Annotated in this window: 92 protein-coding genes (1 of these 92 running past the window's edge); 50 read left to right on the forward strand and 42 right to left on the reverse strand. The window is 71.2% G+C overall.

Annotated features, from left to right (window positions below; genetic code table 11):
• Nucleotides 1-512 precede the first annotated feature (512 nt).
• The 9 genes from FOF48_RS24090 to FOF48_RS37580 all read left to right on the forward strand — a co-directional run bounded on the left by FOF48_RS24090 (nt 513) and on the right by FOF48_RS37580 (nt 14,263).
• The gene (locus FOF48_RS24090) at nt 513-2,936 is read left to right on the forward strand and encodes an ELWxxDGT repeat protein (protein ID WP_186002052.1); all 2,424 of its coding nucleotides are present in this window, start codon (nt 513-515) and stop codon (nt 2,934-2,936) included.
• 51 nt (nt 2,937-2,987) lie between these two features.
• Nucleotides 2,988-3,530, forward strand: coding sequence for a DUF350 domain-containing protein (locus tag FOF48_RS24095; protein WP_143905135.1), 543 nt, complete (start codon nt 2,988-2,990; stop codon nt 3,528-3,530).
• A gap of 8 nt (nt 3,531-3,538) precedes the next feature.
• The gene (locus FOF48_RS24100) at nt 3,539-4,405 is read left to right on the forward strand and encodes a hypothetical protein (protein WP_143905136.1); all 867 of its coding nucleotides are present in this window, start codon (nt 3,539-3,541) and stop codon (nt 4,403-4,405) included.
• Between the two features lie 166 nt (nt 4,406-4,571).
• Complete coding sequence (locus FOF48_RS24105; protein ID WP_143905137.1) at nt 4,572-5,894, forward strand: chitosanase; 1,323 nt, start codon at nt 4,572-4,574, stop codon at nt 5,892-5,894.
• Between the two features lie 62 nt (nt 5,895-5,956).
• Nucleotides 5,957-7,876, forward strand: coding sequence for an AAA domain-containing protein (locus tag FOF48_RS24110; protein ID WP_143905138.1), 1,920 nt, complete (start codon nt 5,957-5,959; stop codon nt 7,874-7,876).
• Nucleotides 7,877-8,076: 200 nt separating this feature from the next.
• Complete coding sequence (locus tag FOF48_RS24115; protein ID WP_143905139.1) at nt 8,077-8,265, forward strand: hypothetical protein; 189 nt, start codon at nt 8,077-8,079, stop codon at nt 8,263-8,265.
• A gap of 53 nt (nt 8,266-8,318) precedes the next feature.
• Nucleotides 8,319-9,194, forward strand: a complete 876-nt coding sequence (locus tag FOF48_RS24120) for an alpha/beta fold hydrolase (RefSeq protein ID WP_143905140.1) — start codon at nt 8,319-8,321, stop codon at nt 9,192-9,194.
• A 225-nt stretch (nt 9,195-9,419) separates the two neighbouring features.
• Nucleotides 9,420-12,419, forward strand: coding sequence for a choice-of-anchor D domain-containing protein (locus FOF48_RS24125; protein WP_143905141.1), 3,000 nt, complete (start codon nt 9,420-9,422; stop codon nt 12,417-12,419).
• 125 nt (nt 12,420-12,544) lie between these two features.
• Complete coding sequence (locus FOF48_RS37580; RefSeq protein ID WP_304503234.1) at nt 12,545-14,263, forward strand: serine/threonine protein kinase; 1,719 nt, start codon at nt 12,545-12,547, stop codon at nt 14,261-14,263.
• Nucleotides 14,264-14,497: 234 nt separating this feature from the next.
• Here FOF48_RS37580 and FOF48_RS24135 read toward each other — a convergent pair whose 3' ends face one another.
• Genes FOF48_RS24135 through ttcA form a run of 3 tightly spaced genes read right to left on the reverse strand, consistent with a single transcriptional unit; the run spans nt 14,498 to nt 16,999 of the window.
• Entirely contained in the window at nt 14,498-15,322 is an 825-nt protein-coding gene (locus tag FOF48_RS24135; protein ID WP_143905142.1) for a phosphate/phosphite/phosphonate ABC transporter substrate-binding protein, read from the reverse strand.
• A gap of 13 nt (nt 15,323-15,335) precedes the next feature.
• Nucleotides 15,336-16,160 (reverse strand): tellurite resistance TerB family protein, encoded by an 825-nt coding sequence (locus tag FOF48_RS24140; RefSeq protein WP_143905143.1) that lies wholly within the window; start codon nt 16,158-16,160, stop codon nt 15,336-15,338.
• Entirely contained in the window at nt 16,139-16,999 is an 861-nt protein-coding gene (gene ttcA, locus FOF48_RS24145; protein WP_143905144.1) for a tRNA 2-thiocytidine(32) synthetase TtcA, read from the reverse strand. The genes FOF48_RS24140 and ttcA overlap by 22 nt, the downstream gene beginning before the upstream one ends.
• Before the next feature lie 65 nt (nt 17,000-17,064).
• On the opposite strand from ttcA, the gene FOF48_RS24150 reads away from it, so the two are divergent.
• Together FOF48_RS24150 and FOF48_RS24155 are read left to right on the forward strand one after the other, a co-directional pair.
• Nucleotides 17,065-18,234 carry a ribonuclease D gene (locus tag FOF48_RS24150; RefSeq protein WP_143905145.1) on the forward strand — a complete coding sequence of 390 codons (1,170 nt, stop codon included), beginning with the start codon at nt 17,065-17,067 and terminating at the stop codon, nt 18,232-18,234.
• 193 nt (nt 18,235-18,427) lie between these two features.
• The gene (locus FOF48_RS24155) at nt 18,428-18,784 is read left to right on the forward strand and encodes a hypothetical protein (protein ID WP_143905146.1); all 357 of its coding nucleotides are present in this window, start codon (nt 18,428-18,430) and stop codon (nt 18,782-18,784) included.
• A gap of 1 nt (nt 18,785) precedes the next feature.
• On the opposite strand, the gene FOF48_RS24160 is transcribed toward FOF48_RS24155, so the two are convergent.
• Nucleotides 18,786-20,291: a carboxypeptidase M32 gene (locus FOF48_RS24160; protein ID WP_143905147.1), complete on the reverse strand. Its 1,506-nt coding sequence runs from the start codon at nt 20,289-20,291 to the stop codon at nt 18,786-18,788.
• A gap of 43 nt (nt 20,292-20,334) precedes the next feature.
• Between FOF48_RS24160 and FOF48_RS24165 the strand changes: the two genes are divergently transcribed.
• A complete protein-coding gene (locus FOF48_RS24165) occupies nt 20,335-20,877 on the forward strand; it encodes a hypothetical protein (protein ID WP_143905148.1) in 543 nt (180 codons plus the stop codon).
• Between the two features lie 3 nt (nt 20,878-20,880).
• Here FOF48_RS24165 and FOF48_RS24170 read toward each other — a convergent pair whose 3' ends face one another.
• The 3 genes from FOF48_RS24170 to FOF48_RS24180 all read right to left on the reverse strand — a co-directional run bounded on the left by FOF48_RS24170 (nt 20,881) and on the right by FOF48_RS24180 (nt 26,576).
• On the reverse strand, nt 20,881-22,842 hold the full coding sequence (locus FOF48_RS24170) for a hypothetical protein (RefSeq protein ID WP_143905149.1): 1,962 nt from the start codon (nt 22,840-22,842) through the stop codon (nt 20,881-20,883).
• 18 nt (nt 22,843-22,860) lie between these two features.
• The gene (locus FOF48_RS24175; protein ID WP_143905150.1) at nt 22,861-24,879 is read right to left on the reverse strand and encodes a hypothetical protein; all 2,019 of its coding nucleotides are present in this window, start codon (nt 24,877-24,879) and stop codon (nt 22,861-22,863) included.
• 68 nt (nt 24,880-24,947) lie between these two features.
• A complete protein-coding gene (locus tag FOF48_RS24180; RefSeq protein ID WP_143905151.1) occupies nt 24,948-26,576 on the reverse strand; it encodes a peptide chain release factor 3 in 1,629 nt (542 codons plus the stop codon).
• 118 nt (nt 26,577-26,694) lie between these two features.
• Here FOF48_RS24180 and FOF48_RS24185 point away from each other — a divergent pair, with 118 nt between their 5' ends.
• A complete protein-coding gene (locus tag FOF48_RS24185) occupies nt 26,695-27,093 on the forward strand; it encodes a RidA family protein (protein WP_143905152.1) in 399 nt (132 codons plus the stop codon).
• A 4-nt stretch (nt 27,094-27,097) separates the two neighbouring features.
• Here the strand turns inward: FOF48_RS24185 and FOF48_RS24190 are convergent, their stop codons facing one another.
• Nucleotides 27,098-28,213 (reverse strand): hypothetical protein, encoded by a 1,116-nt coding sequence (locus FOF48_RS24190; RefSeq protein ID WP_143905153.1) that lies wholly within the window; start codon nt 28,211-28,213, stop codon nt 27,098-27,100.
• Nucleotides 28,214-28,382: 169 nt separating this feature from the next.
• On the opposite strand from FOF48_RS24190, the gene FOF48_RS24195 reads away from it, so the two are divergent.
• Nucleotides 28,383-29,288 carry a helix-hairpin-helix domain-containing protein gene (locus FOF48_RS24195; RefSeq protein ID WP_143905154.1) on the forward strand — a complete coding sequence of 302 codons (906 nt, stop codon included), beginning with the start codon at nt 28,383-28,385 and terminating at the stop codon, nt 29,286-29,288.
• Between the two features lie 49 nt (nt 29,289-29,337).
• Here the strand turns inward: FOF48_RS24195 and FOF48_RS24200 are convergent, their stop codons facing one another.
• From FOF48_RS24200 to FOF48_RS24215, 4 genes are all read right to left on the reverse strand, one after another.
• Entirely contained in the window at nt 29,338-31,506 is a 2,169-nt protein-coding gene (locus FOF48_RS24200; RefSeq protein WP_235686133.1) for a kelch repeat-containing protein, read from the reverse strand.
• Nucleotides 31,507-31,635: 129 nt separating this feature from the next.
• Nucleotides 31,636-32,433 carry an ABC transporter permease gene (locus FOF48_RS24205; RefSeq protein ID WP_143905155.1) on the reverse strand — a complete coding sequence of 266 codons (798 nt, stop codon included), beginning with the start codon at nt 32,431-32,433 and terminating at the stop codon, nt 31,636-31,638.
• A gap of 1 nt (nt 32,434) precedes the next feature.
• Nucleotides 32,435-33,238 (reverse strand): ABC-2 family transporter protein, encoded by an 804-nt coding sequence (locus tag FOF48_RS24210; protein WP_143905156.1) that lies wholly within the window; start codon nt 33,236-33,238, stop codon nt 32,435-32,437.
• Entirely contained in the window at nt 33,235-34,245 is a 1,011-nt protein-coding gene (locus tag FOF48_RS24215) for an ATP-binding cassette domain-containing protein (RefSeq protein ID WP_143905157.1), read from the reverse strand. The genes FOF48_RS24210 and FOF48_RS24215 overlap by 4 nt, the downstream gene beginning before the upstream one ends.
• 58 nt (nt 34,246-34,303) lie before the next feature.
• Between FOF48_RS24215 and FOF48_RS24220 the strand changes: the two genes are divergently transcribed.
• Nucleotides 34,304-35,515 carry a small ribosomal subunit Rsm22 family protein gene (locus FOF48_RS24220; RefSeq protein WP_143905158.1) on the forward strand — a complete coding sequence of 404 codons (1,212 nt, stop codon included), beginning with the start codon at nt 34,304-34,306 and terminating at the stop codon, nt 35,513-35,515.
• A 114-nt stretch (nt 35,516-35,629) separates the two neighbouring features.
• Nucleotides 35,630-36,595 (forward strand): prolyl aminopeptidase, encoded by a 966-nt coding sequence (pip, locus tag FOF48_RS24225; protein WP_143905159.1) that lies wholly within the window; start codon nt 35,630-35,632, stop codon nt 36,593-36,595.
• A 27-nt stretch (nt 36,596-36,622) separates the two neighbouring features.
• Here pip and FOF48_RS24230 read toward each other — a convergent pair whose 3' ends face one another.
• On the reverse strand, nt 36,623-38,020 hold the full coding sequence (locus FOF48_RS24230) for a M20/M25/M40 family metallo-hydrolase (RefSeq protein ID WP_186002053.1): 1,398 nt from the start codon (nt 38,018-38,020) through the stop codon (nt 36,623-36,625).
• Between the two features lie 81 nt (nt 38,021-38,101).
• Between FOF48_RS24230 and FOF48_RS24235 the strand changes: the two genes are divergently transcribed.
• The 3 genes from FOF48_RS24235 to FOF48_RS24245 all read left to right on the forward strand — a co-directional run bounded on the left by FOF48_RS24235 (nt 38,102) and on the right by FOF48_RS24245 (nt 41,523).
• Nucleotides 38,102-38,476 carry a response regulator transcription factor gene (locus FOF48_RS24235; protein ID WP_143905161.1) on the forward strand — a complete coding sequence of 125 codons (375 nt, stop codon included), beginning with the start codon at nt 38,102-38,104 and terminating at the stop codon, nt 38,474-38,476.
• 13 nt (nt 38,477-38,489) lie between these two features.
• Nucleotides 38,490-39,629 carry a TIGR02266 family protein gene (locus FOF48_RS24240; protein WP_143905162.1) on the forward strand — a complete coding sequence of 380 codons (1,140 nt, stop codon included), beginning with the start codon at nt 38,490-38,492 and terminating at the stop codon, nt 39,627-39,629.
• A gap of 295 nt (nt 39,630-39,924) precedes the next feature.
• Complete coding sequence (locus tag FOF48_RS24245; protein WP_143905163.1) at nt 39,925-41,523, forward strand: ATP-binding protein; 1,599 nt, start codon at nt 39,925-39,927, stop codon at nt 41,521-41,523.
• 238 nt (nt 41,524-41,761) lie between these two features.
• On the opposite strand, the gene FOF48_RS24250 is transcribed toward FOF48_RS24245, so the two are convergent.
• Together FOF48_RS24250 and FOF48_RS24255 are read right to left on the reverse strand one after the other, a co-directional pair.
• Entirely contained in the window at nt 41,762-42,898 is a 1,137-nt protein-coding gene (locus FOF48_RS24250) for a class I SAM-dependent RNA methyltransferase (RefSeq protein ID WP_143905164.1), read from the reverse strand.
• On the reverse strand, nt 42,895-45,498 hold the full coding sequence (locus FOF48_RS24255) for a response regulator (protein ID WP_143905572.1): 2,604 nt from the start codon (nt 45,496-45,498) through the stop codon (nt 42,895-42,897). The genes FOF48_RS24250 and FOF48_RS24255 overlap by 4 nt, the downstream gene beginning before the upstream one ends.
• A 399-nt stretch (nt 45,499-45,897) precedes the next feature.
• On the opposite strand from FOF48_RS24255, the gene FOF48_RS24260 reads away from it, so the two are divergent.
• Nucleotides 45,898-46,905 (forward strand): fatty acid desaturase family protein, encoded by a 1,008-nt coding sequence (locus FOF48_RS24260; RefSeq protein WP_143905165.1) that lies wholly within the window; start codon nt 45,898-45,900, stop codon nt 46,903-46,905.
• A 98-nt stretch (nt 46,906-47,003) separates the two neighbouring features.
• On the opposite strand, the gene FOF48_RS24265 is transcribed toward FOF48_RS24260, so the two are convergent.
• Nucleotides 47,004-47,753: a 1-acyl-sn-glycerol-3-phosphate acyltransferase gene (locus FOF48_RS24265; protein WP_143905166.1), complete on the reverse strand. Its 750-nt coding sequence runs from the start codon at nt 47,751-47,753 to the stop codon at nt 47,004-47,006.
• Between the two features lie 245 nt (nt 47,754-47,998).
• Between FOF48_RS24265 and FOF48_RS24270 the strand changes: the two genes are divergently transcribed.
• Complete coding sequence (locus FOF48_RS24270; RefSeq protein WP_143905167.1) at nt 47,999-48,886, forward strand: oxidoreductase; 888 nt, start codon at nt 47,999-48,001, stop codon at nt 48,884-48,886.
• A gap of 20 nt (nt 48,887-48,906) precedes the next feature.
• On the opposite strand, the gene FOF48_RS24275 is transcribed toward FOF48_RS24270, so the two are convergent.
• From FOF48_RS24275 to FOF48_RS24285, 3 genes are all read right to left on the reverse strand, one after another.
• The gene (locus tag FOF48_RS24275; protein ID WP_255442601.1) at nt 48,907-49,767 is read right to left on the reverse strand and encodes an alpha/beta fold hydrolase; all 861 of its coding nucleotides are present in this window, start codon (nt 49,765-49,767) and stop codon (nt 48,907-48,909) included.
• A gap of 143 nt (nt 49,768-49,910) precedes the next feature.
• Complete coding sequence (locus FOF48_RS24280; protein WP_255442657.1) at nt 49,911-50,750, reverse strand: SAM-dependent methyltransferase; 840 nt, start codon at nt 50,748-50,750, stop codon at nt 49,911-49,913.
• A gap of 113 nt (nt 50,751-50,863) precedes the next feature.
• Nucleotides 50,864-51,424, reverse strand: coding sequence for a NifU family protein (locus FOF48_RS24285; protein ID WP_143905169.1), 561 nt, complete (start codon nt 51,422-51,424; stop codon nt 50,864-50,866).
• A 199-nt stretch (nt 51,425-51,623) separates the two neighbouring features.
• On the opposite strand from FOF48_RS24285, the gene FOF48_RS24290 reads away from it, so the two are divergent.
• The 4 genes from FOF48_RS24290 (at nt 51,624) to clpA (ending at nt 55,963) form a co-directional block, all read left to right on the forward strand.
• The gene (locus FOF48_RS24290; RefSeq protein ID WP_143905170.1) at nt 51,624-52,064 is read left to right on the forward strand and encodes a hypothetical protein; all 441 of its coding nucleotides are present in this window, start codon (nt 51,624-51,626) and stop codon (nt 52,062-52,064) included.
• Nucleotides 52,065-52,129: 65 nt separating this feature from the next.
• Nucleotides 52,130-53,290 (forward strand): GNAT family N-acetyltransferase, encoded by a 1,161-nt coding sequence (locus FOF48_RS24295; RefSeq protein WP_143905171.1) that lies wholly within the window; start codon nt 52,130-52,132, stop codon nt 53,288-53,290.
• Between the two features lie 60 nt (nt 53,291-53,350).
• Nucleotides 53,351-53,677, forward strand: a complete 327-nt coding sequence (locus FOF48_RS24300) for an ATP-dependent Clp protease adaptor ClpS (protein WP_014399347.1) — start codon at nt 53,351-53,353, stop codon at nt 53,675-53,677.
• A 3-nt stretch (nt 53,678-53,680) separates the two neighbouring features.
• Nucleotides 53,681-55,963, forward strand: a complete 2,283-nt coding sequence (gene clpA, locus FOF48_RS24305; protein ID WP_143905172.1) for an ATP-dependent Clp protease ATP-binding subunit ClpA — start codon at nt 53,681-53,683, stop codon at nt 55,961-55,963.
• A gap of 67 nt (nt 55,964-56,030) precedes the next feature.
• On the opposite strand, the gene FOF48_RS24310 is transcribed toward clpA, so the two are convergent.
• The 8 genes from FOF48_RS24310 to fabI form a co-directional block, all read right to left on the reverse strand.
• The gene (locus tag FOF48_RS24310; protein ID WP_143905173.1) at nt 56,031-57,647 is read right to left on the reverse strand and encodes a methyl-accepting chemotaxis protein; all 1,617 of its coding nucleotides are present in this window, start codon (nt 57,645-57,647) and stop codon (nt 56,031-56,033) included.
• Nucleotides 57,648-57,741: 94 nt separating this feature from the next.
• The gene (locus FOF48_RS24315) at nt 57,742-58,809 is read right to left on the reverse strand and encodes a chemotaxis protein CheB (RefSeq protein ID WP_143905174.1); all 1,068 of its coding nucleotides are present in this window, start codon (nt 58,807-58,809) and stop codon (nt 57,742-57,744) included.
• Nucleotides 58,806-60,947: a response regulator gene (locus tag FOF48_RS24320; protein WP_143905175.1), complete on the reverse strand. Its 2,142-nt coding sequence runs from the start codon at nt 60,945-60,947 to the stop codon at nt 58,806-58,808. The genes FOF48_RS24315 and FOF48_RS24320 overlap by 4 nt, the downstream gene beginning before the upstream one ends.
• The gene (locus tag FOF48_RS24325; protein WP_143905176.1) at nt 60,937-61,482 is read right to left on the reverse strand and encodes a chemotaxis protein CheW; all 546 of its coding nucleotides are present in this window, start codon (nt 61,480-61,482) and stop codon (nt 60,937-60,939) included. Before FOF48_RS24325 ends, FOF48_RS24320 begins: the two co-directional genes overlap by 11 nt.
• Nucleotides 61,479-62,705: a protein-glutamate O-methyltransferase CheR gene (locus FOF48_RS24330; protein ID WP_143905177.1), complete on the reverse strand. Its 1,227-nt coding sequence runs from the start codon at nt 62,703-62,705 to the stop codon at nt 61,479-61,481. The genes FOF48_RS24325 and FOF48_RS24330 overlap by 4 nt, the downstream gene beginning before the upstream one ends.
• Nucleotides 62,702-63,568, reverse strand: coding sequence for a response regulator (locus FOF48_RS24335; protein ID WP_143905178.1), 867 nt, complete (start codon nt 63,566-63,568; stop codon nt 62,702-62,704). Before FOF48_RS24335 ends, FOF48_RS24330 begins: the two co-directional genes overlap by 4 nt.
• A 4-nt stretch (nt 63,569-63,572) precedes the next feature.
• The gene (locus FOF48_RS24340) at nt 63,573-63,950 is read right to left on the reverse strand and encodes a response regulator (protein ID WP_143905179.1); all 378 of its coding nucleotides are present in this window, start codon (nt 63,948-63,950) and stop codon (nt 63,573-63,575) included.
• A 160-nt stretch (nt 63,951-64,110) separates the two neighbouring features.
• A complete protein-coding gene (gene fabI / locus FOF48_RS24345; protein ID WP_143905180.1) occupies nt 64,111-64,941 on the reverse strand; it encodes an enoyl-ACP reductase FabI in 831 nt (276 codons plus the stop codon).
• A 309-nt stretch (nt 64,942-65,250) separates the two neighbouring features.
• Here fabI and FOF48_RS24350 point away from each other — a divergent pair, with 309 nt between their 5' ends.
• The 3 genes from FOF48_RS24350 to FOF48_RS24360 all read left to right on the forward strand — a co-directional run bounded on the left by FOF48_RS24350 (nt 65,251) and on the right by FOF48_RS24360 (nt 69,730).
• Nucleotides 65,251-68,151 carry a 2-oxoglutarate dehydrogenase E1 component gene (locus FOF48_RS24350; protein ID WP_143905181.1) on the forward strand — a complete coding sequence of 967 codons (2,901 nt, stop codon included), beginning with the start codon at nt 65,251-65,253 and terminating at the stop codon, nt 68,149-68,151.
• The gene (gene odhB / locus FOF48_RS24355) at nt 68,141-69,361 is read left to right on the forward strand and encodes a 2-oxoglutarate dehydrogenase complex dihydrolipoyllysine-residue succinyltransferase (RefSeq protein WP_143905182.1); all 1,221 of its coding nucleotides are present in this window, start codon (nt 68,141-68,143) and stop codon (nt 69,359-69,361) included. Before FOF48_RS24350 ends, odhB begins: the two co-directional genes overlap by 11 nt.
• A 165-nt stretch (nt 69,362-69,526) precedes the next feature.
• Nucleotides 69,527-69,730: a cold-shock protein gene (locus tag FOF48_RS24360; protein ID WP_014397260.1), complete on the forward strand. Its 204-nt coding sequence runs from the start codon at nt 69,527-69,529 to the stop codon at nt 69,728-69,730.
• Nucleotides 69,731-69,834: 104 nt separating this feature from the next.
• On the opposite strand, the gene FOF48_RS24365 is transcribed toward FOF48_RS24360, so the two are convergent.
• Together FOF48_RS24365 and FOF48_RS24370 are read right to left on the reverse strand one after the other, a co-directional pair.
• Nucleotides 69,835-72,048 carry a S9 family peptidase gene (locus tag FOF48_RS24365; protein WP_143905183.1) on the reverse strand — a complete coding sequence of 738 codons (2,214 nt, stop codon included), beginning with the start codon at nt 72,046-72,048 and terminating at the stop codon, nt 69,835-69,837.
• A 279-nt stretch (nt 72,049-72,327) separates the two neighbouring features.
• Complete coding sequence (locus tag FOF48_RS24370; RefSeq protein ID WP_143905184.1) at nt 72,328-74,535, reverse strand: S9 family peptidase; 2,208 nt, start codon at nt 74,533-74,535, stop codon at nt 72,328-72,330.
• A gap of 90 nt (nt 74,536-74,625) precedes the next feature.
• Here FOF48_RS24370 and FOF48_RS24375 point away from each other — a divergent pair, with 90 nt between their 5' ends.
• The gene (locus tag FOF48_RS24375; RefSeq protein WP_143905185.1) at nt 74,626-75,405 is read left to right on the forward strand and encodes a UPF0489 family protein; all 780 of its coding nucleotides are present in this window, start codon (nt 74,626-74,628) and stop codon (nt 75,403-75,405) included.
• Between the two features lie 3 nt (nt 75,406-75,408).
• On the opposite strand, the gene FOF48_RS24380 is transcribed toward FOF48_RS24375, so the two are convergent.
• Nucleotides 75,409-77,358 carry a BamA/TamA family outer membrane protein gene (locus FOF48_RS24380; protein ID WP_255442603.1) on the reverse strand — a complete coding sequence of 650 codons (1,950 nt, stop codon included), beginning with the start codon at nt 77,356-77,358 and terminating at the stop codon, nt 75,409-75,411.
• A 42-nt stretch (nt 77,359-77,400) separates the two neighbouring features.
• Nucleotides 77,401-78,270, reverse strand: a complete 870-nt coding sequence (locus FOF48_RS24385; protein WP_143905186.1) for an ABC transporter substrate-binding protein — start codon at nt 78,268-78,270, stop codon at nt 77,401-77,403.
• Between the two features lie 287 nt (nt 78,271-78,557).
• Between FOF48_RS24385 and FOF48_RS24390 the strand changes: the two genes are divergently transcribed.
• The 4 genes from FOF48_RS24390 to FOF48_RS24405 all read left to right on the forward strand — a co-directional run bounded on the left by FOF48_RS24390 (nt 78,558) and on the right by FOF48_RS24405 (nt 84,489).
• A complete protein-coding gene (locus tag FOF48_RS24390) occupies nt 78,558-80,144 on the forward strand; it encodes a serine/threonine-protein kinase (RefSeq protein WP_143905187.1) in 1,587 nt (528 codons plus the stop codon).
• Nucleotides 80,141-82,693 carry a TonB-dependent siderophore receptor gene (locus FOF48_RS24395; protein ID WP_143905188.1) on the forward strand — a complete coding sequence of 851 codons (2,553 nt, stop codon included), beginning with the start codon at nt 80,141-80,143 and terminating at the stop codon, nt 82,691-82,693. Before FOF48_RS24390 ends, FOF48_RS24395 begins: the two co-directional genes overlap by 4 nt.
• Nucleotides 82,690-83,886, forward strand: coding sequence for a hypothetical protein (locus FOF48_RS24400; protein WP_143905189.1), 1,197 nt, complete (start codon nt 82,690-82,692; stop codon nt 83,884-83,886). Before FOF48_RS24395 ends, FOF48_RS24400 begins: the two co-directional genes overlap by 4 nt.
• 123 nt (nt 83,887-84,009) lie before the next feature.
• On the forward strand, nt 84,010-84,489 hold the full coding sequence (locus FOF48_RS24405) for a response regulator (protein WP_143905190.1): 480 nt from the start codon (nt 84,010-84,012) through the stop codon (nt 84,487-84,489).
• Nucleotides 84,490-84,492: 3 nt separating this feature from the next.
• Here FOF48_RS24405 and FOF48_RS24410 read toward each other — a convergent pair whose 3' ends face one another.
• The 4 genes from FOF48_RS24410 to FOF48_RS24425 form a co-directional block, all read right to left on the reverse strand.
• Nucleotides 84,493-85,113 (reverse strand): sulfite oxidase heme-binding subunit YedZ, encoded by a 621-nt coding sequence (locus tag FOF48_RS24410; protein ID WP_143905191.1) that lies wholly within the window; start codon nt 85,111-85,113, stop codon nt 84,493-84,495.
• A gap of 3 nt (nt 85,114-85,116) precedes the next feature.
• A complete protein-coding gene (msrP, locus tag FOF48_RS24415) occupies nt 85,117-86,106 on the reverse strand; it encodes a protein-methionine-sulfoxide reductase catalytic subunit MsrP (protein ID WP_143905192.1) in 990 nt (329 codons plus the stop codon).
• A 34-nt stretch (nt 86,107-86,140) separates the two neighbouring features.
• Complete coding sequence (locus tag FOF48_RS24420) at nt 86,141-86,866, reverse strand: fatty acid desaturase (protein WP_143905193.1); 726 nt, start codon at nt 86,864-86,866, stop codon at nt 86,141-86,143.
• Nucleotides 86,867-86,942: 76 nt separating this feature from the next.
• Nucleotides 86,943-88,655, reverse strand: a complete 1,713-nt coding sequence (locus FOF48_RS24425; RefSeq protein ID WP_143905194.1) for a hypothetical protein — start codon at nt 88,653-88,655, stop codon at nt 86,943-86,945.
• 132 nt (nt 88,656-88,787) lie between these two features.
• Between FOF48_RS24425 and htpG the strand changes: the two genes are divergently transcribed.
• Nucleotides 88,788-90,770, forward strand: a complete 1,983-nt coding sequence (gene htpG / locus FOF48_RS24430) for a molecular chaperone HtpG (RefSeq protein ID WP_143905195.1) — start codon at nt 88,788-88,790, stop codon at nt 90,768-90,770.
• Between the two features lie 96 nt (nt 90,771-90,866).
• On the opposite strand, the gene FOF48_RS24435 is transcribed toward htpG, so the two are convergent.
• The 4 genes from FOF48_RS24435 to FOF48_RS24450 form a co-directional block, all read right to left on the reverse strand.
• Nucleotides 90,867-91,898 carry a 2-dehydropantoate 2-reductase gene (locus tag FOF48_RS24435; RefSeq protein ID WP_143905196.1) on the reverse strand — a complete coding sequence of 344 codons (1,032 nt, stop codon included), beginning with the start codon at nt 91,896-91,898 and terminating at the stop codon, nt 90,867-90,869.
• Between the two features lie 24 nt (nt 91,899-91,922).
• Nucleotides 91,923-92,576 carry a CPBP family intramembrane glutamic endopeptidase gene (locus FOF48_RS24440; RefSeq protein ID WP_255442604.1) on the reverse strand — a complete coding sequence of 218 codons (654 nt, stop codon included), beginning with the start codon at nt 92,574-92,576 and terminating at the stop codon, nt 91,923-91,925.
• 80 nt (nt 92,577-92,656) lie between these two features.
• A complete protein-coding gene (locus FOF48_RS24445; protein WP_186002054.1) occupies nt 92,657-95,128 on the reverse strand; it encodes a S8 family serine peptidase in 2,472 nt (823 codons plus the stop codon).
• A gap of 213 nt (nt 95,129-95,341) precedes the next feature.
• On the reverse strand, nt 95,342-96,592 hold the full coding sequence (locus FOF48_RS24450) for an NAD(P)/FAD-dependent oxidoreductase (RefSeq protein ID WP_186002055.1): 1,251 nt from the start codon (nt 96,590-96,592) through the stop codon (nt 95,342-95,344).
• Between the two features lie 191 nt (nt 96,593-96,783).
• On the opposite strand from FOF48_RS24450, the gene aroF reads away from it, so the two are divergent.
• The 9 genes from aroF (at nt 96,784) to FOF48_RS24495 (ending at nt 104,430) form a co-directional block, all read left to right on the forward strand.
• Complete coding sequence (gene aroF, locus FOF48_RS24455) at nt 96,784-97,809, forward strand: 3-deoxy-7-phosphoheptulonate synthase (protein WP_143905199.1); 1,026 nt, start codon at nt 96,784-96,786, stop codon at nt 97,807-97,809.
• Between the two features lie 3 nt (nt 97,810-97,812).
• Entirely contained in the window at nt 97,813-98,829 is a 1,017-nt protein-coding gene (gene trpD, locus FOF48_RS24460) for an anthranilate phosphoribosyltransferase (protein ID WP_143905200.1), read from the forward strand.
• An 89-nt stretch (nt 98,830-98,918) separates the two neighbouring features.
• A complete protein-coding gene (locus FOF48_RS24465) occupies nt 98,919-99,785 on the forward strand; it encodes a hypothetical protein (protein ID WP_143905201.1) in 867 nt (288 codons plus the stop codon).
• On the forward strand, nt 99,782-100,597 hold the full coding sequence (locus FOF48_RS24470; RefSeq protein WP_143905202.1) for an indole-3-glycerol phosphate synthase TrpC: 816 nt from the start codon (nt 99,782-99,784) through the stop codon (nt 100,595-100,597). The genes FOF48_RS24465 and FOF48_RS24470 overlap by 4 nt, the downstream gene beginning before the upstream one ends.
• Nucleotides 100,594-101,232, forward strand: a complete 639-nt coding sequence (locus tag FOF48_RS24475; RefSeq protein ID WP_143905203.1) for a phosphoribosylanthranilate isomerase — start codon at nt 100,594-100,596, stop codon at nt 101,230-101,232. Before FOF48_RS24470 ends, FOF48_RS24475 begins: the two co-directional genes overlap by 4 nt.
• 4 nt (nt 101,233-101,236) lie before the next feature.
• Nucleotides 101,237-102,442 carry a tryptophan synthase subunit beta gene (gene trpB / locus FOF48_RS24480; protein WP_143905204.1) on the forward strand — a complete coding sequence of 402 codons (1,206 nt, stop codon included), beginning with the start codon at nt 101,237-101,239 and terminating at the stop codon, nt 102,440-102,442.
• Nucleotides 102,439-103,230 carry a tryptophan synthase subunit alpha gene (trpA, locus tag FOF48_RS24485; RefSeq protein WP_143905205.1) on the forward strand — a complete coding sequence of 264 codons (792 nt, stop codon included), beginning with the start codon at nt 102,439-102,441 and terminating at the stop codon, nt 103,228-103,230. Before trpB ends, trpA begins: the two co-directional genes overlap by 4 nt.
• A 10-nt stretch (nt 103,231-103,240) precedes the next feature.
• On the forward strand, nt 103,241-103,789 hold the full coding sequence (locus FOF48_RS24490) for a GNAT family N-acetyltransferase (RefSeq protein ID WP_143905206.1): 549 nt from the start codon (nt 103,241-103,243) through the stop codon (nt 103,787-103,789).
• A gap of 44 nt (nt 103,790-103,833) precedes the next feature.
• Nucleotides 103,834-104,430, forward strand: a complete 597-nt coding sequence (locus FOF48_RS24495) for a histidine phosphatase family protein (protein WP_143905207.1) — start codon at nt 103,834-103,836, stop codon at nt 104,428-104,430.
• A 3-nt stretch (nt 104,431-104,433) separates the two neighbouring features.
• Here FOF48_RS24495 and FOF48_RS24500 read toward each other — a convergent pair whose 3' ends face one another.
• The 3 genes from FOF48_RS24500 to FOF48_RS24510 all read right to left on the reverse strand — a co-directional run bounded on the left by FOF48_RS24500 (nt 104,434) and on the right by FOF48_RS24510 (nt 107,500).
• Entirely contained in the window at nt 104,434-104,997 is a 564-nt protein-coding gene (locus tag FOF48_RS24500) for an aminodeoxychorismate/anthranilate synthase component II (protein ID WP_143905208.1), read from the reverse strand.
• A complete protein-coding gene (locus tag FOF48_RS24505) occupies nt 104,994-106,490 on the reverse strand; it encodes an anthranilate synthase component I family protein (RefSeq protein ID WP_143905209.1) in 1,497 nt (498 codons plus the stop codon). Before FOF48_RS24505 ends, FOF48_RS24500 begins: the two co-directional genes overlap by 4 nt.
• A gap of 71 nt (nt 106,491-106,561) precedes the next feature.
• Nucleotides 106,562-107,500, reverse strand: a complete 939-nt coding sequence (locus tag FOF48_RS24510) for an SH3 domain-containing protein (RefSeq protein ID WP_143905210.1) — start codon at nt 107,498-107,500, stop codon at nt 106,562-106,564.
• A 100-nt stretch (nt 107,501-107,600) separates the two neighbouring features.
• On the opposite strand from FOF48_RS24510, the gene FOF48_RS24515 reads away from it, so the two are divergent.
• The 7 genes from FOF48_RS24515 to FOF48_RS24545 all read left to right on the forward strand — a co-directional run.
• Entirely contained in the window at nt 107,601-107,876 is a 276-nt protein-coding gene (locus FOF48_RS24515) for a hypothetical protein (protein WP_143905211.1), read from the forward strand.
• Between the two features lie 553 nt (nt 107,877-108,429).
• Nucleotides 108,430-108,786, forward strand: a complete 357-nt coding sequence (locus FOF48_RS24520) for an HNH endonuclease (RefSeq protein WP_143905212.1) — start codon at nt 108,430-108,432, stop codon at nt 108,784-108,786.
• 447 nt (nt 108,787-109,233) lie between these two features.
• Complete coding sequence (locus FOF48_RS24525; protein WP_143905213.1) at nt 109,234-109,896, forward strand: cytochrome c3 family protein; 663 nt, start codon at nt 109,234-109,236, stop codon at nt 109,894-109,896.
• Nucleotides 109,893-113,111 carry a TAT-variant-translocated molybdopterin oxidoreductase gene (locus tag FOF48_RS24530; protein WP_143905580.1) on the forward strand — a complete coding sequence of 1,073 codons (3,219 nt, stop codon included), beginning with the start codon at nt 109,893-109,895 and terminating at the stop codon, nt 113,109-113,111. The genes FOF48_RS24525 and FOF48_RS24530 overlap by 4 nt, the downstream gene beginning before the upstream one ends.
• Before the next feature lie 5 nt (nt 113,112-113,116).
• Complete coding sequence (nrfD, locus tag FOF48_RS24535; RefSeq protein WP_143905214.1) at nt 113,117-114,556, forward strand: NrfD/PsrC family molybdoenzyme membrane anchor subunit; 1,440 nt, start codon at nt 113,117-113,119, stop codon at nt 114,554-114,556.
• 4 nt (nt 114,557-114,560) lie between these two features.
• Complete coding sequence (locus tag FOF48_RS24540; RefSeq protein WP_143905215.1) at nt 114,561-115,106, forward strand: DUF3341 domain-containing protein; 546 nt, start codon at nt 114,561-114,563, stop codon at nt 115,104-115,106.
• Nucleotides 115,103-115,343 carry the beginning of a cytochrome c gene (locus FOF48_RS24545; RefSeq protein ID WP_143905216.1) on the forward strand. It continues 320 nt past the right edge of the window, so the window shows 241 of its 561 coding nt (coding positions 1-241); its start codon is at nt 115,103-115,105; its stop codon lies off the right edge, out of view. Before FOF48_RS24540 ends, FOF48_RS24545 begins: the two co-directional genes overlap by 4 nt.

Raw genomic sequence — 115,343 nt, forward strand, 5'->3', positions numbered from 1 at the left:
TCGCGCCAAGGTAGCCAGCGCGGCTTGCTCACATCTTCACGGAGTCATCATGGCGCGGGCATGAATGGCTCATCCCCGTCCCTTCCCGCCACGGGGCGCCCCGTGAAAGGGGGCGGCGCGCGAACAGCGCCTGACGAAAAGGAGCGACTCATTTGCTACCGCTGGGTCGTGGAACGAACCCAGGCCTGGAAGAGCCAGCTCCGCCGACTTCGACATTTGTTAGAGGCCGTGAGGCCGGCCGTTAGGGGCTCGCGGGTGCCGCGGCCGGTGGTGAACACATGAAACAGGTGTGACCGCGACACGGACGCTGGCTGGCGAACAGTCGGGCGGGACCCGGGTTGTAGCTCCGGGGATCCGTGATGACGGTGCCCCCGGTCCAGGTGTCAGGCAGGACGGGCGAGGGAGGGGCGAGCATGGGGACGGTCGGCGTTCATGCGTGGCTTTCGGCGTTGGCACTGGTGACAGGCGGCACCCAGGCGTTCGCTCAGGGCGATCCTCGACAGGCGGATCCGGTGAGCGTGCGCCTCCTCACGGACCTGACCCAAGAAACGGTCCAGCCGGGCGGCCCGGGTTCGCACTTCGACAGCGGGCCCACCGCCACGCTGAACGGGCGGCTGTTCTTCTTCACGGGTCCTCGCGCCGAGGCCCCGGCTCGCTCGGCCCCAGAGCTATGGGTCACGGATGGCACCCGGGCGGGAACCCGCTCCGCGCAGGACCTGCTGCCCGCGAACCTGGTCATCGACGAGTCCTCGCTGCGCGCCACGTCCCACCGCCTGTTCTTCACCGCGACGGACGCGAGCACCGGACGCGAGCTGTGGACGAGCGACGGCACGCCCGCGGGCACGCACCTCGTTCGTGAACTCCAGCCGGGACCGGACAGCGCCTTCGATTCGCCGGGAGCGCTCTTCGTGTCCGGCGACGCCGTGCTGTTCACCGCGTCGGATGGCGTGAGCGGCTTCGAGCTCTGGAAATCGGACGGCACGGAGGCGGGCACGGTGCGCGTCAAGGACGTGCTCCCAGGGACGGGCAGCTCCCGCCCCGGCGAGCTGACGCGAGCGGGCGACACCGTCTACTTCAGCGCCACGGGCCCCGAGGGCCGCGAGCTGTGGCGCACCGACGGCACCGAGGCGGGCACGCGGCGGGTGCGCGACCTCCGCGAAGGCACCGGCGACGCGTCACCGCGTGCGTTCACCGCGGTGGGCTCCACGCTCTTCTTCGTCGCGGATGACGGCCTGCGCGGCCCCGCGCTCTGGAAGTCAGACGGCACCCAAGCGGGCACCGCGTTCGTGACCGACCTGGGACCGAGCGCCGCCAGCCCGTCCCGGCTGCGCCTCGCCGCCCTGGGCGACACGCTCCTCTTCCTCGTGGAGGGCCCGGATGGCGTGGCGCTGTGGCGCACCAACGGCACCGAGGCCGGGAGCCTGCCGGTGAAGGCCCTCCCGGGTGCGATGACTCTCGACTCCAGCCGGGGGCTGGTCGCCGTGGGCGGGCGAGCCTACTTCTCGGCGCGCGGCGCGAACTTCAACGACGCGCTGTGGGTGACGGATGGCACGACGGAGGGCACCCGGACGCTGCCCCTGGACTTCCCGCAGGGGCGCGTCTCGCTGGACGCCCTCACGGAATGGGACGGGGCGCTCGCGTTCACCGTGGCGGTGGACAACGGGGTGCGCGAGCTGTGGCGCACCGACGGCACCGGAGCGGGCACGTCCCGCCTGACGCGACTGCCCTCCGGCGACCCGGGGTTCGCTCCGAAGCGGCTTTCACATTTCCAGGGGTCGCTCGTGGTGGCCTCCGCGGACGCATGGACGCGCCTGGGCCTGTGGCGGCTGGACCGGGATGACGCGCCGCCGACCTTCGTGTGCCCGGCCTCCGAGGACGTTCCCTCCAACAGCCCCCAGGGCACGCTCGCGCGCGACCTGAGGCCACCCCTGGTGGGCGGGCAGCCCCCGTTCACGGTGCGCTCCACCCACCCGGACGGCACCCTGCTGCCGCTCTACCAGCCCATCCCCATCCACTATCAGGCCGAGGACGCGGAGGGCCGCGTCGCCTCCTGCGCCATCACCACGACGTCCCGCGACGTGTCGGGCCCCACCTTCCAGGGCTGCCCGACGGAGCTGACGCTCGACACCTGGTCGGCCCGGGGCCTCACCTTCCACTATCCGAGCGTGGCCGTGACGGATGAGACGAGCCCCCAGCCGCTGATCAGCTACAGCCCGGAGAACGGCAGCGTCCTGCCCTTGGGCGACACCGTGGTGACAATGACGGCGAAGGACAGCGCCGGCAACGCGAGCACCTGCACGTTCACCGTCACCGTGCGCGACGCCCTGGCGCCCTCCTCCGCGTGCAAGGTGAGCGAGGTGCGCGTGGAGGCCGAAGGCCCCGAGGGAGCCCATGCCTTCTGGCCGGAGGACACGTCCACCGACGGCACGTCCTCCCAAGTCACCGTCACCCGCACGCACGCGTCGGGGGACCTGTTCCCGCTGGGCCTCACCCGCGTCCAGGTCACGCGCACCGACGCGGCGGGCACCCGCAGCACCTGCGAAATCCAGGTCAAGGTGCGCGACTCGCGACCGCCCCTCCTCACCTGCCCGAGCGACCTCACGTTGAAGACGGCGGTGGTGTCCGGCACCCGCGCGGACTATCCGCCCGCCACCGCCAAGGACGCCGTGTCCGCGGCGGACATCTCCTACAGCCCCGCCGTGGGCACGCCGCTCGCGCCGGGCGTGCACGCCGTGCAGGTGACCGCCATCGACGCGGCGGGCAACGCGGCGCTGTGCGACTTCCACCTGACCGTGGAGTACGACCCGACGAGCGACATGCGCAAGGGGCTGGGCTGCTCGGTGGGCAGCGGACCTTCGACGGCGGGCTGGGGCGCGGTGCTCCTCCTCGCCTGGACGTGGAGCCGCCGTCGGAAGGACGGCACGCCCCGCGCCTGAGCCATGGGCCGTGGCGGTCCGCGGGACTTCCGCTACAGTCCCGCGCGCCCCATGGACCCCACCCTCTTCGTCGTCGGACTCATGAAGGTCGTCCTCGGCGGTCTCGTGGCCGCGCTCGGCATCGGCCTGAGCATGCGCGGCCTGAGCCGCCTGCTGGACAGCCACCCCGTGGAGGAGCTGCGCCAGGGCAACGTCGCCGCCGGGCTGGTGCACGCGACGAGCCTCGTGTCGCTGGGCCTGCTCGTGCAGCACGCGCTCAAGGCCACCAGCGACGCGGTGGACCTGGCGGTGCAGAACCCGCCCGTGTCCGCCATGGCGGTGTTCCAGTTGATGGGCCTGGCGCTCGTGCATGTGGGGCTGTCGCTGGCCGTGGGCGTGGCGGTGCTCGCCCTGGGCGTGCGGCTGTTCGACAGGATGACGCCCGGCATCGAGGAGCTGGCGGAGGTGCGCAAGGGCAACATCGCCGCCGCGCTGCTGCTGTGCGCCTTCCTGCTGGTCATCGCCCTGCTCACCGCGCCCGGCCTCCAGGCCGCGCTCAACGGACTCATCCCCTTCCCCCAGCTGCCCACCGGCATGCTGCGCGCGCCCGCCTGACGTCCCGCATGTCCGCGCGCTCCTGGAGGACGCTGCTGTCGCTGGTGCTGGTGGGCGCGCTCCTGTCCATCACCGGATGGCGGTGGGTGCTGGCGAGGAACGCGGGCCGGCTCGCGGAGGCACCGCGGACCGAAGCCCCCGTGGCCCCACCCCGGGAGGCCACGCAGGACCTGGGCGCGGCGTTGATCCCCGAGGACACGCCGCCAGAGCGCGTGAAGGCCTACGACTGGCGCGTGGAGGGAATGGAGCCCGCGCGGCAGCAGGTGGCCTACGGCCTGGGGGAAGCCGTGGAGCGAGGGCTGGAGGAGGCCCACCGCGACTACAGCGTGCGGCTGCGCTACCGCGCCATGGGCCCGGAGCGCTTCACGTACGTAGCGCCACCGGGGTGCGGCACGGACATGCGCTGCATCTACGCGGAGCTGATGCGCAGCAACGCGGAGCCGGTGCGCGTGCTGGGGGAGCGCTTCGCCACCTCCATCCGCGAGCGCGACCTGGACGCGGCGCAGGCCACCGAGCTCATCCTCGGGTTCGTGCGCCGCATCCGCTACGAGCTGCCCGGCGACGAGCCCTTCGGCATCGTGCCGCCGGGGCTGGTGCCCGCGCAGGACCGAGGCGACTGCGACTCCAAGGCCGTGCTCGCGCTGATGCTCCTGCGACAGGTGGGCGTGGACGCGGTGATGCTGTACTCGGACGCGCTGGCGCACGCGGCCATTGGCGTGGGGCTGCCCGGCAACGGCACCCGCATCCCCTTCGCCGGGCGCGGGTACCAGTACGCGGAGCTCACCGCGGAGGGCTGGCCCCTGGGGATGATCCCTCCCCAGTACGACAAGCCGCAGCTCTGGCGGGTGCTCCCCCTGCCGGACGCGCCGGGCTGAGCACGCGCTTCGCCCACTGGGGCCAAGCCGCGTGTCGCGACAGGCTCCTCCCGCAGGACAGTGCCAGACCCGGGCCCTGGAGCCCCACATTTATTTCCGTTATTTCTGCTCTATCAAGGATGAGCCGTCCTCGTGGCGGCGTCCCCTTCCAGACGGAGTCAGTCAGATGGAAACCAGGTGTTCGCGGACGTGGGTGCTGGGCCAGCGGGGGTGTGCCGGCGTGGGGCTGTTGATGCTGGCCCTGGGGTGCGGCGCGGCGGAGGAGCGGGAGTTCCCGCCGGAGGCGCCGGGCGAAGTGGTGAGGGAGCTGGGGGCGTGCACGCACGCGGTGACGACGAACACGTACGTGGGCCCGGACTACTGGGGCACGCTGGTGTTCAAGAACACGGGCACGGTGGCCATCGCCAATCCTCGGGTCTCGCTCGACGTGCCCTCGGGCGTGACGTGTGACGATGATCAACCCGGCTGGGCGCACACGCAGAGCGGCCGCACGTGCACGTTCACGCGCACGTCCTCGCTGACGGTGGCGGTCAACGCGTCGTACACGTTCAACTACTCCACCGACTCCGGCACGTCGTTCACCGCGACCCACGTGAAGGTCCAGTCCGACAGCTGCGGCGGCACGGCTCCCGGCGGCACCGGGCTCACCGCCAACCAGAAGAAGGTGGCGGAGGCGCTGACGAGCATCTGGGAGAACGACACGCCCACGCTCGACTACGCCTATTCAGAGAACATCCACGACGGGCGCGGCTACACCAACGGGCGGGCGGGCTTCTGCACCGGCACGGGCGACGCCATCCAGGTCGTGCAGTGCTACCGGGCCCTGCGCACCGAGGCCAATGGCAACCGCCTGTCGAAGTACTGGAGCGCGCTCACCGTCATCAACAACCGCTTCCTGTCCACCGGGCAATCGCAGGCGTCCACGGCGGAGCTGGACGCGGTGGGCGGCTGGACCACGGACTGGGCGGCGAGCTTCAACACCGCCGCCACGAAGGCGGACTTCAAGCAGTGCCAGGACCAGGTGAGCGACGCGCTCTACTACACGCCCATCATGAACGAGGCCGCGAAGTGGGGCCTCACCCAGGCGCTCACCAAGGCGGCGCTGTACGACGCGGCCATCAACCACGGCGAGGACGGCGCGAGGGACCTCATCCGCAAGGCGAACACCGCCCTGGGCAACAGCGCGCAGGTGGCGCCGGTGATTGGCTACAACGGCATCACGGAGAGCGCGTGGCTCCAGAAGTTCCTGGAGAAGCGCCGGGACGTGCTCGCGGGAGACTCCACCTGGGCGGACGCGGTGGACCGCGTGGCCGCGTATGAGAAGCAGCGCCGCCTTGGCAATTGGGACCTGGGCACCGCCCTGCGCAACGACGTGCGCGCCCGCGACTGCTGGGGCACCACCTACCCGTCGAGCGGCTACACCGTGCGCGCCATCAACCCGGACGGCACCTGGAGCACGCCGGCCTCGTTCACGTACGCCTGCCAGTAGGACGACAGGGCCCCCCACGCGGGCCGTGACGGCGGGGCGTCCGGGATGGCATGACCCGCTCCATGGCTCGTGACGTCTCGTTCTTCGACAAGCTCGGTGCGCTCCTCGCCCAGGAGCGCGAGGCGGAGAAGGCCCGCATGGCGGCGTTCGCGCAGGGGCTGTCCCTGCGCGAGCGCGAGGAGCAGGGCCTGTCGGTGCTGGACCTGGAGACCGTCGAGGAGGAGGTGGGCCTGGGGGGCCGCATCCTCCTCACGCTCGCCCGCGCGGACCGGGGCAGGCTGCCCACGCGCCTGTCCAACGGCGACTTCGTGGCGGTGCTGCCCCGCCGCGCGGAGGTGAAGGAACCGGCGAAGGCGCTCGTGTCGCGCGCCACCTCCACCCGCATCCAGCTCGCCTTCGACCGCGAGCCCCCCGCCTACCTCTCCGAGGGACTGTTGCGCCTGGACGTCGTCCCCAACGACGTCACCTACGAGCGCGTGCGCGCGGGCCTCCAGCGCGTGAAGGGCCTGGACAAGGGCGCGGAGCGGCACAAGCGCGAGGTGCTGCTGGGCAACGAGCCCCCGCGCTTCGACAACACCCGGGACTTCACCCCCACCCGCCCGCTCAACCCGGAGCAGCTGGACGCCGCCAGGCGCGCGCTCGCCGCGGAGGACTTCTTCCTCATCCACGGCCCGCCCGGCACCGGCAAGTCCACCGTGCTGGCGGAGGTGGCGGCCCAGGCCGTCGCACGCGGCGAGCGCCTCTTGTGCACCGCGGCCAGCAACGCCGCCGTGGACCACCTCCTGGAGCTGTGCCTGGAGCAGGGCCTGAGGGCCCTTCGCGTGGGCCACCCCGCGCGCGTCGCGCCCCGCCTCCAGGAGCACACGCTGGACATCGTGGTGGAGGAGCACCCCGACCGCGTCATCAGCCGCGACCTGTTCGACGAGGCCTTCGACCTCTTCGGCTACGCGCGCCGCCAGCGCAACCAGGGCCGCAGCCGCGAGCGCTTCTCCAACGCCCGCTCATCCACCGCGGAGGCCAAGGACCTGATGGACGAGGCGCGCAAGCTGGAGAAGAAGGCCGTGAAGGCCGTGCTCGCCCGCGCGGACGTGGTGTGCGTCACGCTGGCGAGCCTGGGCTCCGGCGTGCTCGCCGGCGAGGAGTTCGACCGCGCCCTCCTGGACGAGGCCACCCAGGCCACCGAGCCGCTGGCCCTGCTGGGCTTCCTCCGCGCGCCGAAGGTGGTGCTCGCCGGGGACCCGCAGCAGCTGCCCCCCACCGTGCTGTCGCAGGAGGCCTCGAAGGCGGGCCTGGGCGTGAGCCTCTTCGAGCGCCTGCTGAAGGACCACGGCGACGACGTGAAGCGCATGCTGCGCGAGCAGTACCGGATGAACACCGCCATCATGGCCTTCCCGTCGAAGGAGATGTACGCCAGCGAGCTGCGCGCCCACCCGTCCGTGGCGGAGCGCACGCTGGCGGGGGTGCTCACGCCAGGAACGGAGGTGGACGCCCCGCCCGTGCTCTACCTGGACACCGCGGGCAAGGGCTTCGACGAGGAGGAGGAGCCCACCACGCACAGCCTCCTGAACCCGGGCGAGGCCGGCTACGTCGTCGCCCGCGTGCGCCAGCTCCTGGGCCTGGGCCTGTCCCCGCGCGAGGTGGCCGTCATCGCCCCCTACAGCGCCCAGGCCCGCCACCTGCGCGAGGCCCTGGAGGCCGTCCACCCCGAGGTGGAAGTGGACACCGTGGACGCGTTCCAGGGACGGGAGAAGGACGCCATCCTCGTCAGCCTCACCCGCTCCAACAGCGAGGGGCAGCTGGGCTTCCTCAATGACCTGCGCCGCATGAACGTCGCCCTCACCCGCGCCCGCCGGCACCTGTTCGTCGTGGGCGACTCCGCCACCCTCAGCAGCCACCCCTTCTACGCGCGCTTCATCGAAGGCACGCAGACCGACGGCGGCTACCGCTCGGCGTGGGAGTGGCCAGACCCGACTGAACAATGATTGTCATCCCAATGACTCCGGCCTGCCCCCCAGGGCTACGCAAGGAGTGCGAGCCAGGCGCGCGAAAATTGTCGGCGCGCTGAACGAATTTTGTCACCCGCTCCGCCGCCCGCCGGGGAGACGGCCGGAAATCAGGCATTTGGCGCAAGCCACAGGGTCGGCACGAAGGATGCTTCTCTTTCCGGGCACGGAGGGAATGCATGTCTCAAGCGCCTGTGGTGACCAAGGAGAATGACGTCTGGGTGATTCGGATCGACCGGCCCAACGGCAAGACCCAGGAGTACCGCTGCGCCACGGAGAGCCAGGCCCGGCAGTTGGCGCTGGTGCTCGGCCGTCCCGACACCGGAGGCCCGCCGCGCCCCGCGTCGTCGTCCAGCAGCGTCGCGTAGGGTCGCCAGCACCCGGGGGGACGGAGTAAGGCGGGAGGCACGAGGAGGTTCCCGTGCCCGCCGCCGCATTCGAATCGCTCACCGTGGACGCCGAGGGCCTGCCGCTGCACGTGCGGCAGCGCCACCCCCACGGCACCCCCGCCGTGCTGTTCCTGCACGGGTGGTTGGACCACTCCCACAGCTTCGACCCGCTCTCCGAGTTCCTGCCCGAGGCCTGGCGCACGGTGCTGCTGGACCTGCGCGGCATGGGGGAGAGCGGCCACGCCGGGCCCGGCGCCGCGTACCACTTCAGCGACCACCTGCTGGACGTGGAGGCCGCCCTGGACGGGCTCGCGCTCCCCCGCGTGCATCTGGTGGGACACTCGCTGGGCGGCATCGTCGCGCTGGCGTACGCCGCCGCGCGGCCGGAGCGGATCCAGAGCCTGACGCTCATCGAAAGCCTGGGCCCGTCCGGCGGCCCGCCCGAAGGCGCCCCGGTCCGCCTGCGCAGCTTCCTGGAGGACTCGCGCCGCCCGCCGAACCGCAAGCGCTACCCCAGCGTGGAGGCCGCCGCGGAGCGCCTGCGTCACACGAACCCCACCCTCTCCCCGGACGCGGCCCTGCTCTTCGCCCGCCACGGCACCCGGCTCACGCCGGAGGGGGACTTCACCTTCACCTTCGACCCGCGCCACCGCCGCCGCTTCGGACAGGCCTTCGACGAGGCCCAGTGGCTGGCGCTGGAGGCCGCCGTCACCTGCCCCGTGCAGCTCCTGCGGGGCACCCGCGGCCTGTCCCCCACCCCCGCGCTGCTCGAGGGGCGGCTCGCCGCCCTGCGCACCCTGGTGGGCCCCGCCCGCTTCTTCGACGGCGGCCACCACGTCCACCTGGAGCAGCCCGCCGCCGTGGCCGCCGCGATCGCCGCGTTCGTGGGGGAAGCGTCCACTTCCTGACCTGAAATGAGGCAGGTGCTCCTTGGCAAAAGGCCAGGAAAAACCTTTCACCCTCCAGGGCACCCCGGTTCCCTCCAGCGCTCACTTGGCCGCTGGATTGGGCGCCAAGTCCTTGATTTCAGGGGGCACCACGCCCCGTGCCGGCTCCGGCACGGGACTTGATTAGGAGAGGCCCGTGTCCCGGGCATCCGTGTGCGTGTGGTGGGGAAGGATGGGGAGCGGACAATGGTGATGGGGTGGAGGGGTCGGTACGTCCTGCTGGCGTCACTGGTGGCGGGGACGATGGCGTGTCACGAGGAGGACCAGACGCGCGGGGTGCAGGCCACGGCGGTGCTGGACGTGGATGCGCTCGACTTCGGTGACGTGCCGGTGGGCGAGTGGCGTGAGAAGGACGTGCGGATCCGCAACGTGGGCTACGTGCCGTTCTCCGCGCTGGAGGCGCTGGGGTTGGGAAACAACCCGGCCTACCAGGTGGAGCTGACGGACGGCGGAGGCCGCGTGCCGCCGGGCGAGTCCCACGTCGTGAAGGTGCGCTTCCACCCGCTCGCCGAGGGCCCCGTGGAGGAGACGCTGCGCGTGACGACGGACGCCAACGTGGGCGCCCTGCAGCAGGTGCCCGTGCACGGCCTGGGGACGCCCACCCGCATCGGGGTGAACCCGCCGGTGCTGGACTACCAGACGCTGGAGGTGGACAGCGACCGCACGCTGGAGGTCACCGTCACCAACCCCGTGGACCTCCCGCTGACGCTGAAGGTGGCGGGCAATCAGGCGGACCCCTTCACGGCGGACACCATCACCGTGCCGCCCAACACCACCCAGGTGGTGAAGACGAAGTACCTGCCCCGCTCGCTGGGGCGGATGGACGCCCGGCTGGAGGTCGTGTCCTGCGAGACGTGCACCCCGTCCGTGGTGGACCTGCAGGGCAACTCCGTGGCGAGCGCCTTCGTGTTCGACCCCGCGCCCGTGCCCTTCGACGAGATCCCGGTGCACGAGCGCACCGAGTCCTTCACCCGCGCGCGCAACATCACCTGGCGCCCGGTCACCATCTCCGCGCTGGCCACCAGCGACCGCGCCTTCCTGCCGCTGTCCAAGCCGGAGGGCACCACGGTGCAGCCGGACGAGGTGGTGGAGATGCGGATGGAGTTCGCCGCGCGCTACTCCGGCCCCAACGTGGGCAACCTCACGGTGGCGTACGCGTCCGACAAGGCGCGTGAGTCGCGCGTGATGCTGGATGCGCGAGGCGGCCGGCCCACGCTGGCCGTGGCGCCGGTGGCGCTGGACTTCGGAGAGCTGCCGGTGGGCGGCAAGGTGGAGCAGGTCATCCGCATCACCAACGCGGGCAGCAACGGCCCCCTCACCTTCACCGGCGTGCGCGCGGACGGCGACGCGGCGCAGTTCAACGTGGACACCCCCACGCGCGGCACCCAGCCCTACGCCTGGAAGGCCGGCGCCTGGCCCACGCTGGAGGCCAACGGCCTTCAAATCAACCCGGGCGACGACGCGCTGGAGCTGAAGGTCTACTTCGAACCCAAGACGGAGGGCACCTTCACCGCGACGCTCTTCGTGCAGTCCAACGACCTGTTCACGCCCGAGCGCGCCATCACCTTGACGGGCCGCGCTCGCGCCAGTGGCCCGTGCGTGTATCAGCTGCGGCCCCAACCGAAGCTGGAGTTCGCCAACGTGGCGCCAGGCCGCGGCGCGGTGCTGGGCTTCTACTTCCGCAACCCGGGCCGGGCCGAGTGCGCCATCAAGAACGTGCACCTGTCCAACGACGGCGGCGGCGTGTTCTCCATGCCCGGAGGTCCCATCACCGGCGGCGTGGTGCTCTACGACACGGCCTTCAGCTCCATGATTGCCTTCAAGGCCCCCGCCACGGGCGGCGAGTTCAACGGCGAGCTGATGCTCACCGTCAACAACCCGGCCTACCCCACGGTGACCCTGCCCATCCACGCGGTGTCGGAGGCGTCCTGCCTGGTGGCCACGCCGTCCTTCGTGGACTTCGGGCCCATCCGCTACGACTGCGCCGCGAAGCCGCGCAAGACATTCGTGTCCAACCGCTGCAGCGAACCGCTCACCGTCTCGGACGCCATCATCGGCAACGGCACGAGCAACCAGTTCTCGCTGATGACGCCGGTGACGGCGCCCATCACGCTCCAGCCCGGTCAGGGCTTCGAGATGGAGGTGGGCTATGCCCGCGACGTGCTGGGCCAGCACTACAGCCCCATGTACCTCCAGTCGGACACGGAGCCGCACGGCTTCCTCGTGCCGCTGCTCGCGGAGACCAACCACGAGGGCATCCAGGTGGACCGCTTCACCCAGGGCACCGACAGCCAGCTGGACGTGCTCTTCGTGGTGTCCAACACCACCACCATGGAGCCGTACCAGCAGCGCCTGCGCAACGCCATCCCAGGCTGGCTGGCGCGCGCCAAGGAGCTGAACGTGGACGTGCGCGTGGGCGTCACCAGCACCGGACTCGTGCAGCGCGACGGACAGTGCGGCGGCGGGGCCAACGGCGGTGAGGCCGGCCGCCTCTTCCCGGTGGACGGCAGCCGCGCCCGCGTGGTGTCCGGCGCCAGCGCCAACGCGGCCGCCACCATCCAGGCCAACATCGAAGTGGGCCTCTGCCACAACCTGGTGCAGGGCCTGGAGACGATGCGCCAGGGCCTGTCCGCCCCGCTGTCCGAGCAGGCCGACGACCTCCGCACGCCGCAGCCCAACGACGGCAACCTGGGCTTCACCCGCATCGCGGCCCGCATGGCGGTGGTCGTGCTGGCGGACGAGGACGACCACTCCGGCTTCGAGCCGGACAGCTACATCCAGTTCCTCCACACGCTGAAGGGCACGGGCATGTCCCACCGCAGCAACCTGCACGCGCTCGTCCCCGCCGGAGCGTCCTGCTCCACCGCGGGCACCAGCGCGGACCGCTTCGCCGCGGTGGCCAAGGGCACGGGCGGCAGCGTGGGCTCCATCTGCGAGAGCGACTACCGCGCCTTCCTGGACCCCATCATCCAGCAGGCCGGCGGCCCGCAGGCGGACTTCCCCCTCACCGCGCTGCCGGACGGCACCGAAGAGCTCAGCGTGCGCGTGAATGGCCGCGTCCTGCCCGCGGACCAGTGGATGTACGACGCGGGCCGCAACGCGGTCATCTTCAACCAGGGCGCGGTGCCCACCGCGGGCCAGTCCGTGGAGATCCGCTACCGCAGCATCTGCGCCCCCACGCCCTAGCCAGGGCCGGAGGCTCGTGACGCACCGCGCCCGGGCCGCGCCCAGAGGGGGCCGGCCCGGTTCGTGTTTTCACGACAGCCCGGACTTTTGAGATCCGAGCGGTCGCGGCTATCGTCACGGCCGGAGTGGAAACGTTCGGCCGCTATGAATTGCTGCGCAAGCTGGCCACCGGCGGCATGGGGGCCGTCTATCTGGCCCGGCAGAAGGGGCCGGTGGGGTTCCAGAAGCTGCTGGTGGTGAAGCGGCTGCTCCCGCATCTGTCGGAGGACGACGAGTTCCTCCAGATGTTCCTGGACGAGGCGCGCATCGCGGCGCTGCTCAACCACCCGAACATCGCGCAAATCTACGAGATGGGGGACGTGGACGGGCAGTACTACATCGCGATGGAGTACGTGCACGGCGAGCCGCTGGGGTCGCTGGTGCCGCGCGCGTCGGCGCACCCGGGCGGTTTTCCGCTGGGGTTGCGGTGCCGCATCATCGCGGAGGCGGCGGCGGGGCTGGACGCGGCGCACAACGCGCGCAGTCCGTCCGGCCGCAAGCTGTCGCTCATCCACCGGGACGTGTCGCCGCAGAACGTGCTGGTGGGCTTCAACGGCGGCGTGAAGCTCATCGACTTCGGCGTGGCGAAGGCGCAGGGGAAGCTGTCCCAGACGGTGGTGGGCACCATCAAGGGCAAGCACGCGTACATGTCCCCGGAGCAGGCGCGGGGCGAGCCGCTGGATGCGCGCTCGGACGTGTTCGGGCTGGGGACGGTGTTCTACGAGCTGTTGACGGGCGGGCGCCTGTTCAAGCGTGAGACGGAGATGGCCACGCTCAAGGCGGTGGTGGGCTTCAAGATCGTCCCGCCGTCGGAGGCGGTGCCAAGCATCCCCAAGTCGTTGGATCCCATCGTCTTCAAGGCGCTGGCGCGCAAGCGCGATGACCGCTTCTCCACGGCGGGCGAGCTGCAGCTGGCGCTGGAGGAGTTCCTTCAGCAGGAGAAGCTGCACGGCACCAGCGCGCACCTGGCGGCGTTCATGCGGGACGTGTACGCGGACGAGCTGGAAGAGGAGCGCTTCGCGGCCGAGCCGACGATGATCTACTTCGACCCGCGCCTGATGGCCCGGCCAGGAGGCAGCGCCCCCGCGAAGGCCCCGGCCTCCGGGACGACGCCCCCCCAGGGCAAGGCGGCGGCGCAGGTGAAGGCGCCCCGCGCGCCGGAGCCGTCCGGCGTGAGCCACTCGTCGACGAAGGCCGCCGCGTCGCCGGAGGATTCAGGCGAGGGAGCACCGCCGGAGCGGACGGCGCGCACGAAGGAGAACTCCGGACTGAGCCGCCCCGAGGCCCGGCCCGTGAGGACCCGTGAGAACACCGGCCTGAGCCACGCGGACACGCGGCCCGTGCTCGGAGACGCGGACGCCAGCCACTCCTCCACCGCGAAGCACGAAGCCGTGCGCGGCGACGCAAGAGAGGGTCATGCGTCCACCGCGAGGCACGAGGCCGTGCGCGGCGACGCGGATGAGGGCCGTGCTTCCACCGCGAAGCACGAGGCCGCTCGGCGTGACTCGAACACGGGCCGCTCCTCCACCGCGCAGTTCGGAGCCGTGCGCGCGGAGGACTCCAGCGGAGCCCGGCCTGTCGCCAAGCCCGGCCGTGCACCAGAAGGTTCCACCGGGGGCCGCTCCCCGGGGAAGACCGCGCGGGCCTCCTCCGAGGCCGACAGCCGGGCTTCGGCGAAGTCCGCGCGCGCCGCGGACGACTCCGCCGGCGGCAAGGCCTCCGCGAAGGCGGGCCGCGCCTCCGAGGGCTCCGTCTCCTCCGCCCGGCGCCCCTCGCGCGGGAATGATCCCGACTCCGGCAAGTAGCGGTTCCCGGACTCGATGGAGCAGCGCGCCGGGGGTCGGGGGCCCATGACGGCCGCGAGGACACCCGGTTCACGCGAGGCCATGACTCGCGTCGCAACGCGCGGACAGGATTCACGTCACACCGCGAGGTCGCCGCCCGCGCGGCACCGCGCAGCCATGACTCGCGTCACACCGCGCAGTCGCTACCCGCAGCCGTGATTCGCCTCACACCGCGCGGCGGAGAAGGCGCGGCGTCTAGAGGCTGGCCAGGGCGACCCGGTACAGCGCGCGGTAGCCCATGCGCGGCGCGACCTCGAAACGGTCCGCGTTGAAGATGTCGCGCAGCAGCGCCTGCCCGTCCGGCGTGGACTGGAGCCCCAGGAGCGCTGACTCCAGCGAGGCCACCAGCGGCGCGGGCAGCCCCATCGCCACCGGCACGCCGTCGTTGGGGGCCTCGTCCGTGTACGCCAGCAGTTCGAACTTCGCCCCCATCCCGGGGCCCAGCACGTCATCCACGCCCGTGGCGAAGCTCAGCCCGGTGGAGGCAGGCGGACAGAACACGCTCGTCACCTGCGCCCGCCCGTCCAGCACCGCCTCCAGCGCGCCGTGGTAGGAGCCGGTGAACTGCTGCGACACGAACGCCCGCGACGGCTCCAGCCCCTGCGTCTTGAGGAACGCGCTGGGCAGCAGGTAGCCCGCCACCGAATCGCGGTCCACCCACGCCGCCGTGGCGCCCTTGAGCTTCTCCAGCGTCAGCCCGGAGCCCGCCCGGCCCACCAGCGCGGAGCGGTAGCTGGACATGCCCCGGCGCACCCCGCGCGTCAGCACCCGCACGCCCATGGCCTCCATGCGCGCGCACACGAAGGGCGGCGCCCAGGCCGCGTCCGCGCGCCCGGACAACAGGTCCTTGGCCAGGGTCTCGTAGCTGGTGGCGACATTCACCTCCACCAGCTTGCCCAGCGCGCGCTGCAGGAACGACGCGAGCCGTTCCGCACGCTCGCGCGCCGTCTCACTGCCCAGCGATGGCGGCAGGCCGAAACGGAAGGAGTGCCGCGGACCGGAGGGGACGTGCGGGGTCATGCCACCTCCCTGCTTACCCCTGCTGGTCCAGCCGCGCCACTTCATCGTCAGCCAGACCGAACGTCGCCTGGAGCAAATCCAGGATCCGCTGCTCCGCGACGCTCGTCCGGCCGGACGCGTGGGCGATCTTCGTGGCCAGCTGGTACGCCTTCACCCGCTGGGAGTGCGTCGCCAGGCCGTGCGCCAGCACCTGCAGTCGCTGCGGCAGCCCGTCCGACGCCAGCGCCGCCACCGACTCGCTGACGAAGCCCTGCGCCCGCTCCGGGCTCACGTTCTGGAAGAGCGGATCCGCCGCGAAGCTCTCCACCATCGCCCGGGCCTCCGCCTCCTTGAGCTGCCCGTCCGCCGCCAGCACCAGCACCATCACCTCCGCGAACAGCCGCTCCAGGGGCTCGCCCAGCGCCTCCGACAGGCTGCCCCCCTGCTCGATGACGTCGATGATCTGCGCCACCTCGTCCTCGGAGATGCCCAGCGCCGCCTGGAACGTCTTCAGCAACCCCAGCTCCGAGCGCGTGGCCCGCTGGTCCGCCAGCGCCACCGCCGCCGCCAGCCCGAAGGCCAGCATCCGGTTCTTGTGGTCCGGCAGCCGCCGCCGCAGGGACGACAGCACGTCCTCCAGGTTGCGCGCCTCCGACAGCCGCGCCGCGCTGGACTCCACCAGCTGGTTCAGCTCTCCGGACTGCGTGCCTTCGAACTCCGGGCGCTCCAGCACGCGCGCCAGCAGCGTCTGCATCTCGCGCTGGGACACGCTGCCATCCGCCATGGCGGCCAGCAGCATGGCCTCCACCAGCGCCGCGTTGCGCTCCTTGCGCGCCTTTACTGCCTGCTCTCGAGCCATGGACTGGCGCTCCCTTGCGTCTCGGTGGTGGGGGGGGTGGCCCGGGGCCCTTCTTCTTCCGTCGCGTTCAGCGGGTCCGGGTTCAGCGTCTTGTCCAAAAGGTGCGTCGGCCGCACGTTCGACATCGCGTTCAGCAGGCTCTGGCGGACGTTGGGGATCTCCCGGCCCAGGTCCTCCACCAGCTTCTGCATCCGCTTTCGCTGCAGGTTCTCCTGCGAACCGCACAGGTCGCAGGGGATGATGGGGAACTGCTTCGCCTCCGCGAACTGGATGATCTCCTTCTCCGGCGCGTAGCACAGCGGCCGGATGACCACGTTGCGCCCGTCGTCGCTCTTCAGGAGCGGCGGCATCGCCTTGAGGCTCCCGGCGAAGAACATGTTCAGGAGCATCGTGTGGATGAGGTCGTCGCGGTGGTGGCCCAGGGCGATCTTGTTGCACCCCAGGTGCACGGCGGCGTTGTAGAGGATGCCCCGGCGCAGGCGGGAGCACACCGAGCACTGCGTCTTGCCCGGGGGGGTCTTCTCCAGGACGATGCTGTAGGTGTCCTCCTTCAGCATCTTGTAGGCGTAGCCCTCGCGCTGGAAGTACCCCTCCAGCACGTGGCCCGGGAAGCCGGGGTGGCCCTGGTCCAGGTTCACCGCCAGCAGGTCGAACTTCACGGGAGCCCGCCGCTGCAGCTCGCGCAGCAGGTGGAGCATCGTGTAGGAGTCCTTGCCTCCCGACACGCCCACCATGATGCGGTCCCCGGCCTCGATGAGGCGGAAGTCCGCGATGGCCCGGCCCATGTGGCCAAGCAGGCTCTTTTCCAGACGTTGGGCGTCGTTCATCGGCGGGGCCATCCTAGCGGCGGTTCGGGAAAAAACACGTCAAACGGGCGTGCCGGTCCGCTAGCCTGCTCCCCGCGATGCCGACCTTCCCTCAGGGTGCCGTGGATGTGGTGGACAGCGCGAGCGCGGAGGCCGCCACGCGCGGGCTGGAAGCCGCGCCGGAGTGGGCGGTGGACCTGGAGGCGGACGCCATGCACGCCTTCCGGGCCCGCCTGTGCTTCCTCCAGCTGGGCACCGACACGGACATCTTTCTCTTCGACACGCTCCAGCCGGGCGTGGATCCCCGCCTGCTCTCCCCCGGCATGGAGGATCCGGCGCGCACCAAGTACTTCCACGCCGCCCAGGGCGACCTCCAGTTCCTCGCGGAGGCAGGCGTGCGCGTGCGCGGCCTCTTCGACACGCACCGCGCGGTGACGCTCCTGGGCTGGCCCAAGGTGGGCCTGGCGGACCTGGCCCGTGAACGGCTGGGCGTGGAGCTGCCAAAGGAGCACCAGCAGTCCGACTTCGCCCTGCGCCCCCTGCCCCCGGGCATGCGCGACTACATCGCCAACGACGTGCGCTACCTGTGCGAGCTGGGCCGCCAGGTGCGCGACGCGTGCCGCGAGGCGGACATCCTGGAAGAGGTGCTCCTGGACTGCGACCGCATGTGCGCCGAAGCCGAGGCCCGTCCGGAGGTCGGCGCCGAGTACAAGCCCAAGCTGTCCCGCAGCGGCCTGTCCCAGACCCAGTACGCGCTGGCGCACGCCATCGCCCAGGGGCTGCACAAGCTGCGGCTGGAGTGGGCGGAGAAGGACAACGTGCCCATGGGCCGCATGCTGTCCAACATGGCCATCACCGACCTGGCGATGAAGCAGCCGGACACGCACAAGGACCTGGCCCGCGCGGCCGGCGTGCGCGGCGCCGTGGTGCGCGCGCACGGCGACGCCCTGCTCGCCCTCATCCGCGAACAACAGCAGAAGGCCGCCCGGGGCGAGCTGGACCTGGACCGTGAGCCCAAGGGTCCGCGCGACCCCCACCGGCGCAAGCGCGAGGACGCGCTCAAGGCCTTCCGCGTGGAGCAGGCCACGGCGCGCAAGGTGACGCCCAGCGTGGTGCTCACCAACCCGCTGATGGACGCGCTGGCGTCGAAGCCGCCCGCGAGCGTGGAGGAGCTGGCCCAGCTGCCCTACCTGGGCGCGAAGCGGGTCCAACTCTACGGCGAGAAGCTGGTCGAGCTGCTCAAGGCCTTCCCGGTGCTGGGCAGCTGACGTTTCCCCGGCCCCCCAAGGCAGGACAGGCGCGATTCACGTGAATCGTCCGTGAGTCGTGCGCATCCCTGACGCCGCGCGTGTCCATGGCCCCGGGACGCAGGTGTTCACGCCCCATCTGGGCCTTCAGTGCTGGTTGCGCGGACGGCGGGCGTGCGTACCTTTGACGCCGCACTTCAGGGAGGGCGTGGCCATGTTGGGAGCAAGGACAGGCGCGGCGCGAACGGAGGTCTCCCGATGCATCGCCGCGAGCCTGCGGTGTCAGAGCGCCTGCGAGGAAGGCATGGCGCGGCTGGCGGCCCAGGGCATCCCGGCGGACGACGACGCGGTCCGCCTGCTGCGCCAGTGCGCGGAGCTGTGCGAGCTCAACGTGCGCGCCCTCCAGAAGGAGAGCCGGCTGTCGCGCCGCACCGCCAGCCTGTGCTTCGAGCTGGGCAGTCAGGTGGCGCGCGCCGCGTGGCTGGAGGCGTTGGACCCGGCCTCGGACGCGCTCGCGCGGGACGCGCTGCACCTGGCGCGCGCGTGCCGCCCGCTGGTGTTCGCCGCCTGAGCTAGAGCGCGACGCCGTACAGCGCGCCGTACTTCGCGCGCAGGTACGCGAGGAAGTCCCGGTCCGTGAGCCCCTCGCCGGTGATGGCGCGCACGCGCTCCTCCGCCGGCAGCCGGAAGCCCTGCGAGTGCAGCTGGGCGCGCAGCCACCCGAGCAGGGACGCCGTGTCCCCCCGCGCCAGGTCCGCGTCCAGCGCCGGCAGCGCGCGGTTCGCGGCGGCGTACAGCGACGCGGCGTAGAGGTTGCCCAGCGCGTACGTGGGGAAGTAGCCCAGCTCTCCCCAGGCCCAGTGGATGTCCTGCAGCACGCCCTGGGTGTCGTCCGGCGGCGTGAGGCCCAGGTAGCGCCGCATGCGCTCGTTCCACGCGGCCGGCAGCTCCGACACGGGCAGCTCGTCGCGCAGCATCGCCAGCTCCAGCTCGTAGCGCAGGACGATGTGCAGGTTGTACGTCACCTCGTCCGCCTCCACGCGGATGAGCGACGGCACCACGTGGTTGATGCCCGCGTGGAAGCCGTCCAGGTCCACGTCCGCGAGCGGCTGCGCGAAGGCCTCCTTCAGCGCGGGGAAGTGGTGCGCCCAGAAGGGCCGGCCGCGGCCCACCAGGTTCTCCCACAGGCGGGACTGGGATTCGTGCAGGCCCATGGAGGGCACCGACGCCAGCGGCGTGCGCTGGTGCTCCAGGGAGAAGCCCTGCTCGTACAGGCCGTGGCCCGCCTCGTGGAGCGTGCCGAAGAGCGCCGCCTGCGGCCACGCCGCGTCCAGGCGCGTGGTGAGGCGCACGTCCTGCGCGTGCAGGCTGTTGGTGAACGGGTGGATGCTGACGTCCTGGCGGCCCGCCTCCAGGTCGAAGCCCACCGCCCCCAACAGCCGCATCGTGAAGCGCCACTGCTGGGCGGTGTCGTAGGCGCGGCCGTCCAGGAACGCCGGGAAGGGCCGCTTCAGCGCCCCCAGCGCGGCCACCATCGGGATGAGCGCGTCGCGCAGCGCGGTGAGCACCGGGGTGAGGCGCTTCACGCGCATGCCGGGCTCGAACCCTTCGAGGAGCGCGTCGTAGCGCTCGCCGTCGTGGCCCTGCGCGTCCGCCTGCTCACGCCGCAGGGCGAGCAGCGCCTCCAGCGCGGGCTGGAACCGGGCGAAGCGCTTCGTGTCGCGCGCCTCGCGCCACGCCTGGATGCCCTCGCCCTGGGCCTCCGCCAGCGCCGTCACCAGCCGGGCGGGCAGCCGCACGGCGCGGTCGCGCTCGCGGGTGAGCAGGCGCACCATGGCGCGCTCGTCGGGCGTCAGGGCCGCGGAATCCGGTCCTCCCTCCCCGGCGCGGGCCAGGGCCTCGCCCAGGCGCGGGTCCACCAGCCGCTCGTGGTGGAGGGCCTGGAGGGTGGCGAGCTGCTGGGCGCGGGCGGGGGCCGCCCTGGCGGGCAGGTACACCTCCCGGTCCCAGGAGGCCAGGTTGATGACGCCGTTCAGGTCGTTCAGCTCATGCATCCGGGAGCGCAGCCAGGAGTCCATGACTGTGTTTCTAGCGCGCTTCCAGGGTATGAGGACCGCCGCGATGGCCAACATCCTCCAATTCTTCATGGCACCCGACGACGAGGTCGCCTTCTTCCGTTTCCTGGAGCGCCACGTGCTGGAGGTCTACCCCCGGCGCGTGCCCACGGACTGGGCGCCCTTCCGGGCCACCCCGGACAACATCCCGCGCCTGCCGGAGGAGGACCTGTACCTGGTGGCCAGCGAGATTGGCCCCGCGCTGGTGGACAAGGTGAAGCGCGGCCCGGACAAGGGCTCCTGGCGCATCGACGAGGTGCGCTCGCCCGTCATCTTCGTGGAGCGCTCGCGCCGCAACGAGGAGGGCGAGCTGCTCAGCGGGAAGATGTGGGTCGAGCTGGAGGTGACGTCCCAGACGGGCCGCCGCGACGCGGCCCCGGACAAGTTCCGCCGCCTCTATCTGGAGGTGGAGGAGTTCGTGAAGAAGACCTTCCGCCGGGGCGACCCCAAGGACTTCTTCGTCGGGCCCAAGGCCGCGCGCCTCTCCAAGGAGGGCCTGGTGCTGCGCGACTCCGCCTTCCGCGGCGGCACCGTGGTGCCGCACAAGTAGCGCTCAGGCGGCGGTGTCCCGGTCCCGCGCCGGAACCACGTCCGCCGTCACCCGCGGCCCGGGCGCCTCCCGGGCCGCCGTCCGCGCGAGCCGCGGCGCCAGCAGCAGGGCCAGCGCGAGCGGCGCGGACAGCATCGCCGCGAACTGGAAGCGCAGGTCCGGGTTCGGCGACAGCACCAGCCACGCGGCGGTGTTGGTGAGCGCGCACTGCAACGCCAGCAGCGCGCCCGGGCTTCGCTGCCGCCACAGCACCCCGCACAGCGCGGCGAGCAGCAGGTACAACGACGGCGCGGGCTGCCACATCAGGATGCGCTGCCAGGGCTCGCCGATGGACGCCTTGAGCAGCACCTGCGTGTAGGGCCGCGCCAGCGCCGGGAACCAGGAGCGCGTCCTCCAGCCGAAGACGTTCTTGTCCACCGCGCCGCCGTCCGGCTGGAACGGACCGATGTAGAGCATCGAGTCCAGCGCCCACAGGTAGCGGGTGACGCACACCCACTGGTCGAAGAAGGCGTCCGGGTGGCTGCGCGCGAAGCGCCCCACCACGCCCGCCATCTCCAGGGCCCGGCCCTCCAGCAGCTCCGGGTGCTCGTACAGCGGCGAGCCGGGCCAGATGAGGAAGCCCACGGACTCGCAGCGGTAGCGGCGCTTCCAATCCTCCAGCGGCATCAGGGAGGTGAGCGTCTTCACGTCGTCGGGGGGCAGCGTGTCCGCGTGGAAGGCGGCGGTGCCCAACCGGTGGAGGCTCAACACCTGCGTGAGCAGCGGCGGCGAGGGCTTCACGTTGGCCGCCACGTACACCGGCCCGCGAACCAGCAGCGTCAGGCCCACGCCCAGGATGGCCAGGGTGCCCCGCTGCCTCGAACCTGGATAGCGCCACAGCGCGCTCACCATCAGCGGCAACGCCACCAGCGGACCGTTGTGCCGCAGCAGGCTGATGCACGCCACGCACAGCCCCAGCCGCGCCGCGGCCTTCACCGTGAGGCCGCCGGTGCGCTCCGCGCGGAGGATGACGAGGCCCGCCCAGAGGCACATCCAGGTGAAGGGCGCGTCCTTCCACACCGCGATGACGTTGGTGCCCAGCGCCGGGGACAGCGCGGCCCACGCCACCACGGCCCAGCGGGCCCAGCCCGGCACCTTCCAGTGCCCCAGCTCCTCCAGCAGCTTGCCCAGGAGCCCCGCGAACATCAGCACCTGGAGGGCGCTCACGGAGGCCATGGAGTCGAACGGCCCGGCGATGAGCCACAGCCACCACGTATGGAACGGCGGGTGCCAGTTGACGAACTGGCGCGCCACCACCTGCTCCCACTGCAACAACGGATCAAACCCGATGAGCCCCGGGAAGTAGAGCAGCCACAGGCCGCCCCACGCCAGCGCGAGCGGCAGCGCGCACTTCGCCCAGCCCGCGCGGCGCCGGGCGAAGGCGGCCGCGCGCCCCGTCCCCCAGCGCGCCTCCAGCGCGAGCCAGAGCACCCACCACGTCCCCAGCACCATGACGACGTCCGCCACGTCCGGCGTCCAGAAGCCCGGCCGCGTTTCGGGGATGCGCACGTGGACGGTTCCGTCCTCGTCGGTGTGTTGCTCGAACGCGAGCGCGCCGCCCGGGTCGCCCCAGAGGACCGGCGCCCGCGCCACCCACCTCGCCTGGGACACGGTGCGGCCGGACAGCTTCTCCAGCGCGACCTCCACCGCCACCGTCCGCCGCGGCAGCGGGATGCGCAGCTCCTGCACCCCTTCCGGCAGCCCGTGGCCGTCGTACAGGGTCAGGTCGTCCTTGGAGAGACGCGACGCCTGGGGCCCATGCCCCTGGCGCTGGTAGGTCACGCTGCCCTCCAGCGGCCACCCCACCGACTCGATGCGCAGCCGCAGCTCGCTGAGCGGCCCCACCTGGTACTTGAACAGCGGCCAGAGCGCGAGCGCCACGAGCAGCGCCAACCCCAGCCAGACTCCCTGACGCGTGCGTCCCATGCCTTCCACTTCCATCGCTCAGGCGACTCCCGAGGACGCGGCTGAACCAGCGTCCACCCAATGCGTCCTCTCGGGCAGGCCCCCGTCCCCTTCCGCGCCCGCGTCCCCTCCCCTGGCCGCCCGCAGGCGGGGCGCGCAGGCCCAGGCCCAGGCGAGCGGTGCCGCCACCAGCGTGGGGAACAGGAAGCGCAGGTCCGGGTTCGGCGACAGCACGAGCCAGCCCACGGTGTTGAGGAGCGCGGCCTGGAACACGAGCAGCGGCGCCACACGCCGCTGCCGGGTCCACGTGGCCAGCAGTCCCGCGAGCAGGAGGTACAAGGACAGGGAGGGCTGCCAGAACAGCATCCGCGTCCAGGTAGCACCACCGACCGTCGTCGCGAAGAAGAACTCCTCGCGGGCCCGCTGGGCGCGGGGCAGCCACGAGCGGGTCCTGAAACCGAAGGCGTTGGGGTCCACGGTGTTTCCCTGGCCGTTGAAGGGCCCCACGTAGAGCTTCGGCTCGTAGGCCCACACATAGCGGGTGACGCACAGCGCCTGGTCCAGGAACACCCCCGGATGCCGGAGCGCGAAGCGCGCCACCACCCCGGCGAGCTCCAGCCCCCGGCCTTCCAGCCGCTCCGGCGCGGCGCCCAGCGGCGAATGGTCGAAGAGGAGCGGTCCCACCGCATGGCATACGTAGCGGGCGCGCCACGCTGGCAAGGGCATGAGGCTTTCGAGCACCCGCGCGTCCTCTTCCGAAAGGTCCGGCGACGCCGCCATCGCGCCCAGCCGGTGCAGGGTCAACACCTGCGTGAGCGTGGGCGGCGCGGGCGCCACCTTCGCCAGCGCATGGACGGGCCCGCGCACGAACAGGATGCCCCCCAGCCCCGCTGCCAGCAGCAGCCCCCGGGCCCGGCGGTCCCGCATCCGCCACAGGCCGGTGACGAGCACGGGCACCGCCAGCAGGATGCCGTTGTGGCGCAGCAGCCCCAGGCACGCCACGCACAGGCCCAGCCGCAGCGCGCTGCCCGCCCCCGCGTCCCGCGTGCGCTCCATGCGCAGCAGCAGCGACACGGACACCAGGCACATCAGCGTGAAGGGCGTGTCCTTCCACACCGCGATGATGTTGACGCCCACCGCCGGGGACAGGCCCGCCCAGAGCACCACGCCCCAGCGCGCCCAGGCGGGGACCTTCCAGTGCCCCAGCTCCTCCAGCACCTTGCCCATCGCCGTGGCGAACAGCAGCACCTGGAAGCCGCTCGCCGCGCCCAGCGACTGGAAGGGCCAGGCGAAGGCGCCCAGCCACCACGTGTGGAACGCCGGGTGCCAGTTGGAGAACCGCCCCTGCACCAGCTGCTGCCACTGCGACAGCGGATCGAACGACACGAGGCCGGGGAAGAACGCCGCCCACCACGAGCCCCACGCCAGCGCGAGCGGCAGCGCGTACTTCGCCCAGCCCGCGCGGCGCCGGCCGAACGCGGCCACGCGCCCCCTGCCCCACCCCGCCTCCAGGACGAGCCAGAGCAGCAGCCACGCGGACACGCCGTACACCGCGTCCGCGGCGTCCAGCGCCCAGAAGCCCGGCCACAGCGCGGGCACGTGGAGCCGGACGGTGCCGTCCCCCTCGGCCTGCTGGTCGAAGGCCAGGGCCGGGGCCTCACGCAGCCCGACGGGCTCGCGCCTGGACACCCAGGAGACCTGGGTGATCCGCACCGGCACGTTCCGGAGCGTGACGTCCGCCTGCACCGCCCGGCGAGGCAGGGCGATGTGGAGCTCCTGCATGCCCGGCGGCAGGCCGTCGCCGACGTGCTGCCACAGGCTGGCCTCCTCGAGCGTCCATTGCTGGGGCGCGTGGCCTTCGCGCTGGAAGGACACGCTCCCCGTCGGCGCCCCGGGGGTCACGGGGAAGCGCACCCGCAGCTCGTTGTCGGGACCGACGTGGTACTTGAACAACGGCCACAGCCCGACCACCGCGACGAGCGCGATGGCCGCGAGCCGCCACGGATGCCGCGCTCCTCCCGACACGGGAGGGGCCGCGACGCGTGCCTCCACGCTCATGTTGCACCGCGATCCTGAAGGACGTCACCGGCCCCCCGCCGGCCAGGATGGGAACGGTCCTCCCTCGACTAGCTACCCGTGGCGATGGATGACGCCTGACGCAGCATCGGGGCTTCCGAGACAAACTTCAATTCCGGGTGCTTCTCCTCCGCGTGCTGGAGCGCCCAGTCGTCGCGGAAGAGCACCAGGGGCAACCCGTCGCGGTCCTGCACCGTCTGGCGGTTGCCCTCCCAGTCGAACGAGCGCGGGTCGAAGTTCTGCCCCACCACCCACCGGGCGTGGCTGAAGGGCAGCCGGTCCAGGGCGATGCGCGCGCCGTACTCGTGCTCCAGGCGGTACTGCAGCACTTCGAACTGGAGCGCGCCCACCACGCCGACGATGGGGTCCTTCATGCCCATGCTCAGCTGCTGGAAGATCTGCACCGTGCCCTCTTCGGAGAGCTGCTCCAGGCCCTTCTCCATCTGCTTGCGGCGCAGCGGGTCGCGCGAGCGCACCACCGCGAAGAACTCCGGGCTGAAGCGCGGGACGCCCTCGAAGTTGACCTCCGTGGAGCCCTCCGCCAGCGAGTCGCCGATGCGGTACTGCCCCGGGTCGAACAGACCGATGACGTCCCCCGGCCACGCGTCCTCGATGGACGTGCGCTCCGCGGCCAGGAACTGGCTGGGCTTCGCGAGCCGCACCTCCTTGCCCAGCCGGGAGTGGAACGCGTTCATGCCCTTGACGTAGCGGCCGCTCACCACGCGCATGAAGGCGATGCGGTCGCGGTGCGCGGGGTCCATGTTCGCCTGGATCTTGAAGACGAAGCCCGCGAACTTGGGGTTCGTCGGCTCGCGCGGGCCCTGGGTGGTGGGGCGCGGCGTGGGCGCGGGCGCCAGGTCCAGGAACGCGTCCAGGAAGGGCCGCACGCCGAAGTTCGTCATCGCGCTGCCGAAGAACATGGGCGTCAGCTGCCCCGTGTCCGACTTCTCGCGGGTGAAGGCATCCCCGCCGATGTCCAGCAGCTCGATGTCCTCGTGCAGCTTCTCCAGCTCCGCGTCGGTGAGCACCGCCTTGATCTCCGGCGCGTCGATGGACACCGAACGCTCCGCCACTTCCGACTCGCCGTGCGAGCCCTCGGCGGAGAACAGGTGCACCACGCGCGCCTGCCGGTCGTAGACGCCCCGGAACTCCGGCCCCATGCCAATGGGCCAGTTCATCGGGTACGAGCGGATGCCCAGCACCTGCTCCAGCTCGTTCATCAGCTCCAGCGGTTCGCGGCCGTAGCGGTCCAGCTTGTTGACGAACGTGAAGATGGGGATGTTGCGCATGCGGCAGACCTTGAAGAGCTTCTTCGTCTGCGGCTCGACGCCCTTCGCCGCGTCGATGAGCATCACCGCCGCGTCCGCCGCGGAGAGCGTGCGGTAGGTGTCCTCGGAGAAGTCCTGGTGGCCCGGGGTGTCCAGCAGGTTGACCGCGTGGTCGCGGTAGCTGAACTGGAGCACCGACGACGTGACGGAGATGCCGCGCTCCTTCTCCAGCTCCATCCAGTCGCTGGTCGCGTGCCGCCGGGCCCGCTTGGCCTTGACGCTGCCTGCCAGGTGGATGGCGCCGCCGTAGAGCAGCAGCTTCTCCGTGAGGGTTGTCTTTCCCGCGTCGGGGTGGGAGATGATGGCGAAGGTCCGTCGCCGGGCGACCTCCCTCTCGAGCTCGTTGGCCATGATCCGAGGCCAACTATCACGGGCGGTCGTTCCTTGCAGCTTGCAAGCAGCGCCTGGGGGCCCGGCAGGGCACCGGCCCTCCAGGAAACCCCTCAGCGCCCACCCCGGGAGCCCCGCCATGCAACGCACCCTTCACGCCACCGGCACGCCCTGGGAGCCCCGGGTCGGCTATTCGCGGGCGGTCCGCGTGGGCCCCTTCGTCTCCGTCTCCGGCACCACCGCCACCGGCGAGGACGGCCAGCTGGTGGGTGAAGCAGACGCCTACCGGCAGGCCGCCCAGGCGCTCGCCAACATCCGCGCCGCGCTGGAGGCCGTGGGGGCCCGGCTGGAGGACGTGGTGCGTACGCGCATGTACGTCACCGACATCTCCCGCTGGGAGGAGGTGGGCCGCGCCCACGGCGAGGTGTTCGCGGCCATCCGCCCCGCCACGTCGATGGTGGAGGTGAAGGCCCTCATCGACCCGCGGATGCTGGTGGAGATCGAAGCGGACGCGGTGGTGGCGTCCGCTCCGGCCTGACGGCTCAGAACTCCGCGGTGACGTCCGTGGGCGCGTCGTCCGGCGCGCCGGGGTTGCCGGGCTCGGGCGACAGGTCATCGCCAGCGCCCGTGGGGGGCGCCACGTCGCCGCGCAGCTCCACCGCGGGGCAGTCCTGGGCGGTGCCCACGCGGCTGCCCTCCACCTCCGTGCAGGACGCCGGGCGGCTCGAGTCCGAGCACCGGAAGAGGACGCGGAAGAGCTCCTTCTCCTGGGCGTTCCAGCAGGCGGTGCCGACGTAGGCGGTGTTCGCCGCGATGTCGCCACCCCAGGCGAGGATGTCCACGCGGCCGCCGGTGCCGGGGATGTGGCGCACGGAGGAGAGCACCGTCTCCTTCGCGCTGGTGGCGGTGCCGGGCAGGTTGTACGGGCCCAGCACGCGCACGCGGGTGACGCCGGTGGCCTGGAGCTTGTGGCCCACGAAGGCGCCGGTGACGGCCGGATGCGCGGACGTGTCCGGGGTGAAGTTGGACAGGCGGTACGCCAGCGACTTGCTGCCCTGCCCGAAGTGCGCGAACGACATCATCATCTTGCCCTGGCCCGCGAAGGACGGGGCCACCGCCTTGAGGTTGTCCAGGGAGATGGCCAGCGTGCCCCGGCCGCGGTGCGCGTCGCCGTTGCGCTTGAGCGCGCCCGCGGCGACCAGCTTGTAGGCGGTGTCGTCGGTGCTGCCCAGCGGACGGGCCTCCAGCTTCCACTGGTAGCGCTGGCCCACGCCCTTGCGCACGGAGAGCTTGAACGTCGCGTTGGCGCGGTCGGCGGGGCCGTACACCAGCACGTCGCCGGGCTGCGCGTTGGCGGACCGCTTCACCAGCTCCGCGATGGGCACCAGCGCCTGCCGGAGCGCGTCGTTGAGCGCCTTCACCTGCATGCGCGCGCCCTCCAGCATCACGGCGCCCTGACCGTCGAGCGAGGCCTCCACCTGCATCAGGTCCTGCGCCACGAGCGCGGCGCCATCCTGCGCGGGCGCGTCCGCGTTGATCTCCAGCGACGTGCCCGCGAAGTCCGGCAGCGACTCCGCCGCCTCCTGATCATCCACCCCGCCGCACGCCGTCGAGAGCACCAGGGCCGCACCCACCGCCAACGTCTTGTTCCAGCGCATCGTCATTCTCCAGTTCGAAGGGTTCGCGTGACTGCCTGCTGTCCCTCCAAACCCCAGGGGTCCGAGGTGGTTGCGGGCGGGGAATTATTTCTCGCGCGGGGGCCCATGTGCGCCCGTGTCGGCCGGTGGGGTGGCCGCCCCCTCGGGGGAGGCCTACCTTCCAAGGACCATGGGCGTCGAATGGAAGAGCAACATCGACATCGCGGACGCGCTGGAGCGGGTGGCGGACCTGCTGGACACGCAGGACGCGATGCCCTTCCGGGTGGGGGCGTACCGGAAGGCCGCGGCCACGCTCGCGAGCTGGCCGGACTCCGTGGCGCGGGTGCTGGCGGAGCATGGGGAAGCGGGCTTGAGGGAGCTGCCCGGCGTGGGCAAGAGCATCGCGGCGGCGGTCGCGCAGCTGGTGCGCACGGGGCGGATGGAGCTGCTCCAGCGGCTGGAGGAGGAGGCCTCCCCCGAAGGCCTGCTCGCCAGCGTGCCCGGCATCGGACCGGAGCTGGCGAAGCGGATCCACGAGGCGCTCCACATCACCACGCTGGAGGCGCTGGAGCTGGCCGCGCACGACGGACGGCTGGAGCGGGTGGAGGGGTTCGGCCCCCGGCGCGCGGAGCAGGTGCGGGAGGTGCTGGCCGCGCGGCTGGGACGCAACCGGAGGGAGCGCGAGCGGGGGCGCCCCCACGGGCCCGAGGACGGGCCGCGTCCCTCCGTGGCGCTGCTCTTGAAGGTGGACGCGGACTACCGCCGGAGGGCGGCGGCCGGAGAGCTGCGCCGCATCGCGCCCAAGCGCTTCAACCCGTCAGGCGAGGCGTGGCTGCCGGTGATGCGCGAGCACGTGGAGGGCTGGACCCTGCGGGCCCTGTTCTCCAACACCGCGCTGGCGCACCAGCAGGAGGCCACGCATGACTGGGTGGTCATCTACTTCGACCAGGATGACGTCGAAGGCCAGCACACGGTGGTGACCTCCCACGTCGGGCCCCTGAACGGCAGGCGCGTGGTGCGCGGGCGCGAGGAGGAGTGCCTCGCCTACTACGCCCGCGAGGACGCCGCGCATGAAGCGCCGCACGCGGGTGCCTGATCCGCGCGACAGGGCGGGTGAGCGTCACCCGCCCTCGCGGGAGCGTGGCTCAAGGCGCCGGTGAGTACACGTCGACGCCCACGCGCGCGCCGCCATTTCCGCTTCCGCCCGCGACCAGCACCCGGCCGGAGGGCAGCACCGACAGGGCGTGGTGTGTGTTGCGCATGGACAGGATGCCCGCCGGGGTCCACGCATTCGTCGCGGCGTCGTACACCTCCGCCGAATCCAGCACGCCCAGCCCCGAGCCCCCCTCCCCCGTCACCAACAGCACGCGGCCGGTGGGCAGCACCGTGGCATGCGGCAGGTAGCGCGGCGTGTTCAGCGAGGCCACCGTCCTCCAGGTGCCGCGAGCCACGTCGTAGAGCTCCACGGAGCGCAGCGGTCCATCCGCGCCCCAGCCCCCCGCCACCAACACCTGACTCCCATCCCCCAGCGGCATCGCGACATGGCCATAGCGCGCCACCGCCATCGGCGCCGTGGCCGTCCAGGTGCCCGTGGCCGGGTCATACACCTCCGCGCTCGCGGTGAGCGCGTCGGCCCCGGTGGAGCTCCCGCCCATCACCAGCACCCGGCCCGAAGGCAGCGGCACCGCCGCGTGATACGCGCGCGCATGCGCCATCACGCTCGTGGCGCTCCACGTGCCCGTGGACGGGTCATACACCTCCGCGCTCGCGAGCGTGGACGCGGAGCTGGAACCCGACACCCCGCCTGTCACCAGCACCTTGCCGGAGCCCGGCAACAGCGTCGCGGTGTGACGCGCCCGCGCCGCGCCCATGCTCCCCACCGGAGTCCAGGTCCCCGTGGCGGGCGCGTACACCTCCGTGGCGGACAACCAGGTGGCGGCATCCCGCTGGCCGCCGCTCACCAGCACCCGGCCGTCCCCCAGCGGCGTGGCGGAGTGCAGGAACCGCGCGGTGCTCAGGTCGGCGGCGTCCTTCCAGCTGTCCGTCGCCTCGTCGTACAGCGCGGCGCCCGCGAGCGCCGCACCCGCCGACGAGGCCCCGCCCACCACCAGCACCTCACCGGAGCCCAACCGGGTGGCGGTGAGCTGCGAGCGCGCGGTGACGAGGTTCGCGGCCGCGCGCCACGGCAGGACGGAGGGCCGGTAGCGCTCCGCGGACGCATTGCGCGCACCCGCCTGGGGCACCCCGCCCAGGACCAGCACCTCTCCGGAAGGCAGCAGCGCGGCGGCGTGGCTGATGCGGCGCGTGGCCATCTGCGCCGTCTGCGTCCATGTGCCCGAGGCCGGGTCATAGAGCGCGGCGCGGTCCAGGTACGGCTGTCCGCCGGTGGAGCCCCCGGTGAGCAACACCTGCCCGGAGGTGAGCAGCGTCGCGGTGTGGAAGACACAGAGGGTCGGCAGCGCGCCCTGGGCGGTCCAGGTGCCGGTGCCCGGGTCGTACAGCTCGGACAGGTCCGTGGCGAGGCTGCCCGCGAAGCCGCCCGACACCAGCACCTGCCCGGACAGCAGCAGCGTCGCGGTGTGCCCCGTGCGTTGGGTGAGCATGGGATTCACCGGCAGCCAGGCACCCGACGCCGGGTCGAACAGCTCCGACGACGCGAGCACGTTCCCGTTCGCGCTGTCCCGGCCGCCCGTGACGAGCACCCGGCCATCCGGCAGCAGCGTCGCGGTGTGACCCAGGCGGGCCGCGCCCATGCGGCCCGTGGCCACCCAGGCATTGCTCGCGGGCACGTAGAGGAGCGAGGTGGCCAGCGCGTTGCCAGCGCCACTGTCGCCGCCCGCCACCAGCACCCGGCCATCCGGCAGCAGCGTCGCGGTGTGCTGGGAGCGGGGCACGTCCAACCCGCTCGCGGCGGACCAGCCGTTGGTGTCCGGGTCGAACACCTCCGCCCCCGCCGAGGCGAGCACGGACGTGCCGCCGCCCACCAGCAACACCTTGCCGGAGGCCAGCAGCGTCGCGGTGTGGCGCTGGCGGCTCGTCGCCATGGCGCCCAGGCTGAACCAGCGGCTGGTGCGGGGGTCATACAGCTCCGCCGCGGACGTGCCGCCACCCGTGACGAGCACATAGCCATTGCGCAGCAACGTGGCGGTGGCGTCCACGCGCGCCGAGGCCATCGTGCCGGCGCTGCTCCACGTCGACACGTCGACGCGCGCGGTGGAGGTGGAGGGAACGAAGGGCCGCGCATCGGGCGCGCAGGCCACCGCGCACGCGAGCGCGAGCACGGCCAGCAGGCCGTGAAGACGTATCCGGTTCATCGGGGGGTAATCCTTTACTTCCTGGGGGGCGGCTTTCGCCGCGGGGGGGCGGCCCCTTAACCCAGACGGAGGAAAGACACCACCGGTGAATTCCTCTCACTCACGCGCGGTCGTCGCCCAGGCGGGGCGCTAGCTGCTCGCGGACGTGTAGTGGCGGATGGACAGCAGCCACACCCGCCGCGCGATGGACGCGAACGCCACCGCGCCCACCACCGCGCCCACCAGCCAGGTCCACGGCAGGCGGCCCAGCAGCGCCAGGGCGGGGAACGTGGTCATCAACGCCAGCGGGATGATGAAGGTGAACACCCACGACAGCGTCCCCCGGAACACGGAGGACGGCCACCGCGCCGCGTCGAAGATGGACGTGAACAGGTAGGTGAGGTTGTCCACCTTCACCACGAAGAACGCCGCGCTCACCACGAGGATCCACAGCGAGTAGAGGATCAACATGCTCGTCCCCAGCAGCACGAGCGACGCGAGGATGCCCGGCACCGACGGCCAGCGCCCCAGCGACATGAACGCGTAGACGAACAGCGCCACCCCGGACAGCACGTTCACCGCGCGCCACGGGAGGAAGCGCTGCGTCGACACCAGGAACTGCGCGTCCGCGGGCTTGAGCAGCACGAAGTCCAGCGTGCCCTTGCGGATGTGCTCCACCATGCCCGTGAGGCTGGGGCTGATGGCACCCTCCAGCACCCCCTGCAAGAGCGTGAACCAGCCCACCACCAGCAGCGACTCCTGGAACGTCCACCCCTCGATGGTGGGCCGCGCGCCGAAGACGACGAACAGCGGCGCCAGCGCCGTGAACGTCCACGCCAGCGACGTCAGCCCCTCCGCCAGGAAGTCCGCGCGGTACTGCAGCGCCAGCAGCCCGGAGGCCTTCAGCTGCACGCCCAGGAGGCGCAGGTATCGCTTCGCGTTGACCACCCTAGCCTCCGAACGCCGCGAAGCGCGCCAGGCCCCGCCGCCACAGGAGCGTCGCCCCCACGCCCAGCCCCGCCACCCAGGCCCACTGCTTCGCCAGCAGCCCCCACGCCTCCGCCGGCGCGTGCGCCCCCGTCATCAGCTCCACCGGCAGCCCCATCTGGTAGCGGAAGGGCAGCGCGTCCATCACCGCGCGCAGCCCCGGCGGGAAGAACTCCACCGGGAACATGTACCCGGAGCAGACGAAGAACAGCACCATGTAGATCTCCATCAGCTTCTGGCTGCTCTCCAGGTACAGGCTCAGCGCGCCCAGCATCACGTTCAGGTAGAACGTGATGAGCCACCCGCCCGTGATGCCCAGCGCGAACAGCCCCCACCCTCCGAGCGACGCGGGCACGGCCCGGCCCCCCACCGCCCACACGCTGATGCCCAGGACGGGCAGCACCACCGCGACGCGCAGCGGGATGCCCGCCAGCACCTCCGTCGCGTAGGACAGCAGCGGAGAGATGGGCCGCAAGAGGCGCATCGCCAGCGTGCCCTGCTTCACCTCGTAGCTGAGCATCCACGCGACCCAGGACGAGGTGAGCTGCCGCACGCAGAAGGCCGCGAGGAAGTAGCCCGTGAACTCCGCCTGCCCGAAGCGGCCCACGTCCCCTCCGCGCGCCACCGCCGACCACAGGGCCAGCATGATGAGCGGCATCGTGGTGGCCAGCACCCAGACGACCATCTCCGCGCGGTAGGCCACCGCCTCCGAGAAGCCGATGCGCAGCAGGGTGGGCAGCGCCCGCAGGGACGTGCGCAGGCTCACGCGGGCACCGCCTCCCGGGCGGCCTCCGCCCGGCGCGCCTTGCCCTCCTGGAACAGCTCGCTCATCACCTCTTCCAGCGGCGCGTTCTCCACCGTCAGGTCCGTCACCGGCAGCGTGGACAGCGCCCGGCCCACGGTGGCGCTCACCGCGTCCTGCTGCACCTGGAGCACCGCCGTGCTCGCGTCGTGCGACACCACCCGGCCCAGCGGCGCCAGCACCGCGGCGTCCACCGGCTGGCCCAGCCGCAGCACCACGCGCTTCTCCGGACGCACGCGCTGCACCAGCGCCTCCAGGCTGCCGTCGTAGGACAGCTGCCCCTTGTCGATGACGATGACGCGCGGGCACAGCGCCGCCACGTCGTCCATGTAGTGGCTGGTCAGGATGAGCGTGGCCCCCGTCTTCTCGTTGTACGCCTTGATGAACTCACGCATCGTCACCTGCATGGACACGTCCAGGCCGATGGTGGGCTCGTCCAGGAACAGCACCCGGGGGCGGTGGATGAGGGCCGCCGCCAGCTCGCACTTCATCCGCTCGCCCAGGCTCAGCTGGCGGGTGGGCTTGGTGATGAGGTCCTCCAGCTCCAGCAGCGACACCAGTTCGTCCAGCGTCTGCTTGTACTGGAGGCGGGGCACGTCGTAGATGGCGCGGTTGAGTTCGAACGTCTCCACGGGCGGCAGGTCCCAGAGGAGCTGCTGCTTCTGCCCCATCACGAGCATGATCTTCTTGAGGAACGCCTCCTCGCGCAGCCGGGGCACGTGGCCATCCACGGTGACTTCTCCCTCGGACGGGTGGAGCAGGCCGGAGAGCACCTTGAGCGTCGTGGTCTTGCCCGCGCCGTTCGGGCCCAGGAAGCCCACCCGCTCCCCGGGCCGGATGTCGAAGGAGATGCCGTCCACGGCCTTGACGGCCGTGTAGCTGCGGTGGACGAGCGAGCGCAGGGCCGCCTTCAGGCCAGGCGGGCGCTTGTGGACCTGATAGTGCTTGCGCAATCCGCGGACGGAAATCATGGCGGGACGGGTTTAACGCGGTCGCCCTCGGGTGGCGACCCCTGATGTGAAGGCACCGATGAGCAACGCATACAGCAAGGACCTGGAGCGGTGGCTGCCCCGGCTCATCGCCGTGTGGCGCGCGTCCCGGGGCAGGACCGACGGGCCGGAGGGGCGCCTCACGCCGCAGGAGGTCAAGGAGGTCGGCGCGGGCGTGAAGCAACTGTCGCTCGGGCTCACCCGGGAGCGGCAGCTCGCGGGCGCCCGATACATGGATGACCCGCGCCTCCTGGGCGCCTACCTGCTCTTCTACTGGCCGGTGTCCTATGCCCAGGCGCGTCAGGTGCTGGGGGAGCTGCCCAACCGCCCCCGCCACGTGCTGGACCTGGGCAGCGGTCCGGGCCCGGTGGCCTTCGCGGCGATGGACGCGGGCGCCAGCGAGGTGACGGCGGCGGACCGCAGCAAGCCCGCGCTGAACCTGGCGCGCGAGCTGGCGACGGAGGCCGGCGAGGCCCTGGCCACGCGCGAGTGGGATCCACTGAAGAAGAACGCCACGCTGCCGGAGGGCCAGTACGACCTCATCACGATGGGGCACGTCGTCAACGAGCTGTACGGCGCGACGGACGATGCGCTCAAGCCGCGCGCGGCGCTGCTGGAGGCGGTGCTCACGAAGGTGAAGAAGGGCGGCAGCCTGCTGGTGATGGAGCCCGCGCTGCGCGAGACGAGCCGCAACCTGCTCAAGGTGCGCGACCTGCTGGTGGAGCGCGGCTACGCCATCCGCGCGCCGTGCCTGTACCGGGGCGCCTGCCCCGCGCTGGTGAAGGAGACGGACTGGTGCCACGCCGAGCGCGCCTGGCCCATGCCCCGCGTGGTGGAGGAGCTGGCGCGCGTGGCCGGCTTCCACAAGGAGTCGCTGAAGATGAGCTACCTGATGGTGGCGCCCAAGGGCGAGGCGTGGCCGGAGCCTCCGCCGGGCCGGCTGTTCCGCATCGTCAGCGAGTCGCTGGAGGGCAAGGGCCGGCAGCGCTACATCGGCTGCGGTCCCGAGGGGCGCGTGGGGCTGGCGATGCAGGAGCGCCACCGCTCGGAGAAGAACGAGCGCTTCTTCCACCTCCAGCGCGGAGACGTCATCGAGGCGACGGACCTGGAGACGAAGGGCGACGGCTTCGCGCTCGGGGAGAACGCCGAGGTGCGCATGGTGGCCCAGGCCGGGCGCGGCGTGCCGCCTCCGCCCAAGGCGCCGGAAGCGCCGCGCGAGGCGCCCGCGCCCGCCCCTCCCGAGAAGGCCTGACACCCCGCCCCCCTCGCGCGTCGGCTTGCGAACGCACTCCCGACAGCCCCTGCGAGGGGGCGCGAACTGTTGCTAGGTTGTGGTGATCCAGCTCCTTCCCGCGAAAGGAACGCCGTGCCCGCTGCCACGCCGCTGCGAACGCTCTACCCCTCCATCGAGCCCTACCGCACCGGCCGGCTGAGCGTCACCGGCGGCCACTCGCTCTACTTCGAGGAGTCCGGCAACCCGAGCGGCAAGCCCGTGGTGTTCGTGCACGGCGGGCCCGGCGGCGGCACCGACCCCAAGCAGCGCCGCTTCTTCGACCCCGGCGCCTACCGCATCATCCTGTTCGATCAGCGCGGCTGCGGCCGCAGCACCCCGCACGCCAGCCTGGAGATGAACACCACCTGGGACCTGGTGGCGGACATGGAGCGGCTGCGCGAGCACCTGGGCCTGGAGCGCTGGATGCTCTTCGGCGGCTCCTGGGGCAGCTCCCTGTCGCTGGCGTACGCGGAGGCGCATCCGGAGCGCGTCACGGAGCTGGTGCTGCGCGGCATCTTCCTGCTGCGCAAGCAGGAGATCGACTGGTTCTACCAGCGCGGCACGGACGCGATGTTCCCGGACGCCTGGGAGCACTTCCTCGCCCCCATCCCGGAGGCGGAGCGCGGGGACCTGCTCCAGGCGTACGCGAAGCGCCTGATGGGAGACGACCCGCACACGCGGCAGGAGGCCGCCAGGGCGTGGAGCGTCTGGGAGGGCCGCACCAGCTGCCTGTACCCCAACGCGGAGCTCATCGCGCGCAACGCCGGGGACGACTTCGCCATCGCCTTCGCGCGCATCGAATGCCACTACTTCGTCAACAAGGGCTGGATGCGGAGCGACACCCAACTGCTGGACGACGTGGGGCGCATCCGCCACATCCCCGCCGTCATCGTGCAGGGCCGCTACGACGTCGTCTGCCCGCCGGAGAGCGCGTGGGCCCTGCACCGCGCGTGGCCGGAGGCCCAGTTCGTGCTGGTCCCGGACGCCGGCCACTCCGCCAACGAGCCCGGCAACACGTCCGCGCTCATCGAGGCCACGGACCGCTTCCGCGGCCTGTAGCCCCCACGCCGTGAGCGGACCGCGCGCTCAGCCGCGCGCGGTCAGCGACCTCGCCAGCTCCTCGTAGAGGTGGATGGCGGAGCGGATGGCCTTCTCCCAGTCCCCCAGGTGCAGGCTCTCGTTCTCGGAGTGGGCGTAGGTGTAGGGGTCCTCCACGCCGATGAGCAGCGCGGGCACGCCGCCCAGCTCCTTCGCGAACGGCTCCACGAAGGGGATGGACCCTCCACACCCGATGGTGACGGGCTTCTTCGCGTAGCCCTTCTCCAGCGCGCGGAAGGCGGCCTGGAAGGCCGGGTGTGACGAGTCCGTGTACCACCAGCCAGACGCCGGATCCTCGCGGATCTCCAGCTCCAGGCCCCACGGGCACACCTTCTTCAGGTGCGCCACCAGCCGGCGCTGCACGTCCTCCGGATCCATGTCCGGCACCACGCGGATGCCCACGCGCGCCCACGCCGACTCCACGATGATGTTGCGCGCGTCCTTGCGGCTGCTGGCCTGGATGGCGTTCACCGCCAGGCTCGGCTGGCGCCAGTTCGTCTCCCACGGGTGACGCCCCTGCCCCAGCAGCTCCACGCCCTCGCGCAGGCCAGCCTGCTCGCGGAAGGTGGCCTCGTCGCCCGGCAGCGACTGGATGCTCTCCCGCTCCGCGGCCGTCAGCGGCTTCACCTGCTCCATCACGCCCTCGATGGCGATGGAGCCATCCGCGTGCGTGAGCGACGCCAGCATCCGGCACAGCGCCATCGCCGGATCCGGAATGGGCCCGCCCCACATGCCTGAGTGCACCGCCTGCTGAAGCCCCCGCACCTCCACGTCCACCGTCACCAGCCCGCGCAGCGCCGTGGTGATGGACGGCAGGCCCGTGTCGAAGTTCGACGTGTCCGTCAACACGATGGCGTCCGCCGCCACCAACTTCGCGTGCTTCTGGAGAAATGCACCCAGGTGGTCACTGCCGGCTTCCTCCTCCCCCTCGATGATGACCTTCACGTTGAGTGGGAGTTGGCCGGTGCTCTTGAGCCACGCGTCCACCGCGGAGGTGTGCACGACGATGCCGGCCTTGTCGTCCGCCGCGCCGCGTCCATACAGGCGGCCGTCGCGCAGCTCCGGCTCGAACGGCGGGCTCTTCCACGCGCTCTCGTCTCCCGCGGGCTGCACGTCGTGGTGCGCGTAGAGGAGGAGCGTGGGGCGGCCCGGCGCCTTGAGCACCTCGCCATAGACATACGGATGCGCGCCCTCGATTTCGAGCAACTGGACGTTTTCAAAACCACGGTCCTTGAGCAGGGCGGCGGTGGCCTCCGCGCTCTGTCGCACGAGGGCTGGATCGAACCCGGGGAAGGACACACTGGGTATGCGTACGAGGGCCTTGAGGTCCTCCAGATACGCGGCTTTCTGGGACTCGAAATGGGACAGCGCCTGGTCGGTGGACATGCCCACCCCTTAACCCAAAAGGCGGGCAGGCGCCGCATGACGGCCGCGCCCAAACCACGCGTCTTATGTATCCTGCCGCCCATGTCTGGACTGCCAACCCTGCTGCTCGTGGATGACGACAGCTTCGTGCGTCGCATCCTCAAGGACGTCATCGCGGAGACGGGTATCGCCCTGAGACTCCTGGAGGCAGCGGACGGTGAGGAAGGGCTGGCCCTGGCCGCGAAGGAGCAGCCCGCGGTGATGTTCCTGGACCTGTTCATGCCGAAGAAGAGCGGGCTGGAGGTGCTGGGCGCCATCAAGAACGTGTCGCCGGGAACGCGCGTGCTCGTCATCAGCAGCATGGACGCCGAGCCCGTGGTGGAGCAGGCCATCGCCGCGGGGGCGGTGGGCTTCGTCGGCAAACCCTTCCATCCCATGGAGATCGCGTCCGCCATGCGCGAAGCACTCGCGTCCTGACTCCGAGGTCCCCGTGTCGTCATCCGTTGTCGGTTACTGGGTGGGTGATTCGCTCGGCCGCGTCCTGGGCCCCCTCCAGCTGCAAGCCTTCCGAGACCTCATCGCCTCCGGCCGCCTGAAGACGGCCGTGCGCGCGTCGCGCGATGGGACGAACTGGATCCCGCTCCAGGACCTGCCGGAGGTGCGCGACCTGTTCGCCACCGCGGCGCCCACGCCCTCCGCGGAGACCCAGCAGGCCGAGCGTCTGCGCAACCAGCTGCGGGGGCTCTTGCACCTGCCGCCGCACGAGGTCTTCGGACTCAAGCCGAACGCGACGCTCGACGAGTTCCGCACCGCCTTCTTCCGCATGGCGAAGCGCTTCTCGCCGGACCACCTGTCGCCGGACCTGCATCCGGAGCTGCGCCAGGTGTCCGTGGAGATCTTCGACTTCCTCTCGCGGCGGATCCGCGAGGCGGAGACGCTCTACCTCCAAGGCGCGCTGCACCCGGCGCCACCGCCGCCGCCCCGGCTGGACATGGCCGGCGCGCTGCCTCCGGCGCCGCCCGCGTCCCCGCTGCCCTTGAGTGGATCCGCGGTGCCCGCGAGGCCGCCGGCGCTCGTGCCTCCGCCCGCGCCGCCTCCCGCCGCCGCGAGGCCGCCGCCGTTCGTGCCCCCGCCCGCGCCGCCCAGGCCTCCGCCGGTGATGCTGCCCACGTCGCGGCCCGTGGCGCCGCCGCCACCTCCGGCGCCACCTCCGCCGGCTCCCGCGCCGCCTCCGCCAGCGCCCGCGCGGCGCCCCGTGGCGAGCCCCGCGCCTTCGTATTCGAGCGCCGAGTTCGTGGGCCTGGAGCGCCGTTCGGACGACCGGCTGCACGCGGACGTGCGGGTGACGATGAAGAACACGGGCATCTTCACCGACCACCGCATCATCAACCTGTCGTCGGGCGGTCTGTTCATCGGCACGGACCGGCCGCTGCGGCTGGGGACGCAGGTGGAGTTGACGCTGCGCTTCGATGAGCCGGAGCGGGTGATGACCCTGCGCAGCTCCGTCATCTGGGAGAACTCCCTGGAGGACGGCAAGAACCCCCGGGGCTACGGGCTGCGCCTCAGTGCCTTGCGCGCGGAGGAGCGTGACTTCATCCAGCAGTACGTCCGCCGCACGAGGAAGCCCTGATAGGTTCCCGGCGGGGCTTCCAGGCGGGCGTGGCTTCCCGCCTGGACTAGAGCAACTGGCCCAGGAAGACCGCGCTCATCGCCACGAAGGCCACCCACACGGCCATGACGGACTTCAACTCCAGGTCCCTGCGGTCCAACTCGTTCGCGAAGTTCATGGTGTTCTCTCCAGTGATCAACACCTTCCCCCCTCCCTACGGCGCGCGCGCGCGGCGATTGCTTGCGGACCCGCGGCCTCCTGGCGCGAAGCGGCATGTGACCCGGGGAGCGGGCGGTGCCGCGCGTTGGGTGAGGCGATGAGCGCGCCCCTCCCGCCCGCCTCCCTGGACGGCCTGCTGCCGGCGCTGCCGGTGCCGCTGTTCGTGCTGCGGGGCGATCAGATGGTGTTCACCAATGTCGCGCTCCGGACACTGCTGGGCCTGCGCGACGACGAGCTGCCGACGCTCCTGGAGTTCTGCGCGCGCTTCGGGCCGGAGGAGCGCGCGTGGATGGAGCCGATGTGCCAGGCGCTGGCGCGCGGCGAGCCGCCGCCGGACCAACCCGCCTGGGTGCGGGTGCACGGCGCGGACGGACGCACGCACCTGTTGTCGCCGCTCACCGCGCCGGGCCGCGTGCCGGAGGAGCAGCTGGTGCTGCTGCTGGACGCGGAGGGCGGCGACGCGGTGCGCACGCTGTCCACGATGCTGGTGTCCACGTCGGCGGAGCTGCTGCGCTGCCGCGACGAGGCGTCGGTGCTGGAGCTGGCGGTGGAGGCCGTGCACCGTCAGGGCTTCTACGTCTCCGTGATGCTGCTGGAGGGGGACTCCCTGCGCTACGGGCCCATGCGCCAGGAGCCGGAGAGCCTGGCGGCGGCGGAGCGGCTGTATGGGCAGGGCGTGCACGAGGTGCGCCTGCACCGCTCGGGGATGCCGCACCTGACGGACGTGCTCACGCGGCGCAAGGCGGTGTTCCACCCGGACGCGTTCAGCATGGTGCGGAGGCTGCTCCTGCCGGAGGTGGCGGACAGCATCCAGCGCATCTATGCGCCGGGCTCGCGGGCATTGGACGCGCCCATCTTCGTGGGAGATGAGCCGTACGGGGTGCTGGCGGTGCAGTCCACGACGCTGACGCCCGCGAACGCGGGGCCGCTGGAGTTGTTCGCGCAGCTGATAGGCGGGGCGCTGGAGAACGTGCGGCACCACCGGGCGGCGGAGGCGCGGCTCGCGGAGGTGTCCCGCCTGCAGAACGAGCTGGTGGCGAGCGAACGGCTGACGGCGCTGGGCGAGGCCGCGGGCGTCGTGGCCCATGAGGTGCGCAATCCGTTGGGCGCCATCCTGAACACGGTGGCGGTGCTCAAGCGCGAACCGCGGCTGGGGCCCGCGGGGGCCTCCGCGGTGGAGATGTTGGAGGAGGAGGCCATCCGGCTGGAGGACATCGTGCGCGACCTGCTGGACGCGGTGCGCCCGCTGGAGCCTCGGCCGCGTCCCGTGTCCCTGGGGGAGCTGGTGCACCGGGCGCTCGGTCAGCTCCAGGGGCGTCCGGACCTGCCGTCGCCGCGAGTGCTGTTCGACGAGGCGCCGGACGTGCCGGAGCTTCCTGGCGACGAGACGCTGTTGCAGCTGGCGGTGACGCACCTGGTGCGCAACGCCATCCAGGCCTCGCCGTCCGGGGGCACGGTGCGCGTGGCGGTGCGGCGCGTGCCGGAGGGCGTGTCGTTGGGGGTGGAGGACGAAGGCCCGGGCATCGCGGGACTGGATCCGCAGCGCGTCTTCGAGCCCTTCTTCCTCACGCGCGCCAACGGCCGCGGGCTGGGGCTCGCCATCGTGAGGCGCGTGGTGCACGCGCACGGAGGCAAGGTGCGCGCGGGCGCGAGGCCCGAAGGCGGCGCGCGGTTCGAGCTGGTGCTGCCGCTGTAGCCACGGACGCGTGTCCGCGCGAGGCACGCGCGAAGACCGTCGTACGTGACGCGAACTCGCGCGAGGCTCACAGCCCCGCGGCACCGGACTCGCGGAACGCGCGCGCGCGCGAGGTTCGCACGCGCGCCGCTACTCCAGCGTCACGCGATGCGCGCTCGCACAAGCATCCCACGGCCACCGCGGCTCCAGGCTCGCGTGCCGCGCGCTCGCGCGAGGCGCACACGAGCCCCGCCCTCGCTCACGGGCCCGCGAGCAACAACAGGCAGCGCAGGCCGCCGTTCTTCACGGGGATCCGCCGCGCGCCCTGGAGCCCCAGCGCCGACACCAACCTCGGCTCCTCGGGCACGATGAGCGCCTTGCGCCATTCGCGGAACGCGCCGTTCATCGTGGCCCCCAGCGCGCGGTACAGCTCCGGCAGGTCCTCCGCCTCCCCCACCCGCTTTCCGTAGGGCGGATTGGCCACCACCAGCCCGGGCCCTTCCGGCGGCGCCTTCAACGTGCGCAGGTCATGCCGCTCCAGTGTCAGCGTCACACCCGCGCGCTTCGCGTTGCGCCGCGCCGTGCCCAGCGCCCCCGCGTTGAGGTCATACCCCCGCGGCGTCACCCGAGGCTGGACCAGCCCCCGCGCCTCCGCCTCCGCGCGACGCCGCGCCCAGGTCTCCCTGTCGAAGGAGGGGAACGACTGGAACGCGAACGTGCGCAGCAACCCCGGCGCCCGGTGCTGGGACATCCACGCCCCCTCCACCAGGAACGTGCCCGAGCCACACATCGGATCCACCAGCGACATCTCCCCCGTGTAGCCCGCGAGCCGGAGGATGCCCGCCGCCAGCGTCTCGCGCAGGGGCGCGCGCCCCACCTCCTGCCGGTAGCCCCGCTGATGCAGCGGCTCTCCGGACGTGTCCGCGCTCACCGTCCAACGCTCGCCCTCTCCGCGCACCAGCAGCGTGAGCCCCGGGACCGCGCCCTCCTCGTCCAGGTGCCCCGCGCTCGCAATGTCGCGCTGGCCCCAGGCGACGGCCGCGGACTCCAGCACCACGCCCGGCCCCGGCGCCACGGAGCGATGCAGGCTCACCGACAGCCGCAGCGGCGCCTTCCCATCCCAGACGCCTCCCATCGGCAGCGCTTCCAGTCCGCGCACCAGCGCATCCGCCGTGGGCGCCGTGAACGTGCCCAGCCGCAGCAGCACCCGGCTCGCCGTGCGCAGGTGCAGGTTCGCCGTCTGGTGCAGGCCCGCCGGGCCCTCGCACTCGATGCCCCCCTCCGCGCGCCGGAACACGAGGCCCTGCTCGCGCGCCTCCGCCTCCAACGCCGGCTCCAGCCCGGGCAGCGTCGACACGTACACCGCTTCTTCCGTCTGGCTCCTCGCGCCCGTCACGCGGGCTCCTTTCCAGCGACAGCAGGGGACGGCGCTTCCACGGTGGCGGCGCTTCGCAGCGCACGCTCCATCTGCGCCAGGTCATACGGCTTGGGCAGCAAGACCGCGCGCTCCAACCCTGCCCCCGACACCGCGCTCGAATCCCCGGACGCGATGATGATTCGCAGCGCCGGGAAGCGCCTCGCGGCCTCTCGCGCCAGCGCCACGCCGGACCTGCCCGGCAGCGTCACGTCCGTGAAGAGCAGGTCGATGGGCTCCTTCGCCAGCACGTCGCTCGCCGCCTCCGCGGTCTCCACCGCATGCACCGCGTGGCCCAGGTCCGTCATCAGCTCGCACGCCGACTCGCGGATGTCCGCGTCGTCCTCCACCAGGAGGATGCGCAGCGCGTCCTTCACCTCGGGCGACGGGGCGGCGGGCGCGGGCGTCCGCGCCGGCTTCCCCGCCAGCCGCTGCTCGCGGTTGCGCAGGAGCGCGCGGAGCTTCCGGGCCAGGTCCTCGCGCCGGTACGGCTTGGACAACAGGCTCACGCCCGGATCCAACCGGCCGCCGTGCACGATGGCGTTCTCCGTGTAGCCCGACGTGAAGAGCACCTCCAGGTCCGGCAGGTGCGCCTTCGCCTGCCGCGCCAGCTCCGGGCTGCGCACCGGCCCCGGCATCACCACGTCCGTGAAGAGCAGATCCACCGGCAGGCCGCTCTGGATGACCGCGAGCGCGCTCTGCCCGTCGGACGCCTTGAGCACGCGATAGCCCAGCTCCGTCAGCACCTCCACCACCGTGGCCCGCACCGCCGCGTCATCCTCCACCACCAGGATGGTCTCCGTGCCGCCCTCCACCGCCCCGGAGGTGGCGTCCACCGGCTGCACCGCCGCCTGGAAGGTGCGCGGCAGGTAGATTTTCAGCGACGTCCCGTGCCCCACCTCGCTGTAGATCTTCACGTGGCCGCCGGACTGCTTCACGAAGCCATACACCATGCTCAGCCCCAGGCCCGTGCCGCGGCCCTCTGGCTTGGTGGTGAAGAAAGGCTCGAAGGCGCGCGCCATCACCTCCGGCGTCATGCCGGTGCCCGTGTCGGAGATGGCCAGCATCACGTACTGCCCCGCGGTGACCTCCGGGTGCAGCAGCGCGTAGTGGTCATCCAGCATCGCGTTGCCCGCCTCGATGGTCAGCTTGCCCCGGCCGTCCATCGCGTCGCGCGCGTTGATGGCCAGGTTGAGGATGACGTTCTCCAGCTGGTTGCGGTCCACCGACGTGTTCCACAGCCCGCCGGCGATGACCGTCTCCACCTCGACGTCCTCGCCCAGCGCGCGGCGGAGCAGGTCGTCCATGTCACGCACCAGCCGTCCCACGTTGAGCGACGTGGGCGCCAGCGGCTGCCGCCGAGCGAACGCGAGCAGCTGCGAGGACAACCGCGCCCCGCGCTCCACCGCGCCCAGGGCCATCTCCAGCCGCCGCTGCGCGCGGGCATCCCCCACCGTGTCGCGCTGGAGCAGCTGCAGGTTGCCGCTCACCACCTGGAGCAGGTTGTTGAAGTCGTGCGCCACGCCGCCCGTCAGCTTCCCCACCGCCTCCATCTTCTGCGCCTGCAGCAGCGCGGCCTCCGTCTGACGGCGCTCCGCCTCGCTCTCCGCCAGCGCCCGGGTGCGCTCGCGCACCAGCTCCTCCAGGTGCTCGCGGTGGCGTGCCAGCTCCTCCTCCGCCCGCTTCTGCGCCGTCATGTCGTGGCCCTGGACGAAGATGCCGGACACGCTCCCGTCCGCCTCCACCACGGGCTGGTACACCAGGTCCACGAAGGCCTCGCTCAGCGGCCCGCCGGGCTCGCGCTGGACCTCCACCCGCATGCCGTGGCCAATGAAGGGCTCCCCCGTCGTGAAGACCCGGTCCAGCAGCTCGAAGTAGCCCTGCCCCTCCACCTCCGGCAGCGCGTCCCGGACCGTCTTGCCCACCAGCTCCCGGTGGCCCACGAGCTGGAGATAGGCGCGGTTGGCCAGCTCGAACACGTGCCGGGGCCCGCGCAGGGAGCACATGAAGCCCGGAGCCTGTTCGAAGAGGCGGCGCAGGTGCTTGCGTTCATCGTCCAGCGTGCGGTTGGCCTCCTGGACGGCCTGGGCCCGCGCGAACATCCCGCCCAGGAGCTGGACCCCGGGCCCGCCCCCGTCCCGCGAGGGCTCCACGCCGCGCACCGCCTGCTTGAGCCGGTGCACCTCCGTGACGTCCATCGTGTGCTGGAGGATGAAGGCCACCTCGCCCCCCGCGTCCAGCAGGGGCGTGTGCGTGGCGCTCCAGAAGCGGTCCTCCATCACCACGCCCCCGTCTGTCTCTCGGGGCACCCGGTAGGGAATGAGCGCCAGCGTGTCCAGCGCCCGCTCCCTCAACACCCGGAGGAAGGACTCGCGCAGCATCCGCGCGCTGGCGTTGGCGGGGTCGTCCGGGTCATGCGGGAACGCGTCGAAGACGTTTCGCCCGACCAGGTCCTCCAGCCGGCTGGCCGTCACCCGCAGATAGGCCGCGTTCGCCGTCACGTACCTCAGCTCGCGGTCCAGCAGCATGTACGGGTTGGGGGACAGCTCGAAGAGCTTCTGGAAGTCGAAGGGTGCCTGCATCCATTCACCGGGGAGCACGAAAACCTCCCTGTCTTTCCTGGGGCCGCGGGACGCGGAAAGGGCGTTCTTGACCAGTGTACGGACAACACCTCCAACGCAACGCCCAAAAGACCCGAGCCCCCTTCTTCCCGTGCGCCAGCCCCCCTGGAGGGCCGGCTTCTGGAGACCTTTCAACACCTGCTCAACCGCCCAACCGTTTGGGTTTCCACGTCCGTCATGGCTGTAAGTCTGAGCGGGTATTTCAGACCTCACAATTACTGTGATATGAGATTATTACCGCCAAGGCGGTGTAGTCCCACATGAACCGGGGTGCGCGGCAGGGGGTCGCCTTGGGTGGGGGAGGGATGAACCTCCCGGCCTCCCGCCAGAGCGCTCGCGCCCGGCAGGAGGTCTGTCCCAATGCTTGCCGTCCCAGAACAGCCGTCGCTGGATGACTCGGAAGCGGTCACCTCTCGCGTGTTCGACAGAAAGGCGGTGACTGGCACCGTCCGGGAGTTGTCGGTCGTGGGCAACATCCGGGGGCTGTGGGCCGCGACCCGCCAATGGCTCATCATCGCGTTGGCCGTGGCGTTCGTGGTGCAGGTGGACCGGTGGTGGGCGTGGGTGCTGGCCGCGGTGGTCATCTCCTCACGTCAGCACGCGCTGTTGAGCCTGGTGCACGAAGCCTCTCACTACCACCTGCACAACCACCGCGGGTTCAACGACTTCATGGCGGATGTGCTCTGCGCGTTCCCCATGAACATCACCACGGCGGGCTACCGCAAGGAGCACGCGGAGCACCACCGCTTCGTCAACACGCCGAAGGACCCCTACTGGCGCACGGCGCAGCGCGACGCCGCGTGGATGTTCCCGCGCACCCGCTGGAGCACGGCGCGGGTGCTCCTGGGGGACCTGGTGGGCATCTTCACCCTGTCCCACGTGCGCATCATGATTCCCTGGTCCTATACAGGGCGCGCGCTGGGCAAGGGCGGTCCGCCGCCCTCACGCGCGGAGCACCTCCGGTACGCGCTGTGGATGGGCGGCTTCATCACGTTCCTCACGCTCACCGGAGGCTGGCTGCACTACCTCCTCCTGTGGTCGGTGCCGTCGCTGACGCTGATGATGGTGGCGTTCCGCATCCGCGCGGTGGTGGAGCACCCCTTCACCCCGGCCACCCCCGACGAGACGCACGAGACGCGGGACGTGGAGTCCGCCACGTGGCTGGAGCGCTTCTTCATCGCGCCCTTCAACGCGAACTACCACCTGTCCCATCACCTCTTCCCGTCGGTGCCCTACTACCACCTGCCCGCGCTGCACGAGCGGCTCAAGGGGACGGCCCTCTACCGCCCTGGGGAGAATCATTTCCAGACGTACCTGGGCGGAGAGAAGAGCGCGTGGCGTTTCCTCACGTCAGCCGCCAGGGATTGAGTCCGGCGGTCCGTTGTCCGTGAGGGATTGAAGAGACGCAGGGCCTGCTCCTGAAGGCGCGCATGTGGCGCCTCCAGGGACAGGCTTCTGTCCTCTCATCAAGCCGAAGGGGGCACGGCCGAGGGCGCTCCCGGGGACGCGGCCGGTTCGGGGCTCGCGGCGTAGACGCCCCGGTACTCCGGCGGGAGGAGCGCGGCCACGCGGTGCATCATCGCGTCCACCAACGCCTGACGCGCGTCGGAGGCGCCGGCCAGCTCCGGCTCCAGGTCCTCCATGCGGAAGGCGGGCCCGAAGGTCACGGTGACGTCCGCCTTGAACAGGCGCTCGCCCCCCATGTCGGAGTCGTTGATGGGCATCAGCTTCTCGGTGCCCGTCAGCGCCACCGGGACGATGGGCACCCCGGCGCGCTTGGCGATGAGGCCCACGCCCTTCTTCGCCTGCAACAGCCCCGCGGAGCGGCTGCGGCCCCCCTCCGGGAAGATGAGCACCGACTGGCCGCCCTTGAGCAGCTCCACGCAGCGGCGCAGCGCTTCGATGTCCGGCGAGTTGGGCGTGATGTCGATGGTGTCCATCGTCTCCGCCGCCAGCCGCGTCATCACCGTGCCGTGCAGCTTCACACCCGCCAGGAAGACGACCCGCCGCGGACGCAGCGCGCGGTAGAGCGTGAAGCCGTCCGCGTTGGACAGGTGGTTGCAGATGAAGAGGCAGGGGCCCGGGGGCAGGTCCTTCAGGCCATGGACCTTCACGCGGGACAGCGTGCCCCACACGGCGTGCATCAGCCCGCGCACGATGTGCCGGCGGGGCCGGCGGGGCATCAGCGACATCAAGGCGAATAACAGTCGAAGCACGGCCGGCCCACGTCCTTTCCCGGTTCCCCCGTGGCGACACGGGGCGCGATGGCGAGACGTCCTCTCGCAGATGTAGTCCTGCCCCCCGGGGAGGGTCAGCGCCTGTCGGGCGGCGCCGCGCTGCCTGTCCGCCCATCCGTCATCCAGCCAACGTCGTATCATCCCCGGAGCCAGGGAGGGGACCGAGTGGGCGCGCGCGAGCCCGGCCGCGCGGCCCCCGTACCCCGCGTGTTATGGGGAACGCCATGAGCGTTGAAGCCACGCCTTCCCGCGCCAAGCGGCCTGTCGAGTACGAGGCCACCGTCACCGAAGTGCGGATGGAAACGCACGACACGGCGACCCTGCTGTTGGACCTGGGCCCGGGGCCGCTCGACTACAAGGCGGGCCAGTTCCTCAACATCGACCCGCATCAGTTCCCGGCGCTCGCCCACCAGTGCGCCTATCTGCAGGAGCAGAAGGGGCGCAAGGAGCCGGCGCGCTCGTACTCGCTCGCCTCCGCGCCGCACGAGCCGCGCGTGGCCATCACGGTGAAGGACGAGGAGTTCCTCCCCGGCATCACCCGCTACCCGCCGCTGCTGTCGCCGCTGCTGGTGCACGGCCGGCTCACCGGCGCGCGCGTGAAGGTCACGGGCTTCATGGGGCCGTACGTGCTGCCGGACGACGTGACCGAACGCACGGACCACGTCCTGCACGTGGTGGCGGGCTCCGGCGCCGTGCCCAACTTCGCCATCGTGAAGGACTCGCTGCACCGGGGCCTGAAGCTGCGCCACACGTTCCTCGCGTCCAACAAGACCTGGGGGGACATCCTCTACCGCGAGGAGCTGGCCGCCCTGGAGCGCGCCTCGCCGGACCGCGTGCGCGTGGTGCACACGCTCACGCGCGAGACGGATGAGGCGAAGTATGGCCCCCAGGTGCGCAAGGGCCGCGTCGGAGAGGCGCTCCTGCACGAGCTGGTGCCGGACCGCGACACCTGCCTCGTCTACGTGTGCGGCCCCGCCATCACGCCCTGGGACCGGCGAAAGGCGCTGGAGACGCGCACGCCGGCCACCCCGCGCTTCATGGAGGCGGTGCTCGGCCACCTGCACGCGCTGGACATCCCGGACAAGCGCATCAAGCGCGAGGCGTACGGCTGACGCCCCACGCGCAAGGTGGCTCAGAGCTCAGGGGCACTGCCCGGGTCCACGGGCCCCAGGGCGTCGAGGAACGCGAGCACGCGCTCGGCCGTCTCGCGCGGCTTCTCCATCGGGAACAGGTGTGAGGCGAGCGGCAGCTCCTCCACCTTCGTGCGGGGCATCTCCTGCTCCGCCCGCGCCAGCGCCTCCGGCAGGAGCGTGTCGGAGCGCTCGCCGCGCAGCACCAGCGTGGGCGCCGCGTTGGCGCGGATGAGCCTCCAGGGGTCCGCGGGGAAGGTCTCGAAGATGCGGGCCTCCCACTCGCGCGGGAAGCGCAGCCGGAAGTCGCCCGCGTCCGCCGGCACGAGCCCGTGGGTGATGTAGTCGTTGAAGCAGTCCGCGTCCCAGTCGCGGAACAGCCTGCGCTGCCGGTAGGCGGTGGCCGCCTCCTCGCGCGTCGCCCACCGCTCCCGCCGCCGCCGGGCGCCCTGCACGATGGCGGTGCGGTCCATGCGGCCCAGCGCCTTCATCAGGCGCACGCCCCACGCGCGCGGCCCGGTGACGAGCACGGGATCCAACGCGACGACGGCGCGGAACAGGCCCGGGTTCGCGGCGGACGCCATCAGCGTGCTCGTGCCGCCCACGCTGTGGCCCACGCCCAGCACGCCGGAGCGTCCCCGGAGCTGGAGCTCGCGCGCGAGGTCGTCGCCCAGCTCCTGCCAGGTCGTGAGCGCCTCCGGCGCCTGGTCCGGCGTCAGCGGCCGCGTGCGCAGCGACACCACGTGGTAGCGGGTCGCGAGCCGCGCGAAGAGCTTCCGGTACGTCTCCGGAGGAAAACCGTTCGCGCAAGCGAAGTGCAGCAGCGGACCGCTCCCGCCCCAGTCATCCAGCTCCAAGGCCATGCCCCCTTCCATCGACAGCGCCCGGCGCGCTCCAGAACGCCAGGCCCTCCCACCGGATTCCGGGGGAAGGCCTCCGGGACTCGCGCGCACGCGAACCGTGTCCAGCGCCGGTCCACTCCGAGACGAACCTCCGTCCCGTGGGATTAGACACCGTTCCCCGGGCTGGGGGTTCCCTCCGGCACCGACGTCTGCGCGCCCATGGGCCCTGACGCGCCCACGTCGTCCGACACGAGTCCGGGCGCGTCATCCTCCGCGCCGCCACCGGCCGCGGGCGTGATGCCCAGCAGCCGCGTCAGCCGGGGCTGCACCCCCGTCTCCGCCAGCAGCGCCTGGAGCTGGAGCCGCGCCCGCCGGTTGTCCCGGTGCACGCGCCGCCCGAGGATGAGCTCGTTCTTCAGCGAGTGCTCCCACCCGGTCAGCTCCGTCACCGTCACCTGGTAGCCGAACGCCTCCAGCGTCAGCGCGCGGATGACGTTCGTCAGGTGCGAGCCGAACTCACGCCGGTGCCAGGGGTGCTGGAAGAGCAGCGACATGGAGCCCGCCGGCTTCGCGCGCTTCTCCTTCAGCTGCGCGGCGACCTCCGCCTGACAGCACGGCACCACCGCCACGTGGTCCGCGCCGTGCCGGATGGCCGCCACCAGCGCGTCATCCGTGGCCGTGTCGCACGCGTGCAGCGCCATCAGCACGTGGAGCCGCTCCGGGTACTCCGCCGCGTCGATGTGCGCCGTCTGGAAGCGCATCCGGTCGAAGCGCAGCCGCTCGGCGCGGCCCTTCGCGCGCTCGGTCAGCTCCGGCCGGCCTTCGATGGAGAGCAGCTCGCCGCCCGCCGCGTCCTTGAGGAACAGCTCGTAGACGACGAAGCCCAGGTACGCGTTGCCGCTGCCCGCGTCCACCACCAGGGGGTTGGCGTGGCGGGCCTGCACATCCTCCATCGCCGGGCGCAACAGGCCCACCAGGTGGTTGACCTGCTTGAGCTTGCGCAGCGCATCCGCGTTGAGGTGTCCCTCGCGCGTGAGCAGGTGCAGCTCCCGCAGGAGCGCGGGGGACTGGTCCGGAAGCAGCTCCTTGCGGACCTGGGGCGCCTTGACGTTGCGTCTCAGACGGACACCACTTCCGTGACCTCGGGAATCATCTCCCGGAGCCGGCCCTCGATGCCCATCTTCAGCGTCGCCGTGGACGACGGGCAGCCCGCGCACGAGCCCTTCATGTGCAGGTAGACGATGCCGTCCTCGAAGCGGTCCAGCGTGATGTCACCGCCGTCCTGGGCCACCGCCGGGCGGATCTCCTCGTCCAGGATGACCTGGATGCGCTGCTCCACGGTGCCGTCCGCCGACACCGTCTGGCGCGCCGCCGCGATCGCCGCCTCGTCCACCACCGGCAGGCCTTCGCTCAGGTGCGTGTCCAGCGTGGACATCACGGAGTCGTTGAGCTCGTCCCACTCCCCCGACTCGCCCTTGGTCACGGTGACGAAGTTCGTGCCCAGCATCACCGCCGTCACGCCCTGGATGTCCATCAGCCGGAGCGCCAGGGGCGATTTGGCCTGCGCTTCGTCCCGGTTGGTGAAGTTCACCGCGCCACCGCCCAGCAGCTTGCGGTCCACCACGTACTTCAGCGTGCTGGGGTTGGGGGTCCACTCGAGCTGGATGTTCACTGACATGCGTGTTCTCCCTACGAAAGTCCGCTTCCTCTAAAGGGCGCCGGGCCCCATAGCAACCTGTCCGGCCGTCAGGCAAACGCCCCGCGACCTTCATTCACTCCGGATGGAGCCCGGCCCGCCGCCGGTGTAAGACACCAGGCCCGTCCATTTCCGGCCCGGGCCCCTCCTTCCCCTGCCCTGCTGGCGAGGACCCACCCCCATGCCCTTCCCGCCGCGCCTCGCCCACCTCGCCACCAAGGCCGTGGTGGTGGCCAAGCTGGGCCCCACCTACGCCGAAGCCCACCGGCTGGACGCCGAGGAGTCCGCCCAGCGCCTCTCCAGCGCCCTCGCCGGTCCCCTGCTGACCTCCCTGCTGGAGGCCACCTGGACGCAGATGCTCGGGAGCACGAAACGTCTCAAGGAAGAAGGCCTCCTGGAGAAGGTGGCCGCCACCTTGAGCGACCGGCCCCAGCGGCCGGGCAAGGTCGCCTCCCTGACGCCTGGCTGGAGCGCCTTCCTCGTCCTGGTGGACCTGGAGGTGGGCACCGCCAGCGACGCCGCGCGCCGGGTGATGGAGTCCGACGAGGGCCGCAAGCGCGCCGCCGCCGGGCTCACGGAGGTCGCGGGCTTCCTCGCCCATGAGCTGACGCGCGGGAAGTAGGGGGCGTCCGGGCGGGCGTGGCGGCAGCCGCCACCCGCCGTTATAGGCTGGCGTTCGCCACGTCCATGTCCGCCCCGCTCCCCACCACGCTGCGCCTGCTCACGTCCATCACCGACGTCCCCGCGTCGGCCTGGGACGCGCTCGTGGACCCGGCGTCGGTGCCGTTCCTGGAGTGGGGCTTCCTCGCGGCGCTCGAGGAGAGCGGCTGCGCGGTGCCCGAGCGCGGCTGGCACCCGCGCCACCTCACCCTGTGGCGGGGCTCGCGCCTCATCGCCGCCGCGCCCGCGTACCTCAAGGATGACAGCCGCGGCGAGTTCGTCTTCGACGCCGCCTGGGCCACCGCGGCGGAGCGCGCGGGCCTGCGCTACTACCCCAAGCTGGTCCTCGCCGTCCCCTTCACGCCGGCCACCGGCCGCCGCGTGCTGGTGGCCCCCGGGGAAGACCGGCCGTCGCGCGAGGCGGAGCTGTACGACGCCGCCCTGGAGTACGCGCGCGCCGAGGGCATCTCCAGCGTCCACGTCCTCTTCCCCACCCCGGAGGAGCTGCCGGTGCTGGAGGCGCAGGGCTACGCCGTCCGCCTGGGAGTGCAGTACCTGTGGCGCGACGCGGGCTACCGGACGTTCGAGGACTTCCTCGGCCGCTTCCACTCCAAGCGGCGGCACCAGATCCAGCGCGAGCGGCGCGCGCCGCGGGCCCAGGGCATCACCCTGCGCACGCTCCGGGGCGAGGCCCTGGAGGAGCTGGACGCGGCGAGCGCGTACCAGCTCTACCGCTCCACGGTGGACCGCTACCCGTGGGGCGTGCGCTCCCTGACGGAGGACTTCTTCGCCCGCCTGCTCGCCCGGTTCAGCCACCGGTGCGAGTTCGTGGAGGCCCGGCGGGAAGGCCGGCGCGTGGCGGGGGCGTTCAACTTCACCGGGCCGCGCACGCTGTTCGGCCGTTATTGGGGGGCGTTGGAGGAACACCCGTTCCTGCACTTCAACGTGTGCCTCTATCACCCGGTGGAGGACTGCATCGCGCGGGGGCGCGAGCGCTTCGAGCCCGGGGCCGGCGGCGAGCACAAGCTCACCCGGGGTTTCGAGCCGCACCTCACGTACAGTGCGCATCTGTTCCTCCACCCCGGGCTGGACCGGGCGGTGCGCGGCTTCCTGGCGCACGAGCGGGCGGCCGTGGAGAGCGGCCTGCCGTTGTGGTGGGCGGAGACGGGTTTCAAGGAGCGGACCTGAGCGGTTCCCGTCAGGCCCGCCACAGGTTCGCGAAGCGAAGGCAAGGGAGTCCGCAAGCCCATGGCGCAGAAGCACCAACACGATGACGGCCAGGTCGTCACGGAGGCCGTCCCCAAGCAGAAGCTGAAGAGGCCGACCCTCTACAAGGTCCTCCTGCACAACGACAACTACACCACGCGTGAGTTCGTCGTCGCCGTGCTCAAGGAGATCTTCCACAAGTCGGAGACGGATGCCGTGCAGATCATGATGCACGTTCATTACAACGGCATCGGAGTGGCGGGCGTTTATACCTACGACGTCGCCGAGACGAAGCTCAAGACAGTGGAGGCCGCGGCGCGGGACAACGGGTTCCCCCTGCGGCTGTCCATGGAACCCGAGGAAGGCTGAACCGTGGCAGGACCATCGATTGCCAAAGAATTGCAGGCCAGCTTCCGCACCGCGCTCGACGAGGCGCGGAAGATGCGCCACGAGTACCTGACGCTGGAGCACCTGCTCCTGGCCCTCACCCGTGACTCGCGCACCCGCGAGGTGCTCAAGGGCTGCGGCGCGAACGTCAAGCGCCTGCAGGAGAACCTGGTCTCCTTCCTGGAGGAGACGGTCGAGCGGCTGCCCGACGACGTGGACGCCGAGCCGCAGCAGACCATTGGCGTGGAGCGCGTGCTCCACCGCGCCGCCATGCACGCCCTGTCCGCCGAACAGAAGTACATCGACGGGGGCGACGTGCTGGTCGCCATGTTCCGCGAGGAGGAGAGCCACGCGCTCTACCTGCTCCAGCAGGAGGGCGTCACCCGCCTGGACCTGCTCAACTTCATCTCCCACGGCGTCAGCAAGGACGGCGAGTCCGACGGCGACAGCCGCGCCGCGCCCGCGGGGGACGACGAGGACGGCGAGTCCCAGCGCAAGAGCCCGCTGGAGGCGTACGCCATCCAGCTCAACACCGAGGCCAAGGCGGGCCGCATCGACCCGCTCATCGGCCGCGACAAGGAGCTGGAGCGCACCATCCAGGTGCTCTGCCGCCGCCGCAAGAACAACCCGCTCTACGTGGGTGAGGCCGGCGTGGGCAAGACGGCCATCGCGGAGGGCCTGGCGCTCCACATCACCGAGGGCCGCGTCCCCGCCGCGCTGAAGGACGCCGTCGTCTACTCGCTGGACATGGGCGCTCTGCTCGCGGGCACCAAGTTCCGCGGCCAGTTCGAGGAGCGCCTGAAGGGCGTGCTCAAGGCGCTCCAGGAGCTGCCCGACGCCATCCTCTTCATCGACGAGATCCACACCATCGTCGGCGCGGGGGCGACGAGCGGCGGCTCCATGGACGCGTCCAACCTGCTCAAGCCCGCGCTGGCCTCGGGCCGGCTGCGCTGCATCGGCTCCACGACGTTCCAGGAGTTCAAGGCGTCCTTCGAGCGCGACCGCGCCCTCTCCCGCCGCTTCCAGAAGATTGAAGTGGATGAGCCCAGCGTGGAGGACACCGTCAAGGTCCTGGAGGGGCTGCGCAGCCGCTACGAGGAGCACCACCACGTGAAGTACGGCGAGGGGGCGCTCCAGGCGGCGGCGGAGCTGGCGGCCAAGCACATCAACGACCGCTTCCTGCCGGACAAGGCCATCGACGTCATCGACGAGGCGGGCGCCGCGGAGCGGCTCAAGCCAGAGGGCGTGCGCACGGGCGTCGTCAGCGCGCACGACGTGGAGCAGGTCGTCTCCAAGATGGCGAAGATTCCGGCCAAGAGCGTGTCCGCCAGCGAGGGCGTCCAGATCCAGAACCTGGACAAGGAGCTCAAGGGCGTCATCTACGGGCAGGACAAGGCCATCGAGGAGATGGTGGGCGCCATCAAGCTGTCGCGCTCCGGCCTGCGCGCGCCGGAGAAGCCCATTGGCAGCTTCCTCTTCTCCGGCCCCACGGGCGTGGGCAAGACGGAGCTGGCGAAGCAGCTGGCGCACAGCCTGGGCGTGGAGTTCCTGCGCTTCGACATGAGCGAGTACTCCGAGAAGCACACGGTGAGCCGGCTCATCGGCGCGCCCCCGGGCTACGTGGGCTTCGACCAGGGCGGCCTGCTCACGGACGCCGTGCGCAAGCACCCGTACGCGGTGCTGGTGCTGGATGAAATCGAGAAGGCCCACCCGGACCTCTTCAACATCCTGCTCCAGGTGATGGACCACGCGACCCTCACGGACAACAACGGCCGCAAGGCGGACTTCCGCAACATCATCCTCATCCTGACCACGAACGCGGGCGCGCAGGAGATGAGCACCAAGGCCATGGGCTTCGGCGACACCAGCGTCGTGGTGGACGGCTCGCGGGCGAAGAAGGCCATCGAGCGCACGTTCACGCCGGAGTTCCGCAACCGCCTGGACGGCTGGATTCTCTTCTCCGGCCTGCCCCCGGAGGTCATCCTCAAGGTCGTGGACAAGGAAGTGCGCCTGCTCCAGAAGGTGCTCGACGAGAAGAAGGTCACGCTGTCGCTCACGCCCGCCGCCCGCGCGTGGCTGGCCGAGCACGGGTACGACCCGGCCTTCGGCGCGCGCCCCATGGCGCGGCTCGTGGACAACACCCTCAAGAAGCCGCTCGCGGAGGCCCTGCTGTTCGGCTCGCTCAAGAGCGGCGGCGTGGCCCGCTTCGACGTGGTGGACGACGCGCTGAAGCTCCAGGCCGAGGCCACCGAGGCCGTGCCGGCGTAACGACGGCGCGGCGCGCTGGAAGCACCGCAGGCCCCGGGCCCCATCCATGGGACTCGGGGCCTTCGCGTCACTCCTTCTTCGCCTCCACCTTGTACGCGCCCACGGCGCTGGAGAGCTGCTCGGAGATGATTTGGAGCGTGGTGGCCGCCTCGCCCGTGGAGCCGATGCGGGCCACGGTGTCGTCCATCATCCGGGACAGGTCATTCACCGCCAGGGTGATTTGATTGATGCCCACGTTCTGCTGGTTCACCGCGGCGGCGATCTGCCGGACGGCGGCGGCGTTGTCCTGGACGATGGAGGACAGCTCGCGCAGGTTCTGCCCGCTGTCGCGCACCTGCGCCAGGCCCGCCTCCATGCGCTCCGCGCCGCGCTCGGTGATGCGCACCGCGGCGGTGACGGAGTTGGCGATGTCGTCCAGCAGCTCCCGCACCCGCGTGGTCGCCTGGATGGACTGGTCCGCCAGGGCGCGGATTTCACGCGCCACCACGCTGAAGCCCTTGCCGTGCTCACCGGAGCGCACCGCTTCGATGGCCGCGTTGAGCGCGAGCATGTTGGACTGGTCCGCCAGGTCCTTCACCGTCTGGGTGATGCCGCCAATCTGACGGGTGCGCTCGCCCAGCTCGAGGATCTTCTCCGCGATCTCCCCCACCTGCGCGCGGATGGCGTTGAGGCCCGCCATCGTCTGCTCGATGGAGGCCTCGCCCGCCTTGGCCAGCAGGTCCGCGCGCTCGGCGACGTTGAGCACGCTCTCCGCCTTCTGCGCGGCCAGCGTGGAGGTCTGCTTTATCTCCTGCGCCGTCACCTGCGTCTCCTGGAGCGCGGCGGCCTGGCGGGAGATGGTCTGCGCCTGCTCCGTGGAGGAGGCGTTGAGGTGGTCCGTGGACTGGGTGAGCGCGGAGGCGGCGTGCTGGAGGTTGAGCGTCACCTCGCGCAGCTTGCCCACCATCTGCGAGAAGGAGTGGGACAGCCGCCCCACCTCGTCGGTGCCGCGCACCTGGATGGGGCGGGTGAGGTCCCCGGACGCCACGATGTGGCCCGCCACCGACGTGAGCTGCGCCAGCGGCCGCACGATGCTCCGGCCGAACAGCGCCGCCAGCACCACGCCCGCCACCTCCAGCAGCAGCGCGAACAGCAGCATGTTCCAGCGCAGCGCCCCCACCTTCGCGTCGATGTACTCGCGCGCCATGCCCACGTGCACGGTGCCCAGCCGCCCCTCCGCCACGGCCGCCGCGACGTCCAGGGCGACCAGCGTCTTGCCCCCGCGCGACAGCCGCACCTCCGGGATGACGCGGGTCCGGTCGCGGCCCGGCGCGGCCTGCGCCTCCGTGGCGACCTTCAGCGCCTCCGGGAAGGGGCCCTTGAAGGAGTGCACCAGCACGTAGCCGGTGGGGTCCAGGATGAAGATGTAGGCCAGGTCGTCGCGCTCGCGGAACGCCTCCAGGAGCGGCTGGAGCGACCCCATGCCCGCGGACACGCCCTGCTCCGCCGCGATGGCCAGGCTCAGCGCCACGGCCTCGCCCTCGCTCGCGTGGCGGTCCTCCAGGTTCGCCTCCAGCTGCCGGGTGGCGATGCTGGTGAGGATGAGGGCCACGGAGGCGCTGATGACCGCCGTGACGAGCACGAACTTCGGCGCGAGCCCAAGCCCACGCAGGAACGAGACGGGGAGCGCGGCGGACGGCTTCAAGTGAACACTCCCGGGGTGGCATCTTCCGTGGGCCGACCGTCGACCACCCGACGCCAGGGACAACGCGGGCCGCGGCGGTTTATTGGCGGAAGCCTCACCGGGCCCCGCCCTCCGGGCCTCGCGAGGGACGGAACGACGGGCGCTGGCAGCTCTGGAGGATGAGGTCCGCCACCAGGGACAGCGGCGTGCCCCCGTCGGTGGCCTTCAGCTCCACGGCGGCGCGCGGCATGCCGTAGACGACGCTGGACGCCTCGTCCTGGGCCAGGGTGACGCCTCCCGCGTGGCGGATGGCCAGCAGCCCCCGCGCGCCGTCCTCGCCCATGCCGGTGAGGACGCCGCCGCCGCTGCGCCGGCCATACGCCATGGCCAGCGAGCTGAGCAGCACGTCCCCATTGGGACAGGGGCCGCCGTGGCTGCGCTGCAACCGGGCCAGCCCCACGCTGTCCACCAGCAGGTCATGGCCATCCATCGGGAAATACACGCGCCCCGGCTCCAGCCGCTCGCCGTCGCGCGCCATGCCCACCTGCAGCTCGCACACCTGGGACAGCCAGCGCACCATGCCCTGGGTGAAGCCCACGGTGATGTGCTGCGCGATGAGCACGGGCACCGGCAGGTCGCGCGGCAGCTTGGACAGCACCTCCGCCAGCGCGGGCGGCCCCCCGGTGGAGGCGACCAGGCCGAACACGTCCACCCGCGCCCCGCTGGGCATGGGCGGCGGCGGCGCGGCGCGCGGGCGGCGGGAGATGACGGGCACCTCCGCCATCAGGCACACGGAGTGGGCCAGCTCCCGGCCCCACCGGCGCAGCTCGTCCGCGTTGGTGACGTTGGGCTTGCCGATGAGCTCCAGCGCTCCGGCGCTCATCGCCTGGAAGCCCAGGTCCACGCCGCGCTGCTCCGCCACCGCGCTCACCACCAGGATGCGCGCGGGCGCCTGGGACATGATGTGCCCGATGGCCGCCGGGCCATCCAGGCCGGGCAGCAGCAGGTCCATGGTGATGACGTCGGGGCGCAGCAGGCGCGCCAGCTGCACGGCGCGGTTGCCGTCCGCGGCCCGCCCCACCACTTCGATGCGCGGCTCCTCCGTGAGCAGCGCGGTGAGCGTGTTGGCCATGGTGGGCGAGTCGTCCACCACGAGCACGCGAATGGGCTTCTTGGAGCTCACGCGCGGCTCCCACGGCGGCTCATCACGTCCAGCACCTCCGCGAGCAGACGGCCCGCGGCGCACTCGCGCTTGCTGAGGAAGCCATCCGCGCCGGACGCGAGGCCCCGCTCGCGCGCGGACGCGCTGTCGTGCGCGGAGACGAGGATGACGGGCAACGTGCGCGTGTCCTTGCGCTCGCGCAGCCGCGCGATGAGCTCGATGCCGTCCATCTCCTCCATGTCCAGGTCGCAGATGACGACGTCGTAGGTGTCCGCCTGCAGCCGCTCCAGGGCCCGGGCCCCGCTGGCCGCCAGGTGCACCTGGAACCCGCCCGCCTCCAGCATCGCCCGGTGCAGCGCCCGCGCCGTGAGCGAGTCATCCACCACCAGCGCCCGCCGGCTGGCCGCGGACACCGTCACCTTCTCCGAATCCGACACCACCCAGTCCGGCCGGAGGATGAGCAGCAGCTCGCCCCGGCTGAGCGTCGCCGCGCCCTGCCAGGCCGCCACGTCGCGCACCTCCGAAGGCAGCGGGCGGATGACCAGGTCCCGGTCCCCCACCACCGCGTCCACGCCCAGCGCCACGCGCTTGCCACCGCTCTGCACGATGAGCAGCGGCTGCCCTTCCGAGGGAGGCGCGGACGCCCGCAGGCCCAGCCGCGCGCCCAGGTCCACCACCGGCAGCAGCTGCCCCTGGTATTCCATGTGGGCCCGGCGCCGGCCCACGCGCAGCGAGTCCGCGCGCGCCAACTGCGTGGACTCCACCGCCAGCATGGGCAGGCCCACGAACTGCTCCAGCGCGCGCACCATCAGCACCGGGGAGCTGCCCAGGTCCACCGGCAGGGTCAGCACGAAGCGGGTGCCCTGCCCGCGCGTGCTCGCCACCTCGATGCGGCCCTGAAGCGACTCCACCGTGTCTCGCACCGCGTCCAGCCCCACGCCGCGCCCGGAGGTGTCCGTCACGTCCGAGCGGGTGCTGAAGCCCGCGCTGAAGATGAGGTCGCGCACCTGGTTGTCATTGAGGCGGGCCACCTCGTCCGCGGTGACGAGCCCGCGCTTCTCCGCGACCTTGCGCACCTGGGCCAGGTCGATGCCGCGCCCGTCGTCGCTCGCCTCCAGGTACAGGAGGTTGCCCTGCTGCTCCACGCGCAGCGTGAGCGCGCCCTCGTGGTGCTTGCCGGCCTTCTCGCGCTCGGCGGGCAGCTCCAGGCCGTGGTCCACGGCGTTGCGCAGCAGGTGCACGAGCGCGCCCTGGAGCTTCTCCAGCAGGCGCCGGTCCAGCGACACCTCCGCGCCCACCACCGACAGCCGCGCCTCCTTGCCCAGCTGGCGCGACAGGTCGCGCACCATGCGCTGCAGGGGGTCCAGGATGGTGCGCGTGGGGCGCGTGGTGATGGCCTTGAGGCCCTCCTCCAGCGCGTCCACGATGTCGCTCGTCTCCTCGCCGTCGGTGCGCAGGGAGCGGCCCGTGCCGGACAGGAGCGTGCGCGCCTCCGCCGTCTCCGCCAGCAGGCCCTGCTTGGCGAGCAGCGCGGACACCCGCTCCAGCTCCCGGCTGCGCTCCTCCACCCGCAGGCGCACCTCGCGCAGGCGCTCCACCTCGCGCATCAGCGCCGTCACCTGGTTCGCGCTCACCCGCCACCCGGCGTCCGACGACTCGCCGGACGCGTCCGGCGACTCCACGGGCGCGGCGGGCGCGGCCGCCGGCGGCGGCTGCGCGAACGCCCCACCGGGCAGCACCGCGGCCTCCTCTGGCGGCGGCGCGGCGGAGACCAGCTGCGCCAGCGCGGCGGCGGGGTCCGGCAGGTAGTCCCCGCGTCCGTCCGCGTGGGCCTGCGCGCGCAGCATGAACAGGTCCAGCCCGTGCAGCAGGATGTCCACCACCGGGCGCGGCATCTTCTGCGTGTGCGCCTTGAGCGGCGCCAGCGCGTCCTCCAGCTTGTGGGCGATGTCGCCCAGGTCCTGGAGGCCCAGCGACGCGGCGCTGCCCTTCAGCGTGTGCAGGTGCCGGCCCAGCCGGGTGTAGATCTTCGCGAGCGCGTCGTTCTCCAGGCCCTCGCGCTCCAGCTCCAGCAGGTCCATGGTGACCTTCTGGATGACCTCCTGGGCCTCGACGGCGAAGCCCGCCACCAGCCCCTGCAGCATCGGATCAACGGGCATGGCGCCCCCCCGTGTCGGGCGTGGCGAACAGGCGCTTCGGGTCGATGAGGTGGATGAGCTGCCGGTCCTGGGTGAAGACCTCCACCACCGGCCCCTCCGCCCGCACGCGCGCGGCCTCCACCGACGCGAGCGGCAGCGTGGTGGGGCGCGGGATGGCCTCGCAGTCCAGCGCGCACAGCTCGCCGTCCCCGCGGTCCACCACCAGCAGCACCGCCGGGTCCTGCCGCCACCCGTGGCCGCCCAGGAGCGACGCCAGGCTGAGCGCGGACACCACCTGTCCCTGGAAGCGCAGCACGCCGATGACGGCGGGCGCCGACAGCGGCACGGGCGTCACCATGCGCAGCGGCAGGGCCGCGCGCAGGGACTCCAGGGGCAGCGCGTAGCGCTCCTCGCCCAGCGGGAACTCGGCGATCCAATGGACCGCCTCCTCCACGACCGACTCGCCCTGCTCGCGCAGACGCGCGGCCCGGCGCGCCAGCAGCTCGCGCGTCTCTGACTCCAGGGCCTCGTCCACCATCCGCGGCGTCCCCTTCATTCCAGCGCCCCCAGATTCAGGTAGGCGTCAGCGGACGCCAGATAGAAGCGCGCGGGCAGCGCCTCCGGTCCATCCACCAGCGTGTCCGGCGGCAGCAGCCCCGCGCGCGTGCGCAGGGCGCGCATCAGCGGGAAGGCCGCGTCCCGGGCCCCCGCGCGCTCGCGCAGCAGCGCCAGCTCCAGCAGGCCCGGCAGGTAGTCCGGCGCCTGCTTCACCAGCAGCTCCAACACCGCCGTCGCCCCGGCCACGTTGCCCTCTTCAATCCGCTCCAGCGCCTGGAGGTGCAGCCGCGCGGGCGGGGGCGGTGGGGACGGCGCGACGGGGGGCGGGGTGGGCAGGGGCGCCGACAGCCTCCGCGGCAGGGACACGGGGCGGGGCGCGGCCACGGGCGGCGGCGTGGGCGCGAAGGTGCGCTCCTCCGGCCGGGGCTTGCGGAAGGCCTGGAGCTCCGGAGGCCCCTCGCGCGTGAGCCCCGGCGGCGTGCGGTCCACCTCCACCGTGCCCAGGAACAACAAGCCCCCGGGGGTCAGCGCCCGGGACAGGTGGGTGATGGCCGCGTCGCGCGCGGACGGCGAGAAGTACGTGAGCACGTTGCGGCAGAGGATGAAGTCGAACTGGCCGAAGCGCTCCGGCAGCGGCGCCAGCAGGTTCGCGGGCGCGAAGCGCGTCACGCGGCGCACCTCCGGGAGGATGGACACCTGCCGGCCGTTGTGGACCTCGTAGACGGAATGCAGCGCGGGCGCGGACTCGCGCCGGGACCACGCGCCGTAGGTGCCGCGCCGCGCGGCCTCCAGGCTGGCCTCGTGCAGGTCCGTGCCCACCACCTCCACCGGCATCCCGGCGGGCGCGCACCCCAGCAGGCACGCGGCCAGCGAGTACGCCTCCTCTCCGGTCGCGCACCCCGCGCTCCAGCCGCGCAGGTGCATGGCGCCGTGGCGCAGCGCGGACGGGATGCCCTCCTGCGCGATGAAGCGGAAGTGCTCCGGCTGGCGGAAGAAGTACGTCTCCCCCACCAGCACCGCGCGCACCAGCGTGTAGGCCAGGGGCGACCCCAGCTGCTGCAGCTCGCTCAGGACCTCCGTGTGCACGCGGCCCCGGGCCAGCTCCGCGCGCAGCACGCGCTCCACCGCCTCCTGGGCGATGGCGTCCTCCCGGAAGCCGGTGGTGTCCGCCACCACTTCCCGGGCACGGGCCAGCAGCTTCGGGTCGAGCGCCGCATTCATGCGCTCCGCTCTTCCTCCACCGGCGCGAGCAGCGCGGGCAGGTCGCGCAGCAGTCCCCGCGCGATGAACACCTTCGGATCCAGGATGGGCAGCGCGCGGCCCCCCGTGCGCAGCATGCCCAGCAGCCCCTCCTGCAACAGGCCGTGCTCGGCGCCGCCCACCTTCTCCCGCCGGTCGATGTCGCTCGCCTGGAACTCCTCCGGGTCGCGCACCGCGTCCACGGTGAGCGCCAGCGACACGCCCTCCGCCTCGATGACCACCAGCATCCGCTCCGCGATGGGCACCTGGTGCTTCACGCCCAGCCGCAGCGCCACGTCCAGCACGCACACCGCATGGCCCCGCAGCTCCACGTACTCGCGCAGGTACGCGGGGCCGGTGGGCAGCGGCCGCGTCGCCGGCTGCAGGAGGACCTCCTTCACCGTGTCCAGGGGAACGGCGAACTCGCGCTCGCCCACGGTCAGCCGCAGCACCAGCAGGGCGCCCGTGCGCGAGCGGCGCCGGGCGTTCTCCAGCGCCTCGCCCACGCGGTTGAGCAGCTCGTCCGCGCGGAAGGGCTTGGACAGGAACGCCTCCGCGCCCAGCCCCAGGCACGCCTCCGCCCGCTGCTTCTCCGACGAGATGATGATCACCGGGATGTCCGCCGTGGCGGGATCCGCCTTCATCCGCTGGAGCACCTCGTCCCCGTCCATCTCCGGCATGGACAGGTCCAACAGCACCGCCGCCGGGTGCAGCCGCCCCACCTTGTCCAGCGCCTCACGGCCGTTGCTGGCCGTGTGGATGGTGTAGTGCCCGGAGAGGATGGCCCGCTCCAGCGCCAGGATGGCGTCGCTGTCATCGACCAGCAGCAGGGACGGCAGGCTCACGGTTTCAGGCCCCGTTCAGGAACTGACGCACCGTCTTGGTCAGCTCGTCGTGCGACACCGGTTTCTGGATGAAGGCGTTGGCCCCCGCCTCCGAGCCGCGCCTGCGCAGGTCCTCGCCCTTCTCCGCCGTCAGCAGGATGACCGGCACCTTCTTCACCTGCTCCTGCGCGCTCGCGCGCACCTCCTTCACGAACGTGATGCCATCCATCACCGGCATGTTGATGTCGGCGATCACCACGCTCACCGGCACCAGCCGGAGCAGCTGCAGCGCGCGCTGCGCGTCCTCCGCCTCGACGATGCTGACCTTGAGGTTCATCAGGTAGATCTTGAGGATGTTGCGGACGGTCGGGCTGTCGTCCACCAGCAAGACGTTGGTGCTCACTGTGCCACGGCTCCTCGCACAGGCTCCGCGATGTGCGGATGCGATCTGCGCTGCATGGGTGATCCTACCGTGAGCGCTCCAACCGGCGGAAGCGGGGGGCCCCCGTCCGCCGGAGGACCGGGCAGGTGAATGTCTGGATTTTCCTGCAAGGGGTCTGGCTTCAGCCTTCCTTGGGCGCAGGGGTCGCGGGGACCCCTTCGGGTGCCTCCACGGAGTCGACGGGAGGCGCGCCCACCGCGTGGTAGCCGCCGTCCACGTGAATCATCTCTCCCGTGGTGGAGGACAGCCAATCCGACAGAAGGGCACAGGCCGTCTTGGCCACGTGGTCATGGCTGTCCTTGTCGCTCCAGCCCAGCGGGGCCTGCTTGCCCCAGTACTGGGCCAGCGCCTTGAAGCCCGGGATGCCCTTGGCCGCCACGGTGGCCAGCGGCCCCGCCGCCAGCGCGTTGACGCGGATGCCCTTGGGGCCCAGGTCGCGCGCCAGATAGCGCACCGTGGCCTCCATGGCCGCCTTGCACACACCCATCCAATCGTAGATGGGCCACGCCTGACGGTTGTCGAAGTCCAGCGCGACGATGGAGCCGCCCTGCGTCATCAGCGGGGCGCACGCCACGGCCAGCTCCTTCACGGAGAACGCGGAGATGCGGAACGCGGTCTGCACGCTCTCCCACGGCGTGTGGAGGAAGTTGCCGCCCAGCGCGTCCTCCGGCGCGTACGCGATGGCGTGCAGCACGCCGTCCACGCGGCCCCACTTCGCCCTGAGGGCCTCCGTGAGCGCCGGGAAGTGCGCCGGGTTCGTCACGTCCAGCTCCAGCACCTCCGTGCCGGGCTTGAGCCGCTTCGCGCTGCGCTCGGTGAGGGACTTCGCCCGGCCAAAGCCGGTGAGGATGACCTCCGCGCCCTGCGCGATCGCGTGCTCCGCGACACCAAACGCCAGCGACTGCGGGGTGAGCACACCGGTGATGAGCAGCTTCTTGCCCTGGAGGAGCATGTCGGTACTTTCTCGAGCAGAGAGGTAAAGTGGGGGCGTGTGCTTACCACTCCTGGGCGGCCGAGGGGGGCCCTGGACCCACGTCCCGTCCACCCCTGGATGTACGTCCGTTCGGCATGTCGGTCGCGCAAGAGCTTCATTTGAGCTCATTCCAGCTTCGGGAATCCGGCGTTCGGTGAAGTTGGGCTCACGCGGGACATGACTCCACCTGCTCCCTTGGATTAAGCGACGCGGCCGGGCATGACGCGCTTCAACAAACTGAGGCGAAAACCCCCCAACGCGACGCCCATCCAGTAAAAGACCCCCGCCATGGCGAATTTCCAGGACAGCTTTCTCTCTGGTGCCAACATCGACTTCATCGAGGGGCTCTACGCGCGCTTCCTCGATGACCCCGGCAGCGTGGATTCCAGCTGGCGCGAGGTGTTCGAGCGGAACAACGGCACGGGCCGCCCCATCTTCAACGCGAAGCAGTTGGAGGCACCGACTGCCGCCGCACCTGAAGGAAAGGACGGCAAGGGGAAGGGCAAGGCCAACGGCGCCGCCGTGCAGGCCGCTCCGGCCGCCGCCGTCGCGCCGCAGCCCGCGGCCGCCCCCGCGCAGGACATCGGGCTGCAGTCCAAGGTGGATCAGGCCATCACCGCCTTCCGGCTGCGCGGGCACCTGCGCGCGAGCCTGGATCCGCTGGAGCGCCCGCGCCCGCCGCTGGGCCACATCGCGGACGTGGCGCTGATGGATGACAACCACTTCGCCGCCAAGGAGCTGGAGCAGGCGGTGGAGTGCAACAACGTCTTCCCGCAGCAGCGCGTGCGCCTGTCGGAGCTGGTCGCGCGGCTGCGCCGCACCTACGCCGGCCACATCGGCGTGGAGTTCATGCAGATGCTCGACAGCGAGCGTCGCCGCTGGCTCATGCAGCGCATGGAGCACAGCGACAACCGCACGCCGTTCTCCGTGGAGGAGCAGCGGCACCTGCTCACCAAGCTGTCGTACGCGGAGGGCTTCGAGCACTTCCTGCACACGAAGTACGTGGGCGCCAAGCGCTTCAGCCTGGATGGCGGCGAGGCCCTCATCCCCATGCTGGACGCCCTGCTGGAGGTCGGCAGCGGCATGGGCCTGAAGGAGCTGGTCATCGGCATGGCCCACCGCGGCCGCCTCAACGTGCTGACCAACATCCTGGGCAAGAAGCCGGATCAGATCTTCAGCGAGTTCGACGGCCCCAAGGACCCCAAGGCCTACCTGGGCCGCGGCGACGTGAAGTACCACATGGGCTTCTCGTCGGACCACACCACGCGCTCGGGCAAGAACGTGCACCTGTCGCTGGCCTTCAACCCCAGCCACCTGGAGTGCGTGGGCCCCGTGGTGGAGGGCCGCGTGCGCGCCAAGCAGGACCGCGGCGGCGACGCGGAGCGCACCGGCATCGTCCCGCTGCTCATCCACGGCGACGCGGCCTTCATCGGCCAGGGTGTCACGTCGGAGACGCTCAACTTCTCCGGCCTCAAGGGCTACACCACCGGCGGCACGGTCCACATCGTCATCAACAACCAGGTCGGCTTCACCACCGACCCGTCGGACTCGCGCTCCAGCATCTACTCCACCGCCATCGCGCAGATGCTGGACATCCCCGTGTTCCACGTGAACGGAGATGATCCCGAGGCGTGCGTCCACGTGGCGCGGCTCGCGGCGGAGTACCGCCAGACGTTCAAGAGCGACGTGGTCATCGACCTCATCTGCTACCGCCGCTACGGCCACAACGAGGGCGACGACCCGTCCTTCACCCAGCCGTCGATGTACGAGCTCATCCGCAAGCACCCGCCGGTGCGCGCGCTGTACGCGAAGGCGCTCGCGGAGGCCGGCCGCATCAGCACGGAGGAGTCGGACGCGCTCAAGCAGCGCTGCTTCCAGGACTTCGACGCGGCGCTCACCCGCGCCCGCCAGGAGAGCCAGTTCAAGGAGCCCAACGCGCTGGAGGGCCTGTGGAAGCCCTACAAGGGCGGCCTGCTGAAGAACGCGCCCCAGGTGCCCACCGCGGTGGCCAAGGCCACCTTGCGCGACGCGCTCCAGAAGCTCGCCACCGCGCCGGAGGGCTTCCAGGTCCACCGCGACGTGGAGCGCACCGTCCTCAAGAAGCGCCAGGGCATGCTGGAGAGCGAAGAGCTCCAGTGGAGCGAGGGCGAGTCGCTGGCGTACGCGACGCTCCTGTCGGAGGGCTACGGCATCCGCCTGTCCGGCCAGGACAGCGAGCGCGGCACCTTCAGCCACCGCCACGCGGTGCTGCACGACGTGCAGACGGGCGAGGAGTACGTCCCGCTGCGCCAGTTCGCCACCGGGAAGGCCGCGTTCAACGTCTACAACAGCCCGCTGTCGGAGATGGGCGTGCTGGGCTTCGACTACGGCTACAGCCTGGACGTGCCGGACGGCCTCACCCTGTGGGAGGCGCAGTTCGGTGACTTCGCCAACGGCGCGCAGATCATCATCGACCAGTTCATCGCCGCCGCGGAGAGCAAGTGGCGGCGGCTGAGCGGCATCACGCTGCTGCTGCCGCACGGCTACGAAGGCCAGGGCCCGGAGCACTCCAGCGCGCGCCTGGAGCGCTTCCTGGACCTGTGCGCCGAGGACAACCTCCAGGTCTGCTACCCCACCACGCCCGCGCAGATCTTCCACCTGCTGCGCCGCCAGGTGGTGCGCCCGGTGCGCAAGCCGCTGGTCATCATGTCGCCCAAGAGCCTCCTGCGCCGTCCGGAGGCCACCAGCCGCATGGACGAGCTGGCGACGGGCACGTTCCAGGAAGTGATTCCGGACGCGAAGGCGGACCCGGCCAAGGTGAAGCGGCTGCTCCTGTGCAGCGGCAAGGTGTACTACGACCTGGCCAAGGCCCGCGACGAGCGCAAGGACGAGTCCATCGCCATCGTGCGGGTGGAGCAGCTCTACCCGTTCCCGCACGACGAACTGTCGAACCTGGTGGCGAAGCTGCCGGCGCTCCAGGAGCTGTACTGGGTGCAGGAGGAGCCGCGCAACGCGGGAGGCTGGCACTTCATGTTCCCGCGCCTGCACGACCTCGTCTCCGGCCGGTCGCAGCAGCACCCCGTGAAGCTGGGCTACATCGGCCGAGCCGAAGCCGCCAGCCCCGCCACCGGTTTCACCAAGACGCACGACTACGAGCAGCAGCTCATCATCGAAGAAGCCATCCTCCGAGGACCCCAGAATGGCCGTTGAACTGAAAGTCCCGCCGCTCGGCGAATCCATCACCGAAGCCGTCGTCGGCAAGTGGAACAAGAAGCAGGGTGACACGGTCGCCGCGGACGAGCCGCTCGTCGTGCTGGAGACCGACAAGGTCACCATCGACGTGCCGGCTCCCGCCGCAGGCAGCGTCGCGTCCATTGCCTTCAAGGAGGGCGACAAGGTCCGCGTGGGCGACGTCTTGGGCACCATCGAGGCCGGGGCCGGCGCCGCTGCCTCCCCGGCGGCGGCCGCCGCCACGCCCGCGCCCGCCCAGGCCGCGGCCCCGGTGTCGTCCGCTCCGGCCGCCACCGACGCGCGCATCACCCCCACCGCCAAGAAGATGGCGGAGGAGAACCGGGTGGACGTGGGCCAGCTGAAGGGCTCCGGCACCGGTGGCCGCATCGTGAAGGAGGACGTGCTGGGTCAGCTGAACCGCCCGGCCACGCCCGCCGCGCCGTCCGCGCCTCCCGCCCCGGCCGCGCCGTCCGGCCCGCGCCCCAACGCCGCGCGCGAGGAGCGCGTGCGCATGACGCCGCTGCGCAAGCGCGTCGCCGAGCGCCTGCTCCAGGCGCAGTCCAACGCCGCCCTGCTCACCACCTTCAACGAGGTGGACATGGGCGAGGTGATGGCGCTGCGCAAGAAGTACAACGACAAGTTCCAGGCGAAGCACGGCGTGAAGCTCGGGTTCATGAGCTTCTTCATCCGCGCGTCGGTGGAGGCCCTCAAGGCGTTCCCGCAGATCAACGCGGAGATCGACGGCGAGGACGTCATCTTCAAGCACTACTACGACATCGGCGTGGCCGTGAGCGGCAGCCGCGGCCTCGTGGTGCCGGTGGTGCGCGACGCGGACAAGCTGTCGCTCGCGGAGCTGGAGAAGACGGTCGGTGACTACGGCGGCCGCGCCCGCAACGACAAGCTCACCCTGGCGGAGCTGCAGGGCGGCACCTTCACCATCACCAACGGCGGCATCTTCGGCTCCATGCTGTCCACGCCCATCCTGAACCCGCCGCAGACGGGCATCCTGGGCATGCACAACATCGTGGAGCGCCCCGTGGCCCGCGACGGCCAGGTGGTCATCCGGCCCATCATGTTCATCGCCCTCACCTACGACCACCGCCTGGTGGACGGCCGCGAGGCGGTGCAGTTCCTCGTGCGCGTGAAGGAGTGCATCGAGGACCCCGAGCGTCTGCTTCTCGACATTTGACTTACCCCCTCGCACATGGTGGTGCGGGGGTTCGAAGACTGGCATTCCCGGAGGGCCGGCTGGACTTCCAGTCGGCCCTTTCACTACAAATAGCCCTGTCTCCCCGGTCGTCGGGCAGAACGGGTGGCCTTCCCCACGGCTGCCCTGCAAACGCAAGGAAGCGCAATGGCAACTGGTACCGTGAAGTGGTTCAACGACGCGAAGGGCTTCGGCTTCATCACCCAGGACGGCGGCGGCGAGGACGTGTTCTGCCACCACACCGCCATCAACATGGATGGGTTCCGCACGCTGGCCGAAGGCCAGAAGGTGGAGTTCGAAGTCACCAAGGGCCCGAAGGGTCTGCAGGCGCAGAACGTCCGCGCGGCGTGAAGTGACGCGTCCTCAGCCATTCCTCACGGACTGGTTGAAGTAAGGAGGCCCGGACCCCGCGGTGGGGGATCCGGGCCTCTGCCTTTCCAGGCGTCGCGTCCGCGCTACTTCAGGTTCTGCTCGAAGTGGGCGATGACCCGCTCGTACTGGCGCTCCGTGACGAGCGGATCCGGGACCATGTGCGTGAGGCCCGACAAGGGCAGCAGCTGGTGCGGCTTCCCGGCGCGGAAGAGCGCGTCCGACAGCTTCAGCGTGTGGAAGAAGTAAACGTTGTCATCCGCGGTGCCGTGCATCAGCAGCAGCGCGCCAATGGGGCTGTCCTTCTTCGCGTACGTCAGCAGGCTGCTGACCTCGTAGGCCTGGGGGGTCTCTTCCGGCAGGCCCAGGTAGCGCTCGGTGTAGTGCGTGTCGTAGTCGCGCCAGTCCACCACCGGGGCGCCCGACACCGCGGCCTTGAAGAAGTCCGGGCGCTTCAGCGCGGCCAGCGCGGCCATGTAACCGCCGAAGCTCCAGCCGGTGATGCCCACGCGCTGGAGGTCCAGCTCCGGCACCTCCTTCGCCAGCGCCTGCACCGCTTCAATCTGATCATCCAGGGTGATGGTGGCGAAGTCGTGCTTCACCACGCGGTTCCAGTCCGCGGTGCGCAGCGGCGTGCCGCGCCCGTCCACCTTGACCACCAGGAAGCCGTGGTCCGCCATCCACTGGCTGAGCAGGTGCGCCGCCATGGACTGGTGCACCACCGTGGTGGTGGGGCCCGCGTAGACCTCCACGATGACCGGCAGCTTCGTGCCGGGCTTGAAGTCGCGCGGCTTCACCAGCGACGTCCAGAACTTCTTCGCGCCCACCTGACGCACCTCGAAGTTCGGCGTGAAGGGCGGCTCCTGCGCCACCTCCGGAAGCTCGCCCAGCTTCGTGCCGTCACCCTTCAGCACCACCGTGCGCGGCATGCTCTTGGGGCCCTGCGTGTTCAACACAACGAGCCCGCCGTGCTTGGAGACGAGCCCCGTCTCCAGGCCCGGACCGCTCCCCGTGGCCACCTTCTCCGGAGCGCCGCCGGCCCTCACGCGCCACATGTGGCTCTCCGTGGGGTTCGGGTCGCCGGTGAAGAACAGCGTCTGGTCCGCCTGCACGAAGCGCGCGAGGTTGCGGAAGCCCGCGTCCGGCTTCACCACGGAGCGCTCCAGCTCTCCGTTGGCCTTGCGCAGCTCCACCTCCGGCCCCCCGTTGCGCTCGGTGTACCAGAGGAAGCCAGAGCCATCCTCCAGCCACAGCGGGAAGTCCTGGTTCAGCTCCACCCAGGCCGCGTCCTTCTCCGTGAGGAGCACGCGCGTCTTGCCCGTGGCCGGATCCACCGCGAGCAGCTGCTCCTCCGTCTGGAGGCGGTTCTGCACCAGCGCCGTCAGTGGCCCGCCCTTGTCCCACTTCACCGTGGCCAGGTACGGGTACTTCCGCGCGTCCCACTGCGCCCACACCGTCTTGCCACCCGTGACGGGCGTGATGCCCAGCCGCACCTTCGCGTTCGGCTTGCCGGGGCGCGGGTACGGGAAGATCTCGCCGCCCTTCTCCGGGTGCATCACGTCCACGATGGTGAGCTTCTCCACGTCGCCCGTGTCGGACTCCGTGTAGGCGATGGACTTCGCGTCCGGGCTCCACCAGTAGCCGGAGAAGCGGCTCATCTCCTCCTGCGCGACGAACTCCGCCAGCCCGTGCGTCTTCTGCGCCGTGCCGCCCTGCGTGACGCGCTTCTCCTGGTTGGCGGCCAGGTCCACCCGGTACACGTCGTGCTCGCGCACGTACGCCACCTGCTTGCCGTCCGGTGACAGCCGGGGGTCGATGACGCCAGGGCCCGTCTTCACCTCCGTGGACTTCCCCGTGGCTCGGTCCACCACGTAGAGCCGGCCCGACAGCGGCACCAGCAGGCGGGTGCCATCCTCGGACAGGTTGTAGGACGTGAAGCCCCGAGCGCTCACGCGCATGCGCTCGCGGCGGGCCTTCTCCTCGGAGGAGAGCGTCTCTTCGTTGCCCTTGAGCAGGGCCTCCGGGGTGAGCAGCTCCCGCGCCTGTCCGCTGGCCACGTCGAACGCGTAGAGCATCTGCACGTTGGACGTGGGGGACGTGCGCAGGAAGAGGACGGACTGCTCATCCGGGGTGATGCGCAGCCCGACGGGGCGGCCGCTCATGAAGCGGCGCGTCTCGGCGTACTGACGCAGGAAGGTGTCCGGCTGCTTTTGCGAAGGGGCCATGGCGGAGGGTTTGCGCTCCTGGGCAAGGACGGGTGCGCTCACTAGGAGGAGCGCGGCGGTAAGGACCTGACGCATGAGTAGCTGAATCCCCGCGCGGGGCGGGGCTCCTTTCGCGGGAAGGTGCGGGCAAGCCTACACTCCAGCCGCCGCGCGGCCCTCCCAACGTCGGACGCCGCGGAGGATTCCCACTCGGAAGCGGACGACGCTCCGCGGCACCCGCGCTGTCTGGACGGTGCGCCGAGGCCCGAAGCTCACGAAAGCCCCGGCCCCCCGGCCCCGGTCCACGCCCCGAGGCGCGCTGCCGCCAGGGTCTGGCCCCAGGCGGCAACGGCGGGCATGGCGTCACAGCGCCTGCTACTTCAGGTTCTGCTGGAAGTGCTCGATCACGCGCGCGTACTGACGCTCCGTGACGAGGGGATCCGCCACCATGTGCGTGAGGCCCGCCAGGGGCAGCAGCTGGTGCGGCTTGCCCGCGCGGAAGAGCGCGTCCGACAGCTTCAAGGCGTGGAAGAAGTAGACGTTGTCGTCCGCGGTGCCGTGCATCAGCAGCAGCGCGCCGATGGGGCCTTCCTTCTTCGCGTACGTCAGCAGGTCGCTGACCTCGTAGGCCTGGGGGCTCTCTTCCGGCAGGCCCAGGTAACGCTCGGTGGCGTGCGTGTCGTAGTCACGCCAGTCCACCACCAGCGCCCCAGCGACCGCGGCCTTGAAGAAGTCCGGGCGCTTCATCACGGCCAGCGCGGACATGTACCCGCCGAAGCTCCAGCCGGTGATGCCCACGCGCTGGAGGTCCAGCTCCGGCACCTCCTTCGCCAGCGCCTGCACCGCTTCAATCTGATCATCCAACGTGACGGTGGCGAAGTCGTGCTTCACCGCGCGGTTCCATTCGGAGGTGCGCAGCGGCGTCCCGCGCCCGTCCACCCTGACCACGAGAAAGCCCTGATCCGCCATCCACTGGTCCAGCAGGGTCGTGGCCATGGACTGATGCACCATCGTGATGATGGGACCTCCGTAGATGCTCACGATGACGGGCAGCTTCGTGCCGGGCTTGAAGTCGCGCGGCTTCACCAGCGACGTCCAGAACCTCCTCGCGCCCACCTGACGCACCTCGAGGTTCGGCGTGAAAGGCGGCTCCTGCGCCACCTCCGGGAGCTCGCCCAGCTTCGTGCCGTCACCCTTCAGCACCACCGTGCGCGGCATGCTCTTGGGGCCCTGCGTGTTCAACACGATGAGGCCGCCGGTCTTGGAGACGACGCCACTCTCCAGGACCGGACCGGAGGCCCCCGTGGCGACCCGCTCCGGCGCGCCTCCCGCCTTCACGCGCCACAGGTGGCTCTCCGTGGGGTTCGGGTCGCCGGCGAAGAACAGCGTCTGGTCCGCCTGCACGAAGCCCACGGGGTTGCGGAAGCCCGCGCCCGGCTTCACCACGGAGCGCTCCAACTCTCCGTTGGCCTTGCGCAGCTCCACCTCCGAGGCCCCGTTGCGCTCGGTGTACCAGAGGAAGCCGGAGCCATCCTCCAGCCACAGCGGGAAGGCCTGATGCAGGTTGATCCACGCCGCGTCCGTCTCCGTGAGGAGCACGCGCGTCTTGCCCGTGGCCGGATCCACCGCGAGCAGCTGCTCCTCCGTCTGGAGGCGGTTCTGTACCAGCGCCGTCAGCGGCCCGCCCTTGTCCCACTTCACCGTGGCCAGATACGGATACTTCCGCGCGTCCCACTGCGCCCACACCGTCTTGCCGCCCGTGACGGGCGTGATGCCCAGCCGCACCTTCGCGTTGGCATGACCCGCGCGCGGATAGGGGAAGGACTCCGCGCCCTTCTCCGGGTGCATCACGTCCACGATGGTGAGCTTCTCCACGTCACCCGTGTCCGACTCCGCATAGGCGATGGACTTCGCGTCCGGGCTCCACCAGTAGCCGGAGAAGCGGCCCATCTCCTCCTGCGCGACGAACTCCGCCAGGCCGTGCGTCTTCCGCGCAGTGCCGCCCTGCGTGACGCGCTTCTCCTGGTTGGCGGCCAGGTCCACCCGGTACACGTCGTGCTCGCGCACGTACGCCACCTGCTTGCCGTCCGGTGACAGCCGAGGGTCGATGACTCCCGGCCCCGTCTTCACCTCCTTCGACTTCCCCGTGGCTCGGTCCACCACGTAGAGCCGGCCTGACAGCGGCACCAGCAGGCGGGTGCCATCCTCGGACAGGCTGTAGGACGTGAAGCCCCGAGCGCTCACGCGCATGCGCTCGCGATGGGCCAGCTCCTCGGGGGAGAGCTTCTCCTCACCGCCCTTGAGCAGGGCCTCCGGCGTGAGCAGCTCCCGCGTCTGTCCGCTGGCCACGTCGAACGCGTAGAGCATTCGCACGTTGGACGTGGGGGAGGTGCGCAGGAAGAGGACGGACTGCTCGTCCGGGGTGACGCGCGCGCCCACCGGGCGGCCGTTCATGAAGCGCCCGGTTTCGGCGTATTGGCGCAGGAAGGTGTTCCCGGTCTGAGCCAGGGCCTGGGATGTACCCTCCTGGGCAAGCGCGGGGACACCCAGGAGGAAGAACGCGGCGGTGAGAATGAAGCGCATTTGTGGTCGAACCCCCGCGAGGCGGGGCTCCTTTCGCGGCAAGATGGTGCACCCCCCAACGCTGCCCCCCGGAGGGGGACTTCCTTCCCCATGACTCTGAAACATGACGACGCCCTGCGACACCTGCGGCTCGCGGGAATCGTGCGGCTCGCGCTGGGCGGAGGCCGTGGCCCGACCGACGCGTACGTGTTCGACCCGCATCGGCTCGCACTGCCCGCGTGGGCTTGCGCCCTGGGCGACGCGGGCCCCCCTGCCCTGCTCGTCACCCTGGACCGGCACCTGGACATCGTGGTGCCTGAACATCCCGCGGACATGCCGGACCGCTCCGCCGGACTGCGCGCGCTGGATGAACACGCGCGGTGGCACCTGGACGTGCGCAACTACGACCACATCGTCGCGGCGATGGAGGCCAACCTCGTGGGCGACGCGCTGATCATCGCGCGCACCCGGCCCCGGGGCGCCTTCGCCGGCGACACGTACGTGGACACGCGCGGCCGGGCCCACCGGCTGGTGACGGTCACGACGGTGGACCGCGCGGCGGAGGCGTACCTGCGCCCCGGCCCCACGGACGCGGTGCGCGACGTGCTGGAGGCCTCGCCGGCCGTGCTGCTGGACGTGGACCTGGACTGCTTCACCAGCCTGAGCGACGCGGACCCCACCACCGTGCTGCCCTGGCCCAAGTCCGTCATCCGCGAGTTCCTCCTGCCGCTCGACTCGGAGCCCTTCTGGGACGCGGTGCTGGGCAAGGCCGTGGCGCTCACGCTGGCGCGCGAGCCGCACCACTGCGGCGGGTTGCTCGCGTCCGGGGAGCTGTTCCGCGACGTGGCGGACGTGCTCTTCCGCGAGCTGCTGCGCGTCGAACCGCCCTGAGCCTCAGGGCGAGTCGAGGAAGGTCGGGCGGTAGTCCGTCACCTGCCCGCTGCTGAGGGAGAAGCGGCTGCCCACGGGCGGCCGGTCGCCGTTGAGCACGTAGCCGAAGTCGATGCGGAACGGGAACACGTTGAACTGGGGGAACAGCAGCCGCAGGCCCACGCCCACGGTGCTCACCATCTCCGGCCGGCGGTTGAAGGCACTGCCCGAGTCGAAGAAGAACACCCCGCCCAGGTGCACCGTGCGCACGACGAGCGGCGCGGTGCGGTACTCCAGGTTCACCAGCAACAGCCGCTTGCCCGAGTACGCATCCACCGCCGCGCCGCGCAGGCCGTTGCTGCCGCCCAGCAGGCTCACGCGTTCGGACAGGTCGTCGATGTTCACGTCCAACAGGCCGCGCGCCACGAAGCGCCCACCGAGCACGCGCGGCGAGACCTGCACCAGCTCCGCGGCCCAGCGGCGGTTGGTCCACCCTTCCCGCACCCCGGGCTGCTGGGCGCTGAACTGCCGGCGGATGGACGCCGCCGCGGACGCGGTGGTGAGCGCGTCGCCCCAGTGCACGCGGTAGCGCGCGGACAGGCCGCTCTCGGCGAAGTGCGCCGCGGACGGGAACACCGGAGGCGCGTAGCGCAGCGTGGCCACCACCGAGTGCCCCAGCTGGTAGTCCTCCGACAGCGTGTACGAGTCCACGTTGCGGAGCACGTCGTACCGGGCCTTGAAGGCGCTCAGGGACAGGTTCACGTACCCCGCGTCCTCCGCGCGCGGCAGGTAGTTGCGGCGGAACCAGTCCACCTGCGCGTCGGAGAGCTGCGAGGCCACCGGCGCGGCGTAGGCATAGTGATAGGCCCCCGCGCCCAGGCCCACGTTCCACTTGTCGCGGGTGCCGTAGGAGCGCGTATACGTGGCGCCCGCCGCCACTTCGCGCGTGTTGTAGACGTATGGCACGGGCGCGCCATCCGGGAACGGGAGCTGCCAGATGTCCGCGCCCCGGAACTGGCGCGCCGTCTCCACGTTCCAGGCCACGGACGTGCTCAGGCTCCACGGCGTGGAGAGCGAATACAGCGGGCGGCTCACGATGAGGCTCCCGCGCGAGCCCTCCGCGCGGCCCGTCTCCCGGTTGATGAGCAGGGCGGCGGACTCCGACAGCGACCAGCGGCTGCCGAGCACGCGCTTGTCCGTGTAGCTCTGGCCGAGGCTGAAGGTGTCCAGGCGCATGATGAAGTCCAGCGCCACCTTCTTGCCCCGCCCCAGGAAGTTCTGCTCCGTGCCCTGCAAGCGCAGGTAGAGGAGCAGCGAGCCGACGGCGGAGAACTCGTTGTTGAGCCGCAGCGACCACAGGTCCTTGGTCACCAGCAGCAGCGCGACCTTGCCGGGCTCACGGCCCTTCACCGGCACCGCGCGCACCACGGAGAACAGCCCCAGCTTGCGCAGGTTGCGCACCGACTCCGCGACCACCGCCTCCGAGTACGGCTGCCCCGGAGCAATCAGCACCTCCTGGCGGACGACCTCGTCACGGGTGCGGACGTGGAAGATGTTGAGCAGCGAGGGGTACGGGTCCATCGGCGCGACGACCTCCTCCGCGGCGACGAGCACCTCCTCCAGCACCTTGCCCTCGGGGGCGGGCTCCACCTGGCGCTCCACCTCCCCCAGCCCCCAGGCGATGAGCGCGTCCTCGTAGTTCGCGCGCGCGTCCACCGTGGGGAGCGCCGGAGCATCCGTGCCCTCCGGCCCCACGGGCGCGGACTCCGCGCGCGGCGGCGCGGGCACCTCCGTGTTGGACACGCCCGACGGTTCGAAGTCCGGCGCGCGCACGGGCGCGTCCGGCGGCTCGGCGTCGCTCGGCCTGCCGGCGCCTTGCTGCCCCACGGGCGGCGTCTGCCGCGCCTCCTGTCCGGACGGCGCGCCCGTCGCGGCGAGCACGGTGAACAGCAAGACGGTCAGGGGGAGCGGCACGCACGCATCCTGTCACGCGCCGCGCTTGCCGCCAGCCTCCCCTCACTCCAGCGCGGTGCGCAGATCTCCAGGCCGGGCCATGGGCAGCTTCTCCCCCTTCGCGATGGCCGCCACGATACGGGCCAGCTGATCCACCCCGTCCGTCAGCGCCGCCGGTCCCGGCTGGAGGATGTACGTGCTCCGCACTTCATAGAGCTGGTCGTCCACCACCGCGCGCACGCCCGCCCATCCAGGCCGGGAGATGATCTTCTCGCGCTTCGCCTTGCGCCCGCACCAGCTGGCGATGACCCCCTCCGGGTCGCGCTTCGCCACCTCCTCCGGGTCGAAGATGCGGCCCTTCGCGCCCTGCGACGCGCGCGACTCCTGGCACACGTCCTGGCCCCCCACCACCTCCACCAGCTCCGAACACCAGCGGATGCCGGAGATGAGCGGCTCGTGCCACTCCTCGAAGAAGATGCGCGGCCGCTTCGGCAGCGACTCGGCCGCGTCCGAGTGACGCTCCAGGTTCTTCTCCAGCTCCACCGCCAGCGCCTCGGCCGCCTCCGCCCGCCCCACCAGCGCCCCCGTCAGCCGCACCGTCTGCAAGATCTCCGCGAGCGAGCGCTGGTTGAACAGGTAAACGGGCACCCCGCGCTTGCACAGCTCCCGCCCGATGTCCGCCTGCAGGTCGGAGAAGCCCAGCACCAGGTCCGGCTTCAGCTCCAAGATCCGCTCGAAGTTCGCGTCCAGGAACGAGCTGACCCGCGGCTTCTTGCGCGCCTCCGGAGGCCGCACCGTGAACCCCGACACCCCCACGACCAGGTCCCCCGCGCCAATGCGGTAGAGCACCTCCGTCGTCTCCTCCGTCATGCACACCACCCGCCGCGGATACCGCGGCGCGGACGACAACAGCGCGGACAGCTGGGCGTTCATGCCCGGCACCCTAACGCGCCCGCGCCCCCTCCACCTGGGATGACGCGACGCACCAGCCGCGGTCGACTGTGCGGCAGCGGACGGTGATTTTCGCGATTTCCAAACCGCCCGGGGCGAGGATCAGCACGGGAAGTGCGGGAGGGCGGGCGTGAAGCGCGGGCCGGAAACTCGGCCGCGGCGCGCGGCGATGATAGCGGCACGTCTCTTGGGCGGTTTTCAAAGGCGGTGCTAGCATCCGACGCGTTCGAACCGACGTAGGCGGTCCTTCTCTTGGCCTGGGGGAACACATGATCGAAAGCGACGCCCCCCGCAAGGGCGCGCCCACCGACGTGGCGGATCCCCTGCTCGGGCGGATCCTCAACGAGCGCTTCCGCATCCTGGAGACGCTGGGTGCCGGAGGCATGGGCCGCGTCTACAAGGCCATGCAGGCCCCGCTGGACCGGCTGGTGGCCCTCAAGGTCCTCAACCCCCAGTACAGCGGCGAGGGCAAGGACCCCGGCTTCCAGAAGCGCTTCTTCCTGGAGGCCAGCGTCACCGCGAAGTTGCGCCACCCGAACACCGTCACCGTCATCGACTACGGCAAGACGGAAGACGGCATCTATTACATCGCCATGGAGTACCTGGAGGGGCTGACGCTGTCGCAGCTGCTCACCCAGGAAGGCCCGCTGCCGTGGGAGCGCGCGCTCGCCATCGCGCAGCAGGTGGCCCGCTCGCTGCGCGAGGCGCACAAGGTCGGCCTCATCCACCGCGACCTCAAGCCCGCGAACGTGATGGTCCTCAACCAGGAGACGGACCACGACGTGGTCAAGGTCCTGGACTTCGGTCTGGTGAAGTCCTTCCTGGGGGACGCCTCCATGAAGGAGGACACCACCCTCACGCAGGCGGGCGTCATCCTCGGGTCGCCGCAGTACATGGCGCCCGAGCAGGCGCGCAACATCGCCGACCCGCGCAGCGACGTGTACAGCCTGGGCGTGGTGCTCTATCAGACCCTGATGGGCCGGCCGCCCTTCCAGGCGGCGCAGAGCATCGACGTCATCGTCAAGCACATCAACGACCCGCCGCCTCCCTTCCACACCGTGTGGCCGGACCACAACGTCCCCGCGGAGGTGGAGGCGCTGGTGATGAAGTGCCTGGCCAAGCGCCCCGTGGACCGCTACGCGTCCATGGACGCGGTGCTCCAGGGCATGCGCGCCGCCGCCTCCGCGTCCGGCGTCAGCGGCGTCTTCGCCACGCGCACCGGACTCAACGCGGTGGGCTCCGGCCCGCACAGCGGCGTCCACACGGGTCCCCACGCGCTGGGCTCCGGTCCCACCACCGGCCCCAACACCATGGCGCTGGACATCTCCGTGGACGAGGCCGGCGCCGCGCCCGCGAAGAAGTCCGCCAAGGGGCTGGGCATCGCCCTGTTCGGAGGCGCGCTGCTGGTGGGCCTGGCCACGGCGGGCATCTTCGTGCTGCGCTCGCCCCAGCAGGTCCCGGTGGAGCCCGCCCGGCCCGTGACCCGCGCGCCCGTCGCGGAAGCGCCCGTGGCCCACGACCCCGTCGCCGTGGCCGAGCCCGCCCCGCCGCGCCCCGCGGCCACGCCCCGCCCCGTGCGCTTCAGCGTGGACAGCGATCCCCAGGGGGCCGAAGTCACCGTCGACGGGACGGTGCGCGGCCATACCCCCATGGTGATCAACCACACGCCGGACGGCCCGGGCCTCGCCTCCGTGGAGGTCACGTTCGCGCTGGACGGCTACCAGACCGTCAGCAAGACCTACGCGGGTGAGCCGGGCAGCACCGTCCCCGTTTCCATCAAGTTGCCGCGCATCAAGAAGCAGGGACCGAAGCCCAAGGCTCCAGGTTCCGCGTACAAGGACGATCCGTACCAGTGAATCTCCCGACAGCCTTACGACGTGGGACGCTCCTCGCGTTCTGTCTGTGCGCGACCGAGGCCCTGGCGGACGCGCGCCTCGAAGCGCGCCGCCACTTCCGCAACGGCATGAACCTCATCGACCAGAAGCAGTTCGATGAGGGCATCGCCGAGCTGGAAGAGGCCTACAACATCAAGCCGCACCCCAGCGTCCTCTACAACATCGCCCGGGCGTACCAGGACGCGGGCCGGCTCGACGAAGCGCTGGACGCCTACAAGCGCTACCTCGCCTCCAACCCGCCGGACGCCGCCAATGTGCAGGCCCAGGTGACGCGGCTGGAGGCCACGCGCCAGGCGGCGCAGGCCGAGGCCCCCGCGCCCGGCGCCCAACCCAACACGACGGGTTCGGGCTCCAGCCTGCCCATGCCCCCGCCCCCTCCCACGAGCATCCAGGCCCAGCAGCAGCTGGCCGCGCTCATGGAGCGGCTGGAGAAGGCCGTCAACCGCGCGGAGTCGCTGGCGGCCCAGCCAGCGCCGGCGCAGGCCACGCCCACCCCGGGCCCCACCCCCACCGCGAGCGGCGGCGCCGAGTCCGGCGACATCTCCGGCGACCAGGGCCTGGTGCCCTACGAGGAGCGCGTGGTGACGGCGAGCCGCCGCGCCCAGTCCTCGCTCGAGGCGCCCAACGCCACCACCGTCATCACCGCGGAGGACATCCGCCTGTCCGGCGCCACCACGCTGCCGGAGCTGCTGCGGCGCGTGCCCGGCGCGGACGTGATGGCCATGGGCGTGGGCAGCGCCAACGTCAGCCTGCGCGGCTTCAACCAGCGCCTGGCCAACAAGGTGCTGGTGCTGGTGGACGGCCGCACGGAGTACCAGGACTTCCTCGGCCTCACGCTGTGGGCGGGCCTGCCCATCGGCCTGGAGGAGATCGACCGCATCGAGGTCATCCGCGGCCCGGGCAGCGCGCTGTACGGCGCCAACGCGATGTTGGGCGTCATCAACATCATCACCCAGGCCCCCGGCACCGGCCGGCGCGCGCGCTTCGGCGCGATGGCGGGCGGTGGCAACACCGTCCAGGGCTCCTTCGTCAGCCACGGCCAGAACGGGGCGCTGCGCTATCGCGCGTCCGCCGCCTACCGCCAGGAGGACAAGTGGAGCCGTGACTACGCGAGCGGCCGCTCGGACTTCGACATCACGGGGCCCGCCCCGGACCTGGGCCAGCGGGGCGCCCGCGCCAACCTGTCCACCATCTATTCGTTCGAGGAGGGGCGCGCGATCGGCCTGTCCGGCGGCGTGCACCGCTACCTCACGGAGATCTACCCGCTGGGCCTCCTGCGCAACTACTACATCGACGGCCTGGGCGCGTACGCCAAGGCCGACGTGGAGCTGGGCGCGGTGAAGCTCAAGGCGTTCTGGAACCACCTGTCCGGTGACGCGGGGCCGCAGTACGAGGCCATTGGCCAGCGCTCGCTCAACACCAGCGTCGCCTCCAACGTCTTCAACGCGGAGGCGCTGTACGCCCGCGGCTTCGAGCTGGCCGGCGAGCACCAGGTGAACATCGGCGTGGAGGGCCGCCTGAAGCGCGTGGCCTTCACCTACCTGGACGGCCTGCGCGAGGAGTACCACGCGGCGGCCTTCGTGCAGGACGAGTGGCGCATCGTGCAGCCCCTGCGCCTGGTGGTCAGCTACCGCGTGGACCGCCACCCGCTGCTCGACAAGGGCAAGCCGGGCCTCGCGCAGTCGCCGCGCCTGTCCGCCGTGTTCCAGCCCATTGAAGGGCACGCCTTCCGCGCGTCCGTGGCCACCGCCTTCCGCGAGCCCACGTTCCTGGAGAGCTACACGCGGCTGCCCGTGCCCGTGCCGGGCGTCAACGGCGTGAGCCTGCTCACCACCGGCAACCGCGAGCTGCGGCCGGAGCGCCTCAACGCGCTGGAGCTGGGCTGGCGCGGTGAGTCGCCCCGGCTGGGCCTGGACTGGGACGTGGCCCTCTACCAGAACACGGTGAAGGACCTCATCGCCCTGTCCTCCGTGCAGCCGCTGCACGCGGGGGACGCCTATGACAGCGGCACCGGCAGCTACCTGCTGGGTCGCTCGCTGTTCACCAACGAGAACGCCATCTACACCGCGCGCGGCGTCGAGGTGGGCCTCAACGTGTCCCCCATCGACGGCCTGGGCGTGAAGGCGAGCGCCGCGTACCAGAGCGTCACCTCCGACCTGCCGGAAGAGGGCCAGTGCGGCCCGTGCAGCCAGGCGCCGGGCTTCCGGCTGTTCGGCGGCGTCACCTACCGCACGCGCACGGACCTGGAGTTCGGCATCGACGCGGCCTTCACGTCCTCCACCACCTGGATTGAACGCGAGCCCGCCGCGACCGACCCGACGCGCGTGGAGCTGCAGGCCAACAACCTCCCCGCGTACACCGTCGTCAACGCCCGGGTGGGCTACCAGGTGGTGAAGGACTTCGTCTCCGTGGCGCTGCAGGGCAGCCAGCTCGGCGGCAACCACTCGGAGCACCCCTTCGGCAACCGCATCGAGCGGCGCGTGTTCGCCAACCTCACGGTGACCCCATGAAGCGCGCCCTTCCCTGTTTCGCCGTCGCGCTCGCGTCGCTGCTGGTCTCGGGCTGCGAGGGCCCGGACGTGGTGCCCACCGCGGACGGCCGCCAGAACACGCGCGCCGCGCGCATCGAGGGCAGCCTCGTCGTGCAGTCGCGCGCCCGCGGCAACGCCATCGTGTTCATCTACGACGCGACCCACCCGCCCCCGCCGCAGGGCTCCGGCCGCCCGAAGGCCTTCACCGTCGTCCCCGCGGGAGAGCTGTTCGGCGCGTCGCTGGGTGACAACTCCACGGGTCCGTTCACCGCGCCCTTCGCGCTGAGCCTCGTGCAGCCGGGCCGCTACCTGCTGCGCGGCTTCATCGACGCGGACACCTGCCGCAACGTGCCGCAGCCGTGCCACGTGCCGGACTTCAACCCCTTCTACGGCGTCACGGCCGAACCCAACGCGGGCGACGTGGGCGGTGGCAGCGTGGACCCCACCACCGGCGCCACGCGCATCCTGGAGGTCACGACGGACGCGGACGGCTGGCCCCAGCCGCTCACCGGCGTCTCCGTGTCCTTCTCCGACACCGCCACCGTGCCCTTCGACCGGCCCGCATTCCAGGTCGCGGAGCCGCGCGAGTTCGACACCGCGACCACCCCCACCAAGCTGCTCACGCTCTCGCCCCAGCCGCTCACCGGCGCGGTGGACCAGCGGCCTCCGGGCTTCTGGGTGCAGCTCACGGGCACCAGCCGCGACGGCGTGCCGGAGTTCTGGCCGCGCGTCATCGTGCGCAAGCTGGCGGAGGGCGTGACGGGCATCGTCGACGAGAACGACCTGAACCGCGACGGCGTGGTGGACGCGGAGGGCGTGGACTACGCGCGCCTCAGCGGCGGCAAGGACGGCAAGCCGGACGCGGTGGTGCTGGCGGCGGGACTGGTGCCCGGTCCCCTGCTCGACGCCCTGCTGGACGGACAAGGGGCTCCCCGCCCGCAGCCCGTCTTCGTCCCGCAGCTCCAGGTGGCCATCCGCGCGCAGGCGCTGGACGCGCGCGATCCCGCCGCGCCCGCGCCCCTGGCGGCCGTGCCCCCGGGTCGCTACAGCGTCACCCTCCTGCAGTCCACGGGTCAGACCTGGCGGGTCCCGAATGAACTGGACCCCGCGCTCGCTGGGCCCGCGGGGCTGTCCGGCGTGCAGTCCCAATCATTCGTGCTGGAGGTTCGTTGAGGCCTTCACGGCCCTCCTGAATTCGCGGCGGGGAGTTCTGGGTTGCTTTGACTTCGCAGGGCCCATCCGCGACCATGGGGAGGTGCTGCCGGAGGCTTCCGCCTCCCCGAGGTCCTGATTCCGATGAAGTCCGGCCCCCTCTCCGCCCCCGAAACCGCGCCCTCCCGTCCCACGGGGAGCACGCCTCCGGTCCGACCGGCCGGCGGGGCCGGTCCGCAGCGCGTGCTGCTGGTGGACGACAGCCGCTCCATCCGGACGCTGCTGAAAATCTACCTCATGGCCCGCAGCTTCGAGTTCCTGGAGGCCGAGTCCGCCGAGGAGGGCCTCAAGGTCGCCGAGGTGGAGCAGGTGGACCTCATCCTCACCGACTTCCACATGGACGGGATGAACGGCGCGGACTTCGCCGGGCAGATCCGCGCCAGCAGCAACGTCAGGCTGTCCAAGGTCCCCATCCTGATGATGACGGGCGACCCGAACGTGGCGGAGGTGCGCGCCCTGGGCCAGAAGGCCGGCATCAGCGCCTTCGTGCGCAAGCCCGTCAGCTGCGCCCAGCTGATGACGCTGGTGGACACCATCCTCCCGCTGCCCCGCGTCGCCAAGTAGCCCTCACGCGGGGCGCTGCTGCGCGAGCGCCGCCCGCCGCTTGCGCACGGCCTCCCCCACGCGCACGGCCAGCAGCAACGTCAGCACGGCGCCGTAGAGCACCGGCTCCGTGACGTCCTTCTTCACCCGCCACACGAAGTGCACCACGCCCAGCACCGCGGCCACGTAGGCCAGCCGGTGCAGGCGCTGCCACGCCGGGAAGCCCAGCCTGCGCACCCACTGGTTCGTGGAGGTGACGGCCAGCGGCACCAGCAGCAGCAGCGCGGTGAAGCCCACGGTGATGAAGGGCCGGGTGAGGACGTCCTCCAGCATGGCGCGCACATCCAGGCCCTGATCCAGCACGGAGTAGGTGAGGAAGTGCGCCGCCGCGTAGGTGAACGCCAGGAGGCCCAGGGTGCGGCGGATGCGCGCGGGCCACGTCCAGCCGGTGACGAGCCGCGCCGGCGTGCACGCCAGCGACGCCAGCAGCACCACCAGCGCGAAGAGGCCCGTCTGGTTGAGGGCGAACTCGATGCCGTTGGCCCCCAGCTGCCCCTGCGCCCCCTGCACCGCGAGGAGCAGCAGCGGGGAGAGGCCTCCGACGGCGACCGCGGGGTTGAGCCAGGAGAGCTTGGAAGAGGCCATCGGTCAGAAGTCCCGCTTCAGGTCCATGCCGCGATAGAGGTCGGCCACCTGCTCCGCGTAGCCGTTGAAGGGGAGCGTGGGCCGGCGGGAAGTCTCGCCGATGCGCCGCTCGGACGCCTGGCTCCAGCGCGGGTGGTCCACCGCCGGGTTGACGTTGGCGTAGAAGCCGTACTCGCGCGGGTTCGCCAGGTTCCACGTCGTGGGCGGCTGCTCGCGCGTGAGCGTGATGCGGACGATCGACTTGATGCCCTTGAAGCCATACTTCCACGGCACCACCAGCCGCAGCGGCGCGCCGTTCTGCGCGGGCAGCTGCTTGCCGTAGAGGCCGGTGGCCAGCAGCGTCAGCGGGTGCAGCGCCTCATCCAGCCGCAGCCCTTCGACGTAGGGCCAGTCCAGCACCGGGCTCTTCTGGCCGGGCATCTGCTCCGGGTCATCCAGCGTGGTGAAGGCCACGTACTTCGCGAACGACGTGGGCTGCACGCGCTCCAGCAGCTTGCCCAGGGGCAGCCCCAGCCACGGAATCACCATGGACCAGGCCTCCACGCAGCGCATCCGGTAGACGCGCTCCTCCAGCGGGAAGGCGGAGATGAGCTGATCCACGTCCACCGTCCACGGCGTGTGCACCTCGCCGTCGATGACGACGGTCCACGGCCGCGTCTTCAGCGCGTGCGCGCGGCGGGCCGGGTCGTTCTTGTCCAGGCCGAACTCGTAGAAGTTGTTGTAGGTGGTGACGTCCTCGTAGGGCGTGCGCAGCTCGTCGGTGTCGAAGACGCCCTGGGCCGGCGCCACCGGCTGCGCCACCGTGCCGGCGTCCGGCACGAAGCCATCCATGGGCCGGGTGCGCTTCATCCCCAGCAGGTACAACCCTCCTCCCACCACCGCGGCGGTGCCCGCGAACAGCCCCGCGTTCTTGATGAACTCGCGGCGGCGCAGGTAGAGGTGCTCCGGCGTCACTTCGGAGCCGGGGGGCTCGGGAGGGAGCTTGTCGCGCATGGCCCTCTCTATAACGTCCCAGCCCCCATTCCGGTTACCGCCGGGCGTCCTTCACCCGCCACAGCCGCCACCAGGGCGTCCCAGGGGACGCGTGGTGCTCCCAGTGGTAGCCGAAGAAGAAGCATGACAGCAGGGCCCACGGGTGGTTGCGCGACAGGCTGCGCGCGTGGTGTGGCGCCATCCGGGGCGTGTCCGGGCGCCGGTGCGGCTGGTACGTGCCGAAGTAGAAGAGCTGCACGGTGGCCAGCAGCGACGGCAGCACCCAGAAGGCCAGGATGCGCGCCTGGGGCACCCCCAGCCAGAGCAGCGCGTTGAACTTCAGCGCCATCACCATGAGCTGCGGCCACGTCGTGTAGCGCACCATGAACGTGCCGAACCATGGCCAGAAGGCCTGGGTGCGGGTGGAGAAGTCCGGGTCGTGCTCGCCGGTGGGGTCCTCATGGTGCGCGCGGTGGTTCACCCCCAGCCGCCGGTAGGACAGGCCCGCGAAGAGGAAGCAGGCCACCCGGCCCACCGCCGCGTTCACCCGGCGGTCCCGGGACACGGTGCCATGCATGGCGTCATGGCCGGTGATGAAGAGGCCGGTGGACAGCCACATCTGGAGCACGACGTGCAGCCAGGGGAGCGGTGAGGCCCACGGCAGCGCGGGCCCCGCCAGCAGCCACGCCAGGTGTCCGCCCCACGCGCCCAGCACCGCCAGCGCGAGCACGACACCCCACGGGTCGGGTGACGCGGGATGAGGGGTGGGCTCGGGCACCATGGCCTCCTGACTGGCCATGCCCCGCCCCGCGCGCACGGAAAAAGTCGCGCGGTGGGACGGGGAATGGCGGCGGACGCTACTTCGTCCCCGACGCCGGGGCGCCGAAGTCCTTCACCACCGCGTCGGCCGTGACGTAGCGCGGCTCGATGTCCACCGGCACGTTCTTCAGCCGCTCCAGCACCTTCTGCACGGCGGGCCGCACCACGCCCTGCTTCGCGAGCAGCGCCTCCGCGGCCGCGCGGTCGCCCTGGGCCTGGAGGGCCATGAGCTGGTTCGTCAGCGACGTGACGGACGCCTGGATCTTGTCCGGCACCACTTCAAAGGTGCCGTCCGCGTTCACCTTCACCGCGCCGGTGTCCAGGAAGTGGTTGAGCTGCAGCGCGATGCCCTTGCCGTGCGCCTCGTCGATGCCGAAGCGGATGGAGCGGAACGCGGACGCGAGGAACGTCGTGTACATGGTCCGCTGCAGCTCCTTGTCCAGCGTGCCCTTGTCCACCAGCCGCTGGAGCGCCCACAGGCCGGAGATGTCCGCCTTGGCCTCCTCGATGGCGCTGGAGGACGCCTGGAGCGCCTGCCGCACCGTGGTCTGCTTCCCGGCCACGGTGACGTTGTGGGGCCCCAGGCCGTGCATCAGCTCGTGCATCAGGATGTGCGTGAAGAAGGCGTCGAAGGACACGTCCTTGCGGTCCTTCGCGGGCAGCGCCACCTTCGCGATGGGCAGCAGCACGCGCTGGAACTTGGCCTCCTGCACGTTCTTGAGCATCACGCGCTTGGTGCCCTTCTCCGCCGCCACGCGCTCGTCGTTGGGCAGGTTGAAGGCCGCCGTCTGCACGCCCCGGTTGCCGTCGCCGGAGGAGTAGATGCTGTTGATGACGCGGATGGGGGCCAGCGCGCCCAGCTTCGGGTTGCGCAGCGCGGGCTCGATGGGGAGGTTGTTCTCCAGCTCCTGGAGCTCCGCGCTGAACTTCGCCAGCTTCTGGGTCTCCGCGTCGTCGCGCAGGCCGATGAACGCCTCGAACGCGGCCTTGTAGTTGAACCAGCCGTCCTCGTAGACCTCATAGGGGCCCACGGTGGGCTCCACGCTCGCGTCCAGCTCCATCCACGCGACCTCGCTCGCGTAGTAGTCGTTGGACAGGAACGCCTCCGCGCGCTTCTCCAGGAAGGCCTTGAGCGTGGGCTGCTGGGTGAGCGCCGCCGCCTCACGCAACAGCCGCGCGGCCATGGCCAGCTCGCCCTGGTACTCCACGCTGTAGGGCACGGTCACGAACTTGCCGTCCGGCGCCTTGCGCAGCGTGGTGAAGAAGCCCGTGGCCGCGTGCTGCTGCGCCTCCGGCAGGCTCTTCACCCACGCCTCCACCTCCGCCTTGGTGGCGCCCGCGGGATAGAAGTTGCCCTCGTCCGGCTTCGGCGGCACGCCGGGCAGGAACGGCTTCGCCTCGTCCAGGCGCGACCAGGGGCCCTTGTTGAGCAGGAACGCGTGCAGCCGCTCCTTGCCCAGGGGCGTCGTGTCCTTCACCAGGTCCAGCAGCAGCGCCTCGTTGCCCGCCCAGGCCTGGCGCAGGAAGAGGGGGTCCATCAACTTCGCGGCCTGGATGACCTTGGCCAGGGCGCGCTTCTCCGCGTCCGGCAGCTTCGAGACGTCCACCTTGAGGTCCACCGGGGCGAAGCGCGCGGTCATCCGCTTCAGCGTCGGGGCATCGGGCAGGCGGGCGGGCGCTTCCGCGGCGGGGGCGGTGCCCGACAGGAGCATCGCGCCGAGCAGGGGCAGGAGGGTTCGGGACTTGGGCATGCCCCTTCCCTACCCCAACCCGCCCCCGCCTCCCAGCGGAAGGGTGGGACATGGATTCCCTCTTCTCGACAAGCCGGCGGGCATGGTTATGGGGAAGGCATTGGCGCGTGTCGTCAGCGCCCGGAGGCCTTCATGTCCGCAGAGACCCACCCCCAGAGGGAAACCCACTCATTCCAGGCGGAGATCCAGCAGCTGCTGAGCCTGGTCATCAACTCGCTCTACAGCCACCAGGAGATCTTCCTGCGCGAGCTGGTGTCCAACGCGTCCGACGCGCTGGACAAGCTGCGCTTCCGCGCCATCACGGAGCCGGACCTCCTCAAGGACGAGCCCACGCTGGAGCTGCGCATCGTCCCGGACGCCGACAAGGGGACCCTCACCCTGGAGGACACCGGCATCGGCATGACGCACGACGAGCTGGTGAAGAACCTGGGCACCATCGCGCACTCCGGTTCGCGCGAGTTCCTCCAGGCGCTGGCGCAGAAGGGCCAGAAGGACATGCAGCTCATCGGCCAGTTCGGCGTGGGCTTCTACAGCGCGTACCTGGTGGCGGACCGCGTGGAGGTGGTGAGCCGCGCCGCGGGGGAGACGTCCGCGTGGAAGTGGGCGTCGGAGGCGCACGGCACGTTCACGGTGGAGCCCGCGGAGAAGGCCACGCGCGGCACGGCCATCACGCTGCACCTGAAGCCGGACCAGAAGGAGTTCCTGGACGAGTGGAAGCTGCGCCAGCTCATCACCCAGTACTCGGACTACGTGGGCCACCCCATCAAGCTCCAGGTGACCAAGCACGTGGGCAGCGGGGACACCCAGGCCACGGAAGCGGCGCTGGAGGTGGTGAACAAGGCGAGCGCCCTCTGGCAGCGTCCGAAGAGCGACATCACGGACGAGCAGTACCAGGAGTTCTACAAGCACCTGACGCACGACTTCGACCAGCCGCTGGCGTGGACGCACTTCAAGGCGGACGGCACGCAGCAGTTCACCGGCCTGCTCTTCGTGCCCAAGCACCCGCCGTTCGACTTGAACTCGCAGCAGCAGCGCGGCGTGCGGCTGTTCGTCAAGCGCGTGTTCATCATGGACCGCTGCGAGGACCTGGTGCCGCAGTGGCTGCGCTTCGTGCGCGGCGTCATCGACTCGGACGACCTGCCGCTCAACGTGTCGCGTGAGATGTTGCAGGACTCCGCGGTGGTGCGCGCCATCCGCAAGCACGTGGTGAAGAAGTCGCTGGACCTCCTGGAGAAGCTGGCCAAGGACAAGCCGGACGACTACCGCGCGTTCTGGGAGTCCTTCGGCACGGTGGTGAAGGAAGGCCTGACGCTGGAGACGGAGTACCGCGAGAAGCTGGGCGCGCTGGTGCGCTACGAGTCCTCCCGCGAGGAGGGGCTGACGTCCCTGGCGGACTACGTGGGCCGCATGAAGGAGGGCCAGGAGGCCATCTATTACGTCTACGGCGAGAGCCGGAAGGCGGTGGCGGACAGCCCGCACCTGGAGGCGCTGAAGCAGCGCGGCTACGAGGTGCTCTTCATGACGGACCCGGTGGACGAGTGGGCCGCGCAGGGCCTGCGCGACTTCCAGGGCAAGCCGCTGGTGTCCGCGCTCAACGCGGACCTGAAGCTCCAGTCCACGGACGAGGAGAAGAAGGCGAAGGAGCAGCAGTCCGAAGGGCTCAAGGGCCTGACCGACAAGATGAAGGACGTGCTGAAGGAGGACGTGCGCGAGGTGCGCGTGTCCGACCGCCTCACGGATTCGCCGGTGTGCCTCGTGGTGTCGGAGGGCGGGACGCCGGCGTACCTGGAGCGCCTGCTCAAGGAGCGCGGCAAGGGGATGCCGCGCGTCAAGCGCATCCTGGAGGTCAATCCCAAGCACCCGGTCATCGAGCACCTGCGAGGCCTCATCACCCGCGACCCGTCCACGCCGCAGGTGGGGGAGTGGATCGAGCTGCTCCACGACCAGGCGCTGCTCACCGAGGGCAGCCCGCTGAGCGACCCGAACCGCTTCGCCCGGCGGATGACGGCGCTGCTCACGCAGGTGGCCACGAGCGCGGGGCCCGGCGCACCGAGCGCGGCCCAGGTGCCGCCGCCCGCCGCCAGCGCTCCGGCGGAGACGTCGCCGTCCACCTGAGCCTTGGGGGCGGGGCCCCCGCCCCCTGAGGACGGAGCGCACGGGCGTGCGCGGGTCGGAAGGCCCGCCACGCTCCCGGGTACGGCGCCTCGAGCCCTACCCCTTCGAAGCCTGCGCGGCCGTCAGGTCGGCGAGCAGCGCTTCACCGGTCCACGCCCGGCGGTCGCCGCGCTCCGCCTCGCGGATGAGCGCCACGAGGCGGGCGTTCACCGGCGCGGACAGGCCCTGCGTCCGGGCGAGCTGGACGACCTCGCCGTTGAGGAAGTCCACCTCCGTCTTGCGGCCCGCGTGCAGGTCGTCCCACATGGACGAGCGCGCCTTGGGGTCGATGGCGAGCATCTTCTTCGCGAGCACGGCGAACACCGCGTCCGGCAGCTTCAGCAGGGCCGGAACCCAGTGCGTCGGCAGCGGCGTCAGCTTCGCGGGCCTCACCCCGACCCGGTCCAGCACCGCCAGCGCCTCTGCCTGCGCGAGCGCCAGACACCGCCGCCAGGCGCGCTGGGACAGCTCCTGCTTCAACGGCAGGTCCGCCAGCGCGTTGAGCGCGTTGTTGAGGTTGAACAGCAGCTTCGCCCACTGGACCGCGAGGATGTCCGCGTGCTGCTTCAACGGGAGCCCCGCCCGGGCGAAGGCCTCCAGGAAGGGCGCGAGCGCCGCGTGCCGGGCCACCTCCAGGGTGCCCTCCGAGCCCGCGTGAAAGCCGCCCCTCCCCTGCGCCGCGACGTTGAAGGGCACCATGCCGGTGAGCACCGTGCGGCCGGGCAGCAGGCCGCGCAGCACCTCCGCGTTGTGCAAGCCGTTCTGGAAGCTGATGACGCTGGCGCCGGGCTTGAGCCACGACGCGAGCGTCCGCCCCGCCTCCTCGGTCGCCGCGGACTTCACCGTGACGAGCACCAGGTCCGCCGTGGCCAGCGCCTCCGGCTCCGTGCCGATGCGCACCTCCGCCGCGGGCACCTTCAAGTCCGCGCCCCGCCAGTCCGTCAGGTGCAGCCCGTGGGCGCGGACCTCCTCTACCACGCGCTCGCGGCCAACGAAGCGCACCGCCGCGCCCGTCGCCGCGAGCCGGCCACCGACGTAACAGCCGATGCTGCCCGCGCCGAAGACACCGATTTCAGGGGACGAGGCCATGGGCACGCATTGTGTCACGCCCCCTCACGTCGCGGGCCACACCACGACGATGAGCACGTCCCACAGTGCATGGCTCAACCATGATGCCAGCGGCGTCCGGCGCCACTCGGCCAGCGCTCCCCAGGCGAGCGACGTGGGCAGCGCGGCCAGCGCCAGCAGCGGCTCCCCGAAGCCCAGCAGCACCAGGCTGGACGCCACCGCCGACCCGGCGACCGCGCCCCACCGGCCCAGGCGGGGACGCAGCGCGCCCTGCACCCAGCCCCGCCAGAACAACTCCTCCGCGGGGACGAGCAGCAGCACCAGGGCCAGGGCCATGCCCGGAGACCCCGTGCCGAACGTCGAATAGACCGCGTGCAGGGGCTCGCAGAGCGCGTCGGTGAAGCCGCCGCAGAAGGCCCACAGGAAGGCCCGCGCGCCCACGTACAGCAGCACGCCCTGCGCCCCGCCCCACGCCGCATCCGGAAGCGACAGCGCGGGAGGCGGCCTGCGCCAGGGTCCCATCGCCCGCCACGTCACCGCGAGCCAGAGGGCGCAGAACGCGGAAGCGACGGTGAAGAAGCGGGGCGGGTGCGCGTGCACCAGCGCCGTCCACGCCAGCACGCCACCGATGGCCACGGCCCGCCACGCGGTCTGGGCCGCGCCCTCCGGAGCCGGCGGTGCAACGGAAGAGACGCTCATCGCGCGCGGCAGCGTACCCCGGCGCGGAGGCCGCCGGCGGGCACGTTCACACGCGCGCCGCCGGCGGACGGGACTTCACCTCACGGCGTCAGGCACACGCCCTTGCCCGCGCCGTCGTCGCTGCACACGTAGCCCGCGCGGCACGTGCCCTGGGCGCTGCCAGAGGACGGCGGCGTGCAGGACGCGAAGCAATAGGCGCTGGTACCGTCGGTGCTGCTGTAGCAGGCCGAACCCGACGGGCAGCTCGCGGACAGGCAGCTCTGGGTGCAGTAGCCCCCCGGGAAGTAGCTCCCCGTCGCGCACAGGCCATTGGTGCCGCACTGGCTGCTGCTGGTGCAGGGCTGCCCGATGGTCGTGTTGGGATGCTCGTCCTGGTCCGCCTGGTAGGGGACCAGCGTGAAGCTGATGCCGCTGGTCGTCTGGCCCTTGGTGACGGTCACGGTCTCCACCTGGGTGGTGTCGCGCCAGAAGCCCACGCGGTCGCCGTCGTCGAAGTAGTCGCCTTCGCCGGTGTCGTCGATGCACGCCAGCACCAGGTAGTCGCGCGCGGTGATCTTCGTGCTGTAGTTGTACCCGCCGGCCGCGGACACCGTGCCGATGCCGTCGTCGTCGATCTGCACCTCGCCCGCGGCATCCAGGTAGGCGAACGCGAGGACCGCGTCCTTCGTCTCGGTGGCGCCCACGCGGAACTTCACCAGCACCTGCGCGGAGCCCGCGCCCGAAGCGCCGGTGAGGTCCACCTGCGCCAGGTAGGTGCCCACCGCCAGCGAGCCCGGATTGACGCTCACGTTCAGCGTCGCGGACTTGTACGCGGGGATGGACAGCGTGCTGTTGGACACGGACACCGCGGAGGCGTTGGCGCCGGAGACGGCGACGCTCACCTGCAGCGTGCCACCGCCGTTGTTGCGCACCGTCAGCGCCTGGGAGGCCGCCCCGGTGAAGGCCAGCTGCGTGGTGCTGATGGCGAGCTTCGGGGGCCGCGTCGGATCCCCGCCGCCCTTGGCGCGCAGCACCGCGGCGTACGCGTCCACCAGGCCCGCGCCGCAGCCCTCGGAGCACTTGCTCGTCGCGTCCGCGGTGTCCTTCAGGATGTTCTCCACGTCCGCCGACGAGAGCGCGGCGTTCTGCGCCAGCATCAGCGCGACGATGCCCGCGACGTGCGGGGTGGCCATGCTGGTGCCCTGGTACCAGTCATACGAAGGCTGGTTGCTGCTGTTGGGCAGGGTGGACAGCACGCCGTCCGGGAAGCCGTCTCCGTTGCGGTCCTCGCTCGTCTGGCCGCCGGTGGCCATGACGTCCACCTGCGCGCCGAAGTTGGAGTAGCTGGCGCGCTTGCCGTTGAAGCGCACCGCGCCCACGCAGATGACGTTCTGCTGGTTGCACGGGAAGCTGTTGGAGGTGTTCTCGTTCTCGTTGCCCGCGGCCACCACGAGGATGGCCTTGCGCGCCACGGCCTGGTCGATGGCCTCCTGGAACGCCTGCGACGGGCTGCCGTTGCCGCCCAGGCTCATGTTGATGACCCGCGCGGGCGTGGTGTTCAGCCGCACGCCGGTGACGTTGCCGCCGCTCGCCCAGGTGACGCCCGCGATGATGTCCGCCAGCGTGCCGCCCTGGGTTCCCAGCACGCGCACCGGCAGGATGTTCTGGCCGCTCCAGGTGACGCCCGCCACGCCCACGCCATTGTTGGACAGCGCGCCAATGGTCCCGGCCACGTGCGTGCCGTGGTACGACGAGCCGCCGTTGGGCAGGTCCTTGCCCTGGTCCGTCGGGTCGGAGTCCACGCCGTCGCCGTCGCCCGCGGAGGCGGGGTTGGAGATGAGGTCGATGCCCGGGAGGATGCGCGAGTTCAGGTCCGGGTGCTTCGTGATGCCGGTGTCCACCACCGCCACGACGATGGACGGGCTGCCCGTGCCCAGGTCCCAGGCCGCCGGCAGGTTCATGTTCGCGTAGTGCCACTGCCGCGAGTAGAGCGGATCATTGGGCACCGCGAGCGGCCGTACGCGCAGGTTGCTCTCCGCGTACCGCACGCCCTCCACGGCCTGGACCTGCTGGAGCACGCGCACGTGCTCCGCCTCGGTGAGCGCGCGCACGTTGGGCGTGCCGCTGGCCATCGCCTGGGGCTGGCTGACCTCGAAGCGCAGCAGGTGCTGGGTGTCGCTCAGGAAGGCCTGGTGCACGACGTGGTAGCCGGCGACGCGCGCCCGCGCCACGGCCTCCTCCGCGGACAGGTCGGGCGTGTCGAAGCGGACGATGATCTCCCCGGGCATCAGCGACGACTGCTGCGTCAGGGGCTTGGACGGGATGCCCGTGCGCCACACACCGCGAGCGGCGAGCGCGTCGGCGACCTTCCGCGACAGGCTCTTCGCCCCCGGCAGGGAGAAGAAGGCATCCAGCGACGAGGGCGCGCTCAACGCGACGGCGGACCCGGCCTGGAACGGCTGGAGGGTGCCGGTGACGGTCCCCTTCGTCGAGGTGGTGTCGTCATCATCATTGCTGTCGCCGGTACAGGCCACGAGACCGAGCAACCCCAAGAGGGCAAGGCGGCGGAACATGAACGGAATCCTTGGACGAGGAGAGTGTGCGTCCGACCCTAGGTCCGCTGCGGGCAGTGCGTCCAGCCGTCCAATGTCTGGCTGGCCGGTCGCTCCGCGCGCTTCCACATGGGTCGCAATCCTCCGGGGAGCGTGTGGCCTCGCAGGCAACATGCCGCCTCGCGCGACCCGGTGAGAGCTGTCCTTGGGTGAGGGTCTCCCGCCCTCGGAGGGCTACCGTCCCAGGTCCTGCAACACCGCCTCCGCCGCGCGGCGCCCCGACATGAGCGCTCCATTGATGGAGGCGTTCTCGCGATGGTCGCCGCACACGTAGAGCCCCGCGGACAGGCGCACGGGCCGGTGCGGCTCCCCCAGCACCGCGGGCGGCTGCGCGGGCAGGGCCTGCGCGATGGCATACGTGCGCAGGTGCCGCCATGCGGCCACCGCCGCGCCGAACCACTCCGCGAGCTGCGCGCGCACGCGCGCCTCCAAGGACGCGGCGTCGCCGTCGTCATCCACCACCGACACGGACACCAGGGACTGCCCCTGGGGTGCGTAGGCGGGGGACACCTCGCTCATCACCGCCACGCTGTTCACCGGGCCCTGCCCGTCGCCGTTGAGCGTGAGCCAGGGCCCCTCCACTGGCGGCTCCGGCGCAGCGAAGTACAGACACGTCGCCGGGTTCATCACGGGGGACGGCATGCCCACGAGCAGCGACGCGGCCGTGCCGGGATCCGTCGCCACGACGACGGCATCCGAGTGCAGCATCTCCCCGTCCGACAGCCGCACCCGGTGGCCCCACACCTCCGCCACCCGCACGCGCATCCGCAGCGCCCCCGACGGCAGCTTCGCCGCCAGCTGCGCCGGGATGGCCTCCATGCCCCGCTCCGGCACCGCCGCGTGCCCCTGGGAGAACATCCGGAACACGAACTCCAGCATCCGGCTGGACGTCGTCAGCTGTCGCTCCAGGAAGATGCCGCCGAAGAAGGGCCGCAAGAACGCGTCCAGCATCTCGTCGGAGAAGCCCAGGTCGCGCAGGAAGCGCAGCGAGTCCTGCTGGGGCCGCTGCCACACGTCCTCCAGCTCACCCGACGTGGCGTGCTGACGCAGATCCAGCACCCTCAGCTTGTCCGCCAGTCCCCCCACCGCGTCGAACAGATGCGACACCGCCGCCACCGGATGCCGCAATGGGTCCGCCACCGTGTGCAGCCGCCCACCCCGCCACACCTTGGCGCCCGGGATGAAACGGTGGAGTGACAGGGCCTGGAGGTCCAACACCCGCTGCCCCTCCGGGTAGGCCGTGAGGTACACCTGGAAGCCCCGGTCCAACAGGAAGCCCTCGTAAGAGTCGGTGCGCACCCGGCCGCCCGGCGCCTCCGCTGCTTCGAGCACGTGCGCATCCACGCGCGCCTCGAGGAGGGCGTTCGCGCACGCCAGACCCGCGAGCCCTCCCCCCACGACGATGACCCCGGGCCGCTTCGCCATGGTCCGCCTCCAGTCCAGCAAGCGTTCGGACCCTGGCTTGATAACGCCAGGACGTGCAAGCGAGACTCGGGAGCGGTTGCGGGCATCCGACAGTTGCGGCAAACGTTGAGCAGGGGCCCGACGCCCCCGGCACGACCCACACGGGCATCCGCCCGTGTGACTTTTGGAGAGAGAAAGAGCAGGAGTCCCCCATGTTGATCGTGATGCGACCCGACGCGACGGCCCAGGACATCGAGCGTGTGAACGACGAGATCCGCCGCCGTGGCTGGCATCCTCACGCGATCCCTGGAGGCTCCCGCACCGCCATCGGCATCACCGGCAACCCGGGCGCGGTGGAGCCCGAACCCTTCCGCGTGCTGCCCGGCGTCGCGGACGCGGTCTCCATCTCCCAGCCGTTCAAGCTGGTCAGCCGTGAGGTGAAGCCCGAGGACAGCCTGGTGCGCGTGGGCGACCTCACCATTGGTGGCGCCGCCATCCACGTCATCGCGGGCCCCTGTTCGGTGGAGTCGCGCGAGCAGATCATCTCCACCGCCCAGGCGGTGAAGAAGGCCGGCGCGACCATGTTGCGCGGCGGCGCGTTCAAGCCGCGCACCAGCCCCTATGAGTTCCAGGGCCTCAAGGGCGACGGCCTCCAGCTGTTGGCGGAGGCACGCCAGGAGACGGGCCTGCTCGTCACCACGGAGGTGAAGGACACGGCGACGCTGGCCTCCGTCGCGGAGCACACCGACATCCTGCAGATTGGCGCGCGCAACATGCAGAACTTCAGCCTGCTGGAGGCGGTGGGCGAGACGCGCAAGCCCGTCCTGCTCAAGCGCGGCATCAGCGCCACCATCAAGGAGCTCCTGATGGCGGCCGAGTACATCGTCGCGCGGGGCAACACGCAGGTCATCCTCTGCGAGCGTGGCATCCGCACGTTCGAGAACATGACCCGCAACACGCTGGACCTGAACGCGGTGCCCATGCTCAAGGCGCTGACGCACCTGCCCGTCTTCGTGGACCCCTCGCACGGCATCGGCGTGCGCAAGGCGGTGCCGGCGATGATGCGGGCGGCGATCGCCGCGGGCGCCGACGGCATCATCGTCGAGGTGCACCCGGATCCGCCGCGCGCGAAGTCGGACGGCTTCCAGTCGCTGGACTTCTCCGAGTTCGAGAAGGCCATGGGCGAGGTGCGTGCCATCGCGCAGGCGATGGGACGCGAAGTGGTCCGGCTGGGATAGACCATGACCCTCAAGGAAGCGCTGGGCAGGGTGGTGGGCCGGCGCGACCTCTCCCGCGAGGAGATGGCCTCCGTGATGGGCCAGATGCTCGCGGGCGAGGCATCCGCCGCGCAGGTAGGCGCGCTGGCGGCGGCGCTGCGCATGAAGGGGGAGACCGAGGACGAGATCCTCGGCGCGGCGGAGGCCATGCGGGCCTGCGCGGCGAAGATTTCTCCCCAGGCGGAGGTGGTGCTCGACACCTGCGGTACGGGGGGTGACGGGGCGCACACCTTCAACATCTCCACCGCGGTGGCCTTCGTGGCCGCCGGGGCGGGGGTGACGGTGGCCAAGCACGGCAACCGCGCGGTCTCCAGTCGTTGTGGCAGCGCGGATGTGCTCGCGGTGCTGGGTGTCTCCATGGAGCGGGCGCACGCGCAGGTGGCGCGCGACATCGACGAGCACGGGGTGGGCTTCCTCTTCGCGCCGTCGCACCACAGTGCGCTGAGGCACGTGGCGCAGGCGCGCAGGGACCTGGGCTTCCACAGCGTGTTCAACCTGCTGGGGCCGCTGACGAACCCGGCGGGGGCGCGCTACCAGTTGCTGGGGACCTTCGACCGGCAGCGCGTGGAGCAGACCGCGCGCGTGCTGGGGCGCCTGGGCAGCCGTCGTGCATGGGTGGTGCACGGGCACGACGGACTGGATGAGATTTCACCGTGCGCGCCCACGGAGGTCGCGGAGCTGTGCGCGGACGGCACGGTGCGCCGCTTCACGGTGACGCCGGAGGATGCGGGCCTGTCCACGGTGGCGCGTGAGTCCATCGCGGGAGGCGACGCGGAGGAGAACGCCCGGAGGCTGCGCGCGCTGCTCGCGGGCGAGCGCGACGGCGTGCGCACGGCGGTGCTGCTCAACGCGGCGGCGGCGCTGCTCATCGTGGGGTTGGTGGACACGCTGAAGGACGGCGTGAAGCGCGCGGAACACGCCATCGACTCCGGTGCCGCCGAGCAAAAGCTGACCGCGCTCATCCAGAAGGCCGCGGCATGACGGCGCGCGCTTTGGATCCCCACACAGCGGTAGCCCTCAGTCCCCGAGGCAACCTGTCAGCGCGCGCCTCTGACACGCGGGCGGCGGCCATGACAACCGCCGTTTCGAGCGCGAAGCAGGCGGGAGCCTCCGGCACCTTGCATCAGGTGGCGATGGATCCGCGTCATGGTGCGGAGGGCACTGCCCTGGCGACCGCCGCTTGCATCGTGAAGCGGGAGGTGGCCTCCAGCACTTGGAGCCAAGCGAAGACGAAGACGCGTCATGGTGCGGAGGGCACTGCCATGACGACCGCCGACTCCATCGCGAAGCGAGCAGCAGCCGCCATCACCTGGGGCCCAGCGAAGACGAAGACGCGTCATGGTGCGGAGGGCACTGCCATGACGACCGCCGACTCCATCGCGAAGCGAGCAGCGGCCGCCATCACCTGGGGCCCAGCGAAGACGAAGACGCGTCATGGTGCGGAGGGCACAGCCATGACGACCGCCGACTCCATCGCGAAGCGAGCAGCGGCCGCCATCACCTGGGGCCCAGCGAAGACGAAGACGCGTCATGGTGCGGAGGGCACAGCCATGACGACCGCCGACTCCATCGCGAAGCGAGCAGCGGCCGCCATCACCTGGGGCCCAGCGAAGACGAAGACGCGTCATGGTGCGGAGGGCACAGCCATGACGACCGCCGACTCCATCGCGAAGCGAGCAGCGGCCGCCATCACCTGGGGCCCAGCGAAGACGAAGACGCGTCGTGGTGCGGAGGCCACTGCCATGACGACCGCCGCCTGCATCGCGAAGCAGGCAACGGCCGCCATCGCTTGGGGCCAAGTGACGGCGCATCTGCGTCGTGGTGCGGAGGGCACAGCCTTGACGACCGCCGCACCCACCATGAAGCGGATGGCCACCTTCGGCATCGAGCACCGAGTGAAGACGCATGCCCCTATGAAGCGAGGAAGCCTGTCATGACGGCCTCCTCAAACACCGCCACGGCGGAAGCCCCCGGCACGCTGGACGTCATCATGGCGCGCAAGCGCCGGGAGCTGGGAACCCGCCCTGCCCCCGCGCACGGCTCGCATCCCCCCACGCGGGACTTCGCGCAGGCACTGGTGCGCCGCGTCCCCGGGACCCCTGTCAACGTCATCGCGGAGGTGAAGCGCAAGAGCCCATCGGGCGGCGCCTTCCCTCACGCGGACGTGGTCGCGGTGGCCCGGGCCTATGAAGCCGCGGGCGCCTGCGCCATCAGCGTGCTCACCGATGGGCCGGACTTCGGCGGCAGCCTGGAGGACCTCGTCGCGGTCCGGACCGCCGTCGGCATCCCCGTCCTGCGCAAGGACTTCCTTGTCGCCGCCAGCGAAGTAGAGGAGAGCGCGGCCTGGGGCGCGGACGCGGTGCTGCTCATCGCGGACGCGCTCGAGGACTCCCTCCTGCGCGAAATGGTCGCCGCGGCGAAGCAGGTGCGAGTGGCCGCTCTCGTGGAAGCCCACACGGAGGCGCACGCCGAGCGCGCGCTCGCCGCGGGCGCCTCCATCATCGGCCTCAACAACCGCAACCTCGCCACGCTGAAGACGGACACCGGCACTGCGCTCCGGGTGATGCCCGCGCTGCGCTCCCGCTCCACCGCGCTGGTGGCGGAGAGCGGCCTCAAGCACCTGACGGACCTCACCGCCGCACGCGACGCGGGCGCCGACGCCGTCCTCGTGGGCGAATCGCTCCTGCGCGACGCGGATCCAGGCCGTGCCCTGCGCCGGCTGCTCGGCCTGGAAGGCGGCGGCGCGTGAACGTCACCGTCAAGGTCTGCGGCGTGACGCGCCTCGAGGATGCTCGGGGCGTCTGGGCCGCGGGCGCGGACGCGATGGGGCTCAACTTCCATCCGGGCTCGCCCCGCTTCGTGGACCTGTCCACGGCGGCGGCGCTGTCGCGCACGCGGCCTCCGCTGGGCGCGGTGGTCGGCGTGTTCGTCAACGCGAAGCCGGACGACATCCGCCTTCGTGTGCGCGAGTGCGGCCTCACCGCCGTGCAGCTCCACGGCGACGAGCCGCCCGAGGCCTGCTCTGGCTACGGCGTGCCCGTCATCAAGGCGCTGCGCGTACGCGGGCCCGAGGACGTGGCCCGGGCCCGCGCCTACGTCGGCGTGGGCGACGTCGCGGGGCTGCTCCTGGACGGCGCGGCCCCAGGCTACGGCGGTGGCGGCGTCACCTTCGACTGGTCGCTGGTGAAGCAGCTGGGAGACTGCGGCGCACCCGTGCTGGTCGCCGGCGGCCTCAAGCCCTCGAACGTGGCCGAGGCCGTGATGGCCACCCGGCCCTACGGCGTGGATGTCGCCAGCGGCGTGGAGTCCGCCCCTGGCATCAAGGACCTGGATGCGGTGCGCGCCTTCGTGCGCACCGTCCGGTCCCTCAACCTCTGGAGTTAGTGCCATGACGACGGACACTGCCGTGGGCCGCTTCGGCCGCTACGGCGGACGCTATGTGCCGGAGACCCTGGTCCCGGCGCTGCTGGAGCTGGAAGAGGCCTACGCGAAGGCGCAGCAGGACACCGGCTTCGGAGACGAAGTCACCCGCGTGCTGCGCGAGTTCGTGGGGCGGCCCACGACGCTGACGCCCGCGCACCGCCTCACCGAATCCTGGGGCGGCGCCCAGGTGTGGCTCAAGCGCGAGGACCTGGCCCATACGGGCGCGCACAAGATCAACAACACCGTGGGCCAGGTGCTGCTCGCCCGGCGCATGGGCAAGAAGCGCATCATCGCGGAGACAGGCGCGGGCCAGCACGGCGTGGCCACCGCCACCGCGTGCGCGCTCTTCGGCCTGCCGTGCGAGGTGTTCATGGGCGCGCTGGACGTGGAGCGGCAGGCGCTCAACGTCTTCCGCATGCGCGCGCTGGGGGCGGTGGTGCGGCCGGTGGAGTCCGGCTCACGCACGCTCAAGGACGCGATGAACGAGGCCATGCGCGTCTGGGTGTCGCAGGTGCAGGACACCTACTACGTCATCGGCAGCGCGGCGGGTCCCCACCCCTACCCCACCATCGTGCGCGACTTCCAATCCGTCATCGGCCGGGAGATTCGCGCCCAGACGCTCGCCGCGCTGGGCCGGCTGCCAGACGCCATCATCGCGTGCGTGGGCGGCGGCTCCAACGCCATCGGCGCGCTCCACCCCTTCATCCCGGACACCGCGGTGCGGCTGGTGGGCGTGGAAGCGGCGGGCCACGGCCTCCAGTCCGGCCAGCACGGCGCGTCGCTGACCCTGGGCACGGAGGGCGTGCTGCACGGCTCGCGCTCCCTGGTCCTCCAGGACGAGCACGGCCAGATTCAAGAGGCGCACAGCATCTCCGCGGGCCTGGACTACCCGGGCGTGGGGCCGGAGCTGGCGCACCTGGCGAAGACGGGGCGCATGGAGGTGCGCACCGCGACGGACGACGAGGCCCTGGCCGCCTTCTACGAAGTCGCGCGCACGGAGGGCATCCTCCCCGCGCTGGAGACATCGCATGCGTTCGCGGCGGCGCGCTCCCTGGCCCGTGACATGGGCAAGGGTCAACACTTGATCATCAACTGCTCGGGCCGAGGCGACAAGGACGTGGCGACCATCTCCGCGCGGGGTGTGCCTCCGGCGACGGGGGTGAAGTCATGAGCGGAGAACTGGGCAAGGCGTTCGCCCGCGCGAAGGCCCGGGGCGAGGGCGCGCTGGTGGCCTACGCCATGGCGGGAGACCCGGACCTGCCCCGGTCCGTGGACGTGTTCGCGGCGATGGTGGAGGGCGGCGCGGACGTGCTGGAGATTGGCGTGGCGTTCAGCGACCCCATCGCGGACGGCCCCGTCATCCAGGCCGCGTCGGAGCGGGCCCTCAAGGCGGGCGCCAACCTGCGCCGCGTGCTGGACGAGGTGGTGCCCGAGGTGCGCCGCCGCTGCCCGGAGACGCCGCTGGTCATCATGACGTACGTCAACGTGGTGATGGCGCTGGGAGAAGAGCGCTACGCGAAGCTCGCGCGCGAGCGGGGCATCGTGGGCACCATCCTCCCGGACCTGCCCCCCGAGGAGAGCGCGGGCATCCGCGCCGCGTTCGACCGGGAAGGCATGGACCTCATCCCCCTCTGCGCGCCCACGACGCCGCCCGCGCGGGCGGAGGCCATCGCGAAGGACGCCCGGGGCTTCGTCTATTGCGTGTCCGTGGCGGGCGTCACCGGCATGCGCTCGGAGCTGCCGCCGGACCTGTCTCAGCGGCTGGACCTGGTGCGCCGGGCCGCGTCCGTGCCCGTGGTCGCGGGCTTCGGCATCTCCAACGCGGAGACGGCCCGGACGCTGGTGGCCCACGCCGACGGCGTCGTGGTGGGCAGCGCCCTGGTGCGCGCCGCGTACACGGATGGCCCGGGCGCGGCGCGGCGGCTTTGCGCGGACATCAAGCAGGGCCTGAAGCGCTAGAATCCGCCCCATGCCAACCCTGGGCCCCACACTCGAAACCCCTCGCCTCATCCTGCGTCCCCCCACGCTCGACGACCTGGACGGCTTCGCGGCGATGATGGCGGACCCGGAGGCCGCGAAGTACATCGGCGGACTCCAGCCGCGCTCCTCCGTGTGGCGCGCGGTCTGCGCCATGGCTGGCTCGTGGGCGCTCCAGGGCTACGCCATGTTCTCCATGCTCGAGAAGTCCACCGGGAAGTGGGTGGGCCGGCTCGGGCCCTGGAAGCCGGAGGGCTGGCCGGGCACCGAGGTCGGCTGGGGGATGCCGCGCGAGGCCTGGGGCAAGGGCTACGCGACCGAGGGCGCCACGGCCACCATCGACTGGGCCTTCGACACGCTCGGGTGGACGGAGGTCATCCACTCCATCTCCCCGGAGAACACGCCTTCGAAGAAGGTGGCCGAGCGGCTGGGCTCGCGCTTCCTGCGCATGGGGGCGCTGCCCGCGCCCTACGACGACCACCCCGTGGAGATCTGGGGCCAGAGTCGTGAGGAGTGGCGAACACGGAAGCGGGAGCGCTGAACTTTTCCCTCCCGTCCCGCCACGGGCTGACACAGATTGGCGCCATGAACACTCGCGCGCCCCAGGTGGTCCTCGTCCGTCACGGTGAGACGGAGTGGAGCCGCAGCGGCCAGCACACCGGCCGCACCGACCTGCCCCTCGTGGAAGAGGGCCGTCTCATGGGCGAGCGCCTCCGCGTGCCCCTGCGCGCCTGGCGCTTCGCCGCCGTGTGGACCAGCCCGCTGACCCGCGCCCTGGAGACCTGCGTGCTCGCCGGCTACGGCGACGTGGCCCAGAAGCGCGACGACCTGATGGAGTTCAACTACGGCGACTACGAGGGCCGCACCGGCGCGGACATCCGCACCACGCGCCCGGGCTGGACGCTGTGGAACGACGGCGTCCCCAACGGGGAGACGATGGAGCAGGTGGGCGCCCGCGCGGACCGCGTCATCGCGGAGGCGCGCGCCCTCCAGGACGACGTGCTCCTCTTCTCCCACGGACACCTGCTGCGCATCCTCGCCGCGCGCTGGCTGGGCCTGCCCCCGGACGACGGCAGGCTCTTCCACCTGAGCACCGCCTCCATCAGCGTCCTGGGCTTCGAGGCCGGCCGCAGTCAACCGGTCCTCTCGGGATGGAACGACACCACGCACCTGAAGGAGTAGGCGCTACCGCCGGCCCTCCAGGAAGTTACGCACCAGCACCGGGCCCTCCGGCGTCAGCACGCTCTCCGGATGGAACTGGAGGCCCACCACCGGCCGCGTCCGGTGACGCAGCGCCATCACCAGCCCGTCCTGGCTCCAGGCCGTGGCCTCCAGCTCCGGGGGCAGCGACTCCGCGGCCACCACCAGCGAGTGGTACCGCGCCGCCTGGAAGCCCTGGCTCAGGCCCGTGAACACGCCGGTGCCGTCATGCCGGATGCGCGCGGCCTTGCCGTGCACGGGCTCCGGCGCGCGCACCACCTGCCCGCCGAAGGCCGCGCCAATGGACTGGTGTCCCAGGCACACGCCCAGCACCGGCACGCGCGACTGGGCGATGGCCGCCACGCTCACCCCGGCCTCGTGCGGCGTGCACGGCCCCGGCGACACCACCAGGTGGGACGCGCCCGACGCCGCGACCCCGGCGGCATCCAGCGCGTCGTTGCGCACGACCTTCACCTCCGCGCCCAGCGTGTAGAGCAGCTGCACGAGGTTGAACGTGAAGGAGTCGTAGTTGTCGATGACGAGGATCACCGCCCACCTCCCTCGCGCGCCAGGCGCAGCGCGGCCGCCATGGCCCCCGCCTTCGCTTCCGTCTCGTCCGCTTCCTTCATCGGCTCCGAGTCCGCCACCAGCCCCGCGCCGGCGGTCCACATCGTGCGGTCGCCATCCACGAAGAAGGTGCGCAGCGCGATGGCCACGTCCAGCGTGCCGCAGAAGGACAGGTAGCCCACCGCGCCGGCATAGGGCCCGCGCCGCATGGGCTCCAGCTCGTCGATGATCTGCATCGCGCGAATCTTGGGCGCGCCCGACACGGTGCCCGCCGGGAAGGTGCTCGCCAGCGCATCCAGCGCATCGAAGCGCGTCGTGTCCAGCTTGCCGCGCACCTGGGACACGATGTGCATCACGTGGCTGTAGCGCTCGATGATCATCAGGTCCTCGATGCGCACGGTGCCCGGGGCCGCCACCCGGCCCACGTCGTTGCGCCCCAGGTCCACCAGCATGATGTGCTCGGCGCGCTCCTTCTCGTCCGCGAGCAGCTCCTTCTCCAGCGCCTGATCCTCGGCCTCGGAGCCGCCCCGGCGGCGCGTGCCCGCGATGGGCCGCACCACCACGTCTCCGTCACGCACCTGCACCAGCAGCTCCGGCGACGCGCCCACCAGCGCTCGCGCCTCGCCCAGGTCCACCAGGAACAGGTAGGGCGACGGGTTCACCCGCCGGAGCGCCCGGTAGAGCGACAGCGGGGGGATGGCGCCCTTCGCCTCGAACCTCCGCGCGAGCACCGCCTGGAAGCAGTCGCCCGCGCGCACGTACTCCTTCACCTTCTCCACCGCCGCGGCGTAGCCCTCGCGGTCCCAGCACGCGACGGGCGCGGCGGCGTTCTTCTGCGAAGGCGCGGGTGCGTAGGCCTCTTGCGGCAGCGGCTGGCGCAGCTTCTGCGCCATCGCCTCCGCGCGGGCCTCCGCGTCCTTCAGCGCCTGCTCGACGCTGCCATGCAGCGCGGGCCGCGCGATGGCGATGGCCTTGAGCGTCTGGGTGCGCGTGTCGTGGGTGACGAAGTCCTCGGCCACCAGCCACTCCGAGTCCGGGAAGCCGGTATCGCGCGGGTGCCGGTCCGGCACGCGCGGCTCGAACCACGACGTGGCGTTGTAGCCCAGGTAACCCACGAGTCCGCCCAGGAAGGGCGCTTCACCCGGCAGCGTGGCCACGGAGAGCTCGCGCCACAGGGTGCGCAGGACATCCAGGGGGCGGCCCTCGCGGCGCTCCTCGTGCGAGCCCCGCCACAACGTGAGCCCGTCCGCGTCCAGCCGCACGCGGCCCGCGGGATTCGCGCCCACGTGGCTGTAGCGCCCGAAGCGCTCGCCGCCGTAGCACGACTCGAGGATGAAGCCGCGGCCACCGCCGCCCAGCTTCAGGTATGCCGACAGCGGCGTATCCAGGTCCGCCGGCAGCTCCACCGACACCGGCACCGCCTGGCCTGCTTCCGCGCGCTGCCGGTAGGCTGCCTTCCGCTCCTGCGCATCCATGGTCGATTGCCCTGGCCCCTCATCCACCACCCGGAGGGGCGCCCGGGTGCCCGGCCTTCCGGGCCCTGCGTCTACGGCTTCACTTCCGACACGGCGTCCGGCGAGGCGGGCTTCTTGACCTCGGCGTACTCGCCGTCCTGCCACTGATACACCTTGCGCTCCGTAACCTTCTGGGGCTGTCCTTCTTCCTCCTCGATGCTCGTCCGGGTCACCAGGACCTGCTTCTTGGCGGCCTGGAAGGAGACCTTGAAGGTGCTCTCGTTCGGAGGATCCTTCAGTCCGCCCAGCACCAGCGCGAGCCGCGCCTTGCCGAGCACGCCCTTCTTGCCGCCGGTCCCCGTGTAGCTCACATACGAGGTGACGAAGTCGCCGCAGCGCTCCGGCGCGGAGTCCAACTGCAACAGCGGCACGCCCGCCTTCTTTGCGGGGAGGAGCTTCACGTCCACCGGACCGCCCCTCCCTCCGCCATACACCGTGGACGCCACGTCCACGTCCACGCTGCTCACCCGGCGCGGCGGCTTCACGTTCGGCTCCAGCACGCGCACGCGGGCCTTGAACTCATTGCTCATCACCACCGTGGCCACTTCCAGCTCGCCGTCGCCATCCAGGTCGGCCTCGAAGCGGAACGGCGTGAGCGTGTTCCCGAAGAGCCACCCCGTGACGGGCGCCGTCCCCTGCGGGGCCTGCGCGTCCACGACCGACACCTGATACCAGGCGTTGACGTACTCCCCCACCGTCGCCCGGGCTCCCGCCGCCATCACGCGAACGGGCGTGCCCAGCATCAGCGTCTGGACGCGGGCGCCATCCGCCGCCGCGGTCGCGCGCAGGTTCGCTTCATCCACGCCCAGGTAGAGCAGTTGTCCCGGCGCGAACGCGGTGAACTGGATCTCCTCCCGATCCACCGCTCCCGACTCCTCGCTCATCGGCCCGCTGTATTCGAGCACCGACGCGGGAGGCGGTTCGGACTGCGTGAGGGCAAGACACAGGAGCAGCGCGGGCGTTGGCGTCACGAAGGGGTCCTGGCGAAGAGGGGCTCTGGGTTTATCCCCCGTTCGCGCAGGCCATCCAAGGGGCCCTCCGGTCCCGGCCCCCGTCGTTTGCGTCTCAAGCATGGCCCGGACGCACGCGCGTGATGCCCCCGCCCGGAGCGGCACTCAGCGCGACCTGGGAGCCCGCGCGGGGTTGAGCCTGTCGCAGCGCCGGCTGAGCGCGAACGCGGTCATCGACTTGATGGAGTACGGCGAGACGCTGACCATGAGCGCCCACCCCAAGCGCCACGTGCGGGGCGGCGAAGGGCTCCGCGACGAGCATCGGAGTGAAGTGTGGGTCCTCACCGGCGACGACCAGGGCACGCGCCCCCCGCGTGCGCGCCTTTCAAGGTGGTGAGCCGCCACACGTCCAGCACCGATGCGGCGCTCGGCCTCCACGCCTATCACCGGGATGATCCACGCCTCGTGGCCGAGGAGCTCCTGCACGGGTAGGAAGCGAGCCGCGAGGCGGGCATCGCGACGCGGCTCACGCGGTCGGCACCGGAGAAGAGCGCGAGGCGGGAGGCGCTGCTCCAGGGACACTCCCAAGGAGCGCGGGTCCCACGCCGATACCTACCCCGCCTGCCGAGCGCGGATGTGGAGCGGCCGCGGCCGGAGCGGCGCGCCCCGCACTGCCCCGGGCAGGGGGCACGCCACGGCCGACCCGCACTGGGTCAGGACGGAGTCCATCCCGCGGCACGGCCTCCCCCGTCCTCCCGGCCATGCCGCACGACGGCCTGTCGCCGCTCTCCAGCGCCCCCGCCGCCACGGGCACCCGGGAGGCGCCTGCTCGCGGGGAACCTCGTCCACTCGCGTCGGTGGCGCGCGGTGGGCACCATTAGAGAAGCGACTGCATCGAGTGGAGCTAATGTTTCACTAGAAGCAGTGCTGATACGTAGGGGGCTAGCGCCATGAGCCACGCCAAGCGCCGCCGGGTCCTGGGGATCATCGCCACGGACGCCACCTTCGAGCGCGTCCCGCACCGGGGCACCGAGGTGTGGATGGGCAAGTGCCTGCACTGCAACGCGCACCTCACCGTCGCCCTGGACGGCGAGCCCATCAGCCGCGCCACCATCGAGCACATCGTGCCCCGGACCGCGGGCGGCACGGACGCCCTGGAGAACCTGGGCCTCGCGTGTGCCCGCTGCAACCAGGGCAAGGGCAGCCGCCACGACGCGAACTTCCACCGCGACGCCCGCGTGCGCGACCTGGTGGACCGGCTGCTCCAGAAGCGCCGCGAGCGCTGGCGCGACCCGGACTCCGAGTAGCCGCGCTTCAGGGCTGGCGCGAACCGTCTCGCCCTGTAGCGCGCACCCTGAGAGGGATTGAGGCCGGGGCGCGGGCGCCTTCGCGCAATGCTCCCTTCCGATCTCCAGAAGCGGGATTCATCACCGCGCGCGGGCAACTTGTCGCAACCGCCCCGGGAAGTGCTAAGCGATCCTTATTCCCACTCCCCACAGAATGGTTGACACTGCCGTGTTGATGGTTGATGGTCCCGCGCCGCATTGGGTCGGGAAATGCATGAGGGACCCGCGCCCACGGCACCATCCTAGAGGTTCGTTGGACGTGACTGCCTTGCCGTCTGAGCGCCAGGAGCCACCGCCCGCCCGGTCCACCGGGGCCGGGATGGCCCCCTCGACTTTCGCGCCGGACGGTTCTCCCGCGTCCACCCCTGCTTTCATGTCGCCTTCAGTCCCCTTGCCCCTGGTCCTGGTATGAGCGGCCCTCTCTTCCCACGTTGGACGAATACGGTGTCGCGCCTGTCGGCCGCGATGCTCCTCGCGGTGCCCGCCATCGCCATCGGCGGCCTCCTGGCTTATGTGCGCTCCCCGCACGTGACCAATCAGGCGCACCCGGTGGAACAGCCCATCGAGTTCGACCACCGGCACCACGCCGGTGACGAGCAGATCGACTGTCGCTACTGTCACTGGACGGTGGAGAAGTCCCCGTCGGCGGGCATCCCCTCCACCACCGTGTGCATGTCCTGCCACGCGCAGGTGTGGAACAAGAGCCCGTACCTCACCGAGGTCCGCAAGGCGTTCTTCGCCGACCAGCCCATCCCCTGGGTCCGCGTCCACAACCTGCCGGACTTCGTCTACTTCAACCACTCCATCCACGTGGGCAAGGGCGTCGGCTGCGCCACCTGCCACGGCCGCGTGGACCAGATGGGCGCCATCGAGCAGGCCGCCCCGCTGACGATGAGCTGGTGCCTGGACTGCCACCGCAACCCGGCCCCCAACCTCCGCCCCGCGGAGTTCATCACCAGCATGACCTGGGCCCCGCCCGCCGATAAGGCCGAGGCCGCCGAGCTGGCTGAGAAGCTCTCCAAGGAATACGACGTTCACTCGCGCACGAGCTGCTCCACATGCCACCGATGAACACCAAGCCTGACAGCGCGCCCGCGCAGGACACCCCCTCGTCGTTCGCGCTCCCGGTCGTCTCGGGCCGCAACGAGGCCGCCCCCCACGCGCACGACCACGACGATGTCGTGGCCGAGGCGCTCGAGCACGCCACCACCCGCGCGGTCCCGGCGGAGGGCGCGTACGGCAAGACCTACTGGCTCGGCCTGGAGGAGAAGCTCGCCACGCCGGAGTTCCTGGAGGAGACCCGCCCGGAGTTCCCCGTCGGCGCGGACCTGCCCCCCACCGGCTTCGCCCGCCGCGAGTTCATGCAGCTGATGGGCGCGTCGCTCGCCCTGGCCGGCGTCACCGCGTGCAGCACCCGCCCGCAGGATGAGCGGATGGTGCCGTACACGAAGACGCCGCCGGAAGTGACCCCCGGCAACCCGCTGCACTACGCGTCCGGCATGACGCTCGCCGGCCACACCTCCGGCCTGCTCATCACCGCGCGTGAGGGCCGCCCGGTCAAGGTCGAGGGCAACCCCCAGCACCCCATCAACCAGGGCGCGGCGGGCATCTTCGAGCAGGCGTTCCTGCTCTCCCTCTACGACCCCCAGCGCGCCCGCGTGCTGCGCCAGGGCACCAACCCGCGCGCCCTGCGCACGCTGACCGAGGACATCACCCAGCTGGTGAGCCAGAAGGCCACGGCCGACGGCGGCGCCCGCGTGCGCTTCCTCTCCGAGCCCACCAGCTCCCCGCTGCTGCGCGACATCAAGGCCCGCATCCAGCGCAAGCTGCCCTCGGCGCGCTTCCACGCGTTCGCGTCCGTGTCCTATGACGCCTCCGCGGAGGCGCACCGCGCCCTCTTCGGTCAGCCGGTGCAGCCGGTCTACGACCTGACCCGCGCGGACATCATCGTCTCCCTGGACGCCGACTTCCTGGAGAGCCGCCCGGAGAACCTGGCCCTGTCGCGCCAGTTCGCCGACCGCCGCGACCCGAAGAACGGCGAGCTCAACCGCCTCTACGTCGCCGAGCCCCGGATGTCGATCACCGGCGGCATGGCCGACCACCGCCTGCGCGTGAAGTCCGCCGAGGTCTTCGGCGTCGCCGCGGCGCTGGCGCAGGCCGTGGGCGGCTCCGCCGCCAGCCTCGGCGCCACCGCGGCCGGCAAGGCCGGCGCGCTCCGTCCGGAAGTCGGCTCGTGGGTGCAGGCCGTGGCCGCGGACCTCAAGTCCAAGGCCGGCCGCGGCGTGGTGCTCGCCGGTGAGCGTCAGCCCGCCGCCGTGCACGCGCTCGCGCAGGCCATCAACGCCGCGCTGAGCAACCTGGGCACGACCGTGAAGGTCGTCCCGGCCGTCGCCCCGGAGGCCGCGGGCCTCGCGGAGATCCACTCCCTGGTGGAGGACATCAAGGCCGGCCGCGTGGACACGCTGGTCATCACCGCCTCCAACCCGGTCTACACCCTGCCGGTGGACGCGGGCCTGGCGGAGGTGCTGGACCCCAAGCAGAACGCCAACCGCAAGGCGCTGAACGTCCTGTACGCGGGCAGCTACGAGGACGAGACCTCCAAGTTCGCCGACTGGTTCGTGCCCCTGGCGCACCAGCTGGAGACCTGGAGCGACGGCCGCGCGGTGGACGGCACCGTCACCATTTCGCAGCCCCTCATCCAGCCGCTCTTCAACGGCGTGCCGGAAGCGGAGCTGTACGCGCTGTTCCTCGACCAGCCGTTCCGCCCCGCCTACCAGCTGCTCCGTGAGTACTGGTCCGCGCAGGGCGCCGAGGCCGGCCACGGCGACTTCGAGTCCCGCTGGGAGACCTGGGTCTCCGAGGGCATCGTCCCCGGCAGCATCGCCACCGCGCTGACGGCCGCCCCGGACGCGGGCGCCGCGTCCAAGCTGGTGTCCGCGTACCAGGCGCCGGCGGGCGGTGACCTGGAGATCAACTTCGTCTCCGACTACAAGCTGCTGGACGGCCGCTTCGCGAACAACGCGTGGCTGCAGGAGCTGCCGGACCCCATCACGAAGATCGTCTGGGACAACGCCGCCATCCTCAGCCCCGCCACCGCCGCGCGGCTGGGCCTGGAGAACGGCCACCTCGCGGAGCTGGAGTACGGCGGCCGCAAGCTCCAGGTCCCCGTCACCATCCTCCCCGGCAACGCGGATGACACCGTCACCGTGGCCCTGGGCTACGGCCGCACCGGCCTGCACGAGGTGGTGGCCAAGGGCGTGGGCTTCAACGCCAACCTGCTGCGCACCGTGAGCGCCCCCTGGTTCGACAGCGGCGCGAAGCTCAGCAAGGTCCGCGGCAGCCACACCTTCGCCCGCACCCAGTACCACTGGCGCATGGAGGGCCGCCCGCTGGCGCTCGACATGTCCGTCAGCGAGCTCAAGCACCCGTCCAAGGCGACGGAGCACGTGCTCGAGCGCGTCCAGGGCGAGCTGGTGCTGGGCAAGCAGAACAACCTGCCCGACTTCGAGTACGCGAAGAACCCGGAGCAGGGCTACAAGTGGGGCATGTCCATCGACCTGTCGCGCTGCACGGGCTGCAACGCGTGCGTCGTGGCCTGCCAGGCGGAGAACAACATCCCCGTCGTCGGCAAGGAGCAGGTGGGCCGCGGCCGTGAGATGGCCTGGCTGCGCATCGACCGCTACTTCGAGGGCAACGAGAACGACCCCGCCATGGTCATGCAGCCCGTCGCGTGCGTGCACTGCGAGAAGGCCCCCTGCGAGTACGTCTGCCCGGTGAACGCCACCGTGCACTCGGACGAGGGCCTCAACGACATGGTGTACAACCGCTGCGTCGGCACGCGGTACTGCTCCAACAACTGCCCGTACAAGGTCCGTCGCTTCAACTACCTGCACTACACGCAGGGCAAGACGCCGACGGAGAAGATGCTGATGAACCCGGACGTCACCGTCCGTGCTCGCGGCGTCATGGAGAAGTGCACGTACTGCGTCCAGCGCATCGAGCGCGTGCGCATCAACGCCCGCATCGAGAAGCGCCTCATCCAGGAGAAGGAGCTCCAGACGGCGTGCCAGCAGACCTGCCCCACGCAGGCCATCGCCTTCGGCTCGCTCGCGGATCCCGCCCAGCGCGTCACCCAGCTCCACGAGGACGAGCGTGCGTACCGGCTGCTGCACGAGCTGGGCACCCGTCCCCGCACCGCCCACCTCATCCGCCTGCGAAACCCCAACCCCGCCCTCGTGGCCGCGGCCCCCGCTGAGGCGGCGTCGGCGCACGAAGGAGGTCACTGACCGTCATGGCCGAGACCGCTCACGCACTCCCGCTCGACCCGCTCGAGCCCCGGGACCTCGTCGCGCCGCACCACGACGACAAGTCCCTCAATGAAACGCTGCTGGACCATGTCTGGCGCAAGCCCGGCAAGGGCTGGTTCATGCTGCTGGGCATCACGTCCGCGGCGCTGGGCCTGCTCGTCGTCGGCGTGACCTACACCCTGGCGCGCGGCATCGGCGTGTGGGGCAACAACCAGCCGGTCGGCTGGGCGTTCGACATCATCAACTTCGTCTGGTGGGTCGGTATCGGCCACGCCGGCACGCTCATCTCCGCCATCCTCCTGCTCTTCCAGCAGAAGTGGCGCACGAGCATCAACCGCTTCGCGGAAGCCATGACGCTGTTCGCGGTCATGTGCGCGGGCCTCTTCCCGCTGCTCCACACGGGCCGTCCCTGGTTCGCCTTCTGGCTGTTCCCCTACCCCAGCACCCTGGGCGCGTGGCCGCAGTTCCGCTCGCCGCTGGTGTGGGACGTGTTCGCCATCTCGACGTACCTCACGGTGTCCGCGCTCTTCTGGTTCGTGGGCCTCATCCCGGACCTGGCCGCCCTGCGGGATTCGTCCAAGACGAAGCTCCAGCGCACCATCTACGGCCTGTTCGCCCTGGGCTGGCGCGGCTCCGGCCGCCACTGGCACAACTATAAGATCGCCTACCTGCTGCTCGCCGGCCTTTCGACGCCGCTCGTGGTGTCCGTGCACACCATCGTGTCGTTCGACTTCGCCGTGTCGCAGCTGCCCGGCTGGCACGCGACCATCTTCCCGCCCTACTTCGTGGCCGGCGCCGTGTTCAGCGGCTTCGCGATGGTCATCACGCTCATCGTGCCCGCCCGCAAGTACCTGGGCCTCCGGGACGTCATCACCGACCGCCACCTGGAGAACATGAACAAGGTCATCCTCGCGACGGGCCTCATCGTGTCCTACGGGTACATGATGGAGCACTTCATCGCCTGGTACTCCCAGAACCAGTACGAGCTCTGGACGTTCTACGTGAACCGCGCCACGGGCCCCTACGCTGGCGTGTACTGGCTGATGATCACCTGCAACGTGGTGACGCCGAACATCTTCTGGTTCAAGAAGTGCCGCACCAGCATCCCCATCATGTGGGTGGCCTCCATCGCCGTGAACATCGGCATGTGGTGCGAGCGCTTCATCATCATCGTCACGTCGCTCTCCCAGGACTTCCTGCCCTCGTCGTGGGACCTCTACCGCCCGACCTGGGTGGACTGGTCCATCTACATCGGCACGCTGGGCCTGTTCGGCACCCTGTTCCTCCTGTTCCTCAAGTTCGTTCCCGCCGTCGCGGTGAGCGAGGTGAAGGAGCTCCAGTTGGAGCTCAAGCACGCCGCCCACGCCGCCCATGGCAACGGACACCACGGCTCGGACGCCGCGGCCACCCACGGAGCGCACTAGCATCATGGAAGCCAAGGTCCTCGATTCCTGGGTGCTGGCCGAGTTCGCCACGCCGGAAGCCCTCGTGGATGCCACCCGGCAGATGCGAGAGAAGGGCTTCCTGGGCATGGACACCTACTCCCCCTACCCGCTGCACGGCGGGTCGGAGGCGCTGGGTCTGCCGCCCTCGCGCGTGCCCTTCATCGCCCTGGGCGGCGGTCTCACCGGCATGGTGACCGCCCTCACGATGCAGACGTGGATGAACACCATCGACTACCCGCTCAACATCGGCGGTCGTCCGCTCCTGAGCCTCCCGGCGTGGGTGCCCATCACGTTCGAGCTGAGCGTGCTGTTCGCCGCGTTCGGCATCTTCTTCGGCCTGCTGGGCCTCAGCCGGCTGCCCCAGCCCTACCACCCCGCCTTCGAGGCGGAGGCCTTCCGCAGCGCGTCCACGCACGGCTACTGGCTGAGCGTGCCCCACCCCACGGGGCAGGACGCGACGGACACCACGAACCAGTTGAAGGCCCTGGGCGCCACCCAGGTGACCGTCGTCTCGGGAGAGAACGAATGAGGTGGCTCATCCCCGCCGCGGGGCTCGCCGCGCTCACGGGCTGCAACGTCAGCTCGGAGTTTCTCCAGCGCATGGAGACGCAGCCCAAGTACGAGTACTACGAGACGTCCGAGTTCTGGGCGGATGGCCGCGCCATGCGCGTGCCCCCGGCCGGGACCGTCCCGCGCGAGCGCCCGGTGGGCAACCCCGGCATCAGCACGGGCCGCAGCAACGGCGTCGCCGTCACGGCCATCCCCC

The organism is Corallococcus sp. Z5C101001 (assembly GCF_007352635.1).
Lineage (GTDB): Bacteria > Myxococcota > Myxococcia > Myxococcales > Myxococcaceae > Corallococcus > Corallococcus silvisoli.

Coding starts and splice junctions, on each gene's coding strand:
- FOF48_RS24505 (WP_143905209.1), bottom strand. CDS start 106,490: ATGGATGCGCAGGAGCGGAAGGCAGCCTACCGGCAGCGCGCGGAAGCA.
- FOF48_RS24285 (WP_143905169.1), bottom strand. CDS start 51,424: ATGTCAGTGAACATCCAGCTCGAGTGGACCCCCAACCCCAGCACGCTG.
- FOF48_RS24390 (WP_143905187.1), top strand. CDS start 78,558: ATGATCGAAAGCGACGCCCCCCGCAAGGGCGCGCCCACCGACGTGGCG.
- FOF48_RS24245 (WP_143905163.1), top strand. CDS start 39,925: ATGAGCGCGCCCCTCCCGCCCGCCTCCCTGGACGGCCTGCTGCCGGCG.
- FOF48_RS24435 (WP_143905196.1), bottom strand. CDS start 91,898: ATGGCCTCGTCCCCTGAAATCGGTGTCTTCGGCGCGGGCAGCATCGGC.
- FOF48_RS24100 (WP_143905136.1), top strand. CDS start 3,539: ATGTCCGCGCGCTCCTGGAGGACGCTGCTGTCGCTGGTGCTGGTGGGC.
- FOF48_RS24170 (WP_143905149.1), bottom strand. CDS start 22,842: ATGGGACGCACGCGTCAGGGAGTCTGGCTGGGGTTGGCGCTGCTCGTG.
- FOF48_RS24260 (WP_143905165.1), top strand. CDS start 45,898: ATGCTTGCCGTCCCAGAACAGCCGTCGCTGGATGACTCGGAAGCGGTC.
- FOF48_RS24320 (WP_143905175.1), bottom strand. CDS start 60,947: ATGCCCGTTGATCCGATGCTGCAGGGGCTGGTGGCGGGCTTCGCCGTC.
- FOF48_RS24360 (WP_014397260.1), top strand. CDS start 69,527: ATGGCAACTGGTACCGTGAAGTGGTTCAACGACGCGAAGGGCTTCGGC.
- FOF48_RS24275 (WP_255442601.1), bottom strand. CDS start 49,767: ATGGCCTTGGAGCTGGATGACTGGGGCGGGAGCGGTCCGCTGCTGCAC.
- FOF48_RS24425 (WP_143905194.1), bottom strand. CDS start 88,655: ATGCCCAAGTCCCGAACCCTCCTGCCCCTGCTCGGCGCGATGCTCCTG.
- FOF48_RS24165 (WP_143905148.1), top strand. CDS start 20,335: ATGGCCAACATCCTCCAATTCTTCATGGCACCCGACGACGAGGTCGCC.
- FOF48_RS24405 (WP_143905190.1), top strand. CDS start 84,010: ATGAAGTCCGGCCCCCTCTCCGCCCCCGAAACCGCGCCCTCCCGTCCC.
- FOF48_RS24115 (WP_143905139.1), top strand. CDS start 8,077: ATGTCTCAAGCGCCTGTGGTGACCAAGGAGAATGACGTCTGGGTGATT.
- FOF48_RS24110 (WP_143905138.1), top strand. CDS start 5,957: ATGGCTCGTGACGTCTCGTTCTTCGACAAGCTCGGTGCGCTCCTCGCC.
- nrfD (WP_143905214.1), top strand. CDS start 113,117: ATGGCCGAGACCGCTCACGCACTCCCGCTCGACCCGCTCGAGCCCCGG.
- msrP (WP_143905192.1), bottom strand. CDS start 86,106: ATGCGCGACAAGCTCCCTCCCGAGCCCCCCGGCTCCGAAGTGACGCCG.
- FOF48_RS24325 (WP_143905176.1), bottom strand. CDS start 61,482: ATGAAGGGGACGCCGCGGATGGTGGACGAGGCCCTGGAGTCAGAGACG.
- FOF48_RS24150 (WP_143905145.1), top strand. CDS start 17,065: ATGCCGACCTTCCCTCAGGGTGCCGTGGATGTGGTGGACAGCGCGAGC.
- FOF48_RS24180 (WP_143905151.1), bottom strand. CDS start 26,576: ATGGCCAACGAGCTCGAGAGGGAGGTCGCCCGGCGACGGACCTTCGCC.
- FOF48_RS24270 (WP_143905167.1), top strand. CDS start 47,999: ATGAGCGTTGAAGCCACGCCTTCCCGCGCCAAGCGGCCTGTCGAGTAC.
- ttcA (WP_143905144.1), bottom strand. CDS start 16,999: ATGGCCCCGCCGATGAACGACGCCCAACGTCTGGAAAAGAGCCTGCTT.
- FOF48_RS24300 (WP_014399347.1), top strand. CDS start 53,351: ATGGCGCAGAAGCACCAACACGATGACGGCCAGGTCGTCACGGAGGCC.
- FOF48_RS24125 (WP_143905141.1), top strand. CDS start 9,420: ATGGTGATGGGGTGGAGGGGTCGGTACGTCCTGCTGGCGTCACTGGTG.
- FOF48_RS24290 (WP_143905170.1), top strand. CDS start 51,624: ATGCCCTTCCCGCCGCGCCTCGCCCACCTCGCCACCAAGGCCGTGGTG.
- aroF (WP_143905199.1), top strand. CDS start 96,784: ATGTTGATCGTGATGCGACCCGACGCGACGGCCCAGGACATCGAGCGT.
- FOF48_RS24465 (WP_143905201.1), top strand. CDS start 98,919: ATGACAACCGCCGTTTCGAGCGCGAAGCAGGCGGGAGCCTCCGGCACC.
- fabI (WP_143905180.1), bottom strand. CDS start 64,941: ATGCTCCTCCAGGGCAAGAAGCTGCTCATCACCGGTGTGCTCACCCCG.
- FOF48_RS24230 (WP_186002053.1), bottom strand. CDS start 38,020: ATGTCCACCGACCAGGCGCTGTCCCATTTCGAGTCCCAGAAAGCCGCG.
- FOF48_RS24470 (WP_143905202.1), top strand. CDS start 99,782: ATGACGGCCTCCTCAAACACCGCCACGGCGGAAGCCCCCGGCACGCTG.
- FOF48_RS24400 (WP_143905189.1), top strand. CDS start 82,690: ATGAAGCGCGCCCTTCCCTGTTTCGCCGTCGCGCTCGCGTCGCTGCTG.
- FOF48_RS24385 (WP_143905186.1), bottom strand. CDS start 78,270: ATGAACGCCCAGCTGTCCGCGCTGTTGTCGTCCGCGCCGCGGTATCCG.
- FOF48_RS24160 (WP_143905147.1), bottom strand. CDS start 20,291: ATGGACTCCTGGCTGCGCTCCCGGATGCATGAGCTGAACGACCTGAAC.
- FOF48_RS24105 (WP_143905137.1), top strand. CDS start 4,572: ATGGAAACCAGGTGTTCGCGGACGTGGGTGCTGGGCCAGCGGGGGTGT.
- FOF48_RS24410 (WP_143905191.1), bottom strand. CDS start 85,113: ATGGCCTCTTCCAAGCTCTCCTGGCTCAACCCCGCGGTCGCCGTCGGA.
- FOF48_RS24420 (WP_143905193.1), bottom strand. CDS start 86,866: ATGGTGCCCGAGCCCACCCCTCATCCCGCGTCACCCGACCCGTGGGGT.
- FOF48_RS24255 (WP_143905572.1), bottom strand. CDS start 45,498: ATGCAGGCACCCTTCGACTTCCAGAAGCTCTTCGAGCTGTCCCCCAAC.
- trpB (WP_143905204.1), top strand. CDS start 101,237: ATGACGACGGACACTGCCGTGGGCCGCTTCGGCCGCTACGGCGGACGC.
- FOF48_RS24365 (WP_143905183.1), bottom strand. CDS start 72,048: ATGCGTCAGGTCCTTACCGCCGCGCTCCTCCTAGTGAGCGCACCCGTC.
- FOF48_RS24295 (WP_143905171.1), top strand. CDS start 52,130: ATGTCCGCCCCGCTCCCCACCACGCTGCGCCTGCTCACGTCCATCACC.
- FOF48_RS24370 (WP_143905184.1), bottom strand. CDS start 74,535: ATGCGCTTCATTCTCACCGCCGCGTTCTTCCTCCTGGGTGTCCCCGCG.
- FOF48_RS24530 (WP_143905580.1), top strand. CDS start 109,893: ATGAACACCAAGCCTGACAGCGCGCCCGCGCAGGACACCCCCTCGTCG.
- FOF48_RS24200 (WP_235686133.1), bottom strand. CDS start 31,506: ATGAACCGGATACGTCTTCACGGCCTGCTGGCCGTGCTCGCGCTCGCG.
- FOF48_RS24215 (WP_143905157.1), bottom strand. CDS start 34,245: ATGATTTCCGTCCGCGGATTGCGCAAGCACTATCAGGTCCACAAGCGC.
- trpD (WP_143905200.1), top strand. CDS start 97,813: ATGACCCTCAAGGAAGCGCTGGGCAGGGTGGTGGGCCGGCGCGACCTC.
- trpA (WP_143905205.1), top strand. CDS start 102,439: ATGAGCGGAGAACTGGGCAAGGCGTTCGCCCGCGCGAAGGCCCGGGGC.
- FOF48_RS24495 (WP_143905207.1), top strand. CDS start 103,834: ATGAACACTCGCGCGCCCCAGGTGGTCCTCGTCCGTCACGGTGAGACG.
- FOF48_RS24520 (WP_143905212.1), top strand. CDS start 108,430: ATGAGCCACGCCAAGCGCCGCCGGGTCCTGGGGATCATCGCCACGGAC.
- FOF48_RS24540 (WP_143905215.1), top strand. CDS start 114,561: ATGGAAGCCAAGGTCCTCGATTCCTGGGTGCTGGCCGAGTTCGCCACG.
- htpG (WP_143905195.1), top strand. CDS start 88,788: ATGTCCGCAGAGACCCACCCCCAGAGGGAAACCCACTCATTCCAGGCG.
- FOF48_RS24135 (WP_143905142.1), bottom strand. CDS start 15,322: ATGACCCCGCACGTCCCCTCCGGTCCGCGGCACTCCTTCCGTTTCGGC.
- FOF48_RS24190 (WP_143905153.1), bottom strand. CDS start 28,213: ATGCGCTGGAACAAGACGTTGGCGGTGGGTGCGGCCCTGGTGCTCTCG.
- FOF48_RS24175 (WP_143905150.1), bottom strand. CDS start 24,879: ATGAGCGTGGAGGCACGCGTCGCGGCCCCTCCCGTGTCGGGAGGAGCG.
- FOF48_RS24330 (WP_143905177.1), bottom strand. CDS start 62,705: ATGAATGCGGCGCTCGACCCGAAGCTGCTGGCCCGTGCCCGGGAAGTG.
- FOF48_RS24450 (WP_186002055.1), bottom strand. CDS start 96,592: ATGGCGAAGCGGCCCGGGGTCATCGTCGTGGGGGGAGGGCTCGCGGGT.
- FOF48_RS24490 (WP_143905206.1), top strand. CDS start 103,241: ATGCCAACCCTGGGCCCCACACTCGAAACCCCTCGCCTCATCCTGCGT.
- FOF48_RS24525 (WP_143905213.1), top strand. CDS start 109,234: ATGAGCGGCCCTCTCTTCCCACGTTGGACGAATACGGTGTCGCGCCTG.
- FOF48_RS24445 (WP_186002054.1), bottom strand. CDS start 95,128: ATGTTCCGCCGCCTTGCCCTCTTGGGGTTGCTCGGTCTCGTGGCCTGT.
- FOF48_RS24235 (WP_143905161.1), top strand. CDS start 38,102: ATGTCTGGACTGCCAACCCTGCTGCTCGTGGATGACGACAGCTTCGTG.
- odhB (WP_143905182.1), top strand. CDS start 68,141: ATGGCCGTTGAACTGAAAGTCCCGCCGCTCGGCGAATCCATCACCGAA.
- FOF48_RS24515 (WP_143905211.1), top strand. CDS start 107,601: ATGGCCCGGACGCACGCGCGTGATGCCCCCGCCCGGAGCGGCACTCAG.
- FOF48_RS24375 (WP_143905185.1), top strand. CDS start 74,626: ATGACTCTGAAACATGACGACGCCCTGCGACACCTGCGGCTCGCGGGA.
- FOF48_RS24195 (WP_143905154.1), top strand. CDS start 28,383: ATGGGCGTCGAATGGAAGAGCAACATCGACATCGCGGACGCGCTGGAG.
- FOF48_RS24155 (WP_143905146.1), top strand. CDS start 18,428: ATGTTGGGAGCAAGGACAGGCGCGGCGCGAACGGAGGTCTCCCGATGC.
- FOF48_RS24095 (WP_143905135.1), top strand. CDS start 2,988: ATGGACCCCACCCTCTTCGTCGTCGGACTCATGAAGGTCGTCCTCGGC.
- FOF48_RS24350 (WP_143905181.1), top strand. CDS start 65,251: ATGGCGAATTTCCAGGACAGCTTTCTCTCTGGTGCCAACATCGACTTC.
- FOF48_RS24185 (WP_143905152.1), top strand. CDS start 26,695: ATGCAACGCACCCTTCACGCCACCGGCACGCCCTGGGAGCCCCGGGTC.
- FOF48_RS24140 (WP_143905143.1), bottom strand. CDS start 16,160: ATGGCTCGAGAGCAGGCAGTAAAGGCGCGCAAGGAGCGCAACGCGGCG.
- FOF48_RS24440 (WP_255442604.1), bottom strand. CDS start 92,576: ATGAGCGTCTCTTCCGTTGCACCGCCGGCTCCGGAGGGCGCGGCCCAG.
- FOF48_RS24220 (WP_143905158.1), top strand. CDS start 34,304: ATGAGCAACGCATACAGCAAGGACCTGGAGCGGTGGCTGCCCCGGCTC.